Here is an 86,446-nt window from a genome sequence, read left to right as displayed (position 1 = left end):
AATTAGGCATGGAATTAGTGGAGGCAGAACCATAGGATAAACTGTTTCTTAAGAGACAAAAAGAAAGAGGAAAGAAGCGCCATTTTACAAGGTTAAGGGCAAATCTTTAGACCAGCAATAATCCAAAAATTTAACAAAATAATTTTTGAATTATTACCAAGAACAAGATTAGTTATTAATAAAAAAATGTGAATTATTATTGTCCAGGTCAGAAAGGAATTTTTGCTCCATTTAATAATAAATGACTGTAATTTTTTTAATTGCTAGACAATAGAAATCAAATATTGCAATAGTTTGGTTGAGCCAACCAAGGTATAAAGCATTCATGTCACGGAATTATTGTTTAAATTTAACCATCAAGATCAGCAAACCAGGCAAACGGTCGGATAAAAATAGCAATGGATTAAACTTCCAGTTCATCTGGGAAAAACTTTTATTCCAACGGATATTGCGTAATGCTGTGCTATGATCCGGTTTCTGATTACATCAACTGTACCCAAATAAAACCCAATTACCAATGAACAAAGCAAACAGAAGGGGATTTTTCAAGAAAACAGGGCTAAGTCTTCTATCCCTGATTGTCACTCCAAAAGTAATCTCCCAACCCATTCAAAAATTATTGGACCTGATTTCAAGGACCAATACAGGTGTTTATTTCACTAATGGGTTCAAAATTGCAGAAGTGGGTAAAGAATCCGCCATGTTGTGGACCCGGCTTTGCGGACAAGAATTTCCTCAGCCCCTGCGCCATCAGCGGCAGGAAAAAGTATTCCGTCACCCTATAGATTTTGATGAAGACCAGCCGGTCTCAGAAATGGATGGAGCGGTCTCAGGATCTGCCGGCCTGGTGAGGGCAAAGGTTTCCACCAAAAGTGGCCGGTCAGTTTTTAATTCTTCCTGGCAGGCTGCGGAGGAGGCTGATGATTTTACGGTGAAAATTCCCGTGAAGGGACTTCAGCCAAATACAGCCTATCAGGTGGACTGGGAGGCGAAGGCAGTAGACAATAATACGATCAGGAAAGAAATCGGTAGTTTCACAACACCTCCTTCCGATACAGAACCGGCTCCTGTATTTTTCACCACCTCCACTTGCCAGTATTTCTGGAGTTTTGATGATGAGCGTAGAGGATTTCAGACGTACGATAGCATGCGACGTCTGGAGCCAGATTTTTTTATCCATACAGGAGATTATATCTATTATGATAAGCCCGGACCCCTGGCCAAAAATCTGGAGAAAGCCAGGCACAAATGGCATGCCATGGATGGCTGGTTGTCCCTCAGGGATTTTTACAAGGAGGTTCCGGTATATATGGTCAAGGATGACCACGATTTGCTCAAAGATGACATGTACCGGGGAAAAGGGCCTTATGGTGATCTTACCTTTGATGATGGACTTAAACTTTGGTATGAAAATGTGCCCATTGAAGGAAAGCCTTACCGGACACTTCGCTGGGGCAAAGACTTGCAGGTATGGCTGGTAGAAGGAAGGGAATACCGCTCTGAAAATACCATGGAAGATGGTCCGGAGAAGACCATTTGGGGAGATGAGCAGAAAGAATGGTTTCAGGAAAGTGTGGAAGCCTCAGATGCCACCTTCAAAATCCTGTTTACCGCCACTCCGGTAGTGGGACCTGACAGGGAAAATAAAACAGACAACCATGCCAATGAAAGTTTTCGGCACGAGGGCGAGTGGTTGAGGAATTTTCTTTCAGGACAGCCCAACATGTATGTGGTCAATGGGGACAGGCATTGGCAATATGTTTCAAAGGATAAGGAAACCGGGCTGATGGAATTTGGGTCGGGTCCGGTAAGCGATTGCCATTCCCAGGGATGGAAGGAAGGAGATGTAAGGCCGGAGCACAGGTTTCTACGGCTGAAGGGGGGCTTTTTAAGCATTCGTGTTCACCGCAATGCCCAAACACCTGAAATTTTATTTGAGCACCGGGATGTATTGGGAAAGGTGGTGAATGAAGAGCGGTTTGAAGGGTAATTGCCGAAAACTCTAAAATCCCGGATGAAGTTTTGCCTTGTGCTGGAAAATATGATAAATTTTTGCTTAATTTAATTCTGTTAGTAAGGACTTGGATTAAATGACAAAGCATTCCCAACGAAAAGAATCCGAAATAGTGCTCCTGGTCAGGCAGGGAGATCAATCCGCCTTTGAAGAACTTTATCAGAGGTACGTGGATAAAATGTTGGGTTTTGCTGATGCTTTTATGGGCAATCCAGATGAAGCGGAGGAAGTCGTTCAAATCATTTTTGTTAATGTTTGGGAAAAAAGGCAACAATTGGATCCGGCAAAGAGTATTGCTGCCTACCTTTTCAAATCGGTAAAGAATCAGATTCTTAATCGCCTTCGTAGCATTAAAAGGCATTGTGATCTTTCCGAGATTCCTGCCGAATCTCAAATGGATCAGCAAGACACGCTTCAAAGGATATGCTTCCAGGAAAGCAAGCTACAGGCGATGAACAGGATTGGCGAAATGCCGGAAGTTCAGCAGCGGGTATTCATGCTCAGCAGGGTAGAGGGAATGTCCAATAAAGAAATTGCGAATAAATTAAAACTTTCTGTCAGGACCATAGAACACCATCTTTATTTGGGAAAAAAGTTTTTTAATAGTAAAAATTTAGATAGGTCTATATTTTTATTCATATTAACATACATAATTTGGTGATTTTGGGTTAGTTACCTCTTTTTTAATTGGTGTTTTGGTTCTTTTCTGAAATTCCTTTAAGTATAAATTTCGAAACGGGTGTATTCTTATAAAGGACGAATACATTGGATAAATCTATCATTAGAAGATATATAGCCGGGCGGGCAAATCCTTCCGAAATAAAGCAGGTACATGCCTGGCTGGATCAACCAGGGTCGGACCATCAAATGGAAGAAATGCTGGAGGAGGTCTGGTGCCAAAAGAACAATGTCCCGAGAGATTTGGAACGTAATGAGCGCCTCCTTGCTCAAATCAATTCCAGGATTCAAAAAAACAAGCAGCCTGCCTTTCAGGATGAGTCTATTTTTAACCTGGCATTGATTCGATCAGCGGCTGCCTGTCTTTTACTTATTGGGTTGGCATTTTTGGGCTTTCAGGTAATGAATGAGCATCAAGGCCATTCTGAAGAAATCAAAAGTACCGTCCATTGGGTAGAAAGAAGTGTTTTGCCAGGGCAGAAATTGGTATTGGAGCTGCCTGACGCCAGTAAAATTTGGGTAAATGCCAACTCGAAAATCAGGTTTCCCGAAAAATTTTCCCGGGATTCAAGAGAAGTGTTTCTGGAAGGGGAGGCTTTTTTTGAAGTAAGCCACGATGGGAATCGCCCTTTCAGGGTACATTCAGGTGAATTGACCACTGAAGTATTGGGAACAAAATTTAATATTAAATCCCAGGGAAAAAATACTGATGTGACCCTTTTGGAAGGTAAAGTAAGTGTTAAAATCAACAAAGAGAAAGAGGGGATACTAATATTGAACCCAGGTCAACTGGCAGCATACAGACAGGGAAATCCGGAAAAACTTCAACTGGCGACGTTTGAAAGCCAGGACCCTTTTTTATGGAAGGACGGATTGATACATTTTAAAAATGAAAATATAAAAAACATAATGGAGTCCCTTGAAAATTGGTATGGGGTATCCATTAAGACCCGGGGTCACCTGGACTTAAACAGGACCGTATCGGGCACTTTTACCAACGATAATCTTGATAATATGCTTACAGGTCTGGGTTTCACCCTGGACTTCACTCATGAATTAGAAAATAATGTTGTCACCATTTATCCCCAATAGCCTATGAAAAAATAATGCAGGATAAACCTTTCCATCGCCAAATGTCCTGGTTTACCCTGCCTGCTCTTATGTGTATAAACAATAAAAACGATTAAAATTATGAAAAGAAACATACTTTACCTAATAAAGATGGTATCACGTCAACTCCTGTATGGATTGGTGCTTCAGTCTTTGTTTTTGACCACTTTGCTGGCCAATGATACCGAAGCTCAAATCAAACCCATCGATAAAACATTTATGCGGATTAACAAGGCAGATTGGCCCCTTGGAGATATCATTAAGGAACTCGAGGAACAAACTGATTTCCATGTTATTTTTGCTGATGATTTATTTGATGCTGCTTCCACATTAAAATTGCAACCTGGCAATCAATCCGTATACGATGTACTCGCAGCGGTGGCAAAAGTTACCCGCCTTAAATTCAAGCAGGTAAACAAAACCATTTATGTCGGGTCGATGAAAGATGGAGAAAAAATAAGTGATCCGGCTCATGAATTGTATGACCCGGTGAAAGGAGTCGTAAAAGATGTAAATGGTGAACCTATTCCCGGTGCAACAGTGGTGATAGAGGGAATGTCCACAGGAACCGTTACTGACATAGATGGTTCCTTTCAATTGGATGTTCCTGATGGTGCTGTGATCCTGATTTCTTTTATTGGTTACCAATCCCAGCGCATTACACCGGGAAACCAAACCCAATTGGAAATTACGCTGGAAGAAGACCAAAAGTCATTGGATGAAGTTGTGGTGGTGGGATATGGTGTTCAGGAAAAATTATCCGTTACCAATTCCCTGGCAGCCGTTTCCGGAGAGGTATTGGAAAGAAGACCGGTTGCGGACTTTCAGCAATCCCTGCAGGGCTTTGCCCCCGGCGTGACCGTGGTTGATCAGGGCGGGAGACCGGGCAATAACAATGTAAACATCCGGATCAGGGGAATTACTACCCTGGGAAACAACAATCCTTTGATAATAGTCGATGGGATTGAACAAAGGATCAACGATATCAATCCCAACGATATTGAATCGGTGACGGTCCTGAAGGATGCTTCCTCAGCTGCTATCTACGGATCAAGGGCAGCTAATGGGGTTATTCTGGTAACTACCAAAAGGGGCAAGGCCGGTAAAATCAACGTATCCTACGACGGTTATTATGCACTGCAGGACGTGACCAACCGTCCCGAACACATGGATGTGGGTAGTTATCTTAGGTTGGAAAATGTGGCACATGCCAATGCCGGAAGGCCGATTCCCTATACTGATGCCTACATTCAGGAATACGTTGCCAATGCCCCAAGTCCTGAATATCCTTTGCCCTATCCCTATTTCAGAAGAGATCATTTGGGCATGTTAGATGTGGCTCCACAGCAAAACCATACCCTTGCCGTCAGTGGGGGAAGTGAAGAATTTAATGGTCGGTTTAGTCTCAGGCACCAGGAAATTGAAGGTATCGCCCCTAACTTTAGTGACGAACTGAATGAATTCCGGATGAACCTGGACTTTAAAGCATCGGAGAAAATCAGATTTTCTGGTGATTTGAACTACCGGACTAAAAACTCTATACAGCCGGCAGGTCTATCCGCCTCTGGTGATGGTGAATCACGGGTCTTCCAATATATTCTGCATGCCAGTAAATTCTCCTGGCCGCGCTATGAAACGGGAGAGTATGGCCTGGGTCCGCAGGTAAACAACCCCCTTATTTTTGCAGAACTAACCGGTGAAAGCAGGACAATAAACGATTACCTAACAGGAAGTATTAAATTTGATTATGAGATCTTACCAGGGCTTAACTTTTCCACACAATATGCCCTGAGAAATGACAACCGTCAAATCAAAACCTTTTCCGATCGGTATTACAATAGGGACCCCCTTAACGGCCGCGTTGCGCAGAGGCAAATAAACCGGTTGACTGAATTCAGAAGCTACCTAAATGAATACACCCTGAATACCTTGCTGAATTATACCAAAACGATAGAAAGCCATACGTTTACAGGGTTGCTGGGGTATTCTACTATTCAGAATCAATCCAATCAAATGAGTGGTTTCCGGCAGGAATTCTATAACAATGACGTTCAATCGCTCAGTCAAGGTTCGAACGAAAACCGGGATGCCAATGGATTTGATGCCGAATGGGGCTTGAGGTCTTACTTTGCCCGTTTTAACTATAACTTTAGCAACAAATATTTTCTGGAACTCAATGGCAGATACGACGGATCATCCAGATTTAGTGCAGATAATCGCTACAGTTTCTTTCCTTCTTTCTCGGCAGGATGGAGGCTATCCGAAGAAAATTTCTGGCTGGACCTGAAGGAGACCGTAAACGAATTTAAGTTAAGGGGATCCAGGGGAGCAACAGGAAACCAGGCAGTAGGTCTATATACCTATTTTGAGACATTGAGTGCCATTAATTACTCCTTCAATGAGTCGCCGGTTCAAGGCTTTGCCCAGTCCAACCTGGCCAATCAAAACCTTACCTGGGAAACCACCTACCAAACCAATATTGGTTTTGATATGGGGCTTTTTGATGACAGGCTGTCTGTAACTTTCGATTATTACAATAAACTTACAGATGGGATACTGTTGCAATTGCCCATACCTGCCCTAATAGGCCTTGGGGCGCCAGTTCAAAATGCGGGTAAGGTAAAAAATGAAGGTTATGAAATCGGACTAAACCTTAGAGGTGGGCAAAAGCTTACTTATGACCTGGGCCTTAATTTCAGCGACAATACCAATGAAGTGCTGGACCTGGTTAACTCCGGTCCCTATATTTCGGGAGGTACCACGGCTCCTCGTTTTATCATCGAAGAGGGATTACCCATCAATTCCCATTGGGGATACCTTACTGATGGGGTGTTCCAAACCCAGGAAGAAGCAGATAATTACCCTAATTTGCGTCCAAATACAGCTCCAGGAGATGTCAAATACCTGGATATGAACGAAGATGGCATCATCAACGAGGAAGACCACCAGTACCTCGGTTTGTCTTTCCCAAGGTTTGATTTTGGAATGAATGGAAATTTCACCTATGAAAACTTCGATTTATTTGTTCAGTTTCAAGGGGCCTCAGGACATAAAACCAGATTGGATGGAGCATTTCAGCAAATTGCTACTTATGAGACCTTTACGCACGCGATTTACACCGACAATTATTGGACTCCTGAGAATCCCAACGCAGAGTTTCCGCGTCCCATCAAGGGAGATCCCAGAAACTTTCAAACTTCTGATACACAACTGATAGATGCCTCCTACCTGCGTCTGAAGAATATTGTACTAGGATATAGTTTGCCTGCTTTTATTATAGATAAACTTGCGGTGGAAAGAATCCGGTTATATGTAGGGGCAACCAATCTGTTGACTTTTTCTGAACTAAATCGCTGGGATCTGGATCCGGAAATTCCTTCCGGAAGAGGACAATATTACCCTCAGGTAAGCATGTATTCACTAGGTGCCAATGTTCGATTTTAAAAAAAGACAACGATGAAAAAATTAAGTAATATAAAAATATGGATTTCCATTGTGACTATCACATGGATGGGTTGCCAACCCGATTTGCTGGAAACCATACCCAACGATAGAATTTCAAAAGAAATATTCTGGCAAACTTTAGGAGATGCCGAGTTTGCTGCCAATGCAGTTTATCCTACTCTGGACGGAACCGGTATATTCTCATATGATGGATTGACAGATCATTTACTGACCAATCACCCATTCAATGCCAATGTAGAACTTCAGCGAGGATTCGGTACCATAGCCTCAGGAAGGTATTTTAATGAGTGGCAGGATGCTTATCAAGCGATACGAAGAGCCAATGATTTTATGGATAACATAGATCAGGTAGAGGAAGATGATCAGGAAGCCATCAATAGACTCAAGGGCGAGGTAATGACTCTTCGTGCGTACCATTATATCAAATTGGCAATGCTTTTTGGGGATGTTCCTTTAATTACCACAGGCCTTGATATAGAGACAGGAAGATCAGTCACGCGGGATCCGGTAAATGAAATTTGGGATTTTGTCTCTGCAGAACTAAGTCAGGCAGCAGGCTGGCTTCCCTACCAGAATGGAAGCAGAATTGGAAAGGGGGCTGCTTTGGGTCTTCGGGCCAGGGCCATGCTCTATGCAGGCAGGTATGGCGAGGCTGCGGCTGCCGCCAAAACCATTATGGATAGCCAGGAGTATGCCTTGTATCCGGATTATTTCGAAATGTTTCAATACGCAGGAGAAAACAACCAGGAAGTGCTTTTGGCCAGAGAATTTGCTGCAGATGTCAATTCGCATAATATTTATGCCACTGCAGCACCCTGGAGTCAAATACCAGGTAGTTCAGGTAGCCTTTACGTCCCTACCCAGAGCATGATTGACCTATATCCCATGGCGAACGGCCTGCCCATCACTGATCCCCAAAGCGGCTATGACCCTCTGAATCCAATGGAAAACAGGGATCCCAGATTGTATCAATCAGTTTTCATTTCTGAACGCACTCCTCTTCCAGATGGCGGCATTTATGGTTCTACTCCCGGAACAGATGGATCCGATGCGGTACAAATAACTGTTTATTCTACAGCTACCGGATACAATATCCGGAAATATGTTGATGAAGAAGATTATACCAACCCTTCTAATTCCGGGTTAAACATTATCCTGATGCGCTATGCAGAGATATTGTTGACCTACGCAGAAGCAAAGATCGAGCTTGGAGAAATTGACCAGACTGTCTATGATGCCATAAATGAAGTGAGGCAACGTGAAAGCGTAGATCTACCCCCGGTTACCACCGAAATGGCACCCACTGTCAATGAGTTGAGAGAGTTGGTCCGGGCTGAAAGATCGGTGGAACTGGCCTTCGAAGGTTTCCGCTTGTTTGATATCCGCCGGTGGCAGCTGGCAGAACAAGTCATGCCGGGTGTGCCTATGGGACGCTATTATGAAGAAGGTGGTGAATGGAAACAAATCCGGCTTGATGGCTTTGACAGGTCCTTTGATCCAGGCAGGGATTACCTATGGCCCATTCCCCAGAGGGAACGAGAGTTGAATACCAATTTGACACAGAATGCAGGTTATTGATATAAAAATCCCTCCGGTTTTTTTCGGGGGGATTTTTTGTCTTTTTTGCACTTCATTATTCCTAAAAAACTAACCCATGAACAAAAAGCAATTACTTCTTGGATTGTTGTTGATTGGCTGGATCTCCAGCTTCGCCCAGTCTGGCGAAAAACCCAATATTTTGTTTATCATTTCAGATGACCTGACCACTACTGCTGTTTCTTCCTATGAAAATAGTGCCGGTTATACCCCCAATATTGACCGATTGGCAAGTGAAGGTACCCGGTTTACACAGGCCTATTGTCAGTATCCTGTCTGCGGTCCTTCCAGGGCTTCCATGATGTCGGGCTACTATCCGCATGCCACCGGGACTTTTGGTTACGTCAGTGGGAGAGAAAATATCGGGCCTGATAAAAAAATGTGGCCACAACTTTTTAAGGAAAAGGGATGGCACACCGCCCGTGTGAGTAAAATCTTCCATATGGGAGTGCCTGGTGATATCGAAAAGGGCTCGAACGGAACGGATGACGAAGCTTCCTGGAACGAAAGGTACAACAGTCAGGGACCGGAATGGACGGCCGAAGGGGAGGCCGAACTGGTACAAAATAATCCACTTGGCTTATTGCCCAGGAAGGGAGGCAATGTAATGACCATTGTCAAAGCAGATGGAGATGACCTGGTGCATTCCGATGGAAAAACAGCACAAAAGGCAGCTGAACTGATCCGAAAATTTAAGGATGAGCCTTTCTTTCTGGCTGTGGGTCTGGTGAGGCCTCATGTGCCTTTCGTTGCTCCTGAAAATTACTTTGACCGATACCCTTATGAGCAGGTAGTATTGCCACCTAAGGTACTGGGAGATTGGGATGATATTCCGGAAAAAGGTATCAACTATGTCACCACGCTGAATGCGAAAATGACGGAAGAGCAACAAAAAAAGGCGATTGGAGCCTATTATGCATCGGTTACTTATATGGATGCACAGGTAGGTAAAATATTGCAAACCCTGGAGGAAGAAGGGCTGGATGACAATACCATTGTGATCTTCACATCAGACCATGGCTTTCACCTGGGCGAACATGATTTCTGGATGAAAGTCAGTTTGAAGGAAGAATCCTCCAGGGTACCATTAATCGTCAAAGTTCCGGGAATGCAGGCACAGGTTTCTGATTCTTTTGTCGAATTGATTGATTTGTATCCTACCATAGCCGAACTAACGGGCATCGAACCGGAAGATGAGATCCAGGGAATCAGCTTTGCCCCGACATTGGAAGATCCAACCCATCAAACCAGAGATTTTGCTTTCTCGGTCAATGTCTGGAGGGGAACCCATACTTTTCTGATACGAAATGAGAAATGGGCCTTTATCCAGTACGGAGAGAATGGTGAGGAAGGGATGGAATTGTTTGATATGGAAATAGATCCCAAACAATACACCAACCTGGCTCATTTTCCTGCTTATCAACACAAGGTAGAAGAGATGCAGGAAATCCTCCGGCAAAAGCTTCAGGAACTTCGGGAAAACGATCTTCCAGAAAAGGATACCAACTCATGAATGAAGTGAAAGCCTTTAATGTGTTGATTTTAAGTAATATAAATAGGATGACTTCATGTATTTATCAGGGGGTCTGATAATGCCGGAAAATGACTATTTTAAAATTAATTCTAAAAAACCGACTGCCAAAAATAATATATTGACTTTCCGAAGCCAATAATCAGCATAGTGATATGAAGTGACAAAATCCGGCTAATTGTATAATAGCTATAAACCTGAGTCCGAATTAAGATCGTCACTGCGACCCCTTTGTCATGGTATGCAGCTGGGAAAGGGTGTGGCAGTCTCGTTTGGCCAGAGATTCCCACGGCTTTCACCGCTAAAAACCCTCTGAATGACTGTTTTTTAACGAAATTCAGTCGAACTAAGGTTATAAGGTTTTATCAGAATTGGTTGTATCTATTATCTCTAAAAAAATGAAAGAAAATGAAATTGCAGATAAATAGAATTCTATTGGTTTTCCTGCTGGCAGGCGGTTTCATTTGTGGAATGCCTGAAAATCTTCGTGGTGAAGTGGTAGATCCAGCCCCGAATATTCTCATCATAACTGTGGATAATTTGGGATACGGTGATTTGAAATCCTTTAACAATTCCTCTCCCATACTTACGCCAAACCTCGATAAGTTGGCCGAACAGGGTGCCAGTTTGAAGAATTTCTACACGGCTTCTCCCACTTGTACCGCCTCACGTGCAGCCTTGTTAACCGGAAGGATTCCACAGCGCAACAAACTGCATGAACAACTGGTAGGTCTGGAAGGCAATTATGGGATAGGCCTCCCACACTCGGAAATCATTTTACCACAGGTGGTGAAAAAAAGCCCTCATGGATATGCTACAGCAGCATTTGGAAAATGGAATATTGGTTTTGCACCTGGGTCCAGGCCTACTGAAAGGGGCTTTGATGAATTTCTGGGGATTGCTTCAGGAAATGCCGATCATTTCACGCATGTATATGCAGGCAGAAAGGATTTGTACCACAATACCACGGCCATCAACCGGCATGGGGAATACAGTACGGATTTATTTGCCGATGCGGCCATTGGCTATATCCGGGAGAAATCTTCCAAAGAGATTCCCTGGATGGTTTATCTTCCCTTTGATGCGCCCCATCATCCGGGAGACAGGAACATTGATCCAGGTGAGCCAAATATTTGGAAGGCTCCTGATTATGCCTTTGATGCCTATGGTCTGAGCCCGGATGAAAAAGACCCCAAAAAGAGATTCAATGCTGTAGTTACTGCCATTGATAGGGCCATCGGCAGGTTAATGGAGAGTTTGGATGAATTGGGCATTGCCAATAATACATTTGTTTTTTTCTATTCAGACAATGGCGCTTTTTATCCCTATCTGGATATTCAGTCCAACGCCCCCTTTAATGGGGCCGGCGTTACCCTATGGGAGGGAGGCATTCATGTGCCAGCCATAGCCAGGTGGCCCGGTAAAATCAAGGCCAATTCCACCATAAGCACCCGGCTTTGGTCACCGGATCTGTTTGTAGCTGTGGCAAATCTGGCAGGAGCGGAATTGCCACAGGATAGGTTTATTGATGGCAAAAACCCCCTTCCGGTCCTAACAGGAGAAACGGTTCATTCTCCCCATGCCTCCCTTTTTTTTAAATACCAATCTCATGCAGCTCTTATTTGGGGAGATTATAAAATTTTAAGGGAGAAGCCTGAAGATCCATGGATGTTGTTTAATCTCCGTGAAGATCCGGCAGAAAAGGTTGATCTGGCCGAATCACATCCCGCTTTGGTGCGGAAAATGGAAGAACCCCATCGGTTGATCGAAGCGGAGATCAATAGCTATTTGGAAAGAGAAGAAAAGAAACTTAATTTTCAACCCCAGATTAAATAACCATTTGATGCAATCGACAGGATAAAAATAATTATTAAACAGGCTGGGCAATGATTACTTTAACCCTCAAAGATTCTTCCATCCCGATGGCTATCGGGAAGCGACCGGCATCCCGGCCAACGGTGCGTGACAAGTCGTGACCATTTACAAACAATTAAAAACACATGAAAAAAATCACCCAAAACCTGCTCTATTTATTTTTTATTTTGCTCTTTCCAGTGGTGATTTCCTGCCAGCAGGAGAACCAGGATCAAACCAATCCTGCCTTGCCCAATGTGGTCCTGCTTTTGGGGGATGATCATGGCTGGGATGAGACGGGCTATAATGGTCACCCTTACCTGCAGACACCCGTTCTGGATGAGATGGCTGCTGTTGGCCTGAGAATGAACCGCTTTTATTCCGCTTCCCCGGTTTGCTCACCTACCCGTGGAAGTATCATTACCGGCAGACACCCCAACCGATATGGTACATTCACTCCGGGATATTCCATCCGGCCGGAGGAAATCAGCATTGCCAGTCTGATGAAGGATGCCGGTTATACCACGGCACACTATGGAAAATGGCACCTGGGACCTGTAAAAACCGGGTCACCTACCAATCCTGCAGCTCTTGGTTTTGAAGAATACATCTCCCATGACAATTTTTTTGAAATGGATCCGCCCCTTTCCAACAATGGAGCTGAGCCTGTGATTTTTGAGGGGGAAAGTTCTGAAATACTGGTTCGTGAAGCCAAAAAATTCATGGACAAGGCCATGGAGAAAAATGAACCGTTTTTTGTGGTGATCTGGTATGGATCTCCTCATGAACCCTACAGTGGAACGCCTGAGGACCTGGCTTTGTACGAGGACCTGCCGGAAAATTTTGGAGACCGTATGGTCAACCTCACCTCCAATGAAACCGGGTCCAGGGTAGAGCGCCTGCAACGGGACGTTTTACAGGAGCGGTTTGCGGAAATCACAGCCATGGACAGATCTATCGGGCAGTTAAGAGATTATCTGGAAGAAAAGGGGCAAAGAAGCAATACCCTACTTTGGTATTTTGGAGACAATGGTACTCCTCAGGAAGCCAATGCCACTGTGCCTTTCCGTGGACAAAAAGGAGATGTGTATGAGGGAGGTATTCGGGTTCCGGCAGTTTTGGAATGGCCTGCCAAAATCAAACAACCCATCGTAAGTGATGCCAATGCCGTTTCCTCTGATGTAATGCCAACATTGCTGGATATTATTGGAGCAGATTTGCCTGACCGGCCCATTGATGGTATCAGTTTGTTGCCCATGATGGAAAACAGGATGCCTCAAAGGACAGCACCTATTGCCTTCTGGAATGGACGGCCAAGAAATGGCGGTGAAGGACTGGAAGATTATATCGATCCGGACCTTCAAAAGGGAACCACCCCATTGGTTAAATTAATGGGAGGTATCGCAACCAGAAATTTTAAAAACTTCCACCAAACGGATATTCGGGAAGAAGATTTTTCTGGCCCAAGGGCTTTGCTGGACAACCAATACAAGTTGGTGATTCACGGGGGAACGGGAGAGGATGCCAAAAGGGAATTGTTTGATATCCGCTCCGATCCTGCCGAAGAAAAGAATTTGATTGACACCCAGTCTGAACTAGCGGGAAATATGGAGGACCAACTAAGAAGCTGGCAACAATCGGTATTGGAAAGCCTGACCGAAGCTGATTACAAGTGATACATCAGCGCAGGGGAAATTCCACCTTTGTTTCTCCCTGGGCTTTGCTGTGGGAAATTACTTTTGATTGCCCATCAACGGTTATCTGGTAGTCCCCGTAAAAAGCAGGGATAGCATATTGGCCAGCAGCATCGGCAGTACCCTCGGTTTCAGTCCACCAGGTGTTGAAAATTAATTCCTGATAGGCTTTGGCGGCCGGTTTGGCTTGCCAGTCCCTGGTGTACAGGGAGGAGGCCGGGATCCAGTTAGCACCTTCCCAGAAGCCCCACATCAGGATACCCTCGACTGCAGGATGGGCAAAGCAGATGCGGTAGTAATCCACCAATTCCCGGGCATTTTGAGCTTCCTCTTCGGGACTCATGTTCAGTTTGGAATCATTATAAAACTTGGACCGCTGTCCTGGCATGTTGAATTCCGTGATCCGGATAGGCAGGCCAAATTGGGCCAGTGAGTCCAGGCTGACTTTCAGGGCCAATCTGTCGAAGGTGCTACCATGCAGGTGGCCCTGCACCCCAATACCGGCAATGGGCACGCCTTGCGCCAGCAGCTTCCTGATTTGAGCCATATAATCTCTTAGGCGGTTGCCTGTCAGGATATCATAATCGTTGAGGTACAGTTTGGCATCAGGATCTCCTTCCAATACCCATTGCACCATTTTTGCAGTAATATCCGGCCCCAGCCGGTCTTCGTAATAATTGCCGTGAATCATTTCATTGTTCAGGTCGTATTCCACAAAGCGACCTTTGTAACGGCGGGCGATGGAAATGGCCCTGTCCCGGATGGTGGCTTCCAGTTCCGCATCACTTAGCTCCTTCACCCAGGGCTGTACAAACTTGTCTATCCCCCAGAATAAATTATGTCCCCGCAGGGGAATATCGTTTTCTTCCGTCCATTGCAGGATTCCTTCCACCGTTTGGTGGTTGACCTTTCCTTTTTCTGGTTCCATATTGGCCCATTTGAGGGCATTTTCAGTGACGGCGCTATTGAAGTTTTCCAGGAAACGGGATTTATATTGGCGTAGGTCTTCCGCATTCATGCTTCCCGATCCCAGCCCATTGGCGATGGCCGCTCCAAACCAGAATTCATGGGAAAGCTGCTTTACCGAAACTTCTGCCCCGGGTCCGGCTGTGATGATCAGTTGACCTTTTCGGTGCTGCTCAATATCCTGATCAATGGATTGGGCAGTAAGGTTCAGGCTGAACAAAAAGAAAAAGACAGTTATTCGGATCATGGTGGATTGGGTTTATAGGTTTGAGTTCTGGACGGAATTTACGAATTTTTTAAAACAGGTAAAAGTTCATAACCTGTCCGGTCTTATCAGGAAGGTATTAACTTTGCCAAAGTTTAGAACTTTGGCAAAGTTAGTAGAAAGACCTGCGCTTTGAGGATTCCGCTTTTCCGATAAAGGTTGAATTTCTTAAAAATGAGATTACTCATATTGAAGAAACAAAATAAAAGGATGCTGAAGTGACAATTGCCAAAAAAATGGTTTTTCAATTGGATTTGGTCAAAAATTCATTCTTAAATATTTAAATTTTAACAAAAAAAAGTAGTTTCAATAGTTGAAGCTTTCCCAAAGTTTTGAAACTTTGGGAAAGCTAATTTGCAAACAACAATGGAATCGGGCCAATCCTACCATATCTTTAACCACGCAAACGGAGCGGAAAACCTTTTCAGAGAGAAGGAGAATTACCGATTTTTCTTACAACAGTATAATAAATACCTCGAAAAAGTAGTAGATACCTATGCCTATTGCCTGATGCCGAACCATTTTCATTTTCTAGTTGGTGTCCGTGAAGACCTGTCAGGTTTCCAAAACCTGACAGGTCTGATCAAGCATCCGTCTAAAAATCCAGCGATAAAAGGGTTTGCAGATTTTTTCAATTCCTACACCAAGGCAATCAATAAGAGATTTGAAAGAAAAGGTAATCTATTTGTACGGGCGTTCAAAAGAACACCCATTCTCTCCGAACAACAATGGCAGGAAACTTTTCTTTACATTCATTTAAATCCTGTCATACATGGCTTCGTTAAAAATCATCCCGACTGGAAATGGACTAGTTGGCATGAATACCAGAATTCCGGACAGCCATCCAAGCTGAACAGGGAATATTTCCTAAACTTCTTCGATGACTTGGCGCAGGTAGAAAATCTGATGGAAATAAAAAAGGAATGGTTGATAAATAAGGATTTGGAATAAAACCATAATTTAACTTAGAGACCTGTCAGGTTTCCAAAACCTGACAGGTCTTGACCTTACGAATACCTTAAATCTTCCCTACATCCCATCTATTTGTTCTTTCACAAATTCAATATAGGCATTTTTCTTAAAATCAAACCAATCCTGACGGTATTCCGAATCGTCGATCAGCATCTTAAAGTGCTGAAAAGGTTTTCGTTTTGACAATTCATGTAAAATTTCTTCTCTGAATACAACATCATCCAAAGAGAAGGCGAAATTTTCCATTACCTGATAGGCCTCCCTGGAATCCATTTTTTCAAATCTGTCATAATTGGTCCAGTCTGCTTCGATTTTTTCCATAAGGTCTTCCCAGGGTTCGGGATCGAAAAAGGGATCATCCGGGTCAGGATGGGATTCGACGGTGCCTGTCGGCCGATGATAGAAGCACAGCATGCCACAGTCCAGTAAATCGGCTATTTCTTCAATCTGCTTTTCGTTAGGGTCCTTGTTTTCCATACCCTAAAAATAATAAATCTAAAAGTATGAACTATGCCAAAGTTCTAAAACTTTGGCATAGTTATAAAACCTGTCGGCGCACCAAAATAAAAGGATGATGAAGTGATAATTGCGAAAAAATGGCTTTTCAATAGGGTTTAGACAAAAATTCATGCTTAAATTTCTAAATATTACCAAAAAGAAGTAGTTTCATTAGTTCATGCTTTCCTAAAGTTTCAAAACTTCGGGAAAGCTAATACTTTGGAAGAGCTAATTTGCTATGGAACCGGGTCAAACCTACCATATTTTTAACCACGCAAACGGAGGGGAAAACCTTTTCAGAGATGAGGAGAATTACCGATTTTTCTTACAACAGTATAATAAATACCTTGAAAATGCAGTAGATACTTATGCTTATTCTTTAATGCCGAATCATTTCCATTTTTTGGTTGGTGTTCGGTCGGAGAACAGGTTACGTTCAACTTTTCCAAAGTTTGAAACTTTGGAAAAGTTAGTCACCCGGCAATTCGCTAATTTTTTTAGTTCCTATACCCAAGCCTTCAATAAAGTTTACCAAAGAAGGGGTAGTCTGTTCATTAAAAATTTTAAAAGAACACCGATTCTCTCCGAACAACAATGGCAGGAAACTTTTCTTTACATCCATTTTAATCCCGTAAAACATGGCTTTGTTAAAACCCATACCATCTGGAAATGGACGAGTTGGCGTGAATACCAAAATTCTTCCCGGCCATCAAGGCTGAACAGGGAATATTTCCTAAACTTTTTCGACGATTGGGAGCAAGTAGAAAATCTGATGGAAGCAAAAATAGAATGGCTGATAAATAAGGATCTGGAATCCATTTAACTTTTCCAAAGTTCTTAAACTTTGGAAAAGTTATTCAACAACCGCTTGCTTTGGGAAAAGTAAACAAGTATTTTCAACCTGCTATTTTCACATCTTTTCATAAACTATAAGATCCGGATAATGCTTCCCAAATTACATCTGATCCTGTTGATATTATTGATCGCTCCTGGCATTTCCGGTAAAGCCCAAAATCAGACTAAACCCAACATTGTCTATATTCTGGCAGATGATATGGGTATTGGTGATGCTTCCTGCTACAATCCCGAATCTCGTATCCATACAAAAAACCTGGACAAACTGGCTGAAAACGGTCTGAGGTTTACGGATGCCCACACCAGTGCAGCAGTGTGTACCCCAACGCGCTATGGTATCCTGACAGGGCGTTACAATTGGAGATCTACCTTAAAAAATGGGGTGTTGGGAGGATATTCTGCTCCACTGATCTCAACAGATCGCCTCACGGTAGGCAAATACCTCCAAAATTCCGGATACCATACGGCATTTGTTGGCAAATGGCATCTTGGATGGGACTGGTCTTTCAAACAGGAATATGAAAACATCGATAATCTGAACCGGATCCTGGAAGTGGATTACAGCCAGCCGATTCAAAATGGCCCCAATCAGGTTGGTTTTTCCTATGCTTATGGGTTTAGCAGCTCCCTGGACATTCCACCTTATGTGTACATTGAAAATGACCGGGTAACAGCCCTTCCGGACAGGAGGACTGTCAATGTGGATGAAAAAGGCTTTTGGAGAGACGGTCCAACAGGTGCGGATTTCGACCATGTGCAGGTCTTGCCACATCTGACCGATAAAGCAGTGGATTATATCCATCGGCAATCTGCTACATCAGATCCCTTTTTTCTTTATTTTGCGCTCCCTGCGCCGCACACGCCCATTTTACCCACGACGGAGTTTATGGGCAAAAGCAATACCAATATGTACGGGGACTTTATGCTGCAGGTAGATGATGTGGTGGGCCGCATTGCAGCAGCTTTGGAAGAGCAAGGGATACTGGACAATACCCTGTTTATTTTTACTTCTGATAATGGCTGCTCACCAAGAGCGGATTACCCGGAATTGGATCAGGTAGGCCATGATCCCAGTGGGGGATTTCGTGGGCACAAGGCCGATATTTACGAAGGGGGACACCGGGTACCCTTTATCGTTCACTGGCCGGAAAAGGTTTCCCCGGGCCAAACTTCCGGTCAGCTGATCTGTACCACTGATTTGATGGCCACGGTGGCTGAAATGCTGAATAGACAGCTGCCCGATAACGCCGGTGAGGATAGTTTTAGCTTTTTTCCCTTGCTGGCGCAGCCCAATGCAAAAGCAGAAAGACCTTCCATTGTCCACCACTCCATTGAAGGTCGCTTTGCACTCCGCAGGGACCAATGGAAACTGATCTTTTGGCCCGGCTCCGGGGGGTGGACCGAGCCTCTTAGCAGAGATGGATTGGAGGGCTTGCCGGACTGGCAGTTGTTTGATCTTTCCGCAGATCCATCCGAGCAAAATAACCTGGTAGAAGCCTATCCGGGACGTGTACAGGAGATGAAAGAAGAAATGATCCGACTGATCAAAAATGGGCGGAGCACTCCCGGTCCCGTTCAAAAAAATGATGGTCCGGAGATTTGGGCCCAGGTGGAGTGGGCTTATGAATGAGCCATAGGCTGGTAGAAAAAAGTAGAAAGAAAAAGTTCTGTTTACACAGGTATCTGGTTTATCATATGAAGCCCGGTTGTCAAAAATGGGCAGAAAATGGATTTATAGAAATTTTGATTAAATCCATTTTTTGCCAATTATACATGATGTTATACCAATAATAATTTACCCGGAAAAATATTCATTCAGGTTTGCGAACTTAAATACCAAATGGATGCTGTTGCCAAAGCGTTCTCCTGATGAACCCGTTACTATTTATTTTCAGGGTAGAAAATGAAAATTCCCGATCCAAAGCTCATATAGCTATTTAAAAAGATACATTATGCGATTCCAAAAAAATCTCCCCCTTTCTGAAATATGGTGTTACCGTAAACAGGCAATCTTTCTTTTTTTGGCATTCATTTATTCGTTTGCTTTGAATGGAAGAACGCCAATGCTAGACCATGATCCCGATCCTGTTCAAAATGAGATTCGGATTGTCCGGCAAGTCCCTGTCCCCATGCGAGATGGCACTGTACTGTATGCTGATATTTATCGTCCTGCAAAGACTGGAAAATACCCGGTGATCGTTACCCGTACACCTTATGGATTACAGCGGGATAACGTTCATCATGAGCGAATGATAAAATTTGCCCAGCGTGGGTACATTGGTATTGTTCAGGATGTGAGAGGACGGTATGAAAGCGAAGGTAAATGGGATCCTTTTCGGGATGAAGCAAATGACGGACACGATACCATTGAATGGATTGCTGAACAAGATTTTTCCAATGGCAAAATAGCCATGCAGGGAGGTTCTTACCTGGGGCATAACCAATGGGCTGCGGCCAGTCAGGGTCCCCCCAGCCTGGATGCTATTTTCCCTTCGGTTGCCTCTACCAACCTATATGCCAACTGGATCACCATGGGGGGCGCTTTTCGCCTTAGCTTTAACTATGGTTGGGGTGTGGTCCGCATGCCAAATCGCATCATGTTGCCTCAATACTGGCATACGGCAGGTTATACTCCGGAGGAATTAAGGTATGAAAACATTTTGATGCACCTCCCGCTTAAAAATGGAGACCTGGAGAGTGCGGGATATAAAGTGCAACATTACCGTGACTGGCTGGAGCATGAAAGTTACGATGAGTACTGGAAATCCATTAGCGATGAAGAACGCTTTGATAAGGTGATGGTTCCTGCTTATAATACCGGAGGTTGGTTTGATATTTTCCTGATGGGCACCCTGAATGGATATACGGGCATGAAAAACCATGGAGGAACGGTAGCAGCCCGTGAGGGCACAAAACTGTTGGTGGGGCCCTGGGGGCATGGACCCGGTACCAAATTCGGTGATTTGGAGTTCGGGGAGCATGCTTTCATAGATTTGTTTGAAGAGGAACTTAGGTATTATGATTTTCACCTAAAGGGAATAGCTAATGGGCTGGATGAAGAAAAGCCAGTGAAGATTTTTTATATGGGGGAAAATACCTGGCGGGAGGAGGAGGACTGGCCAATCCCCGGAACGCAATACAAAGCACTTTATCTGACAGGCAACGGTCCGGCAAACACCTTACGAGGGGAAGGCAAGCTCACTTTTGAAAAGCCTGAAACAAGCGGTTTGGATACCTACCTGTACGATCCCAACCATCCGGTAATGACTTATGGAGGTAACAATTGTTGTGGAACTCCTACCACTACAGGGCCCAAAGATCAGCGGGTAATTGAACGCAGAAACGATGTCCTGGTATACACTTCGGACTATCTTACAGAACCAGTTGCTGTTGCAGGTCCGGTTAAAATGAAGCTGCATGCGGCAACCGATGGGCCCGATACAGATTGGATGATCAAGCTGGTCGATGTGTACCCGGATGGAAGTGCCTATCCGGTGTCTGAAGGAATTCTCAGGGCCCGCTTCAAAGATGGTCTGGACAAAATAAATCTCCTGAAACCCAATCAGGTCTACGAATTCGACATTGAAATGATGGGTACGGCAAATGTCTTTCAACCGGGACACCGCATCCGTATTGATATCACTTCCAGTAATTTTCCCCAATTTGACCGGAACCCGAATACCGGGAAGCCTTTGGGCAGCGATGCTGAGGTACGCATTGCCAGCCAAACCATCCACCACGGTGGAACCCGACCAAGTCACGTTATTTTACCCATTGTTCCGGGATTTTAATCCGGTAATCCTGATTATGCAATTAAATGAATTGAAGGCTATTTCATTAATGGGGAGAGGTTTGCCGACAGCATGGCCTGCTTAGTTACCAGAAATGCGACAAGTGTAATGACAAAACGAAACCAAATACATATTCCTGGTTAAACCAGTACAGAAAAGAAGGGTTTTCTTTACCTTTGTACCTTAATCACGAAGATACCAATTCCCTTGAAAGATTTATTGCTGATCACGCCTCCGTTTACCCAGCTTAACACACCTTACCCGGGTACGGCTTACCTAAAGGGATTTTTGAATACCAGAAACATTTCCTCTTTTCAAATGGATCTGGGGATTGAAGTCATTCTTGCCATCTTTTCAAAGCATGGCCTGAAAGGAATATTTTCCCAGGCAACGAAAGAAAAAACAATTGATTCAGAAAATGCAGGGAGAATTTTTGCCTTGAGGGAGCATTATCTCCACACCATTGATGGGGTGATTCGTTTTCTTCAGGGCAGGGCACCAACCTTTGCCAGGCAACTTTGTTCGGAAAATTTTCTACCCAGAGCATCCCGTTTTGAGCAGCTGGATGATTTGGATGAAGCTTTTGGTCATATGGGCATGCAGGATCGGGCCAAACATCTGGCCACTTTGTATCTGGAAGATCTTTCTGATTTTATCATCGAATGCATTGATCCCCATTTTGGCTTTAGCCGGTATGCAGAGCGTCTGGGAAAAAGTGCCAACAGTTTTGATGAGCTTTACCTTAATTTACAGCAGAAGCCTACTTATATAGATCAGATTTCATTGGCCATACTGGATCAGAGAATCCGCCAATTCCAGCCAAAAATGATTTGCTTTTCTGTCCCTTTTCCAGGTAATCTCTACAGTGCCCTTCGTTGTGGGGCACATATAAAAGCCCATTTCAATGAAATTAAAATAGCCATGGGCGGTGGATTTCCCAATACCGAACTGCGGTCCCTGACAGATCCCAGGGTTTTTGAATATGTAGATTTTATATCTCTGGATGATGGAGAAAAACCCATCGAATTGTTGGTAGAACATGTCTTACATCCTGCCGGATCAACAAGAAATATCGGTTGCCTGAAAAGAACCTTTGTGCTGGATCAGGGGAAGGTATTTTACAATAACCTGTCTGATGAAAAAGATTACCGGCAGTCTGAGCTGGGTACCCCCGATTATTCGGACCTCTTTTTGGATCAATACATTTCGGTCATCGAAATAGCCAATCCCATGCACAGCTTATGGACTGATGGCAGGTGGAACAAGCTCACCATGGCACATGGCTGCTATTGGGGGAAATGCACCTTTTGCGATATTTCCCTGGATTACATCAAAATCTATGAACCCATCGCAGCCAATATCCTGGTGGACCGTATGGAGCAACTCATGCACCAAACCGGAGACAATGGTTTTCATTTTGTGGATGAGGCAGCCCCACCTGCACTGATGCGAGCGGTTGCGCTTGAAATCCTGAAGCGAAAATTGACAGTTACCTGGTGGACCAATATTCGTTTTGAGAAAAGTTTCAGCAGAGATCTTTGTTTGCTACTGAAAGCATCCGGTTGTATTGCTGTTTCGGGCGGTCTGGAAGTGGCTTCCGACAGGCTTTTAAAGCTGATTGACAAAGGAGTTACGGTAGCTCAGGTGGCGCAGGTGACACGTAATTTTACAGAAGCCGGAATCATGGTTCATGCCTATCTGATGTATGGGTATCCCACACAGACCGTGCAGGAAACCATTGACAGCCTTGAAATGGTAAGGCAGCTTTTTGAATCAGGAGTACTGCAATCCGGATTTTGGCATCAATTTGCGATGACAGCCCATAGTCCGGTGGGGTTACATCCCGAAGCATTCCAGGTAATACCGGATAAGAAGGCCATAAGCTTTGCCAATAACGATATTGCATTTGAAGACGAATCGGGTATCGATCATCAAATTTTCAGTCAGGGATTAAAAACTTCGCTTTACAATTACATGCATGGGGTGGGTTATGATTTCCCCCTGCAGGATTGGTTTGATTTTGAGATTCCCTTTCCTGGTATTGAAGAGCATTACATCGCCGACTGCCTGGAGGCAGAAGATAACTTCTCCCGGAAACAGGCAGCCAAAATGGTATGGTTGGGTAATCCCCCTGAAATCACAAAAACAAACAGGAAAGGGGAACGCCAAACCTTTCTGGAACTGACCTTCCACAGTCCTTCCGCCATCATAGATTTTACCCTGGAGGAAAGTCAGGGTCGCTGGCTGGTAGCTATCCTGGAAAAACTGGCCCGGGAAAGTAAATTGCTGACCTTTGCTCAGTTTAAGGAGAGTTTTGAAGAGACGGGAGGCATCTTTGAGCGATTCTGGACGGCAGAATTTCATGCCGAAATGAGGGAATGTGGCCTGCTGATGGTTTAGTGAATTTTAATTTGGGTAGCCAGGAATTAGATTTTTTACCGACGGTGTTTTACAGGAAGCAAAAATTGGTATATTCAACATTTAATTTAAACCCAAAACCAAACCAAAATTAATGGATAGGAGATCTTTTATCCGTAAAAATGGCCAATTCACACTTTTGGCCCCATTGATACCGTTCTCATTGGATGGCTTTTCCGGGTTTTCCAGGGAAGCGCAAAAACCAGAATGGCTGAAAGAAACGATCGCCAATAATGACAAGGCAGTAAAAAGGATAGCCGAGAGGTATGTAAACCAGCCTTCTTCCCCTTATTACGGAGCTGTACTTGATGCTCAGGAAATGCCCTCCCCCCATGCGGCCACAAGCTTCCTTAAAACTGGTATTTGTTCCCTGATAAGTCCTGAATCTCCATTTTATAATGATAGGGATCTGGTGGAGAAGTTGGGTCGTACAGCGAACTTTCTATTGAATTTGCAGCATGCAGACGGAACCATAGATTTACTTTCCACCAATTTTCATTCCACTCCCGATACCGGGTTTATTGTGAAATGGCTGTCGCCCGTTTGGCGGCTGCTGGATAAAAGTACCGTTTCTGAAAAAAATGAAATCCTGGAACCGCTGTATCAGTTTTTGATACAGGCCGGTGAGGCGTTGAAGGTAGGAGGGATTCACACCCCCAACCACCGCTGGGTGGTATGTGCAGCCCTTGCGGAGTTGTATAAAATCAAGAAGGATCCGGGATATTTGCAACGGGCCGAAAGATGGCTCATGGAAGGAATAGATATGGATTCTGACGGACAATATGAGGAGAAAAGCAGTTACATCTATTCCTCGCTCAGCAATAGGGTATTGATCAGCATTGCCAGGGGTTTTGATAAACCGGAACTTCTGGACCATGTGCGGAAGAATCTGGAAATGAATTTTTATTACCTGCACCCAAATGGGGAAATTGTAACGGAGGCCTCAGGCAGGCAGGACAACTCTATTATTGGTACTTTGGAAAATTATTATTATCCCTACAGGTACCTGGCGCTGAAAGACAATAATGGTCAGTTTGCTGCTGCATGCAGATTAATAGAGGATACGGCATTTGAGAAAACCACTGGTTTCCTGTATTATTTTCTGGAAGACCCGGAACTCTGGAAGGATTTGCCGGCTACAGATCCATTGCCGGTTGATTATGCCAGGACCTTTGAAAATTCCAAGCTTACCAGGATCAGGAGAGGGGCCTATGATGCCTCTATTCTGGCAGGAAGCACTGTTTTTTTTACTTTTCACAAAAAGCAGGTGGCCTTGCAGGGAATCAGGTTTGCCAGTGCTTTTTTTGGAAAGGGTCAATTTTCTGCTGATTCATTTACTGAAGAAAATGGCAAATATGTATTGACAAGTTATTTGGAAGGACCCTATTACCAACCTTTTCCAAAAGATAAAATACCCGGAGATGGAGTCTGGTCCAAAATGCCCCGATCTGAAAGACCGCAATCAGAAGTTCAGCAATTGAGCAGTAAAGTCACCATCAGTGAAGTCGATGGGGGATTTTTGCTTGATATAGCTATTCAGGGAACCGACCATGTACCAGTGGCCGTGGAATTGATTTTCAGACCCGGGGGTACCTTTGTGGGTACAGTCCCACATGAACAGTTGGAAGATGTGGTCTATTTAAAGGAAGGTAAAGGAAAATATTCTTCAGGTGAATCGACAATTCACTTTGGTCCCGGAATTCACGAACACCGTTGGGTGCAGATAAGGGGGGCTTTGCCGAAAATGGATGCCCCTACCGCCTTCCTCACCGGGTTTACTCCATTTCATCATCAAATTCGAATTTCTTAGTATGCTGTTATTAAATAAAACCTGCCAGGTTGTTGCTATTTTTTGTACCCTCATTGCGGATATTTCCAGTGGTTTAGTGGCTGGTGAAGTTGATGAAATCGCTTCAATAAAAAGGGAGGGACCCAATATCGTGTTTTTGATTTCTGAGGACAACTCGAAGCATTTTATGAAGGTTTTTGCATCCGGAGGAGTGAACAGTCCTCATATTCAGGAGATGGCAGCCAATGGCCTGGCCTATCAGCATGCCTTTTCCAATTCCCCTGTTTGTTCCGTGGCCAGGAGTACCTTGATTACAGGGACGCTGACTACCCGAACAGGCATGCACCTGCACCGTAAAATTAAAGTCGCACCCATGCCGGAAGAACTGGAAATGTTTCCAGCCTATCTTCGCAAGGCAGGCTATTATACCACCAACAATGCCAAGAAAGATTACAATGCTGAAGAAGGTGCTGGGGTATGGGATGCTTCTTCCAATACAGCCTCCTGGAAAGACCGGCCTGTACCCGAACAGCCATTTTTCCATCAAGAGACTTTTACGGAATCCCATGAAAGCCGCCTTCATTTTCCGGAAGAACTAATGAGGACTTACCAGCCAAAGGATCCTCCCGGTCAGGTGAAGTTGATGCCACAATTTCCTGATACCCCATTATTTCGGTTTACTACGGCTTATCACAGAGATAAAATCCGGGAAATAGATGATTGGGTGGGCCGGAAAATCAAAGAACTGGAGCAGGAAGGTTTGCTGGAAGATACCTTTGTTTTTTATTTTGGTGATCATGGAGGTGTGTTGCCGGGCAGTAAGGGGTATTTGTTTGAAACAGGCTTGAACGTGCCCTTAGTGGTCAGGGTTCCGGAAAACTGGAAGCACCTGGTGCCCTACAATAAAGGACAGCGGCCTGAAGCCTTTGTGAGTTTTATTGATTTTGCTCCTACTGTCCTCCACCTGGCAGGATTAGAAATTCCTGAGGCCATGGATGGTCAACCCTTTTTAGGAAATGGATTAAGGCGAAATCGATTGGAATCCAGGGATGAGGCCTATGGACATGCCGATCGCTTTGATGAGAAATACGAAATGGTTCGAACGGTTCGCAAAGGTAAATGGAAATATATCCGCAGTTACCAGCCTTTTTACCCGGATGGGTTGCAAAATAACTACCGCTATAAAATGCTGGCATTTGCTGAATGGAAGCAATTGTTTGAGACAGGAGAATTAGATGCTGTTCAAAGTGCTTTTTTTGAACCAAAGCCTGCGGAGCGATTATATGATCTGGAAAATGATCCTTTTGAAACCAACAATCTGGCTGCTGATCCGCAAAGGAAAAAGGTACTTGTAGAATTGAGGGAAAAGTTAAACAACTGGTTGTTGGATCACAATGATTTGGGATTTTTGCCTGAAAACGTCTTGGTAAATGAAGCCCTTCACAATCCAGTTTCTTACGGCAAAGGTTTCCATCAGGACTTGAATAGGATAATTGAGATCAATGATTGGGCTTTGCAAGCCTGGAATCAGGTAAGGGGGGATTTGCTTAAAACCCTTCGAGAGGGTTCCGCATTGGAAAAATACTGGGCCTACCAGGTAGCTGCAACTCATGGAAAAAATGCCAAACCAGACTATGCCGCATTTCCGGATTGGAGAGAAGAAGAAAATGCCATGGTCCAACTAAGGGCTATTGAATTGATGGGGATTCTGGAAGAGGAGAATCCCATTCCTTCACTAATAGACTGGATGCAAAAAGAGGAGGATCCGGTAGCCATTTTGATTGGGATGAATTCACTGGTATATTTCAATGATCATAGCAAATATAGAGGTTTAGCCGTAGCAGATAAATTAAAATTGAAAAACACCAATGCAGAGGTTAAGCGCAGGTTGGATTACCTGAATGGAACCTGGTGATACATTTATTTCATGGCGCATTGATCAAAAATTGAACTGATCTGTAGGCCATTTTGTCTAACTTGATTAAATTGAAAGTAAAATATAATTACTAATGAAGAAGCACCAAAGAATAAGCCTTTTGTCTATTGCGGCTTTCGCAGCAACTTTTCTGTTTTCCTGTTCCAATTCCTCCGATAAAGAAAAGACAGGGGATGAGGAGGTTGTAGCAGAAATGGCCTCCTGCCATGACAATGTACCTGACAGGTTTTCAACCGATAAAAGTGCTGCAACAAATGATATTCCCGAAAGGGAAGCACCGGTTACCCACGATGGAATGATCTGGATCGAGGGGGGAGAATTTACCAGAGGAGCTACAGACGAGAGAGGTAGAAAGGATGAGTTGCCTGCCCATAAGGTAAAGGTAGATGGTTTTTGGATGGACGAAACGGAAGTTACCAATGCGCAATTTGCCGCATTTGTGGATGCAACGGGATACGTCACCATAGCAGAGAAAAAGCCTGACTGGGAAGAAATTAAAAAGCAATTGCCTCCGGGTACGCCCAAACCACCTGATGAAGTTTTAGTGGCTGCATCTTTAACTTTTAATTCTCCAGACAGACCTGTTTCTATAAATAATGCTTCTCAATGGTGGGAGTGGACTCCTGGAGCCAGCTGGAAACAGCCGCAGGGGCCGGGCAGTAGCATTGAAGGAAAGGAGGATTATCCCGTGGTTCATATTGCCTGGGATGATGCCGTTGCCTACGCAAAATGGGCTGGAAAACGTTTGCCAACTGAAGCAGAATGGGAATTTGCTGCGCGTGGTGGCCTGGATGAAAAATCCTTTCCCTGGGGGAATGATCCGGTTGAAAAAAGCGGTTTTATGGCCAATATCTGGCAGGGAGAGTTTCCCGTTACCGATAGAGGAGAGGATGGTTTCCAGGGCCTGGCACCTGTGAAGTCTTTCGACCCCAACCCATATGGACTGTATGATATGGCAGGAAATGTTTGGGAGTGGACCAACGATTGGTACCGGGAAGATTATTATTCGAGATTGCAGGAAGAAGTATCTGTAAATCCACAGGGACCAAAAGATAGTTATGATCCCCAGGAACCTACTGTTCCCAAGAAAATCGTTAAAGGGGGCTCTTTTCTTTGCAATGTATCCTATTGTGAAGGGTACAGGGTAAGTGCAAAAATGAAGTCTTCTCCCGATACAGGCCTGGAGCACACTGGATTCCGTTGTGTTTCCTCCAATTAACCGAAATCCAACCAGGATGTTAAGTAAAAAAAACCTGAACAAGTTTCTATTATTTCTTTTTATCCTCCCCCTGGCCTGCCAGACCCGGGAGGAAGAACCCAAAAGACCCAATATACTTTTTGCCATTGCAGATGATTTGTCCTATCCGCATATGGGTGCATACGGTACAGATTGGATCAATACTCCTGGGTTTGACAGGGTTGCCAATGAAGGTTTGTTGTTTACCAGGGCCTATACGCCCAATGCCAAATGCTCTCCTTCCAGATCGATTATCCTAACAGGAAGGAATTCCTGGCAATTGGAAGAAGCAGCCAACCATGTGCCTTTTTTCCCCTCCAAATTTTTATCTCATGTAGAGGTATTGGGAGAGAACGGCTATTTTACCGGATTTACCGGTAAAGGATGGGCACCCGGGAATGCCGGAGAAAGAAATGGTGAGCCCAGAAGGCTTACCGGACCCAGGTTTAGTGATCTGGTATTGGATCCACCTACTGAGCAAATAAGCCGGGTGGATTATGCGGGCAATTTTAAAAAGTTTCTCGATGAGAAACCGGAGGAGGAACCCTTTTACTTTTGGTATGGATCTACTGAGCCCCACAGGGCTTATGAATTTGGTTCAGGTGTGGCTCTGGGAGGTAAGTCATTGGACATGATTGATCAGGTTCCCTCATTTTGGCCTGATAATGATTCGGTGAGGAATGATTTATTGGATTACGCCTTTGAAACGGAATATTTTGACAGGCACCTGATGGACATGTTGGAAGAATTGGAAAGAAGAGGTGAATTGGACAATACCCTGGTCATTGTAACGGCAGATAATGGCATGCCCTTTCCACGGGTAAAGGGTCAGGCCTATGAACTTTCCAACCATTTGCCCCTGGCCATTATGTGGGGCAAGGGCATTCAGAATCCCGGCAGGGTAATCGATGATTTTGTCAATTTTACGGATTTTTCACCAACATTCCTGGAATTGGCCGAAATTCACCCGGACAGTTCGGGCATGGCAATCATGAGTGGCAAAAGCCTGGTTCCAATATTTAATACCGATGCATCCGGTAAAACGGACCCTTCCAGAAGCAGGATATTGATAGGTAAGGAGCGTCATGATATCGGTAGGCCAGATGATCAGGGCTATCCCATCAGGGGGATAGTGACGGAGGAATACACCTATATTCAAAACTTTGAAACCAACCGCTGGCCGGCAGGAAATCCGGAAACGGGCTATCTCAATACGGACGGTAGTCCCACAAAGACCGTAATCCTTAACCAAAGAAGGGTGGAAGGCGACATGCATTTCTGGAACCTGTCTTTTGGAAAAAGAGCAGCTGAAGAATTGTACGACCGGCAGAAGGACCCCTTATGCCTGAATAACCTGGCCCTGCACCCTGAATACCAAAATATAAAAGACAACCTGGCTGATCAGATGGTGAATCAATTAAAGGAGCAGGATGACCCACGTATGTTTGGCAATGGCGACATATTTGATAATTATGAATATGCCCAGGAAAACCAAAGGGATTTTTACTCCAGATTTATGGAGGGCGAATCCTTCAATACCGGCTGGGTTAACGATTCGGACTACGAAAAAGATTTTAAGGAATGAAGCAGTTATATCTATTGGTATTTATTTTCCTGCTTGACCATGGCTTTTCTGCTGCATGGGCACAAGACCCAAGACCCAATATCATCATGATCATTGCAGATGATATCGGGTATGAAGACCTGGGGGCAACAGGAAACACTCAGGTCAAATCTCCCAATATTGACAGGATGGCAGAAGAAGGGTTGATGTTTTCTAATTTTTACCTGACCACCAGCTCCTGCAGTCCCAGCCGCTGCAGCATCATCTCAGGCAGGTACCCGCACAATACCGGTGCAGCTGAATTGCATACACCTTTACCGGAATCCATCCTTACTTTTCCTGAATTATTGCAAGAGGCCGGATACTTTACAGGCCAATCTGGAAAATGGCACATGGGCCCTGCACCAAGGAGAGGTTTTGATATCATTTATGATAAAGGGCCGCAAATAGGGGATGGTGGAGAAGCACAATGGGTTCCTTTGCTGCAGGAAAGACCTAAAGATAAGCCCTTCTTTCTTTGGTTGGCTTCACTGGACGCCCACCGGCCCTGGGGAACCAATGACTTTTCCGGCTCTCATGACAAAAGCAGTGTTGATGTACCCAAACATTTGGTTAATGCCGAAGCTACCAGAGCGGATTTGGCACAATATTACGATGAAATTGCCCGCTTTGACGATTATATTGGAAAGGTGGAAAAGGAACTGGATAAACAAGGGGTATTGGAAAATACCATTATAGTAGTATTATCAGACAATGGCAGGCCTTTTCCCCGAAGCAAGACCAGGCTAATAGATTCCGGGATCAAATCTCCCTTGATTGTAAGGTGGCCCAAAGGTATATCGAAAGGAGGACAGGTTTCGGAAAGTTTGGTCAGTAGCATCGATCTGGCACCCACCTTTCTGGATTTGGCAGGAGTAGCAATAGGAGATAATTTTCAGGGAAAAAGTTTCTTACCCCTTTTGCATAATCCCGGCTTACCTTTCAGAAACTATGTATTTGCCGAACATAACTGGCATGACCATGAAGCCCATGAAAGGATGGTCAGAAGCAAGGATTTCCTGTTTATACGAAACAACCGGCCTCAATCCAGTAATCCCGGTCCTGCAGATTCCAATGCCAGCGATGCTTTTGCAGACTTGAAGCGGCAAAGGGATGAAGGTAACCTCAATCCGGTTCAGGCAGATGTTTTTGCTTCTCCCAGACCGCATGAAGAACTTTACTTCCTCAGGGAAGATCCGGGACTATGGCTAAACAGGGCAGCCACAGCAGAGGCTGAATTTGCATTGGATCATTTAAGAAGGGTGCTGAATCAATGGGTTGAGGAAACAGATGATTCCCTGCCACAAAACCTTAGCCCGGACTGGTATGACAAAGAAACAGGAAAAGCACTCGATATTGAAAGAATTAGAGGAACCATGCCAGGCGGTGACAATGCCTTGAAAACAACTGAAAAGGGGCCTTTCTGATTCCAAAAAGTTTATTAGTGTTGATTTTCAAATAAATGATGTTTAGAAGCTGTCATCTTTTTATCGTAGCCTTACTTGGCCTGGCCCTGTCCGCTTGTCAGCCCACAAGCAGTGAAACTCCCGAGCGGCCCAGGGATCCCTGGGCCTTCCGTTCAGTTTTGGATAGAAAACCCCGAATGCTTAGCCTTGCACTGGATTCAGCCTGTTACGCTGCCTATGATTTGTCCACAGGTCAGCTTTATAAGGTTTGGAAAGGGGGGATTTTGATGGAAGGAACCGTATTTACAAACAAAAAAAACATACAGCCCAGCAGTTGGGGAACCGCCTATTATGAAGAAAACGAATTGCCTGGAAAATGGGTTATTTCGAAAAATGGACAGGAAATTCCATTTGACCTGCAATACAAGGGTTATTTGCTTCTGGACAATAAAATCACCCTCAATCTTGAATTTTTGCTCAACGATGGAACTCTTATTTCCCTGCAGGAAAGCCCCGAATTTAAGCGGGATGCTAGTGGCAAACCCGGTTTTGAAAGATCTTTCAGTTTGAATGGTCAGCCCCCTGCCGTCTCCATTGAGTTGGTTAGTGAAAACGGCCTGGAGCGACATGCTATCCAGGATGGAAGCAATATTACAGATTATTTCAAAGAATTACCAGTTCAGGAACCGCCGGCAGTTGGGGATAGTTATGATCATTTGGGCATTTTATGGATGGAGAATAGCGACTGCTATACCTGCCATGAGGAATACAATGCCATGGTCGGGCCTTCATTTGAGCAAATTGCTTCCCAATATTCCAAAGGCAAGGAGACCTACGCTTTGCTTGCCAAAAAAATACAAGAAGGTGGAGCAGGTGTCTGGGGGGATACCCCGATGAATCCACATCCCGACCTGGCCGAAAAGGAGATAAAAACCATTTTGGATTATATTTTTACTTTCAAACCAAAGGAACCCGTTGATAAACAGCAGCTTCAGGTAGGACAAGTCGTTTCTTCAAAAGCAGAGGAAGAGAAGCTTAACCCGGGTCATGGTGCGCCGTTGGAGGGGGTACATCCAAGCTATGAGTTAACTACACTGCATGACGAAAACTTTCAACCCAGAGTTGGGGGTTTGGCTTTTTTACCGGATGGCGGCTTATTGGTCAGCACCTGGGATTCGATAGGAGGACTTTACCTGCTTGATGGGGTTTTGGAGGATGATCCTGCAGCGGTATCCGTCAAACGCATAGCCGAGGGTCTGGCGGAGCCACTTGGTTTAGAAGTAGTTGATGGAGAGATATTTGTCTTGCAAAAGCATGAATTGACCCAATTGATTGATCATAACGGCGATGCCATCATTGATGAATACCGGGTGATTTGTGATTCCTGGGGGGTGACAGATGACTTCCATGAATTTGCCTTCGGATTGGTGCATAAGGATAATCATTTTTACATCACCTTGTCCATGGCCATGCGCCTGATGGCCAACGAAAGGCAGTTACCCGACAGGGGCAGGACATTGAAAATTAGCAGGGATGGTAGCTACGAACAGGTGGATTATGGCCTAAGAACGCCAAATGGGATAGGTCTGGGAATGGATGCGGAGCTTTTTGTAACGGACAACCAGGGTCAGTGGCTGCCCGCCAACAAACTGTTGCATGTGCAAAAAGGAGCCTATAACGGCATGGCCTGGGGACTTTCGGCAGCAGAGGAAAAAGACCCGCCTGCCATGGCACCTCCTGCGATTTGGCTGCCCGACAAGGAAATCGGTAATTCCCCTTCGGAGCCTGTATTGATGAAAGATGGCCCTTATAAAGGCCAGATGCTGCATGGGGATGTTACACACGGAGGAATCAAGCGGGATTTTCTGGAGAAAATAAACGGACAATACCAGGGTGCCGTATTCCGGTTTTCCCAGGGATTCACTGCAGGGGTGAATCGATTGGTATGGGGGCCAGACGGTGCATTATATGTAGGAGAAGTAGGTATGGTAGGAGGCTGGAGTTGGAAAGAAAACCAGTTCGGGCTGGAAAAAATCAAATATAATGGTAAAAATACTTTTGAAATGTTGGCAATAAGGGCAAAGCCCGATGGTTTTGAGATTGAATTCACAAGTCCCGTAGCCCTGAGCAACTTCAATAGAGAGATGATACATTTGGAACAGTGGAGGTATAAACCTACAGCCTCCTATGGCGGGCCAAAGCTTGATCAGGTAGAACTGATCCCCGAGAAAATGGAATGGTCTTCCGATAGAAAGAAACTTTATCTGAGTATTCCAGGTCTAAAGCCGCAACATGTCATTTATTTCAAGCTTGCAGAAGCATTGAAAAGCAGTGAAGGTGAGTCATTATGGTCCTCAGAATCCTGGTATACGCTTAACCAAATCCCCAAAAACCCATGAAATTGAACAACAATCAAGTATGGAGCAGACGTACATTTTTAAGCCGGTCCGGTTTAGCCCTGGCCGCCGGAAGTTTGGGCATTTCTCCTTCCATAAGTCTGGGAACACCTGATAAAAATTTTAAAATGATGAAAACGATTAAAGTTACCCATACTGATTCTAACTTTGAAAGGGAACCCTTATACCCTTACCGGTTTAAAGGTAGCGCCATCACAGAGGCATGGCAGACCCTGGCACTGATGCGGTCTGAGAGCGGGATGGAGAAAATTGGTATAGGTACGCAAGGGACTTTGTGGTCTGATAAGGCTGTATTTCAGTCGCATTCCACCACTGGAGGGAATGCCCTGATGTACGCCATGACAGAAAGAGCCTTGCAGATTATTAAAGGAAATAGTTTTGTGGACCCTGTGACCTTATTGGAAGATATATTTCCCGAGGTATATGCATATGGGAAAAAAATAACAAATAATCCCGACCTGAAAAAAACCTTTGCATTAAATGCATTGGTACCTGTGGACAATGCTGCCTGGCTCCTTTTTGGCGCTGAAAATGGAATGAAAACCTTTGATGAAATGATTCCTGATGCCTATAAGCCAGGATTATCCCACAAACATGACAAGGTGGCCAGCATTCCTTCTTTTAGTGTGGGTGCATCTATCGAAGACATACAGGCAGCAGCAGATAAGGGACATTTCATCATGAAACTGAAGACAGGGGCAGCGGGAACCCAAAAGGAAATGCTTGCCAAGGACATTGAATTTTTGACGGCTGTACATAAAACCCTGGGCCATCTTGAGACACCCTATACCAAAAACGGAAAAATTCCCTATTATTTTGATGTGAACGAGCGCTACGAAAAGAAAGAAACCCTGGAAAGGTTTCTGGACCATGCTAAAAAAATTGGTGCCTTCGAACAAATAGCGGTAATCGAGGAACCTTTTGGAGAGGATAATCCTACCTATGTGGGGGACCTCGGAGTACGCATTGCTGCCGATGAAAGTGCTCATACGGTGGAAGATGCCCTGCAAAGAATTGAACAGGGGTATTCGGCCATTGCGGTTAAGGCCATTGCCAAAACAATGAGCATGACGATGAAAATTGTGCAGGCAGCCTATGAGAAGCAGGTTCCTTGTTTCTGTGCCGACCTTACTGTTAATCCCATTTTGGTAGATTGGAACAAAAACGTGGCTGCCAGGCTGGCTCCTTTTCCAGACATGAACCTGGGTCTTCAGGAAACAAATGGGCACCAATACTATAAAAACTGGGATCAAATGCTTGGCTACCATCCGATGGCAAATGCACCCTGGGTACAAACCAAAGATGGTGTGTACCCTACAGGTCCCGAATTTTACCAAAAAAGTGGTGGGATTTTGGCGAATATTCCGCATTATCAAAAAATGTTTGAGATTTGATTATCGTTCTTTACCCACTTTTAAGGTTATGAAAGTATTTAGCAAAGCCATTAACTTCCGGTTAATGGCTTTTTTTATTAACATATAAATATTTTATATCATATAAAATGGATTTGGAGAAATTTCCGGAAAATATTAGCGCAATTAATTTTTAAATCCTTTTACTTGTTTTACATTTGAAAAAATGTATTTTAAATATATAAATATGTATGTCAAATAATTGTTTTGTTTCAATTGCCCTTTCAGCATGTTAAATTGTATTTATTGCTCTTTTTAAGTTAAAGATATTAAAGCTAAATGGTTAAAAGTGAAAATATTATTGGTAGATGATGATCCCATTGTTATCTTGTTGCAGAAGAAACTGATGGAAAAGGCCGGGATAACCCATGAGGTGACCTCTTTCAACAATGGAGAGGATCTTGTAGGTTTTCTTGCGGACAATGCATTACCTGATGAGGATTATCTCATGTTTCTAGACATCAATATGCCTGGTTTATCAGGATGGGATGTTTTGGACACTTTGGATGCCATGAACCTTTCTCAAAACATTGAGGTGATCATCATTACTTCTTCCATTGAAGCTGCAGACAAACGCAAAGCTAATAAATATAAACGAGTGGTTGATTTTTGGGTAAAACCATTCAGTATTCAGGATTTCAGTCAATTTAAAGAAAAATTCAAATTATAAGTCTGGTTGCCAATTTCTGGTTCAAATGAACTGATATTATTATCCAACAATTTATTTATTTTTGTGCTTCACTGAAAAAATAACTCATGAAGCGACATACCCAATTTATCCTTTCCAACTTATTTTTTATTTTGTTTTCTTTTGGGCAACCATTGGTTGCTCAGGAGAAATTCCCCACTGTTGATGGGTACAAAGGTATTTGGTTTACTCTGGGTCAATTTTCCACCTATGGAGACAAATACTCAGGTGGCCTGGGTACTTACACTGCAAAGCATATTCCCCTTGCCATCCATGCGCCGGAGGTCAACCGGACTTTTTTTGTATACGGGGGCACCAGGTCTGAAAGTGAGAAACACCTTTTGTGTATGGTAGGCATGTTTGATCATGAAACAGGAATGGTGAGCAAACCTGTGATCGTTCATGATAAAATGGGGGTGGATGATCCCCATGACAACCCCAGCCTGTCACTAGATAGTGAGGGTCATATATGGGTTTTTGTAAGTGGTAGAGGGAGAAGAAGGATGGGCTTTAAATACAAAAGCAGGGAACCCTACAAAATTGATGCTTTTGACCTGATTTCGGAGGAAGAAATGACCTATCCTCAGCCCAAATATATTCCGGAAATGGGGTTTCTCAATTTATTCACCAAATATACGGGCATTAGGGAGCTGTATTTTGAAACAAGTGCCGATGGAATGAATTGGTCTCCTGATCAAAAGTTGGTAGCCATAAAAAGAAATGGTGACGACAATAGCGGGCATTACCAGATTAGTGGTCAAAGCGGTAATAAAATTGGTTTCTTCTGCAATTGGCATCCCAATGGAAATGTAGACCTCAGAACCAATTTATACTATTTTCAAACCACTGATTTTGGAGAAACATGGACTGATGTGCAAGGAAACAAAGTAGCAATTCCGGTAGTGAATTTGACTTCCTCCGGGCTGGTAATGGAGTATTTCAGCCAAAAAAGGAATGTGTATTTAAAGGATGTGAATTTTGATTCCGAAGGTAATCCTATTGCTTTGTATGTGGAAGGAATAGGGCATCAACCCGGTCCTGAAAATGGGAGCAGGAAGTGGCATGTGGTTCATTGGAACGGTAATTCATGGGAAGACCATGTCATTACCGAATCGGATCAAAACTATGACATGGGAAGTCTTTGGGTGGCAGGGGATGACTGGATGGTAATTGGTCCAACGACTGACAGCCCACAGGAATGGGGAGCTGGTGGAGAGGTAGAAATGTGGAACAGCAATGATGGTGGAGGCAAGTGGGTTAAATCAAAAACTTTAACCAGGGGGAGCCAAAGAAACCATAACTACATCAGAAAAGTAGTTGATGGTCAGGATCCTTTTTATTATTTCTGGGCGGATGGAAATCCAAATGAATTCAGTAAAAGCCAACTTTATTTTGGCAACAGTGCAGGCCAGGTCTGGGTACTTCCTTACGAAATGGACGAGGAGCAGGTAAAACCCAGGAGATGGCGAAATGATTGGTTTAGCAGGTGGATTTTACGGTAATTAGGCTTTGGGACAATTGCTGGCATGAATTTTATTCTTTTTTAGTTGGTTTCTAAAATTGGAACCGATTTTTAGCTGGATTTGGTTAATTGAGAAAGAGGTGCTGGTATGAACAGGCAATTTATTTTGTGGAGGGTTTTCTTTGTGAAAATTTGTCTCCTCATGTTTTTTTTCCTATTTCCTGAATCCGGGATTAGTCAGCGCATTTCAGGGGAGGCAACATTAGCCATAGATGACAACTGGAATGAGAGAATATATGCCATAGATCAGCTTGAATTTTTTGAAGATACAACCGGCACCCTGGTATTTGAAGACATCATCAAAGAGGAGTTCCAGCAATATTTTAAAATCGATGCAAATTTCAGTAAAAATGATTTCAATACCAGTCATACTTATTGGGTTAAACTCTCTATAGCCAATTTTCCAGATAGCGAAAAAAAGTGGTTGCTGGAGTTTTATGATCAAAGTATAGATAAGATAGAAGCCTATTTTCCGGATGAAAACGGGATGTATCAACGGCGATTGATGGGGGACGACCTCCCCTTTAACAACCGACTTTTCTACCATAAAAATTTTCAACTTGAAATCCCTAACCAGTTAGATAGAATTGAAAATTTTTACTTTAAGATCAATTCCACGCAGAAGGCCGATGTCCGCATCGCGGTTCGTTCACTTCACCGGTTTATTCATTATGCCCTTAGTGAATATTTTCTATATGGATTGTTTTATGGCATGATTCTCATCATTGCCTTTTACAATTTCCTTATTTTTCTGGCCGTAAGGGAAATGAAATATATCTATTATATTTTATACTTGCTGAGCGTGGGATTTTACGCCATGAGTTTGGATGGGATAGGTTTCCAATATTTTTGGCCCCAGGTGCCGGAATTGAACTTTATTGTGAATGGTGTATTTAGTTTTTTTATTGTTTTTTGGGCAGTCCTGTTTACCATCCGCTTTTTAAACACCCGTAGAAGGGCTAAAACCTTTCATTATTTGCTTTGGTTTTCATTGTTTTTCAAATCCATGATTTTCATGACAGGCCTGTTGATTGATAAATCCTATTTTGAAATTTCCTTTTTTGATCTGATTCCTTTCCTACTGATATTTTCTACCGGCATTTTTTTGTTGTCAAGGAATTTTCAGGCAGCGCGATTTTTTGTGATGGCCTACGGTGTTTTGTTTTCTGGAGTATTGGTAAAAGTCCTGGCAAGTTACGCCATTATACCACACCATATCATCGTTTACTATAGCCTTCATTTTGCTTTTTTGGTTGAGATGGTCTTGTTGTCTTTTGCTCTGGGAGACAGGATCCGAATTATGAAAGAAATACGGGATAAAGCATTAAAGCGTTCCTTGAATCAATACAAAGAAAATATAGCCTTGAAGGAGAGGGTAAACCTGGAATTGGAAACAAAGGTAAAGGACAGAACTACCGAATTGGAGGAAAAAAACCGTTTACTCGAACATTATAACCGGCAATTGCAGGATAAGGATAGGGAGATCAAAAGAATAAATGCCCTACTGGACAAAGACAATTGGAAATTAAAAAGTTCCATCAGGGATTCTTACAAGGCACGAATTTCTCAGCAATCCCTTTCCCGGGAAGAATTCGCCAATATTTTCCCAGATCAATCGGCCTGTTACCGGTATTTGGAAGACCTCAAATGGGGAAAAGGTTTTTCGTGCAGACAATGCGGCAAAACCAAATTCGGAAAAGGCCCAAAATGGTTTTCACGGAGATGCACCCATTGCGGACACATTGATTCCGCAACAGCTGGTACGATTTTTCATGGTATTAAATTCCCTCTTGAAAAGGCATTTTATATCCTTTATGCTTCCCTGGCAGTAAAGGACAAGATGACCCTTGATGAATTGTCAGAAGTACTTGATTTAGGCCGGAATACAATTTGGGCTTTTCGGAAGAAGGTAAATCAAAAAATGCAAGCAGTTGAAGAGGGTAGTTTGAGTTGGGAGGAACTGATACTTTTGCAACCCTTATCTACCTGATATTTTTAATTAGAATATTTCGAATAAAATTTTTTGACACCCATTTGGGTAGGTATATAAAAGTTTGATAAGTACATTGGATATTTATTTTTAAAAATCCTGTTTAAATCAAATTAACAATGATTCTTATGTTATTAATCTGGAAAATAACGGTTAATTTTTCCCATTTTTGAGGACAGCATTTCCAATATTTTTTAGTGGGATTCAGATGTTTTTAAGTCTTTAGATTACCTTTTCGGAGGAAATACCAATAGTCAGATTTCCGATTAAATTATTAATTACTACCTAACTTAACTGATGTATGAAAATTCCTTTTACTTACAGCAAGGGATATTTTAAACCCAAAATTCCAACAAAATTGGGATGGAGCCTGGGCTTTTTTCTGTGGATGATAAGCCTGGCTGGCTCAAGTGCCTTCGCCCAACAAATTTCTGTATCTGGAAATATTACTGATCCTACAGGAGAATCGGTTCCGGGAGTGAATATTCTCGAAAAAAACACCAGCAACGGAACCGTATCCGACATGGACGGTAATTATGAATTAACGGTCAGCTCCTCCGAGGCGACACTGGTTTTTTCTTTTATAGGTTTTGAAACCCAGGAAGTGAATGTCAATGGCCGGAGCCAAATTAATGTGGTGTTTTCTGAAGACTCGCAAAATCTCGAGGAGGTTGTGGTAGTTGGGTACGGTACCCAAAGGGAAAAGGACCTTACTTCTGCCATTACCACTGTAAAATCTGATGATATCATCAAAACGCCTAATTCTCAAGCCATGCAAGCGCTTCAGGGCCGTGTGGCCGGGGTACAAATCGTCAGCAACGGGGCCCCCGGTGCTTCTCCTACCGTCCGTGTGAGAGGTGTTGGTTCTTTCGAAGGTGGAGCAGCTCCCCTTTATGTGGTAGATGGCATGTTTTTCGATAATATTGATTTTCTCAATCCAAACGATATTGAAACCATATCCGTCTTAAAAGATGCATCCGCATCTGCCATTTACGGGGTAAGGGCTGCAAACGGTGTAGTGGTCATAGAAACCAAGTCCGGCAGCTACAATCAGGAGCCGGAAATTGTCTATGATGGTTATTATGGGATTCAAAACCCGCAAAATATTTTAAAAATGGCCAATACCCAACAGTTTGTCGGGTACATCAACGAGACAGGATCTGCCCCGGATATTGCTTTTGTTCAAAATGCCATTCAGCGGTATGGAAGAAGCCGCATTGATCCCAGTTTGCCGGATGTGAATACAGATTGGTATGCTGAAATGATGCAGCCAGCTACCATTCAAAACCACACCCTTTCTATCAATGGAGGGAGTGAAAGGACCCGATACTCCGTGGGAGGTAGTTATTTCGACCAGCAGGGCCTGATGAAAGATACCCGTAACAGCTATAAGCGGATGAACTTCAGGGTAAAATTGGATGCTGATCTTAAGGATTGGATCAGTGTAGGTGGTAACCTGAATGTCAGTACAGGAGAGCAGTACAATGGGGACAATGGGGCTTGGTTCAGATCTTATTTTGCGGTACCCATCATTCCGGTGTATGATGAGCAAAACGAAAATGCCCAGCCCTATCAACTCTCTAATGCCCAGCAAATCGGATATAGGGGCAATCAAAATCCCTTTTACAGCCTTTTATATTCTGACAACAAAAACAAGATTGCGAAAATTCTGGGTAACTTTTATGCTGAGTTGGAAATTATTCCCAATAACCTGACCTTCAAGACTTCTTATAATTACAACCTGGAAACCGTAACCAGCAGAAACGTTGGCTTTGCCTATAACGATGGGGTAACTGAGCGGCAATCGTCCATCAACAGGAGAACCTTCAACCGTTATGATCAGATTTGGGATAATTTCCTTACTTACCAAAACAATTTTGACGGGCATAACCTGACGGTCGTTTTGGGACAATCCTACAGGAGCGAAACCAATGAAGCTTTGTTTGCCAGGGGGGAAAATATCAATCCCAATCCGGACAGGGACCAGGAACAGTTCTGGTACCTGAATAATGCGACTGATTTTGACCTCAATGGTATTGGTGATGGAGGATCACGTTTGTTTTTTCAGTCTTACTTTTCCCGTGTGGCCTATAATTACGATGACCGCTATCTCTTGTATGGTACTTTCCGGCGCGATGGAAACAATAAATTCCAAAACAAATGGGGTAATTTTGCCACTATTGGTGCAGGATGGGTGCTTACAGAAGAAGCCTTCTTTAATGTAGATGCGATTAATTTCTTAAAACTTCGCGGATCATGGGGTGAATTGGGTAATGATGGTATCAGCCCATCCGTAGGCGCCCCGGTTCTGGTGGAAAATAATGCTGCCATTGATGGAGTATTGGTCATTGGTCGGCGGTTGGATCCAACCTTTGATTTGATAGAGCAGTGGGAAACAACGGTAGAAAGAAATTTTGGTCTGAATGCCCGTATGTTCAGGGAAAGACTTTCTATAGAAGCGGACTATTTTATCAGAGATACACGAAACCTTGCGGTGAGCATTATCCCTCCGGTAATCCGTGCCAGCGAAAGGAGAAGTGTGGGTGAAATCCGGAATCAGGGCCTGGAAGTGGCGGCCAATTGGGAGGATAACCTGACTACCAATTTCTCCTATTATTTTGGTGGGAATTTTGGAACGCTTAAAAACATCGTTCTGGGATTGGGCGGGGCAGAAGGCCTGGATGCAGGCTCAGCAGAGTTCAGACAAAGGTCCATTATTGGTCAACCCTACCAGGCTTTCTTCGGATATGAGACGGATGGGGTCTTTCAATCTCAGGAACAAATAAATTCCTACGGTTACACGCAGGAATTTATCAACGACAATAACCTGCAGCCTGGCGATTTGATTTTCAGGGATCAAAACGAGGACGGTATAGTCAATGACCAGGACCGGGTGGTACTGGGATCTTTTTTGCCCAGTCTGACTTATGGTTTTAATGCCGGGTTCCGTTATAGAAACCTGGATTTTTCAGCCCTCTTTCAAGGGCAATCCGGCTATAAAATCCTAAACCGGAAACGGGGAGAAATCATTTTCACCAATGATACCAATTTGGATGCCGAACTTGCCAATAACCTCTGGAGAGGCGAGGGTACATCCAATCGCTACCCCTCAGCCGCAGGCTTGCGAAAGGGCTGGAACCAAAATCTGAGCAATTATTTTGTGGAAGACGGTTCCTATTTCAGGATTCAAAATGTACGGCTTTCCTATACCCTTGCGGATAAAGAGGTTTTCGGTACTACAATGCCTGAGACCAGATTCACCCTTACTGCAGAGCGGCCCTTAACGATGTTTAATTACAACGGTTTTAATCCCGAAGTGGCAAATGGTATTGACCGGCAGGTATACCCTATCCCGGCCATCTATACCGTTGGTCTGAATATTAAACTTTAAATGAAGATGAAGATGAATACCTATAAATATATTTTCGTGCTGTTTCTGGTCTTTTCAGCAATCCTCATGGGACCGGCTTGTACTGATGTGCTGGATGAGCCATTGGAAAATGAGTTCATTGCTGAAGATACAGATTATTCTCAATCTGAAAACATGGTTTTGCTTTTGTACGGCGCTTATGGCGAATTGTATAGTTTGCAATGGGAAACTTTTCCCTTAATAAGTGTTCGGGGCGATGACGTTAATGCGGCTGGGGATCAGTTTCCCCTAACAGAAACGGACGAGTTTCGGTATGACAGGAATTTTTGGATGTACAATTCCACCTGGCTCAATTTGTATTCTGATCTTCTGTACTGGCATGGTGCCATGGAAGAAATCGAAAAGTACAGGGAGGCCGGTGCCAATGAAGCCAATGCGAGGCAATACATTGCAGAAATCAGGGTCATGAGAGCTTTTGAATTGATGTATCTGGCCAAACTCTGGGGATCAGTGCTTATACCCAATGCGTCCGAGCCAAGCCATTTGTTTAATGTGGAGTTGTCCGATTTTCAAACCGTAATGCAACACATTTCCATGGAAATGGATGCGGCTATCCCGGATTTACCAAGTGTTCGTCCCAACCAAAGGTCTGAGGTAAGGGGAGGGGTGACCCGCTACACAGCATTGGCCGTTAAGGCCAGGGCCAATATGGAGCTGAACAACCACACTGCAGTGGTAGCTGCTACGGAGGAAATCATCGGGAGTGACTTATTTACCCTGGAACCGGATTTTTATCAGCTTTTTAAAATTTCCGGAAAGCTGAATGATGAAAATTTGCTGGAGTTGCAATATTCTGATTTTGGTCAGGCCAGCGGAACACGTACCCGCTACCTCTGGGATTTTTTCGGCCCCGCCAGCTGGACACCTGCCGTTTCTGGAGCAGGGGGAGGTTGGGGGTTTTTCGAACCCTCCAATAAATACGTTAAGTTTATGCTGGACAGAAATGAACAGGAGCGTCTTACCACTTCTGTATTATTTACCCCAGACGGAATAGCTGAAATTCAATCTGATGCCGCCTATGAAAATTTACCGGATTGGGTTTCCAATGTAAGTCCCGACGGAGATGTGTTTAACAATCACCCCCGGTATCAATTCCTGAGCGGTAAGCATTACCTTCCTTCCACTCAGTTGACCCCCGGAAGGTTTACTTATGGGGAAAACAAGAATTTCACCTGTATCCGGTATGCTGAAATACTGCTTTTGCATGCAGAAGCTCTGGTCAATGGAGCCAGTAGTCAGGTCTTGTCAGCAGAAGAAGCTGTAAATCTGGTAAGGGCCAGGGCTGGGTTGAATAACCTTTCCTCCGTGGATCTGGATGCCGTATTGGATGAAAAATATGCCGAATTTGCCATGGAATGGGGGATAAGGTATTTTGACCTGATCAGGTATGACCGCACTTCAGAACTGAATTATGGCGGCAGGACCTTTAGCGAAGGAGATAGGTTTCTGCCTTACCCGCTGGAGCAACAAGACATCCTACCTCAAATACGCGAGGCAGCAAACGAAGAATGATTTGAAACATAAAATATATTCCAAGATGTTAAATAAATGGATCAGCCTGCTGGTAATTGTGGCCTTTTGCCTCACTGCCTGTACAGATGGCTATATTGACGATATTGAATTTGTTGAACCGGGAGCAGACAGTGAATCTCCCGAAATTACTTTGAACTATCCAACGGATGGTACCCAGATTCGGGTTACAGAAGATGTTACTTCCATAGAGATCGACCTTGAGGTTGTAGACGATATTGAAATCGAATGGGTGGCGGTTGAACTGGATGGACAGGAGATTGCCAGGTTTGAGGACTTCAAAGATTACAGGCGATTTCTGGGTTCCTTTGAATACGATAACCTGACAAATGGAGAACACCAGTTGGATGTCATTGCCATGGACCTTTCCGGGAAGGAAACCAATACTTCGGTGGTATTTGAAAAAATCGAGCCTTACCAACCCATTTATGAAGACGAGGTATTTTATTTACCATTTGATGGTGATTATACTGAATTGGTTCAGATCCAGAATGCCAATGTATCCGGATCACCTGGATTTACAGATGGTATTTCTGGAAGGGCCTACTCCGGTAGTCCGGATGCATATCTGACTTATGAGGCGGAAAATCTTCATTCTGAAGAATTCAGTGCGGTTTTTTGGTACAAATTGAATGGTACGGCCGACCGTGCTGGCCTTTTGGTGATGGGGCCTCCAGACGAAGCCAACCCAACCGCCATGAATAACCGGACTTCCGGATTCAGGCTTTTCAGGGAAAATGCAGGAGGAATGCAGCGTTTTAAATTGAATGTAGGCAATGGGTCGGGTGAAAACTGGTTTGATGGAGGAGCAGCGGCAGATATTGATCCGTCTTCAGATGCCTGGAATCACATAGCCTTTACCATTTCCTCTGACCAATGTATCGTTTATATCAATGGGGAAGTGGTCAGCCAGGGGAGCTTTCCGGGAATAGACTGGTCTGGTTGTGATATCCTTTCGGTAGCCTCAGGCGCACCGCGGTTTGCCGGTTGGGGCCATTTGTCTACCTCAAGTCAATTGGATGAATTAAGGATTTTTAACCGGGTTATCAGTCAGTCTGAAATACAATCCATAATGATGGAAGAGGCAAATTGAAATAATTAATGCAAATGTTGAACAGCAGAAGGAATTCCTTCTGCTGTTTTTTTCTCCAAGATTTGAACCTGAAAGGAAGCTCACTCAATGGAATGATCATTAAGTATGCGAGATTCCATATGACCTCTAAGAAACAATTATAAAAAGATGAAATATTGGGTTCTCTTACTTTTATCTTCATTAATCTTTTGGTCTTGCCAACCGGAAGAGAAGGCCTTTCCGGTTTTGGAATTGACCAAGATAACCATTGGTGAAATGGAAATTCAAGGAATAGAACCCTTGACCGGTATCCCCGTTGATCAGGCCATTCATTTATATTTTAATTTCCCCCTGTCTTTAAATTCCGTTTCCAAAAACCTGCTATTAACGGATATGGATTCCGGAGAGGAAGTCCCTTTCAATACCAATTTTCTGGACGAATCGCAGACCATCAGGCTGCTTCCGGTAGGATTGCTTAAACCGGGAACTACCTACAAGCTGGAAATTCATTCGGGATTAACCGGTGAGAATGGACAAGTATATGCAGGCGGGGAGCTTGTATTTACCACTCTTTTTGGTGCAGTTTCGGTACAGTCATTTGTCCTACAGGGTGCAGATCATCTTGGTGGCAGGAATTGGGTTGGGGCAGCACTTGATTTTCAACTTGACCTGCATTTTTCCGGTAAAGTAGTTTTGAAGCAAGAAAACATTCAACTTGATGAAAAGGAAGAGGGACAGCTCCCTGTACAGGTAATCCATGTCAAAGATTCTCTTCATTACCAAATCCGGTCCCAGGAACCCTTGAAAGACTTGAGACAATTTACCTTTACCCTGTCTGAAGATCAGCATCCGGACACTGAGATTGATGTGGAAGGATTTGAACTCACTTTTTATACTGATACGGCAGCTGAACCAAAATTTCCCTTGTTGGATGAAAATACGCTGTTGGATAAAGTTCAATCTCAGACCTTTAGGTATTTCTGGGATTTTGCGCATCCGGTAAGTGGCATGGCAAGGGAAAGAAGTAGCTCCGGTGACCTGGTTACCACTGGTGGTTCCGGATTCGGCATCATGGCCCTTGTGGTAGGAATGGAAAGGGGCTTTATCAGTAGGGAACAAGGACTGAGCAGGTTGTCAAGAATACTTGATTTTCTTCAGGGAGCAGATCGTTTTCATGGTGTCTGGCCCCATTGGATGAATGGTAATACAGGAAAAACCATTCCTTTCAGCACACTGGACAATGGAGGGGATTTGGTAGAAACGGCTTTATTGATGCAAGGGCTTTTAACCATTAGCAGTTACCTTGATGGCAGCAGGAGTGAAGAAAAGTTGCTACAGGATCAAATTACCCAACTTTGGGAGGAGGTTGAATGGGATTGGTACACCAGAGGAGGTCAGAACCGGTTATTCTGGCATTGGTCACCTGATCAGGAATGGGCCATGAATCTGCCCGTTTCTGGTTACAACGAAGCTTTGATCGTATATATTTTAGCAGCGGCTTCTCCCACCCATCCCATTGAGGCTGAAGTTTATCATGAAGGTTGGGCCAGAAATGGAGCCATCCAAAATGGGCAGTCTTACAATGGTTTCATCCTTCCCCTTGGACAGGAAAGGGGAGGTCCACTGTTTTTTGCCCACTATTCTTTTTTGGGGCTGGATCCCAGGAATCTGGCTGACAGGTATGCAGATTATTGGGAGCAGAACCGGATGCATAGCCTGATCAATAGGGCGCATTGTATCCAAAATCCTCAATCCTTTGTGGGTTACGGAGCCGAATCCTGGGGATTGACTGCAAGTGATAATCCAGGAGGGTATGCAGCGCATTCACCTACCCGGGACCTGGGTGTGATCACTCCTACGGCAGCCTTATCTTCTATGCCTTATACACCCAGAGAATCCATGGAAGCCCTGGAATATTTCTATTATCAGCTAGGGGACAGACTTTGGGGAGAAATGGGTTTTTTGGATGCATTTGACCTAACCAAGCAATGGTTTGCAAGGGATTACCTGGCCATTGATCAGGGGCCTATTGTAATAATGATTGAAAATTACCGGACAGGTTTACTTTGGAATCATTTTATGCAAAATAAAGATATCCAATCCGGCCTGGAAAAATTAGATTTTACTTATGAATAGCACTAAACCCAAAATCATGAAATTATTTCCCTATTGCGCGATTATTATGCTGTTGCTAGCCGGATATTCCTGCAAGCAAAAAGCCCATTCCCCCAACGGGATAAAATCGAATGCCTATGACCGGCATGTAGAATTGAGTTGGAATCCCGTTGAGCAGGCGGATAAATATGAGATTTATGTCCGAAAAGAAGATGGTGATTACTCCAAAAGGGCGGAGCTATCAGATACGCTTTACCTGGATTTTGTGAATGATCTGGGAAAAAACCTGGGCTTGCAGTATAAAATCGAAGCGGTGCTGGGAGAAGAATCCCGGGTGATCGGGGAAGTGGCCGTAGAAACACGGACCATGACTGAAGAGGAATTGCTGGACATGGTTCAATACTATACATTCCGGTATTTTTGGGAGGGTGCTGAACCAAATTCGGGAATGGCCAGGGAAAGAATTCATATGGATGGGGTATACCCTCAAGACGACCAAAATGTAGTGACCACAGGAGGGACTGGTTTTGGACTCTTCGCCTTGCTTGCTGGTTTGGAAAGGGAATGGATCAGCCGGGAAAAAGGCCTTGCCCGTTTTGAAAAGATAGTAGACTTTTTGGGGAATGCAGATCGGTTTCATGGCATTTGGTCCCATTGGATCCATGGAAAGACTGGCAAAGTAAAACCCTTTGGTCAGGATGATGATGGGGCGGACCTGGTCGAGTCGGCTTTTTTGATGCAAGGCTTACTTGCAGTAAGGGAATATTACAAGCAAGGAAATGAAAGGGAAAAAGCCCTGGCTGACAAAATAGACGTTTTGTGGAAAGAAATGCAATGGGACTGGCATACACAGGGTGGGCAGGAGGTGCTTTATTGGCATTGGTCTCCGAATTTTGGATGGCAAAAAAACTTTGCTATCCGGGGGTATGATGAGTGTCTGATCACTTATGTTTTAGCAGCATCTTCTCCTACGCATGCCGTATCAGAGCAGGTATATCACCAGGGTTGGGCTCGTGGGGGAGCCATTCAAAACGAAAGTGAGGCATTTGGTTATTCCCTGCCTCTTTTACATAATGGATCCCCGGATTACGGAGGTCCCTTGTTTTGGGCGCACTATTCTTACCTGGGATTGAATCCAAAAGGACTAAAAGACAGGTATGCTGATTATTGGGAGCATAACCGTAACCATAGCCTGATCAACCGGCAGTGGTGTTTGGAGAATGAAGCAGGGTTTAAAGGCTATGGTTCAGATTTATGGGGGCTTACTGCCAGTTATTCTACCATAGGGTATTCAGCCCACCGGCCAGGTAACGATATCGGTGTTATTTCGCCAACAGCGGCACTTTCATCCATTCCTTATACGCCAAAAGAAAGCATGGAAGTCCTCAAAAACCTCTATTACAATTACGGGGAGAAGACTTTTGGCCGGTATGGGTTTTACGATGCCCTGAGCCCGGAAGAAGATTGGTACCCCAAACGTTACCTGGCCATTGATCAGGGACCCATCGTTGCCATGATAGAAAACTACCGGTCCGGTTTGGGCTGGGAATTGTTTATGCAGGCTCCGGAAATCCAGGAAGGTTTAAAAAAATTAGACTTTTCCGTTTCCGAATGAATCATGACAATGCCTCATAAGGTAAAAAAATTTGGAATGTATGGAGGGTAGGGAAGAAATTGTATAGTATATTTCATGTGTTAAAAGTTGTTTCTTAATGGTCACATGGAATCTCGCATGCTTAATAATCATATCAGTGTGTGACGTACTCGTAATGCCCGATTTCATGTGTTAATAGTTGTTTTTATTTGACACATAACCTGTCCTGATCCTTAACCGGGAGAATCTCGTCACTATAATCATCCTATTGTATGATGATCCCTTCATGCTCGATTTTATCAAATTTGACTTGTCTCATTGATGCCTACTAGCAAATCCACTTATCTGACATCCCTGCTGGCCTGCCTGGTTTTTTTATTTATGGCTTTCAGTTTTCCCGTGGGATTCAAAACATGGATTAAGGAGGCCGCAAATTTTACTTTATATTATTTCGGAACCTACTATCTCTACCTGGGCCTGCTTATAGTTTTGGTATTGTTGGGTATTGCGGTATCCCCATTGGGAAAATCAAAATTGGGAGAGGGGCCAGTGGCCTATGGCTGGTTTTCCTGGGTAGCCATGCTCTACAGTACCGGAATGGGTGCCGGTTTGATGTTGCGTGCGATTCAGGAACCTGTATTTTATTATACCCAAGCCCCCAGGGCGTCTGAACTTTCACCCGAAATATTTGCTCTTGAATACACCTTTTTCCATTGGGGTCTTACACCCTGGGCTTTTTATGGCATGTTTGGGCTGATCATAGGATACCTGGTGTATGGTAGGGGGAGATTAATGCTTAGTTCATCTGTTTTGCATGGCAAATACCAGAAACCCTGGTTGATTGTTCCTATAGATGTGATCACCATCATCAGTACCTTGTTTGGTGTGGTAGGTGCTGTGGGATTGGGTAGCAGGCAATTGCTGGCCGGATTCCGGCAGCTTTTCGGAATGCTGGAAGTCAATTACACCAATAATGCTTATGTGGTGGTCTTTCTAGGCTCTCTTGCTACGCTTTCTGCTTTTACAGGTTTAAGCAATGGTATCCGCAATTTATCCAGGTTTAATATTGCACTGGCTTTGTTTTTACTATTTTTCACCTGGTTGGCAGGAGATATTTTAAGTGTTTTTGGTAATTTTTTTGCAGCATCTTTAAGCTATATCAAAGATTTTTTACCCATGAGCATCAATTTCGGCTCCATGAAAGTAGGCCAGGACTTTTTGATGGACTGGACATTTTTTTATTGGGCGTTTTGGCTATCCTGGGCTCCCTTTACAGGTGTTTTTATTGCCAGGATTTCTAAAGGCCGCACTTTTCGCGAATTTATTTTTGGTGTGCTGCTTGTACCCAGCTTAGGTACCTTCTTGTGGTTTACGGTTTTCGGGTCTCAGGCTTTTGAATTGATAGGCCATCCGGAGCTTTATGAAGGTCAGTTTGATTCTTTGTATGGTTCCATTTTTGTTTTCTTTGACAGCCTTCCACTGGCAGGGCTGATCAAAATGCTGGGCCTGATCCTGGTGTTTACCTTTCTTATAACCTCCATAGATTCAGCCATTTTTGTACTGGGGATGTTTGCTGACAATGGAAATATGGAACCCAGGAGGAGAAATCTGCTGGCCTGGGGGTTGATTTTGGTTCTTTTTACCGTGGCCACGATTTTTGTGGGGAAAGAACAGCTTTTGGAATCCATAAGTCAATTGCTGGTATTGATGGCCTTGCCATTTAGTTGGGTTTACTTGCTGATGATCAGTAGTTTTCTTTTTATCTTGTACCAAAAGAAATAAACATGTTATTCGAGGGAAACAAATGTATGGGACTGTTGGTGGTTTTGGGGGTACTTTTGACTTGTATCAATTGTAACACTACCAAAAAACCCGAGAATTTTGCCAATTTTGAAGAAAGCAAACATCGAGGTGTTTGTTGGGTGGGCAGCAGGAATCCTTTGCAGGGAGGAGAGATGCTGAACTTAACCGCTACCGGGGTTAGCCACATTTCCCAAACCCCTTTTGGCTGGCAGAGCCATACATCGGAGCCTTCAATCAGGTGGGAAACCCATACAGAAAAGATCTGGTGGGGAGAAAGCAGCGATGGCCTGGTGGCTACCATTGATACGGCCCAAAACCAGGGCCTGATCAGTATTTTAAAACCACACATTTGGGTGCGCGGATCCTGGCCCGGTGAAATCGCCATGACAACGGAAACCGATTGGCAAATCTGGTTTGACAATTACAAATCATTCATTTTGTATTATGCCAACCTTGCTGAGCAGAGAAAGCTTCCTTTATTTTGTGTAGGTACAGAATTGGAAAAAACCAGTCACCGGGAAAACGATTGGCGGGAAATCATAGCTGCGGTAAAGGAGGTATACGCTGGAAAGTTAACCTATGCGGCAAATTTCACAGAGTATGAATCCGTAAAATTTTGGGATGCGCTGGACTACATTGGTGTTCAGGCCTATTTTCCCCTGGCAGCTGGTGAAAATCCAACTTTGGATCAACTTTCACAGGGATGGAAAAGAATTATACCTGATCTGGAAAAGGTGAATCTGCTTTACCAAAAACCCATTTTATTCACCGAGTTGGGTTATTGTAATACCAATGATGCGGCAGATGCTCCATGGGTTTGGCCAAATGAAAGGAAAAATGCCATCTTATCAGAAGAAATGCAAGCGCGCTGTTATACCGCTTTTTTTGAATCTGTATGGCACCAACCCTGGTTTCAGGGGGTGTATTTCTGGAAATGGTATCCGGAATCCAGAAACCGCAGCCCTGATTTTACCCCCCAACATAAAATGGCACAAAAGGTGATGCAAACGTATTTTACCTTTCAAACACCTGAAATTGGAGGTCTACAGGAGGTGGAATAAGAATGGATTAAGAATTATTTCCATTCTCCATTGAGCCATTTTATCAGGGGAGAAGTCTTTCTATTGCGGTAGCCATGTATACCTGCGATTACAAATAAAAGGCTTGCCAGTAAAACAGATAAAATACCCACATTTGGCAAGGCTTCCCATTGTTTTACCCCTATGGCAGCAAAACCCCAAACACCCACCAAAGCTGCTTCTCTCATGTTTCTCCGAAAAGTCAACCAGATATATATGAAACTGGCCACGATTAAAATCACAGCAGCCCAGACCTCTTCGGCCAGTATGCCCGGCAATAAACCACTGCTTTTTATTCCCACCGAAATATTCAATACCGTGGCCAATATAATCCATCCGGTATAAATACAGACCGGCCACCAAACCCAAAAAATAATTTGCAGCGGGGCATCATATAGCTCTAGCCGAAGGCGAATGACCAAACGGACCAATGCAATCAACAATAGGGAAATGATTAGTGTAGAAAGGAATATATACTCGGAAGTCCAGGCCCAAACCCACAGGGCATTGCATACATTGGCCAGGCCCAGCCAAAGGCCGGTGGGCAAAATGGAAACAGCATGACGTCCTTTAAAATAGGTGTACCACTGGTAAATTACAAAGGCAATCAAGCCAAGGTATATCAATGCCCAAATGGAAAAAGCATAGGAAGCCGGCGTGAGGATAGTAGGGTACAGGCCACTGATTTCTCCTACGCTGTTACCGAAAAATTCCCCGGTTCCACCCAGGTAATTGATCAACAATGTGAAGATCAGTGTTACACTGTTGATTATTAATAAACTAAATGGTTTCATTGTTAGATTATTTACGATATTTTTTCACTCTCAGCGCAACAGTTCTGATTTTTTTATGGCCCTGTAGGTTCTTTTCCTCAGTAAGGGAAGGCTCCTGGCATAATATCCTCCCATCAACAATACCCCGATACTTCCAATCAATAAGGTAAAGGGGGCTCCAATCCAATCGGTAAGCAGGCCTATTAAGAAGCTTCCCAAAGAAAGCGCACCCATAAATAACATGATATAAAAACTCAACACCCTTCCCCGTTTTTCCTCTGGTGCAATGGTTTGCAATAAAGTATTGGACCCGGTGAAAATGATCACCCTACCCAAGCCTGTGGTCACCAGGGCCAACAATGATACCCACAATATAGTGCTGAATGAAAAAACAGCCAAACCCAAACCAAAGATTACTGTCCCCAATAGAATAAGCTTGTCCAATCCTACCACATTGTTTCTGGCTCCAACAAAAAAAGCACCTAATAACGAACCAATACCCACAGCACTGGTCATGTAGCCAAAGATTACAGCATCTCCCAGAAAAACCTCTGCAGCAACCACGGGCAGGATTACCATATAAGAAACCCCGATTAGGGTTACCCCAGCAACAAATAGTATCAGGAAACGTATGTGTCTCGTTTTGATGGCAAAGGCAGCACCTTCCTGTAATTCCTTCCCGAATTTTTTTCGGGGATTTTTTTTACCTGAAGGCTGGTAGCGGATAAATGTAAAAATCACTACTACGGCCACACTGGCTCCAGCATATAACAAAAAGCAATATCCTTCCCCTATGATAGGAATGAGTATTCCTGCAAGTGCAGGCCCCACAATTCTTGCGGTATTGAATAGCGATGAATTCAGGGCAATGGCATTGGTCAGGTAGGTTTTATTTTCTACCAGATCATTGACAAACGCATGCCTTGATGGCATTTCCATACCACTCACCAGTCCAAATACTATTTCCAAAATTAATAAGGTTTGAAAATTTATGGTGTTACTGATGGTGAGTATGGCCAATATTATGGCGTTGATGGCTATGATGGATTGACAGACCATCAAAAGTCGGTGTTTGTTGTATCTATCCGCCAATACACCTGCCACAGTAGATAGCAAAAAGGCCGAAATTTCCCTGGAGAAAGAAACCAAACCCAAAAGCAAAGCAGAACCTGTCAGCCGATAAACCAACCAGCCAACCGCTACTTGTTTCATCATGTTGCCCAGATTGGAAAAGGCTTGTCCAGTGAAGAAAAAACGGTAATTGGCAGATGACAGGGATTTAAAAATTAGCATGGCTAGAAACCTGTTTATAATGAAGCCCCTCTGATCAACCAAATAAATCAATTGTTAATTCAGGCAGGCTGAAATAACAATTGATTTTTATGGCTTTTGGTTTCATTGTTCTGCCAAATGGGATGATTTTTTAACAAAATCTTCCCATTCACCAAAGACATCGTCTTTCATTACTCTTGGAAATTTTACCTGGCCACCTTTCTTTTTTTGTTTTTCATTGTAGGCGATAAAGGTTGCCGCGGGAATTAATTTGGCTTCGATGGATTTTAAAGCCTTGTTTCTGGCTACTTTATAATTTTTGTTTTTTTCCTGAAGGTTTTGATCCAGAAATGCTGTTATTTTTGCTTCATCGGCCTCACCGGAATCTTTTCCCAGATACCATCGATGCAGGTATTCGCCATTCTCCCGGACTGCACTTACGGTGTATTCAGGTATCGCGATGTTGAATTTTTCCTGGACTGCTTCTATGGCCTGGTCCATTTGATGTACACTGAGTTGGCTGCCTACCACATTCAGAAAGAATTTGGTTCTTCCCGTAATTTTTATCTCAGCTTTTTCTTTGTTGGTAAAGGAGACCGTATCTCCGATCATGTATCTCCATGCACCGGCTACCGTTGAAATGACCAATATATAATCCTTGTTTTCTTCTACTTCGGCTATGGTCAATGCTTTCGCATCAGGATGAATGCCCCCGGATTCAGTCATGTTTTCCGGTTCAAAAGGAACAAATTCAAAGAATACGCCATTATCCAGAACAAGTGCCATTGCATCCGTGTCTGGCCTTCCCTGGAAGGCCAGAAAACCTTCTGATGCCAGGTAGGTGTCTATATAAATCAAGGGGTGAGCAAGATTTTTCTCAAAACTCTTTCTGTGGGGCTCAAATGCCACACCTCCGGGGGTATAGACCGCCAAATTGGGCCATATATCATGGATGTTATCCACGCCATGATAAGCAATGACCCTTTTCATCATCAACTCTATCCAAGAAGGAATGCCAGAAATGCTACCAATGTCCCAGTCCCTGGCCTGTTCTGCTATTTTCTCTATTCTTTCATCCCAATCTTCAATGGCAGAAATTTCCGGTCCGGGTTTATAGAAATTATTGAACCAGAAAGGAATCTGACTAGCACTAATGCCACTGATCTCTCCTTCCAGAAATCCATTGTTTTCTTTCAGCTCCGTGGAGCTGCCAAGCATCATGATTTGCCTTTCAAAAAAGTCTGAGGGAAGGTCATACTTGGATAGGGTCATGATCTGCTGTATCCCTGTTTTTCTAATGGCATCCAACATGTCATCTGTAACAGGAATATACTTACTGTTGCTGGTCGTTCCGGAGCTTACAGCAAAGAAACGGTTGATCCCGGGCCAGGTAATATCCTCGTGCCCTTCCCTTATTTTTTTCCACCACAAATCATAAATGGCATCATAATCATGATAGGGGATTTTTTGCTGAAAGGAGGAAATTGTATCCTTTGACTTATGTATTTTTTTGAAACCATGGTATTTTCCAAAAGAAGTGTCTTTGGCATGATCCAGTAATTCCTGTAATACTTTTAATTGTTTCTCTGCGGGTTTGGACTCGGTGTTTAGTTTTTCACCTAAATCAATTGCTTTTTTTATGAGTTCACCAATTACGGGCATGTGTTGCGAAATAAAGTTTTGAATTAATTGTTTGCTCTTTAACCGTACAATTATCAGACCACTTTGTTTTGCCTGTAATTCCTTGAAAATATGGCTTTTGGTAAAAATTTAATTGCAGGACTGCTTATATTTTTTTATATTTTCAATGGAATTAAAGAACAAGCAAATGCAATATTTAAATCAGTATTATAAAAGCAGCCCCTTATTGACCTCACTGTTTACACTTATCGCGGCTGTATTGTTTCCTATTTTGGTTCATCTGGCTCCTCCGGTTCAGGGTACGCCCATAGGTGCGATCTTGTTACCCATGTTTTATGTACCACTAATCGCCTTGATACTCTTAGGTAAAACACCTGCATTGGCTGCTGCTGCCCTTTCCCCTGCTTTAAATTTTCTGATTTCCGGTAATGAGCAGTTGTCGTTAATGTTATTGTTGACCATTGAACTGATTGTATTTACCCTTTCACTGGCCTATCTAAAGCATAAACTGGGCAATGGCTGGGCTGTTCTTCCTTCCATTTTGCTGGCCAAAGTGATAGGAGCAGCAGGGATTTTTTGGCTTAATTTTTTACCATTGACGCCTATAGATTACTTTTTCAATTCCTTGTATACCGGACTGCCGGGAATTATTATTTTATTTATCCTGGGTTTAACGGTGCCAGGTATTGGTGAAAAATCCGGCAAAAACTAGCTAAAAGAAAATACATGCGGGATAAAATTGATATTACCTTTGACGCCATCAGTGAAGCTTTGTATGCTTTTGATTTTCCGGAAATTGATTTGGTTTTGGGAATAGGTAGGGGAGGTGTTTATCCTGCCTGCATGATTGCACATCAGCTGGGTGTGGCCATGAAAATCATCCGGGTAAGCCACAGGAATGATCTCAATGAACCCATGCAGGATCCCCCGCAAATTCTGGATGATATCAAATGGGATTTTTTCAGTTATCCAAGGATTCTTATTGTGGATGATGTGGCAGTAACAGGCAAGACCCTGGCACTGGTAAAAGAGAAATTGGTTGATAATGAGGTACATACTTTTGTCTTGAAAGGAACTGCAGATATGGTTTTGTTTCCAAAGGTGAAATCCTGTGTCAACTGGCCATGGAATAACACGGGGAAAGAATGATGAATCGACCTTTATATGGAATAATACTTTGGTTCTTTGCGCTTAGCGGACCTTTGCATGGCCAGGATACGGATACCTTGGGCCTGGAGCAGGTAGTGGTTACTGGTACCCGCATGGCTCGATCAGCTGCACAGGTTTCATCAAGTATTTCTATTGTTGAAAAGAATCAAATCAGGGAATCCGGGCAAATCAATGTGCTTCCGGCCCTGGTGCCACATGTTCCGGGTTTGTTGCTGAACGACCGTTCTTTACTGGGCTTCGGAGTAGGTCCCGGTTCTGGGGGCAACATTTCCATCAGGGGTATCAGTGGTACCCCAAACAACAGAATCCTTGTTTTGATAGATGGGCAACCGCAATTTATGGGTATATTTTCTCATCCGATTGCCGATGCTTACCACAGTTCCGACATTGAAAGGGTAGAGGTGATTCGAGGAGCAGCCTCAGTCTTATACGGGAGTAATGCCATGGGAGGAGCCATTAACCTGATTACAGATAAAGGTGAAAATCCGGGCTGGTCTGGCAATATTGGGGCTAACCTTGGCAGTTTTGGCACCCAAGCCTACACCGGGAAACTAAATTATGAGAAAGGGAAATGGCAGTCCCTGCTCTCATTGAACCGCAGTAAAACCAATGGGTACAGAGCCGATGCCAATGATGGTTTTGAAAATAATGCACTTTTTTACAAACTGAATTTTCAGGTGAAAGATGAAATTCGCCTTGCTGCTGATTTTCAGTTATCTGATGCCACTTATTTTCATCCGGGAACACTGGAGGGGCCATTAACTGACGACCGAAGAGATTATTTGCGCGGAAGAGTTTCACTGGGACTTGTAAATCAGGGGGAAAAAGTTTCAGGAGCAGCCCTTTTTTACCATAATTTTGGTGAACACCAATTTAAAAGCGGATTTGAGTCAACTGATACCAATCAGGGATTTAATATTTACCAAAATCTTCAATTGATTCCCGGTCAGACCATTACGATTGGAGTAGATCACAGTCGGTTTGGAGGAAGGGCGGTCAATGAAACCCTACCTCCGCCTGCAGCCGTTGGCCTGGATGTTTCCCACAGCATAAACCAAACCGACATATACTTACAAATGCAACAGACTTTATGGGAAAAGATGCATGTAAACCTGGGAGTCAGGGAAATCAACAATTCTCAATTTGGAAAGTCAACTATCCCCGGATTTGGTTTTACCTATGCGTTAAACGAGAAGAACCTGCTTAAAATGTCCTCTTCCAAGGCTTTTAGAAGTCCTTCTGTAGTAGACTTGTACTTGTTTCCTCCTGCCAATGAGGAACTGAATCCAGAAACAATGTGGAACCATGAAATGGGCCTGACCCATGTTATGCCTGGACGGCAATTGGAAATGGAGCTGGTGGTTTATTATACCAAGGGAGACAATCTGATTCAGTTAGATCCTTCAACTGCCCCTCCGAGTAACAGAAATACCGGAGCCTTCCGGAACCGTGGCCTGGAAAGTCAGCTTCGGTATAATCCCAGTGAAAAATTTCATTTGGTGTTCAATTATAATTTTCTCGATGTATCTGACAATGTTTTGTTCGCTCCAAAACATCACCTGAACATGCAGGCCACTAAAAAAATCGGGAATTTTTCAATTGCTCCTTTTGTACAGCAAATTTTTGGATTGAACAATAGCCCGGAATCGGAGGATAATACAATTGATTACACGCTTTTGAATATCAACCTGGGCTATCAGTTATTGGAAGAGGTAAAATGTTATGTGTTGGCCAAAAACCTTTTTGATACTGCCTATCAATTGGAAAATGGCTATCCCATGCCAGGGATAAATGTGACCGCAGGAATTAATGTTGAATTTTAACCCAAAGAAAAATGAATACCGGAAATGACAAAAACAGGCGCTCCTTCTTAAAATCACTTGCGGGTCTGACCGCAGGTATCATGTTGCCCATGCATTTTTCAGACCTGCATGGGGCTGCCATATCTGAGCAAACCAAAATGGGGAAATTTATTCTGAAGGATAAATGGGGAGATTTACTTCCCCAAAGAAAGTTTGGAAGTACAGGTGAGGCCGTGACCATGCTTGGATTAGGAGGGGCCCATATTGCAAGAATGTCAGAATTGGAAGCTGAAAAGACCATTGAGATGGCAATAGCAGGGGGGATAAGGTTTTTTGATAATGCGGAGTCTTATGGAAACGGTACCGGGGAACGTAGATATGGGCAGTTCCTGACACCCAAATACCGGGATGTCGCTTTTATTCAAAGCAAAACTACCGCCAGGAATGGCAATACAGCTGAAGCCCATCTGGAGGGCACCCTGAAACGCATGAAAACGGATTATTTGGACCTATGGTTGATTCATGCAGTGACCAGTCCCGGTGATGTGGATGGAAGGATTCAAAACGGAGTGTTGGATGTGGTTAGGAAGGCTCAGGAGAGTGGAAAAGTGAGGTATGTAGGCTTTTCAGGGCATTCTGATTTCAATGCCCACCTCAGGATGTTAGACAGTACGGATTTGCTTCAGGCATGTCAAATGCCAATTAACGCATTTGATCCAAATTACAAGAGTTTCATTACGAATGTGATGCCCAAACTGGTAGAAAAGAAAATGGCACCAATGGCCATGAAGACGCTTGCCAATGGAGGCTTTTTTGGGGGGACTTCCCATTTTAACCATGGTGACAAACCAAAAATCATCCCCAATGCCTTAACAGTAGCAGAAGCCGTTTATTTTTCCTGGTCATTGCCAATTAGTGTGTTGATCACCGGTGCCGATAATGCAGAAATGCTTGAGGAAAAAATTGGACTTGCCAGGAATTTCAAAGCCTTTGATACCGCTACCAGGAACAAATTGGTAGAAAAGGTTGCTGGTTTTGACGGCAATCTGGTCGAATACTATAAGGTTTAAAGTACCCCAAATCCCGATTTTGAAATAGTAAACCACAGATTAGTTTTTAAGGATTTATCGAGATGAAGTTACATTATGCTTATTGTGATTTCATAAAGTGGCCAGGCTTAGCCTTGAAACAATATGCCAGATGCCCCGCCAATCGGCGATGATTGCCATTCCGCCCGGGCCAAAAAAATAATTGAAAATCAAAACCAATAGTCAGGCAAGCAGGAGTAAAAGGAAAAATGGAGTAAGGACTCCCGGAAAAAAAGGTTTGGGATTCGGTCAAATTGACGTAAAATCAGCCAGTTTGATTTCCACTGCCACACCAAACATGATGACCCCGGAGGACACGTTCATCAGAAGCAAAGAATTGCCTTTATAATTAATCCGTAACTGATCGATTTCTTGCTTTGGTTGATTTAGTCCGAGCCAAAAATAGTACAAATTTTCTTTCCGGAATGCTTTTGTGTGCAGAGGCAAGTTTTTTCAACTAATCAAAAGCAAAATTTCAATGATAAATTAAATTTTTATAAATTTGACCATTGAAAATTTTGGATAAGTGATTCGAAATCCCTGTTTTACCAATTATAAATCGTTCAGTTTTGAAAGATTATCAGGGTTATTTCAATATTAATCAATCTTTTATAACGAAAGAATAGACAACTACATTATGAAAAAAATCAAAGTAGGTATCAATGGATTTGGTAGAATTGGAAGACTTGTTTTCAGGGCTGCTCAGGAAAGAGATGATATTCAGATTGTTGGTATCAATGACCTGATCGATGTTGATTACATCGCCTATATGCTGAAATATGACTCCACCCATGGACAATTCAAGGGTGATATAGCCGTAGAAAATGGCAAATTGGTGGTCAATGGGAATGCTATCCGCGTGACTTCTGAAAGAAACCCTTCTGATTTGAAATGGTCGGATGTGGGAGCTGAAATCGTAGTGGAATCCACCGGTTTGTTTCTTACCAAGGAAAGTGCCAAGGGGCATATCGATGCCGGTGCCAAAAAGGTAGTAATGTCTGCCCCATCCAAAGATGACACGCCTATGTTTGTCATGGGGGTTAACGAATCTTCCTACACTTCAGACATGACATTTGTTTCCAACGCATCTTGTACTACCAATTGCCTGGCTCCATTGGCAAAGGTTGTCAATGACAATTGGGGAATAGAAGAGGGCTTGATGACGACAGTACATGCGACAACTGCCACGCAGAAAACAGTAGACGGACCCTCAGCCAAGGACTGGAGAGGCGGAAGAGGCGCTGGTCAAAACATCATCCCTTCCTCAACAGGAGCTGCAAAGGCTGTTGGAAAGGTTATTCCGGAATTGAATGGAAAACTGACCGGAATGGCATTCAGAGTACCTACTCCCGATGTATCTGTGGTAGATTTGACCGTAAGGCTTTCAAAAGGAGCGACGTACGAAGAGATTTGCGCCAAAATGAAAGAGTCGGCTGAAGGAGATTTAAAAGGTATCCTTGGATACACAGAAGAAGCAGTTGTTTCCAATGATTTTATTGGTGATGCCCGTACTTCAATTTTTGATGCCGGGGCTGGTATTCAGCTTAGTGATAAGTTTGTAAAACTGGTGGCCTGGTATGACAACGAATGGGGCTATTCCAACAAAGTTGTGGACCTGGTGAGTTATATCGCTAATAAATAAAATTAGCTTTCAATAGTTGAAAATAGGGTTGGAATTTATTTCAACCCTATTTTTTTTGCCCCTTTTCATAACTCATGATCCATTCTTCCATAGATATTTTTTCCAACAACTGTCCAATGAGCTCATAGGGAATGGCATCAGCTTGCCTGAACCTGATACAACTTTTTCCCATATCCAGTTTTCTGCTACTGTGTTTGGGGTACTCCTCCCTGAACCAGCTCAGTAGGGCCTCATTGGTATACAACCCGAGGTGGTAAAGGGCTATATAATTTTTCTGATTGGCCAGATTTAGAAAGGGTAAGGGCAATTTCGGGTCGGCATGATACCCCTTGGGGTATTTGTCCAGTGGAACCACATAGCCAATCATCCCATAACTGATAGTTTCTTCAAAACCTTCAGGAAGATGATTTTTGATTGTATTTCTCAATTTTGTGAAGGCATTTTTCCTGCTCTCGGGTACGGATTCCAGGTATGCGGCAATGTTGTCAGGAGCTTTAGACATGGTCTCTGGATTAAATTAGGGGTTGGATTTTACTATCGATTTCATGGGTGTGTCATTTTAATGAACTCCCGAGCTCTTTCAGGATATTCAGGGTTTCGCGGTGCAAAATGGGAGCCGTTTCCGGACCCAGGGAATTGATTTCCCCATAAGGGGCTTTTTCTTTACCATAGGTAAATGGTGGATTTTCATCCCATTGACTTTTTGGGACAATATAGCCAATCATGTCATTCGACATACCACTGAAAAACCGGTACTTCCCTGGCATTTGGCTTCTGATAGCCGGAACTTCTACCGGATCTATCCCAAAATCACCGCCATCTGGCGATTCCACTCCTCCATTTAAAATTTCCGGATACAGCTCTCCCGGAACGTGGACAAATGAGGCAGGGCCTATTTTCCAGGCATTGACCTCAGACCTGACCTTTCCCCATTCGACAAAGCCACGATCGAAAACACCTACAAATGCGGCCAGCCGAAACAGCTTGTTTGTCATCGGTAATTTAACAGTTTTTGCCCTCAGGTCAATACTTCCTTCAGAAATACTGTCCATTCCAAGTTTCATCGTTTCAAAGGAAATTTTAGCCAATGATTTTCCCTGTGCATCAATCTTTTGAATGGAGGCTTTGCTGATTTGCTCTCCTGTAAAAGGTTCTGCTACCGGGTCATTTGGACGGGTAGTCATTAATCCACCCAAAGCGCCATTCAAAAAAATCGCCACGCCCCCCAATCCCTGATGAACCACGGAATCTTTTAAATGGATGCCTTCCTCCATATAATGCCGCCAGTAATGAGGGAAATCAGCACTGATCAGGGTATTATCGGCCCATAATGTTTCAGGGTGATTGCCCCAATTTAACAGCATTCCCAGGGTTTGGCCGGTTTCCAATTCCTCTACCTGCATGATTCGTATTGCAGCATCATAGATTATTGGTTCTCTGCTGTCCCCCACCAAATGTGCTGCGTCCCGTTCATTGACGGCAAATTTAAGTTTTGCCGGTTTAAGACTTTCATTGGCAGCAAGCACGGATTTCTCTATCCCATCAAAAACCAGTTGCTGGTAATTCTCATTTACTCCTCTGGTAAAGGGGCCAGGCCCCCACATACCCATCATATCAGGTGAAGAATGAACATGGGTGCTGCTGATAATGAGGTGATCTAAATCAGTCATTTCCAGTAGTTTTTTCCTTAGACTGATAACCTCATCATTTCCAAAGCCAATCATATCAATGACGCAAAGACCTAATTTAGATTTGCCATCATCCAAAACCATTGTCCTTGCCCACAATGGATCGTTGATACCGCTGGCAGGTTTATTTTGGTGAAATCCTGCTATCCAAATCGGGTCAAATTTCCCGTTTTCGTTGAGATCCTGGTATTTATCCCCATCGGCCTCATTGAAACGGGCATCTCCATTGGCATCTGTCCAGGTATCAAAGTTTACCGGACTGATTTCTGCTTTGGCGAATCCGGCCTGTAGCGCGGAAGGCTGTTCATTTTTAATGCTAAGATCCAGCCAATAACCTTTATGGCGATCCCTGAACTGGTAGGAGCCGTAAATAAAAATCAACAGTAGGCCAAATGCCAAAAAGAACAGGGTGTATTTTATCCAGGTTTTCATTTATAAAATTTATACATAATACGACCTCTTTTCCAAAAGGACCACCAAATGAATGTCAGTAAGTGAAATTGAAATTTTATTTATTCCGTTTTTTGACAAATCTTCAAATTTTTTTATTTTCTTTTCAATTCACTAATATGGGAAAATTATTGGTTAAAATACCAATTTAACCAGTCCTGGCGCAGGTATATAAAATTCTTTTCAGAAGTTTTGTTTCCAGCAAAGAAAGGCTAAAACAGTGGGTACTGACAGCCAATAGACTCGCAATATTTAGTGATGGTTTTAACTATTCAATAATCTATCAAGGTTTATGGCTGAAAAATAAATCATTCAGAATTGCCAACCTAGGCCAAAAATTCATCCTGCAAGGATTTGGGGAAACCCTTATATTTGGATTAAATCAAAAAATCAACGATGATAAATAGAAGAGATTTTGTCAAATCCGGTTTATTGCTAAGCTTTTCCATGGGTTTTGCCCCTAAATGGATTTCCTCTCCATTGTATAAAAAGCCTGTACCCATTACCGAAGGTCCTCACGGGCATTGGTTTGGTTATTATGACAAATGGCAAATCGATCCAACTGGTCGCTTTGCTTTGGGATGCCGGGTTGGATTTGAGGGAAGGTCCCCTAAAGAAACGGATAAACTGGAAATTGGGTTGATTGATTTGGAAAATGACAATCACTGGAAGAAGATTGGAGAATCAGGGGCCTGGAGCTGGCAGCAATCCTGCATGTTGCAATGGATTCCCGGTTCATCAGAAGAGGTAATCTGGAATGATATTGAAAATGGGCAATATGTAAGCCGGATTTATGATGTTCGCAATGAAACTTCCCGTATACTGCCCAAGCCGATATATACCCTGGCACCTAATGGGGCCTTTGCGGTAGGAACGGCCTTCAACAGGATCCAAAACCTGCGCCCGGGGTATGGCTATGCAGCTGTTACAGATCCCTTTCAATCTGTTAAAGCACCGGATGAAATAGGCCTGTACACCATGAATTTAAAAACAGGGCGCACAAAGGATTTATTGAGTTTGGCAGATTTGGCAGCAATACCACATTTGGGCAATGATGTTTCTGACAATTGGCATTGGTTTAATCACCTTTTGGTAAGTCCTGATTCCAATCGCATATTGTTCCTTCACCGATGGCGGCCGGAAATTCTGGAGAATCAAGTCATGGCAAGGACCGGGTTTATTACCCGAATGATTACCGTAAATACCCGGGGGAAAGACCTTTATGTGGCTGACCCTTCTGGAAATTCTTCCCATTTTGTGTGGAGAGACCCAAAGCACATTTTTGTATGGACTCGTCCTATAGGAAAGCAGGCAGGGTTTTGGTTAATTAAAGACAAAACCGAAGAAATGGAGTTGGTAGGTAAGGAGGCCATGGACAGAAACGGGCACAACACCTATGTGCCTCATACCAATGAAGAATGGGTATTGAATGATACCTATCCGGACAAAGACAGAAATATTACCTTATACCTGTACCATATTCCAAGCGATCAAAAGGTTGTTTTGGGCAAATTTCATTCTCCGGAGCAATTTGTAGGTGAGTGGCGTTGTGACCTGCATCCACGTTGTGATCAACAGGGGAGAAGGGTGTTTTTTGATTCCACCCATGAAGGCAGCCGGCAGATGTACTACCTGGATATTTCAGATATAGTTGGTACCTGATGGTTCAACCCGGACCATACAATTGGTTTCTTGGAAACCAGTTTCGAATATCTGAAAAGGGTGGAATTGCATGAAAATCTGGAAGCTTGGAGATGGAGGCAAATCCGCTATGGTGAATTTGAAAACTACTACAAAGTGTCTGATTTCAAGCAATTTTGGGTTTTCTCAATGACTGCTTTTTCCTACTCCTTCCATCAGGCCCCTGATATAGCCTATGGCATATAATGTTCCAATGGTACTGTAGCCAGGTTTTTCATTGCTGTCACCTGCCATTGTGGGCACATGATCAGGCCGAATGGGTCCCCTGAATTTGATGTCTTTCAGGGCCTGCATGGCAGCAAACATATCTGTTTTCCCCTCATCATGGAAGGTCTCTTCAAAGTTATTCTTATCCCCTTTCACATCCCTGAAATGAACAAAATGGATGGCTTCATTTTGACCAAAATACCGAATGGCTGAAGGTATGTCTACCTCATTATCTTTATCCCCCATTGAAGCAAAACTTCCCTGACAAAAAGTAATACCATTGAAGAAACTGGGGTACATGTCCAACAACCTTTTGAAGGCATCTACTGAAGTCATTATTCTGGGAATTCCCTGAATATGGGATATGGGAGGATCATCAGGGTGAAGTGCCAATTTTATTTTATATTTTTCTGCTTCCGGTATTACGGCATCTAAAAAGTATTGGAGATTGTCCCACATCCGTTCATGACTCAATTCGCCATAATCACTGATCAAGGGTTTATCTTTAATATCTTCTATATCAAAAGCACTTACCAGAGCACCGCCTCTTCCTTTTCTTTCCATATCGGTTCTGGCCCAACTGATTACAGGCATCCAATTGTAGCAGATGGTATCTATTCCTTCCAAAGACAGGTTTTTCATTAAAGTGATGAAATTGGAAATTTCTTCATCCCTTCCCTCTAGTCCTAATTTTGTCCTGGTCCCCAAAGAAGGGGGACCTTCGATAACGGTCAAGGTGAGCCCTTCCTTTTTCCATGCTTCCTTTACTCCCCGAATTACTTTCCTGGACCAAGGCTTTTGACTGTTTAGACCAGCCATATTCGGATTAATTCCTCCTACTGCACCCGTTACATCCATTTGTCTGGCCAGTGCTGTTTTCCATTCTTCAATCCCCCAGAAATACGCAAGACAGAGTTGCATGCCCAGGTCTCTTAGGTAAGCGGCTGACCTTACCGCACCGGGAAGGTGAAAATCCAGGGGACCGGTTAGTCCCATTCCTGCAAGTCCACCGGCCTTTTTCAAAAACGATCTTCTGTTTTTACTCATTGGCTAATCCATAAAGACGGCTCGCAAAATCCATGTATTGCTCCCAATCATAGGGAGTAAGGTTGTGTTTTCCTTCACGAATGTGATGTCCGGCATAAGGTAAATGAATAGGGGATTCCACTTCCGGTAGATCTGCTGGTAAATTGCCATTCATCTGGAAGATTTCCCGATGCACTCTTGTGCCAAGGACCAGGGAAAGATATTCCCCCTTGGGGTCTGCCCACTGGTCTTCGGAGGCACTGGCTACATATACTGCTCTGGGAGCAATAGAGGCAATAAGCAGGTGCTGATCCAGAGGCAGAAGGTCTTCCTGATCATTGTATTGGTCAAAATTGTCCGTAAACCAATAGGGGAAATTGGTATTGATACGCCTGATAGTTTCCCCAAACCTTCTTCTGGACAAAGCTGCCCCACCACAACCTGAATTATTGGAAATGGTAATGGCCCAGCGGGCATCCTGCGCTCCGGTCCAGAGAGATGCTTTTCCTCCCCTGGAATGACCTACCACAGCGCCTTTTTTGGCATCAATCTGTGGATCTGTCTCAAAGTAGTCCATGGCCCTCATGGCTCCCCAGGCCCAGGCACCAAGGCCCCTCATGCCATTTTCCCTTTCAAGTTGCTCGGGGTACAAAGTTTGAAGGATGTCTTCCTTGAAGGTGTCGTTGTTGTCATCCGAGACATCCTTAACATGAAAGGTAGCTGCTGCAAATCCCCTTTCTACAATAGCCTCTGCAGGCCAAAAGCCCATTTTCACTTTTCGGGTAGGATCAATATTCTCCGGATCACGGTGGTTGATCAATAGAAATACTGGTGCAGGTTTAATAGCATTTTTTGGAATAAAAAGAATCAGCCTCATTGAAATTGAGCCTCCATTGCGCGCTACCCGAATGTCAATTTCTTTCAAATGGGCATTACCGTCCATGGCCTCTTTGTCTTCAGAAACAAGGTTGAAACTGAGTTCGTCCATACTTCCGGGAATTTGACCGTAAACATTGTCCTCAAACAGCCGCAATATCTCAACTCTTCTTTGGTGTTCCCAATCCTGAATAGACGCAACCACTTCTCCTTGTTGTGAAACGAATGGATCGGGTAGAGAATAGTTCGGAACCAGCGATTCGTCGTAATTGAATTCGTCCTGGGCACGGGTATGTGAAAAAGAAAAAAACAGGAGGCTCAAAACAATAAGCGATTTATTAGGCATGGTTATTTGATTGTTGGATTTATATAAATGCAATATAAAAAAACCTGCCAAAATACAGAAAATCATTTTCTAGATTTTGGCAGGAGTAATCAGGTTGGCAGCTTCTTTTACTTTTTGGTGGTAATTAGAACCACACCATTTTTTGCTTTTTTTCCATATAACTTGAATTGGTTACTTTTCAATACTTCAACGGATGCAATGTTTTCGGGACTTGTATTGGAAAGGAAATGCGTATCAGTTTGAACGACTCCATCCAGCACGTATAATGGTTCTTTGGAGGAAGTAAGGGATTCGGAATAAGCTTCTCTGGCATAATGAATTTTATTAAAACCATTATCCCGCAATGCTTTTTGCACTTCCTGCACAGCTCCCATTTTTACTCCCTCTGAACCATAGAATACAACTTCTGACTTTTCCGGGTCCCACTGATGGTACCTGATCAGGCCAGACATGCCTTTCGAAAGCCCAATATTCAGCGGAAGGATAATGCCATTAAAATTGATATAGTCCTTATTGATGATTTTCAGGGGTAGTTTTTGGGTCAAAGCCGGTAGTTCAGGTCTAAATCCGTTATTCCCGCTACCAATGTAGGCATTGACCGTTATTTCTTCTCCATACTTATTTTTTTGGGAGGGAGGGAGGCCATATTCTTCACCCCGAAGCTGAAAGGTTACCGGCAATAGTATAAGGTATTCATTTTTAGCCTTGACAGGCTCCAATGCGGGGATATCTTTCAGCACCTCAAGCAATTCCTTCTCAGCGGCAGCGGATGGACTTTCCAGGATTTTGTAGTGAATTACCTTTCCCGTTTTATTTGTTTTCAATTGGACCAAAACGGTGCCAATATGATCGTTTTTATTATTGCTAAACGGAAATTTAAGGTTTCTCACCAGGTATTCCCTAGCTGCATCACCTAATGCGATGGCCCCTGATTTCAGATCGTTGGTATCTTTTTTAGCGAAGGAAAAATTAGCAAAAGCAAAATTGGCAGAAGTCGGATTAACTTTATTGCCCCGGGTTGCTGCTGCTTGCTGCCTCTTTACAGGTTCAGGTGTAGTTTGCTTGCGATCTGTAGCAGAACTGATATTGGGATTTGAGGATACATACAGCCTGGTATGGACCACTACAGCCACAGCCTGGCCATTATGTTGGCCTGAATTCCATTGGGGGGCATGCGGGCTTTTCATGGCATCCAGTAATTGTTGATCTACCAGCCCATTTAAACTTTTCTTAATGACGGGATAATTGATTTTACCTTCCCCGTCAATAATGAACTCCAGTTCTACGGGGTCAGATGCGGCAATGAATTCACCTTGTGGTAATTGGACCTGATTTTGCAGATAACTGTACCAGTTTCCCCAGCCCTTCGATGGTTCAGGTTTTTTTTCCACCTTGTCGAATGGAAGCACATTCGCATACTGTTTCACCAAGGTCGAGTTGTTGCGCAAGGATTCGATTAATTGTAGAATTCTTAAGTAATCGTTTTCATTTTGTATGCCTGAAAATTCATAAGAAAGTTCTCCCAATTGTGCCACTAGCCGTTGATTTTCCAGCATACCGATGCTTTCATAATGAATGGGGTTTTTGAGGTTTTTGACCTTTATGCCAACCTGAATGGAGTCCTGCGCAGCCAATATCTGATTCTTTAAAAAATATGTAGGTTGGGTCTTGAACTGATTGAGCATGGTGATTCCCTTTTCTGTTTTCATAGACACCAGACCAAAGAGCATAAGCATCAATGGGAACAGCATGAGTAACTTAAACCATTTTACTTTATGAGGCCTTTTCATCATTACGATCCTTTTTAATGTGGAAGATCGAATAAAATAATTACCAATGGGCAGGTCAATCCCCTTGAAAGCCATTTTTACCAGCAATCTGGGGTAAGATTCTCTATTGACCGTTTCTTTTAATACATATGCATCTGCTTGATATTCATGTAAATCTATCAGCGAAAACCGCATTAGATGTATCATGGGGTTAAACCAAAACAGGATGCTAAGAAACTGGTAATACAGTACATCGTAAGTATGCTTTTGTTTCACATGTTCCAGTTCGTGTTGGATGATCTGCGTTTTTTCATTCTCAGTCAGGTATTCATTTTCATCCCAAAAGATCTTATCAAAAAAGGAAAATACGGGAGCCATACCAAAGGTAGGCACCTTGAAATAATTCTCTTTTAAAATATACCTGGTCTGGTACCAGCCTCTTTCTAAAATTTGGCGTAACTGAAAATATTGCCACAATAGCTTGGTAAATAAAATCATCACTATTGCCATATAACCCAACAAAAGATAATCTGTTATTTCCCACAATAATGGTAGCTTGCTTCCGGTAACAGTTATTTCAGGAAGGCCAAAAGTACCGACAATTTCCTGGCTCTCATCGGTTTGTATTGCTTTAAGAAAAGCCGTGTTTTCAAGAGAAATATTTGGTTTTTCAAAAGGCACATGGATTTTTACCAAAGGAAAAGCCAAGGCCAAAACTGGAGTTACCAACAAGTATATTCTATTCAATAAAAATGTCTTTTCATTTTTCAGAAAGACCCAGTACAACCCATAAAAAAAAGCCAGGCAAAAAGTACTTTGCCAGATGTAATTGATCAGATGTGCCATATTTTTTAATTTAAACGGTTGATTTGGTGAATGAGCCTCTTTTTAAAATAAGTACGAATTAGGGTATTTTGATGGCTGTCCAGATACAGAAGATTGTATACCATCAATCCCTTTCGTTTTTGTTTTACAAGGCTCTAGCTTCAATTATTAAATGGGTTAAATCAGTTCTTTTGACTTGTCTTTTGAGTGAAATGCAATACAAAATAAACTTAACCATTTAGTTTTTAAATTCCAAACTAATCATCTTCTTCTTTTAAAAATTTTTTAACTGAAGAAAGGAAACCACCTTTTGCTGAGTAAGTAGTATTGGTCCACCGGAATTTATTAATCTGGTTTTATATTTATTTTCAATGAATATTTTTTACTACAGATAATGTAAAGCCTTCTGCTTTATATTGAAACTATATGTAAAACTATCTCCGTATTCCAATAACATAATTTATAAAAAGCAAAAGATGAAGTTAAGTAAAGCTAATTTTGGTATAGTATTTGTTAATTATATATAAATTGTTGTTATCTTACACGGGTATAAACTTTATTTATCAAATAAATCTTAATTTAATATTTTATGTCAATTCAGGAGTTTTTAAGCAAGCATGCAGACCTTCCAAAAACAGACAGTGTGGTCTATATGGAAGATGCTGATGGAACGGTATTTCATTCTATAGATGAAGCGCATAAAAAAGGAAAACACCCTTTTGTAACCAAAAATGTAAAAGATACCGCACTGGCAGATCTTGGTGAATTGGGTATTCACTCCAAGGCTGAGGCATCCAAATTCATAGCCCTTGTTCAGTTTATATATGGAGTGGATGTTAAGAGCGATAAACCCACTGGGAGAGGAAGAAGAACTTACTCTAATCAGGAAAAGTCAAATATTCTTGCGGCCTGGAAACAAGCTGAAGCAGAGGGTAAATCTAAAGCAGAATTCAGTAAGGAGACAGGAGTGACCTATCAGACCTTGTTTAAGTGGATCAAGGAATCTTAAAGTTATTTAATGATTCCGAAGGGTGGGTGACTTAATTTTTGTTGTAAACTCTTTAAATAGTAAAATAAAAAAGCCCCCTGCTGTAAAGTAGGGGGCTTTTTGTACACCCGGAAGGATTCGAACCCTCAACCCTCGGAGCCGAAATCCGATATTCTATCCAGTTGAACTACGGGTGCCTGCAGACAATTATGCCGCAATATTAGTAAAATTAATTCAGGCTTTCAGTACATTTTGTACTTTTTCTGCCGCTTCTTTCAGGGTAATTGCAGAAGTAACCTTTAAGCCAGACTCATCGATGATTTTGGCCCCCTCTTCCGCATTGGTTCCTTGTAATCTGACGATAATTGGAACTTGAATATACCCTATGGATTTATAAGCTTCTACCACACCGGTAGCAATTCTATCACACCTTACGATTCCGCCAAATACATTGATTAGAATGGCTTTTACTTTTGGATCTTTTAAAATGATCCTAAAACCTGCCTCAACGGTTTGTGCATTGGCTCCTCCACCTACATCAAGGAAATTCGCAGGTTCCCCACCTGATAGTTTGATCATGTCCATGGTAGCCATGGCCAAACCTGCACCATTTACCATACAACCCACGTTGCCATCTAATTTCACATAATTCAAGCCAGACTCTCCTGCTTCTACTTCCAGTGGATCTTCTTCATCAAGATCCCTCATTTCAGCAAGCTTTTTGTTTCTGAAAAGTGCGTTGTCGTCCAGATTAACTTTAGCATCTACAGCAAGAATCTGATCATCCGAGGTTTTTAAAACTGGATTTATCTCAAATTGTGAGGCATCTGTAGCATCATATGCTGCATATAAGGCCATGATAAATTTAACCATTTCCTTAAAAGCATTGCCTGTAAGTCCCAATTGAAAGGCAACTTTTCTTGCCTGGTAAGGTTGAATTCCCATGGAAGGATCTATCCACTCCTTGATGATTTTTTCGGGATTGTGTTCAGCTACTTCTTCAATATCTACACCACCTTCGGTGGAAGCCATAATGACATTGCTGCCTGTGGCCCTGTCCAATAAGATGGAGAGATAATATTCTTTTGGTTCAGATTCTCCCGGGTAATATACATCCTGTGCTACCAGTAATTTTTTAACGAATTTACCCTCCTCCCCGGTTTGTATGGTTACCAATGTACCATTCAAAATATTTTTGGCTTTTTCAGGAACTTCTTCAAGAGATTTTGCCAAAACCACTCCACGTGAGCCGGTCTCTTTTATTTCTCCTTTACCCCTGCCACCAGCATGGATTTGTGCTTTTAGAACATACCAGGAAGTTCCTGTTGCTTCATTCAGTTTTTTAGCAGCTTCAACAGCAGCTTCAGGGCTATCGGCAACAATACCTTCCTGAATTTTAACTCCGTAAGATTTTAAAACTTCCTTTGCTTGATATTCGTGTATATTCATCCTGGTCAAAATTTTTGCCCGAAGTTAATGTCAATTGTCCGATAATTCAAGATTTAGACATTGCTTTTTAGTGTTTCATGTAATCTTTACCTTTTTCAGGTTTGGTTTTTAAAGCTTATTGCTTTAAAAACCAGCGGAATAACTGATTAATAAAGGCTAAACCCTACAAATTATCTTATTTTTTAAAATTTTGATTAATTTTACAACAAACCTTTGTTTAGGTTTACACTTTAATTTTGACTGCTATATATGTTAACTGCTCAATCTCTTCAAAAATATTATGGGGAACTACATGTGCTCAAAGGAGTAGATGTTACTATTCAGAAGAGTGAGATTGTATCTATAGTCGGTGCCTCGGGGGCCGGAAAAAGCACACTGCTTCACATTTTAGGAACACTGGACAAAGCTGACTCAGGATCATTGGAAGTAGATGGATTGGATATTTTGAAGCTGAACGGGGACAAATTAGCTGCCTTTAGAAATGACCGTGTGGGTTTTATCTTTCAATTTCATAATTTATTACCAGAGTTTACGGCAGAAGAAAATATTTGGATTCCAGGTCTTATAGGCAAAAAACCTGAATCCTTCCTCAGGAAAAGAACGCATGAGCTGGCATCATTATTGGGTATTTCTTCCAGGCTTTCACATAAACCTGCCGAGCTTTCTGGTGGGGAACAGCAGCGGGTTGCTGTGGCCCGGGCCCTGGTAAATAATCCCGATATGATTTTCGCTGACGAACCCAGTGGAAACCTGGATACCCAGAATGCACAGGCATTACATGAGCTTTTTTTCAAATTAAGGGACGAGTTTGGTCAGTCTTTCATCATTGTAACCCATAATCAAAGTCTCGCAGGAATGTCAGATAGGATGCTGACAATGAAAGATGGAAGAATTATCACCTGAATGACAGGTTCCTTTGGTATCTTTGATGAAGGTGGAGCAGGGAATCAAAAATTAATAATTAACTTTGGGTCTTTAAAAATGCACTTTATGGTATTAGAATTTGAAAAACCTATAGCTGATCTGGAGCACAAGATTCAAGAAATGATTCAATTGGCTAAAGGAAAAAACATTGATTTATCCGCAGATATACAATCTCTGGAAGAAAAACTTCAGGTGTTAAAAAAGGAAACATTTTATAACCTTACCAGGTGGCAAAGGGTGCAACTCTCCCGACACGGTGACCGGCCATATGCCCTGGATTATATTTATGAAATGACCAATGATTTTATCGAGTTGTTCGGGGACCGCACGGTAAAAGATGACAAGGCAATGATTGGTGGCTTGGGTGACATCAACGGTAGGACAGTCATGTTTATCGGCCAGCAGAAAGGAAGGAATACCAAACAAAGGCAAGAAAGAAATTTTGGGATGGCCAATCCTGAAGGCTACCGCAAAGCCCTCCGATTAATGAAATTGGCTGAAAAATTCAATAAGCCTATCATTACCCTGATTGATACTCCTGGGGCATTTCCTGGAATTGAGGCTGAGGAGAGGGGACAAGGAGAAGCCATTGCCAAAAATCTTAGGGAGATGTTTAAGTTGAAGGTTCCTGTTATTTGTATCATCATTGGTGAAGGAGCCTCTGGAGGTGCATTGGGAATAGCTATAGGAGACAAGGTATACATGTTGGAAAACACCTGGTATTCTGTCATTTCTCCGGAATCTTGTTCTTCCATTTTATGGAGGAGCTGGGACTATAAAGAACAAGCAGCAGAAGCCTTGAAACTCACAGGGCCAGACATGCAGGAAAACGGACTCATTGATGCCATCATAGAAGAACCTTTGGGTGGGGCACACAGGAACATGCAGGATATGGCCGTTAGAATAAAAAATCAGATAATCGCTGCGCTGTCTGAGTTGGATAAAATGAAACCAGAAAAGCGAATCGAAAAGCGCATTGATAAATTTTGTGCCATGGGCATTGTTAATGAATAATTTTGGTGGAAGAATCCTCCCACTGTTGGATTATATAGAGGGATATATACCACGTGATTTTGGAGAACAAAAATAAAATAGGTGTCGTGCTCTCCGGTGGAGGAGTACGAGGCATTGCTCATTTAGGTGTATTGCAAGCCTTCAATGAAGTGGATATTTATCCCGATTATTTGTCAGGAAGTAGTGCAGGTGCCATTGCGGCTGTCATGTATGCTTATGGGCATAAGCCAGCGGATATTCTTGACATTATCATTCAAACCAATTATTTCAAATTTTTCAGACCCTCCATCAGTTTTAAGGCTTTGTTGAAAATGGATCTTTTGGAAGGCTTATTTGCAAAATACCTGCCCATTGATAATTTTTCAGCTTTAAAAACACCCGCTTTTATTGCTGCTACCAATATTCAAAACAGCCAAACAGTTTTTTTCTCTGAGGGGCCACTCATAAAAAGACTGATGGCATCCTCCTGTATTCCAGGTATGTTTGAGCCAATATTGATTGAAGAGGGCTTGTTTGTGGACGGGGGGGTGTTGAATAACCTACCTGTAGAACCTTTATTGGATAAATGCCACACCATAATAGGGATAAATTGTAACAATTTACCCCTACTTCAAAACATCAGTCATATTAAGGGGCTTATTGAGAGGACTGTCATCATGTCGATGAATTACAATGTATACAGTAGAAAAAGTATGTGTGATTATTTCATAGATCCACCTGGTCTGGCCAGATATGGAGTATTGGAAATCAAAAAGGCAAAAGAGATCTATGCAGCGGGGCTCAATGCTGGCAGACAGTTTCTTGAACAAAACCCTCAATTATCAGGTCTAAAAAATGAGGACTACCATCCTACAAAACAATGAAGTTACTTGCAAAATTAATATTTTGGATTTCAGGCTGGAAAATTTCAGGTAAATGGCCCGATGGCGTAAAGAAAGCTGTTTTAATCGCTATTCCTCATACCAGTAACTGGGATTTACTATATGCGAGGTCTGCTTTTTTTCTAATGGACGTACCCGTTAGGTTTACCATCAAAAAAGAGGTAATGGTGGGTCCTCTGGGTTGGTTGATCAAATCATTAGGAGGGATTTCAATTGACCGCAAAAGAATGCCTGGAAGAAGGAAACAGACCTACACCGAGGCCATGATCCAGATGTTAAAGGAAAGAGAGGAATTAGTGATCATGGTGACCCCCGAAGGAACCAGAAGTTATGCTCCCCGTTGGAAGACAGGCTTTTACCATATTGCTTCAGGTGCGGATGTGCCCATAGTAGTTGGTTTTTTAGATTACAAAAGGAAGCTGGCAGGCATTGGACCTGTGGTCAGGCCAAATGGTAAAATGGAAGAGCAGATGGAAGAAATGAAGGCTTTTGGAAGGACCATTACCGGCAAGCATCCCGATCAGGGAATTCGCTAAAGTTTTATTGTTCAAATTGATTTGCCATTTAAGGTATGATTTTTGGTGATTTTCACTGGATTCATTTTATGCAATTTGTTTGAATAATGATAAAGAGTAGAATTAAAAGGTTAAAAAGGTTTTCTTTTTTTGAAATTATCATCGATAGTGTCAAGGAATTTGGCAAAAGTGATTCGGTCACTTTTGCCGCTTCAACCGCTTTCTATACCATTTTTTCCTTGCCAGCCCTGTTGATCATCGTATTGAATATTGCCTCGGTACTTTACAGTGCAGATACCGTCAAGGATGAGTTACTGACCCAGGTTTCCGGTTTGATTGGGGAAGAAAGTGCCCAAACTTTGGATGATGTCATGAAAAATGTTTCTATTAGTGGGCAAAAAGTTTATACCCGGATATTGGGGATAGGGATCTTAATATTCTCTGCAACCACCGTTTTTGTTAGCCTTCAAAACAGCATTAATCATATTTGGCACATTAAATCAAAACCTGAGCGTGGCTTTTTAAAGTTTGTGATTAACCGGCTGCTAAGTTTTTCTATGGTAGCTTCTATAGGTTTCCTATTATTGGTGTCATTGCTGGCAGATGCCCTGATTGTAATATTTTTGAATTATTTTTCTGAGGTTTTTGATACGGGTACTTTAAAATTGGCGTCAGTAATTAATTTTTTGGTTACACAGTCCATTCTTGTATTGATTTTTGGTTTGATGTACAAAATTCTTCCGGATGCAATCGTAAAATGGAGAGATGTCTGGTTGGGTGCTTTTGTGACGATGGCCTTGTTTGGACTGGGCAAATACCTGATAGGACTCTATATGGGTAATGCAGATGTGGGGAGTTATTATGGTACTGCAGGTTCTCTGGTAGTGGTCTTGATTTGGGTTTATTATTCGGTACTTATTTTTCTTTTTGGGGCCCAATTGACCTATTTTATTGCTGAAAATGTAGGGGGGCAAATTGTACCTATCAAACAGGCGGTAAGAATTAAGATAATAGAAGAAAATGGAGAAGATGAAGAATGTGAAAACGATGCCAATCCAAAGTAATCAGGCATTAAATCCACCGTCTACAGTAAAAACAGCGCCTGTAGTATAGCCTGAGGCCTGAGAAGCCAGAAACAAAGCCATCGATCCGATTTCTTCTTCCTCACCTATGCGTTTCAGTGGAAGATCGGCTAAGAATTTTTCTCTGATAGTTTCATCGGACCACAATACTTCAGAAAATTTGGTTTTGATCAAGCCCGGACAGATAGCGTTCACCCTAATATCGTAGGTCCCCCATTCTTTGGCAAAAACCTTGGTCAGCGAAATCAGCGCCGACTTGCTGATACTATACAATCCAAGGCCTTTTTCAGGTGATAAACCGCTTATTGAACTGATATTGATGATCGATGCGGCCGAGGATTGCCTTAAAAACGGTAAACTCAATTTGGAAAGCTCGTAGGGTGCCTTTACGTTCACGTCAAGGACTTTATCAAACAAATTTAAATCTGTTTCCTCAATAGGCCCGAAAATCGGATTGGTCGCAGCATTATTAACCAGTATATCAATCTGGCCATATTTTTCAATGGTTTGATTAATCAGGTTTTGCCTGTCATCCGGATATCCAATGTTATTGGCGATACCAAAAACCTCATAGCCTTTTTCTCTTAATTTATGTGTGGCTTCATCCAACCTATCCTGATTTCTACTGTTGATCACCACTTTTGCACCCGCTGCCGCAAAAAAATGGGCTATAGAAAAACCTATACCCCGACTTGCGCCTGTAACAATAGCTACTTTATCCTGTAAAGAAAATAATGAACTTAAATCCATAATAAATGACTATCTAAAGAGAGAAAATTATAAAGCCAATTTAAGTGAATAATACCAATAAATATTCATTACGGAAACAAATAATTAATGAATCAAGAATATTTAAACGATATTAGCCAGGATGAATCAGAATCAAAATTATTCTTTATTTTCACGCTTTTTCTGGGATTCAGGATTGTCTTCCATGTTTGAAACTTCCTTCCCTAAAACTTCTTTGGAGGAAATTTCCTGACTGGCATCAACTTTACCTTTTTTCCTGTTAAATATTCGTTTGAATATTAAGAAAAGGGCCAATATTATGGCCAATACAAATAGTGCTCCTATCAATAAATCCATGAGATGCTTTTAAGTTTTTATTTGACTTATTATAGGTGCAAGAAAGGTGCCTAACCCTTCAATACTGTGGTTTTATTTCAAAAAACACCAATGCTATACTGTTGTAATTCTAAAACTAAAATAATTTACCCTGTACTGGCGGGCTTTTATAGGGGTTATCACTGCCTTTCAGAATTTCATAGAACAGTTTTAAAAATCCATTTTTCCAGCTTTCCGAATTGATCCTGATATCGGAGGGTTCAAGCCGGATAGAGCCACTTAGCTGACAATAGCCAATCATCATGCTCCATAGCGTGTAAAATGTGCTTTCTGCCTGAAGATCAGGTCTTATGCTTCCATCTTTGATCCCTTGAGAGATGGCTTTGATCCCTAATTTTGCCAGGTCATGATGGCTTTGTAGCAACTTATTAAAATACTGACTATCCAAAAGCAGGGGATTAACCTTTTCTCTGTCCTGATGGTATTGATTCAGCGTAGATAAAAAATACAGCAAGGCATCATGGTACACTTTTTTTTCCTGAGCAAAAGAAAAGTAGCCCTCCACCAAATCTGTCATCACGTCCAGGCCTGTTTTTTCCTTGGCCTTTCCGAAGGATTTAAAGATCATATCCTTTAATTCATCCATACCTTTCCTGGTGATGGCCATGTATAAGTCTTCCTTACTTTTAAAATAAAAATAGACCAGACCCTTGCTTATTTTGGCCCTTTTAGCCACATCCTCTACTTTGGTGCCGTGAAAACCTTTCTGTCCAAATAATTGGAAAGCTGCTTCAAGGATTTTTTTTTCTTTTTGTTGTCTTTCGTAAACCCCCATATTTATTTGGGTTTTGATGAACTTTAATTAATATACCCGGAGGTAAATGAATTTAAGCCTGAACCGTGATGAGGTAGTAATTTTTTTTCCCTTTCTGCACCAATAGGTATTTTCCCTGAAGCAAAGGTACTTGAACGGATTTCTGGGGATCAGCAACCTTTGTTTTATTGATTGAAAGGCCTCCTCCCTGAATAAGCTTCCTGGCTTCCCCTTTGGAACTGAAAATGGTTTTATCGAAACAAAGAAGTTCCAATACATTTTCTATGGAATCGAAAGCTTCCCTATCTATTTTCATTACCGGTACCCCGTCAAATACCTGCAAAAACGTTCTTTCATCCAATTTGGAAAGATCTTCCAGAGAAGAATTTCCAAATAGAATCCCGGATGCTTTTAATGCCATTTGGTATTCACCCTCGCCATGTACCATACAAGTGATTTCCTGAGCAATTGTCTTCTGTAAAAGTCGCTGATGGGGAGCTTCGGCATGTTCTTTTTCCAGTGTTTCAATGGCCAATTTATCCAAAGTAGTAAAAATCCGAATATAGCGGGTTGCATCTTCATCAGAGACATTCAACCAGAATTGATAAAAAGCATAAGGAGAGGTTTTCTCCGGATCCAGCCATACATTGCCTCCTTCGGATTTACCGAATTTGCTGCCATCCGCTTTTGTAATCAAGGGTACGGTTAGTGCAAAGGCTTCCCCACCTGCTTTCTTTCTGATCAGTTCTGTTCCTGTGACAATGTTTCCCCATTGATCTGATCCCCCGAGTTGAATGCTGCAGTCATTGTGCTTCCACAAATGGTAAAAATCATAACCCTGAATCAATTGATAGGTAAATTCAGTGAATGAAAGACCATTTCCTTCCTCCAGCCTTCTTTTTACTGAATCTTTCGCCATCATGTAATTGACGGTAATGTGTTTGCCTACATCCCGGATGAATTCCAGAAAAGAAAATTGAGCCATCCAATCATAATTGTTGACCAAAATGGCTTTGTTTTCACTTGATACATTGAAGTCTAAAAATTTTTCCAGTTGCTTCCTGATGCCGGCGATGTTTTTGTCAAGAGTAGCTTTATCCAGCAGGCTTCTTTCGGTAGATTTAAAGGAGGGATCTCCGATCATTCCCGTAGCCCCACCAATAAGGGCCATCGGCTGGTTTCCTGAGCGCTGAAAATGAACCAGGGTCATTACACCTACCATATGACCGATATGGAGAGAATCAGCTGTGGGGTCAAAACCCAGATAGGCTGCAGCCCTTCCTTTTCTCAAATGTTCCTCTATACCCGGGGTCATGTCCTGTAGCATTCCCCGCCACTTTAGCTCTGCTATAAAATCATTCATGTTGTAGGCTTTTTAAATGCGTCCGCAAATATAAGGCATCCGGGGAAATTGAAGGAATGAATAGGGTTTATTATGGCTGAATTTCGCATTCCTCCATTTTTAATAATTCCAATTGGCATTTCCGGGAGGACAAGGCAAAAGCGTATCCCTCAAAGATTTCTTTTTCAGATCTGTAAAATAGATGGAAATTTCATGGGAGACATGGGCCGGATTACTGAACCTATTCAACATGTAATCATAGCTATATGCCATGGTGATACCGCTTGGCAGGTTAAATCCCAGAACGGCATTGATCGAATTTTGGTCTGGCAAATCATTAAATCGGGTAATGTTTCTAAATCCCAATCCTCCGATGAAATTTTCTACCTGCAACTGTGGAATCAATTCTATTTGTTGAAAAGTTCCTTGTCTTTTGTAATTGAAGGAAACCGAAAATACTTTTCTAATGGGATAGGTTTTGAACATCCTGTTGTCCAGGTTTTTGACATATCCTCCATGTACACCCCATTTAATGGGGAGATTATTGCCAATTCCATCATCCAAAAAGCCAATATTTGGCCTGGTGACGTGGTGGCTGCTGATCCCCAACCAAAAGTCCGGAACCTGAAGCAATGCCCCGAATGAAAGATCCGGATACCAATTGCTGTCTTCTCCCGGAAGCCTGTCAATGGTAGTGGGATTGACGGTACGGTTTAACAAATCAATCTGGTCACCAAAAACCAATTCCTCAAGTGTGAGGCTGCGGTTTACCACACCAAATTGTCCACCAAACCGTAAGAAGCTTTCATCTCCCAATTTTAACCTGTAGGAAATGTATCCCGCAATATCTGCAGACCTTATGCTTAAAAAAGATTCGGTAAACTGTGAGGCAGACAGGCCTATACCCACATTGGATTTGTCCAGGTAGGTGTCGAAGTAAAATCCTGCTGCATTAAAATCATAACCCAAACCCGGCCATTGTTTGCGGTAATTTAGCCCTACTCTGCTGGTCTCCATGGCGCCGGCAAAGGCAGGACTCAGGTTTAGGGGGGCAGCATAAAACTGGGTGAAATGAAAATCCTGCCCTATGGCTTTATTCCAACCTGTAATCAGGCAGAGACATGCTATTCCTATGGTCCATAAGTTTTTCATTCCAAAAGCATCAATGCACCGGTGTCCGAAAATTCCCTTCCATCAGTGGTAGTAAAATTCAATTTGTAAACATAATTCCCGGGTGTGGATTGTTGTCCCCGATAGCTGCCATCCCATCCCCTGGAATCTATTTCTTCGGTATGGAAAAGTATTTCACCCCATTTGTTCATGATGGTAAAAGAAATCTCTTCAATATAAAGGAATTTGGGAAAGAAATAATCATTGATCCCATCACCGTTAGGACTGAATACATTCGGGACCTTCAGAAAGTAATCCAATATTTCAATTTCAAATGTTGTTGTAGAGCTACAATTCCAGAAATCATAGGCAGTCAAACTAACTTCATATATGCCCGCTTCCTGATACCGGTGTATGGGGCTATCTTCAAGACTGTTGTTCCCGTCACGAAAATCCCAGTAATAGCTGTCAATATTGCCACTGCTGTTGTTGATAAATTGTACATCAAAGTTGACAAGGTCTTCTCCATAGCTGTCAAAAGAGGCTGAAATATAGTCTCCATCAACCAATATCTGGCTATTTTCAACCTCAAAACTTCTGCTTTGGGTGCAGCCATAGCCATCTGTAACCGTCACAGCATAAGTTCCGGGTTCATCGGTAATCATGCGGTAACCCTCATCAAAAACTTCACCATTGCTCCATTCAATAGTATAGGGTGCTACTCCGCCGTCCACATTGATTTCGAATGTTTCACTGATCCCCCGGGGTTCGCATTCAATGGAGGTAGTGGATACCATATCTATTGTAATAGGAGTGGGTCTGTTTACCCTGAAAGTTTGACTGACAAAACAACCGGATTGATCTGTGATATCTACGGAATAGGTACCATTGGTCAAGCCTGAAATTCCCGCTGTGTTGGCTCCATTGCTCCATTCGTAGTTGTAGGGAGGGGTGCCCCCTGAAACCACCAGGTCGATAGCTCCACTTCGCCCATCTTCACAGGATAGGGCATCCCGGATTTGCTCCACTACCACCAAAATATCAGGCTCCGCAATGTTGAATGACCTTTGAATGGTACAACCTTTTGCATCTTCCAGTAGCACATTGTAGGTTCCTGGTCCAAGGTTATAGATAGCAGACTGCTCAGGGCCATGATCCCATATGGCCCTTACCGGAGCCTCGCCTCCTTCCAGGTTAAGCAAAATGCTCCCATCAGCAGCCCCATTACAAGATATTTGATTGACTTCCGGGGCTACATCAAAAACCGGTAAATCCTCAATGGTCGTTTCCCTTACCAGACTGCAGCCGTTTGCATCGGTTACCGTAACCTGATAAAAGCCAGGACCTATCCCTGAAAATTCTGTTTGTGTGGAGCCAATGTTCCAACTTACCTGGTAGGGGGCTTCACCCCCGGTTATGTCAACAGAAAGGTTGGCATCATTTGCGTTGAAACAGGATATTGGGGTTTGGTTGAGTGTGGCTTCAAGGGCTTCCTGCGGCTGGAGAATCTGAATTTCGGGTATAATGGCCACACAACCATTGGCATCTGTGACACTAAGGGAGTAGTTGCCAGCAGGAATATTTTCCAGGTTTTGAGAGGTCATATCAAATGATGTACCATCCCGGGTCCAATCAAAAACATAGGCATCAGTTACCCCTCCCCTTACTCCTACAGAAATGCTCCCGGTGGCTTCTCCAAAACAAAGCACATCTTCCGTTTCCAGCAAAGTTACTTCCAGCAAATCTGGCTCATTGACAGGAAAGCTTTCCCTTGCCTCACATCCATTCTCATCTACCAGCAGCACTTCATAAATACCCGGAGATAATCCGGATATTTCGGTGGCAGTTGAAGTGAAATTGTTGGGACCTGTCCATGAAATGGTGTAATTCTCGGTACCTCCGGTAGGAGCGAGAGAAATACTTCCATCATTCGCTCCAAAACAACTGATCTCAAAACCATTGAAGCTACTGATTGAAGCATTCAAATCAAGTGGCTCAGGGGAAAGTATTTCCAATTCCTCAGAATTGACTGCGCAGCCATTTTCATCGGCAACAGTAAGCTGGTAAGTGCCTGGGCTTAAATTAGAAATACTAAGTTGGTCTGAAGAAAACCCCTCAGGCCCGGTCCACTCAAATGTATAATTTCCAGACCCTCCGGCTACCGTAGCTTCAATGAAACCATCAGCAGCACCAAAACAACTGATATTAAAACCGTTATAGGAGGACAATTCAGTGGATTCAATCTGTACACCTTCATCTGGCTGAGTGATAAGCAGCCCTGCTAATTCCTGAAAACACCCATTGGCATCCGTCACCTGGACGGTGTAGTTGCCTGCTGGTAGGTTGTCAACAATCCAGTTGATGTCCGGGGTTGGCGGTGTGTCACGGCTGATACTTCCATCCTGATTTTCCAGACTAAACAGGTAGGGGCCTGCTGAAGGTCCGCTAAGGCTAACCCCTAATTTACCCGTTTCCTGTCCAAAACAGGCAACATTTTCTTTTTCATCAACCAATTCAACTATTTGCAGGCTTTCAGGCTCCGTAAGGTTATAGCTGCTGTTGATCTGGCAGCCGTTTTGATCGGAAATCAATACCTCATACACCCCGGTTACCAGGTTTTCCAGGGAGGTGTCATTGGAAGTAAACCCATCCGGGCCTGTCCAGGAAACGTTTATTGGTTCATTTCCACCTGAAATGAGCAGATTGATAAAGCCCTCATTTCCCCCATTACATTGTATGCCAAAACCATTGAAATCTGAGACTTCATCGGTTAAACTCAAGGCTTCAGGTTCGGTAATCTCAAAGGTCTCTGTCAAAGAACATCCTGATTCGTCAGTTACCGATAATTCATAATTGCCCGGTGCCAGATCAGTAAGGGCATTGCTATCAGAAGAAAAACCATCTGGCCCTGTCCAGGATAAAACCACAGCACCTTGGGCTCCTTCTACCTCAAACGATATAAAACCATCGTTAGCTCCGTTACAAGATATTTCAAAACCGTTGTAATCTGAAACCGAAACATTGGTCAATTCAAGACCATTTTCCGGTTGCACAATGGGAATGTCTTCGATGATTCTGCTACAGCCGTTAGAATCAGTGACCCGAACCCAATAATTTCCAGCAACCAGGTTGGTCAGGTCCAACCTGTCTGCCGCAAAATCATTAATGGTCCTTAGGGGCACAGTTTTACCCATTTCACCAAGCTGTATTTCGTAAGGAGGAACTGAAAGACTGGTTAAAGCGATTGCAATGGCTCCGGTATCATCCCCAAAGCAAGTGATATTTACCCTTTCGTCTGGAATCTCTTCGATGATCAATTCCATCGGTTCTTCCAGTAAATAACTGGATTCAAGTATACAACCATTCGAATCTGTTATGGTTAGTTCATAAGACCCTGGGCTTAAATTTTCTATGATTGGATCCGTGGAGCTGAATCCGTCAGGCCCTGCCCAACTAAAGGTAAACTCACCTGTGCCGCCAGCTGGGTCAGGATTGATACTGCCATCTGCACTGCCAGAACAACTGATCTCGAAACCATTGTAATTCGGGATGACTTCGTTTAGGGTGATGGGGGTAGGGGCGATAAGTTCTACTGATCCGATAGTTGCGGTACAATTGTTCTCATCGGTAACGATGAATTGATACTGTCCCGGAGCCAAATCAAAAATATCCTTTTCGGTGGATTCAAAGCCATCCGGGCCGGTCCAGAGGTAGTCCAGTGCACCTTCTCCGCCGTTAATTTCCAATTCAATGCTCCCGTCATTCTGACCGGGACAGGAGATCTGAAATCCATTATAGTCAGAAATGACCGGCTCTTCAATTATTAATCCCGTATCGGGTTGATCTATAAGGATGTCGTCGATTTCAAAAGTACAGCCATTGGCATCCGTGACCACCAAACGGTAATTACCTGCGGGCAGGTCTGAAATGAATACTTCGCCGAATCCAAGAGAGACTATCGGATCCTCTTTAATTCCTTCTGAAGCACCGTCCCTAAATGCCTCAAAAAAGTAAGGTCCAGTAGTGGGTCCATCTACTTCCAACACAATCAAGCCCGTTTCTTCCCCGAAACACTGCACGTCTACCCTCAGGTCTGCCCGCTCGATCATGGATAAAGGGTCTGGTTCTTCTATGGTGAAATTTTCTGCGATGATACAGCCATTGGCATCGGTCAGTAAAACTGCATAATCCCCCGCTGTCAGACCTTGCCGCTGCATGGCATCATCACCTGCCTGGGCAGTCAATTCATTCAATGGGGAGGGATCAGGTGCATCCACATCTGCAAAATTACCCAGATACCAGTCAATATTGAAAGGTTCAGTGCCTCCTGTTGGAGCTATGGTAACCCAACCATCACCGGCTCCATTGCAGGAAATAGCATTAAAATTGGCATTTAACTCCAGGGGATCAGGCCCTTCTACTACGATCAGTGGGGTTTCAAAACTACAGACCAGGGGTTCTACATTAGGAATTTCGGATTTCCTTACACTTTCGGTGATTTCCGCATAATAACTTCCGGCTGGAAGGTTGGAAAGGGTACTTCTCACGCCGGAAATTTCCCCTGATATCGATACGAAATTATTATCCCCACTGCCCAATTCATCACCACCACTTGTATACCATTGTATATCTGTCTCTAATAACCATCTCCGAGCC

The 86,446-nt window shown here is 43.0% G+C and carries 60 protein-coding genes and 1 tRNA gene; 43 read left to right on the top strand and 18 right to left on the bottom strand.

The window, feature by feature from the left end; all coding sequences use genetic code 11:
* Positions 1–517 precede the first annotated feature (517 nt).
* From HUJ21_RS19595 to HUJ21_RS19560, 8 genes are all read left to right on the top strand, one after another.
* The gene (locus tag HUJ21_RS19595) at positions 518–1,990 is read left to right on the top strand and encodes an alkaline phosphatase D family protein (RefSeq protein ID WP_291372218.1); all 1,473 of its coding nucleotides are present in this window, start codon (positions 518–520) and stop codon (positions 1,988–1,990) included.
* A 100-nt stretch (positions 1,991–2,090) separates the two neighbouring features.
* A complete protein-coding gene (locus tag HUJ21_RS19590; RefSeq protein WP_291372217.1) occupies positions 2,091–2,675 on the top strand; it encodes an RNA polymerase sigma-70 factor in 585 nt (194 codons plus the stop codon).
* Positions 2,676–2,779: 104 nt separating this feature from the next.
* On the top strand, positions 2,780–3,784 hold the full coding sequence (locus HUJ21_RS19585; RefSeq protein ID WP_291372216.1) for a FecR domain-containing protein: 1,005 nt from the start codon (positions 2,780–2,782) through the stop codon (positions 3,782–3,784).
* Positions 3,785–3,883: 99 nt separating this feature from the next.
* Complete coding sequence (locus tag HUJ21_RS19580; protein WP_291372215.1) at positions 3,884–7,246, top strand: TonB-dependent receptor; 3,363 nt, start codon at positions 3,884–3,886, stop codon at positions 7,244–7,246.
* A gap of 12 nt (positions 7,247–7,258) precedes the next feature.
* Positions 7,259–8,845 carry a RagB/SusD family nutrient uptake outer membrane protein gene (locus HUJ21_RS19575; RefSeq protein ID WP_291372214.1) on the top strand — a complete coding sequence of 529 codons (1,587 nt, stop codon included), beginning with the start codon at positions 7,259–7,261 and terminating at the stop codon, positions 8,843–8,845.
* A 76-nt stretch (positions 8,846–8,921) separates the two neighbouring features.
* Complete coding sequence (locus HUJ21_RS19570; RefSeq protein WP_291372213.1) at positions 8,922–10,376, top strand: sulfatase; 1,455 nt, start codon at positions 8,922–8,924, stop codon at positions 10,374–10,376.
* Between the two features lie 426 nt (positions 10,377–10,802).
* The gene (locus HUJ21_RS19565; RefSeq protein WP_291372212.1) at positions 10,803–12,230 is read left to right on the top strand and encodes a sulfatase-like hydrolase/transferase; all 1,428 of its coding nucleotides are present in this window, start codon (positions 10,803–10,805) and stop codon (positions 12,228–12,230) included.
* Positions 12,231–12,394: 164 nt separating this feature from the next.
* Entirely contained in the window at positions 12,395–13,924 is a 1,530-nt protein-coding gene (locus HUJ21_RS19560) for a sulfatase-like hydrolase/transferase (RefSeq protein ID WP_291372211.1), read from the top strand.
* Between the two features lie 4 nt (positions 13,925–13,928).
* Here the strand turns inward: HUJ21_RS19560 and HUJ21_RS19555 are convergent, their stop codons facing one another.
* Complete coding sequence (locus tag HUJ21_RS19555; RefSeq protein ID WP_291372210.1) at positions 13,929–15,155, bottom strand: endo-1,4-beta-xylanase; 1,227 nt, start codon at positions 15,153–15,155, stop codon at positions 13,929–13,931.
* Between the two features lie 384 nt (positions 15,156–15,539).
* Between HUJ21_RS19555 and HUJ21_RS19550 the strand changes: the two genes are divergently transcribed.
* Positions 15,540–16,124: a transposase gene (locus tag HUJ21_RS19550; RefSeq protein ID WP_291372209.1), complete on the top strand. Its 585-nt coding sequence runs from the start codon at positions 15,540–15,542 to the stop codon at positions 16,122–16,124.
* 78 nt (positions 16,125–16,202) lie between these two features.
* Here the strand turns inward: HUJ21_RS19550 and HUJ21_RS19545 are convergent, their stop codons facing one another.
* Entirely contained in the window at positions 16,203–16,622 is a 420-nt protein-coding gene (locus HUJ21_RS19545) for a hypothetical protein (RefSeq protein WP_291372208.1), read from the bottom strand.
* A gap of 259 nt (positions 16,623–16,881) precedes the next feature.
* Here HUJ21_RS19545 and HUJ21_RS19540 point away from each other — a divergent pair, with 259 nt between their 5' ends.
* The 21 genes from HUJ21_RS19540 to HUJ21_RS19440 all read left to right on the top strand — a co-directional run bounded on the left by HUJ21_RS19540 (position 16,882) and on the right by HUJ21_RS19440 (position 52,312).
* Positions 16,882–17,466 carry a transposase gene (locus tag HUJ21_RS19540; protein ID WP_291372207.1) on the top strand — a complete coding sequence of 195 codons (585 nt, stop codon included), beginning with the start codon at positions 16,882–16,884 and terminating at the stop codon, positions 17,464–17,466.
* Positions 17,467–17,586: 120 nt separating this feature from the next.
* The gene (locus tag HUJ21_RS19535) at positions 17,587–19,128 is read left to right on the top strand and encodes an arylsulfatase (RefSeq protein ID WP_291372206.1); all 1,542 of its coding nucleotides are present in this window, start codon (positions 17,587–17,589) and stop codon (positions 19,126–19,128) included.
* A gap of 322 nt (positions 19,129–19,450) precedes the next feature.
* Entirely contained in the window at positions 19,451–21,289 is a 1,839-nt protein-coding gene (locus HUJ21_RS19530) for a CocE/NonD family hydrolase (RefSeq protein ID WP_291372205.1), read from the top strand.
* A 207-nt stretch (positions 21,290–21,496) separates the two neighbouring features.
* Positions 21,497–23,689 (top strand): B12-binding domain-containing radical SAM protein, encoded by a 2,193-nt coding sequence (locus HUJ21_RS19525; RefSeq protein WP_291372204.1) that lies wholly within the window; start codon positions 21,497–21,499, stop codon positions 23,687–23,689.
* Between the two features lie 112 nt (positions 23,690–23,801).
* Positions 23,802–25,517, top strand: a complete 1,716-nt coding sequence (locus HUJ21_RS19520) for a hypothetical protein (protein WP_291372203.1) — start codon at positions 23,802–23,804, stop codon at positions 25,515–25,517.
* Between the two features lies 1 nt (position 25,518).
* Positions 25,519–27,411, top strand: coding sequence for a sulfatase (locus HUJ21_RS19515; RefSeq protein ID WP_291372202.1), 1,893 nt, complete (start codon positions 25,519–25,521; stop codon positions 27,409–27,411).
* A gap of 94 nt (positions 27,412–27,505) precedes the next feature.
* The gene (locus HUJ21_RS19510; protein WP_291372201.1) at positions 27,506–28,651 is read left to right on the top strand and encodes a formylglycine-generating enzyme family protein; all 1,146 of its coding nucleotides are present in this window, start codon (positions 27,506–27,508) and stop codon (positions 28,649–28,651) included.
* Positions 28,652–28,667: 16 nt separating this feature from the next.
* A complete protein-coding gene (locus tag HUJ21_RS19505; RefSeq protein WP_291372200.1) occupies positions 28,668–30,254 on the top strand; it encodes a sulfatase in 1,587 nt (528 codons plus the stop codon).
* Entirely contained in the window at positions 30,251–31,699 is a 1,449-nt protein-coding gene (locus HUJ21_RS19500) for a sulfatase (protein ID WP_291372199.1), read from the top strand. The genes HUJ21_RS19505 and HUJ21_RS19500 overlap by 4 nt, the downstream gene beginning before the upstream one ends.
* 35 nt (positions 31,700–31,734) lie before the next feature.
* Positions 31,735–34,077 carry a cytochrome C gene (locus HUJ21_RS19495; protein WP_291372198.1) on the top strand — a complete coding sequence of 781 codons (2,343 nt, stop codon included), beginning with the start codon at positions 31,735–31,737 and terminating at the stop codon, positions 34,075–34,077.
* Positions 34,074–35,489: an enolase C-terminal domain-like protein gene (locus tag HUJ21_RS19490; RefSeq protein WP_291372197.1), complete on the top strand. Its 1,416-nt coding sequence runs from the start codon at positions 34,074–34,076 to the stop codon at positions 35,487–35,489. Before HUJ21_RS19495 ends, HUJ21_RS19490 begins: the two co-directional genes overlap by 4 nt.
* Before the next feature lie 307 nt (positions 35,490–35,796).
* Positions 35,797–36,177 (top strand): response regulator, encoded by a 381-nt coding sequence (locus HUJ21_RS19485; RefSeq protein ID WP_291372196.1) that lies wholly within the window; start codon positions 35,797–35,799, stop codon positions 36,175–36,177.
* 86 nt (positions 36,178–36,263) lie between these two features.
* Positions 36,264–37,697: a BNR-4 repeat-containing protein gene (locus HUJ21_RS19480; RefSeq protein WP_291372195.1), complete on the top strand. Its 1,434-nt coding sequence runs from the start codon at positions 36,264–36,266 to the stop codon at positions 37,695–37,697.
* Positions 37,698–37,859: 162 nt separating this feature from the next.
* Positions 37,860–39,707: a 7TM diverse intracellular signaling domain-containing protein gene (locus HUJ21_RS19475; protein ID WP_291372194.1), complete on the top strand. Its 1,848-nt coding sequence runs from the start codon at positions 37,860–37,862 to the stop codon at positions 39,705–39,707.
* A gap of 301 nt (positions 39,708–40,008) precedes the next feature.
* Positions 40,009–43,098, top strand: coding sequence for a TonB-dependent receptor (locus HUJ21_RS19470; protein ID WP_291372193.1), 3,090 nt, complete (start codon positions 40,009–40,011; stop codon positions 43,096–43,098).
* A gap of 12 nt (positions 43,099–43,110) precedes the next feature.
* The gene (locus tag HUJ21_RS19465; RefSeq protein WP_366483748.1) at positions 43,111–44,649 is read left to right on the top strand and encodes a RagB/SusD family nutrient uptake outer membrane protein; all 1,539 of its coding nucleotides are present in this window, start codon (positions 43,111–43,113) and stop codon (positions 44,647–44,649) included.
* Between the two features lie 25 nt (positions 44,650–44,674).
* Complete coding sequence (locus HUJ21_RS19460; protein WP_291372191.1) at positions 44,675–45,760, top strand: LamG domain-containing protein; 1,086 nt, start codon at positions 44,675–44,677, stop codon at positions 45,758–45,760.
* A 147-nt stretch (positions 45,761–45,907) separates the two neighbouring features.
* Positions 45,908–47,875, top strand: coding sequence for a glucoamylase family protein (locus HUJ21_RS19455; RefSeq protein ID WP_291372190.1), 1,968 nt, complete (start codon positions 45,908–45,910; stop codon positions 47,873–47,875).
* 16 nt (positions 47,876–47,891) lie between these two features.
* Positions 47,892–49,469, top strand: a complete 1,578-nt coding sequence (locus tag HUJ21_RS19450) for a glucoamylase family protein (protein ID WP_291372189.1) — start codon at positions 47,892–47,894, stop codon at positions 49,467–49,469.
* Positions 49,470–49,769: 300 nt separating this feature from the next.
* Entirely contained in the window at positions 49,770–51,230 is a 1,461-nt protein-coding gene (locus HUJ21_RS19445) for a BCCT family transporter (protein WP_291372188.1), read from the top strand.
* Positions 51,231–51,232: 2 nt separating this feature from the next.
* Positions 51,233–52,312, top strand: coding sequence for a hypothetical protein (locus tag HUJ21_RS19440; protein ID WP_291372187.1), 1,080 nt, complete (start codon positions 51,233–51,235; stop codon positions 52,310–52,312).
* Positions 52,313–52,326: 14 nt separating this feature from the next.
* Here HUJ21_RS19440 and HUJ21_RS19435 read toward each other — a convergent pair whose 3' ends face one another.
* The 3 genes from HUJ21_RS19435 to HUJ21_RS19425 all read right to left on the bottom strand — a co-directional run bounded on the left by HUJ21_RS19435 (position 52,327) and on the right by HUJ21_RS19425 (position 56,037).
* Positions 52,327–53,124: a hypothetical protein gene (locus HUJ21_RS19435; protein WP_291372186.1), complete on the bottom strand. Its 798-nt coding sequence runs from the start codon at positions 53,122–53,124 to the stop codon at positions 52,327–52,329.
* A 30-nt stretch (positions 53,125–53,154) separates the two neighbouring features.
* The gene (locus HUJ21_RS19430; protein WP_291372185.1) at positions 53,155–54,396 is read right to left on the bottom strand and encodes an MFS transporter; all 1,242 of its coding nucleotides are present in this window, start codon (positions 54,394–54,396) and stop codon (positions 53,155–53,157) included.
* Between the two features lie 102 nt (positions 54,397–54,498).
* Entirely contained in the window at positions 54,499–56,037 is a 1,539-nt protein-coding gene (locus HUJ21_RS19425; protein WP_291372184.1) for a GH3 auxin-responsive promoter family protein, read from the bottom strand.
* 166 nt (positions 56,038–56,203) lie between these two features.
* Between HUJ21_RS19425 and HUJ21_RS19420 the strand changes: the two genes are divergently transcribed.
* The 6 genes from HUJ21_RS19420 (at position 56,204) to gap (ending at position 61,718) form a co-directional block, all read left to right on the top strand.
* The gene (locus HUJ21_RS19420; RefSeq protein ID WP_291372183.1) at positions 56,204–56,728 is read left to right on the top strand and encodes a hypothetical protein; all 525 of its coding nucleotides are present in this window, start codon (positions 56,204–56,206) and stop codon (positions 56,726–56,728) included.
* Positions 56,729–56,742: 14 nt separating this feature from the next.
* On the top strand, positions 56,743–57,165 hold the full coding sequence (locus HUJ21_RS19415; RefSeq protein ID WP_291372182.1) for a phosphoribosyltransferase: 423 nt from the start codon (positions 56,743–56,745) through the stop codon (positions 57,163–57,165).
* The gene (locus HUJ21_RS19410; protein WP_291372181.1) at positions 57,162–59,009 is read left to right on the top strand and encodes a TonB-dependent receptor; all 1,848 of its coding nucleotides are present in this window, start codon (positions 57,162–57,164) and stop codon (positions 59,007–59,009) included. Before HUJ21_RS19415 ends, HUJ21_RS19410 begins: the two co-directional genes overlap by 4 nt.
* Positions 59,010–59,020: 11 nt before the next feature.
* Positions 59,021–60,058 carry an aldo/keto reductase gene (locus tag HUJ21_RS19405; protein ID WP_291372180.1) on the top strand — a complete coding sequence of 346 codons (1,038 nt, stop codon included), beginning with the start codon at positions 59,021–59,023 and terminating at the stop codon, positions 60,056–60,058.
* A gap of 181 nt (positions 60,059–60,239) precedes the next feature.
* Complete coding sequence (locus HUJ21_RS19400; protein ID WP_291372179.1) at positions 60,240–60,425, top strand: hypothetical protein; 186 nt, start codon at positions 60,240–60,242, stop codon at positions 60,423–60,425.
* 288 nt (positions 60,426–60,713) lie between these two features.
* Positions 60,714–61,718, top strand: coding sequence for a type I glyceraldehyde-3-phosphate dehydrogenase (gene gap, locus HUJ21_RS19395; RefSeq protein WP_166146790.1), 1,005 nt, complete (start codon positions 60,714–60,716; stop codon positions 61,716–61,718).
* 46 nt (positions 61,719–61,764) lie between these two features.
* Here the strand turns inward: gap and HUJ21_RS19390 are convergent, their stop codons facing one another.
* Together HUJ21_RS19390 and HUJ21_RS19385 are read right to left on the bottom strand one after the other, a co-directional pair.
* The gene (locus HUJ21_RS19390) at positions 61,765–62,220 is read right to left on the bottom strand and encodes a DUF1801 domain-containing protein (protein ID WP_291372178.1); all 456 of its coding nucleotides are present in this window, start codon (positions 62,218–62,220) and stop codon (positions 61,765–61,767) included.
* Between the two features lie 52 nt (positions 62,221–62,272).
* Positions 62,273–63,838: a neutral/alkaline non-lysosomal ceramidase N-terminal domain-containing protein gene (locus tag HUJ21_RS19385; RefSeq protein ID WP_291372177.1), complete on the bottom strand. Its 1,566-nt coding sequence runs from the start codon at positions 63,836–63,838 to the stop codon at positions 62,273–62,275.
* A 414-nt stretch (positions 63,839–64,252) separates the two neighbouring features.
* On the opposite strand from HUJ21_RS19385, the gene HUJ21_RS19380 reads away from it, so the two are divergent.
* Positions 64,253–65,518, top strand: a complete 1,266-nt coding sequence (locus HUJ21_RS19380; protein WP_291372176.1) for a hypothetical protein — start codon at positions 64,253–64,255, stop codon at positions 65,516–65,518.
* A 165-nt stretch (positions 65,519–65,683) separates the two neighbouring features.
* Here the strand turns inward: HUJ21_RS19380 and HUJ21_RS19375 are convergent, their stop codons facing one another.
* From HUJ21_RS19375 to HUJ21_RS19365, 3 genes are all read right to left on the bottom strand, one after another.
* Positions 65,684–66,811: a mannonate dehydratase gene (locus tag HUJ21_RS19375; RefSeq protein WP_291372175.1), complete on the bottom strand. Its 1,128-nt coding sequence runs from the start codon at positions 66,809–66,811 to the stop codon at positions 65,684–65,686.
* The gene (locus tag HUJ21_RS19370; protein ID WP_291372174.1) at positions 66,804–68,012 is read right to left on the bottom strand and encodes an acetylxylan esterase; all 1,209 of its coding nucleotides are present in this window, start codon (positions 68,010–68,012) and stop codon (positions 66,804–66,806) included. Before HUJ21_RS19370 ends, HUJ21_RS19375 begins: the two co-directional genes overlap by 8 nt.
* Before the next feature lie 107 nt (positions 68,013–68,119).
* Positions 68,120–70,627, bottom strand: coding sequence for a M56 family metallopeptidase (locus HUJ21_RS19365; protein WP_291372173.1), 2,508 nt, complete (start codon positions 70,625–70,627; stop codon positions 68,120–68,122).
* Positions 70,628–71,195: 568 nt separating this feature from the next.
* Between HUJ21_RS19365 and HUJ21_RS19360 the strand changes: the two genes are divergently transcribed.
* Complete coding sequence (locus HUJ21_RS19360) at positions 71,196–71,615, top strand: hypothetical protein (protein WP_291372172.1); 420 nt, start codon at positions 71,196–71,198, stop codon at positions 71,613–71,615.
* Positions 71,616–71,717: 102 nt separating this feature from the next.
* On the opposite strand, the gene HUJ21_RS19355 is transcribed toward HUJ21_RS19360, so the two are convergent.
* Positions 71,718–71,791 (bottom strand) — tRNA-Arg (locus HUJ21_RS19355).
* Between the two features lie 37 nt (positions 71,792–71,828).
* Entirely contained in the window at positions 71,829–73,043 is a 1,215-nt protein-coding gene (gene sucC / locus HUJ21_RS19350; protein WP_291372171.1) for an ADP-forming succinate--CoA ligase subunit beta, read from the bottom strand.
* 249 nt (positions 73,044–73,292) lie between these two features.
* Between sucC and HUJ21_RS19345 the strand changes: the two genes are divergently transcribed.
* The 5 genes from HUJ21_RS19345 to HUJ21_RS19325 all read left to right on the top strand — a co-directional run bounded on the left by HUJ21_RS19345 (position 73,293) and on the right by HUJ21_RS19325 (position 77,441).
* The gene (locus HUJ21_RS19345) at positions 73,293–73,946 is read left to right on the top strand and encodes an ABC transporter ATP-binding protein (RefSeq protein ID WP_291372170.1); all 654 of its coding nucleotides are present in this window, start codon (positions 73,293–73,295) and stop codon (positions 73,944–73,946) included.
* A gap of 87 nt (positions 73,947–74,033) precedes the next feature.
* Positions 74,034–74,981, top strand: a complete 948-nt coding sequence (locus HUJ21_RS19340; RefSeq protein WP_291372169.1) for an acetyl-CoA carboxylase carboxyltransferase subunit alpha — start codon at positions 74,034–74,036, stop codon at positions 74,979–74,981.
* A gap of 59 nt (positions 74,982–75,040) precedes the next feature.
* Positions 75,041–75,844 (top strand): patatin-like phospholipase family protein, encoded by an 804-nt coding sequence (locus HUJ21_RS19335; protein ID WP_291372168.1) that lies wholly within the window; start codon positions 75,041–75,043, stop codon positions 75,842–75,844.
* Positions 75,841–76,398 carry a 1-acyl-sn-glycerol-3-phosphate acyltransferase gene (locus HUJ21_RS19330; RefSeq protein WP_291372167.1) on the top strand — a complete coding sequence of 186 codons (558 nt, stop codon included), beginning with the start codon at positions 75,841–75,843 and terminating at the stop codon, positions 76,396–76,398. Before HUJ21_RS19335 ends, HUJ21_RS19330 begins: the two co-directional genes overlap by 4 nt.
* A gap of 86 nt (positions 76,399–76,484) precedes the next feature.
* Positions 76,485–77,441, top strand: a complete 957-nt coding sequence (locus HUJ21_RS19325) for a YihY/virulence factor BrkB family protein (protein ID WP_291372166.1) — start codon at positions 76,485–76,487, stop codon at positions 77,439–77,441.
* Here the strand turns inward: HUJ21_RS19325 and HUJ21_RS19320 are convergent, their stop codons facing one another.
* From HUJ21_RS19320 to HUJ21_RS19295, 6 genes are all read right to left on the bottom strand, one after another.
* Positions 77,442–78,209: a glucose 1-dehydrogenase gene (locus HUJ21_RS19320; protein ID WP_291372165.1), complete on the bottom strand. Its 768-nt coding sequence runs from the start codon at positions 78,207–78,209 to the stop codon at positions 77,442–77,444.
* Between the two features lie 138 nt (positions 78,210–78,347).
* Positions 78,348–78,545, bottom strand: a complete 198-nt coding sequence (locus tag HUJ21_RS19315; RefSeq protein WP_166146818.1) for a hypothetical protein — start codon at positions 78,543–78,545, stop codon at positions 78,348–78,350.
* A gap of 115 nt (positions 78,546–78,660) precedes the next feature.
* Positions 78,661–79,359, bottom strand: coding sequence for a TetR/AcrR family transcriptional regulator (locus tag HUJ21_RS19310; RefSeq protein ID WP_291372164.1), 699 nt, complete (start codon positions 79,357–79,359; stop codon positions 78,661–78,663).
* A 52-nt stretch (positions 79,360–79,411) separates the two neighbouring features.
* Complete coding sequence (gene tyrS / locus HUJ21_RS19305) at positions 79,412–80,701, bottom strand: tyrosine--tRNA ligase (RefSeq protein WP_291372163.1); 1,290 nt, start codon at positions 80,699–80,701, stop codon at positions 79,412–79,414.
* A gap of 99 nt (positions 80,702–80,800) precedes the next feature.
* Complete coding sequence (locus tag HUJ21_RS19300; protein ID WP_291372162.1) at positions 80,801–81,832, bottom strand: PorP/SprF family type IX secretion system membrane protein; 1,032 nt, start codon at positions 81,830–81,832, stop codon at positions 80,801–80,803.
* Positions 81,829–86,446 (bottom strand): gliding motility-associated C-terminal domain-containing protein (locus tag HUJ21_RS19295; protein ID WP_291372161.1); only part of this gene is annotated, 4,618 nt, incomplete at its 5' end. The genes HUJ21_RS19300 and HUJ21_RS19295, both read right to left, overlap by 4 nt.

The organism is Cyclobacterium sp., from assembly GCF_014762705.1.
Lineage (GTDB): Bacteria > Bacteroidota > Bacteroidia > Cytophagales > Cyclobacteriaceae > Cyclobacterium.
The sequence above is the reverse complement of the archived record's forward strand: the minus strand, read 5'-3'. Positions and strand labels throughout refer to the sequence as shown.

Coding starts and splice junctions, on each gene's coding strand:
- HUJ21_RS19595 (WP_291372218.1), top strand. CDS start 518: ATGAACAAAGCAAACAGAAGGGGATTTTTCAAGAAAACAGGGCTAAGT.
- HUJ21_RS19590 (WP_291372217.1), top strand. CDS start 2,091: ATGACAAAGCATTCCCAACGAAAAGAATCCGAAATAGTGCTCCTGGTC.
- HUJ21_RS19580 (WP_291372215.1), top strand. CDS start 3,884: ATGAAAAGAAACATACTTTACCTAATAAAGATGGTATCACGTCAACTC.
- HUJ21_RS19575 (WP_291372214.1), top strand. CDS start 7,259: ATGAAAAAATTAAGTAATATAAAAATATGGATTTCCATTGTGACTATC.
- HUJ21_RS19570 (WP_291372213.1), top strand. CDS start 8,922: ATGAACAAAAAGCAATTACTTCTTGGATTGTTGTTGATTGGCTGGATC.
- HUJ21_RS19565 (WP_291372212.1), top strand. CDS start 10,803: ATGAAATTGCAGATAAATAGAATTCTATTGGTTTTCCTGCTGGCAGGC.
- HUJ21_RS19560 (WP_291372211.1), top strand. CDS start 12,395: ATGAAAAAAATCACCCAAAACCTGCTCTATTTATTTTTTATTTTGCTC.
- HUJ21_RS19555 (WP_291372210.1), bottom strand. CDS start 15,155: ATGATCCGAATAACTGTCTTTTTCTTTTTGTTCAGCCTGAACCTTACT.
- HUJ21_RS19550 (WP_291372209.1), top strand. CDS start 15,540: ATGGAATCGGGCCAATCCTACCATATCTTTAACCACGCAAACGGAGCG.
- HUJ21_RS19545 (WP_291372208.1), bottom strand. CDS start 16,622: ATGGAAAACAAGGACCCTAACGAAAAGCAGATTGAAGAAATAGCCGAT.
- HUJ21_RS19540 (WP_291372207.1), top strand. CDS start 16,882: ATGGAACCGGGTCAAACCTACCATATTTTTAACCACGCAAACGGAGGG.
- HUJ21_RS19535 (WP_291372206.1), top strand. CDS start 17,587: ATGCTTCCCAAATTACATCTGATCCTGTTGATATTATTGATCGCTCCT.
- HUJ21_RS19530 (WP_291372205.1), top strand. CDS start 19,451: ATGCGATTCCAAAAAAATCTCCCCCTTTCTGAAATATGGTGTTACCGT.
- HUJ21_RS19520 (WP_291372203.1), top strand. CDS start 23,802: ATGGATAGGAGATCTTTTATCCGTAAAAATGGCCAATTCACACTTTTG.
- HUJ21_RS19515 (WP_291372202.1), top strand. CDS start 25,519: ATGCTGTTATTAAATAAAACCTGCCAGGTTGTTGCTATTTTTTGTACC.
- HUJ21_RS19510 (WP_291372201.1), top strand. CDS start 27,506: ATGAAGAAGCACCAAAGAATAAGCCTTTTGTCTATTGCGGCTTTCGCA.
- HUJ21_RS19505 (WP_291372200.1), top strand. CDS start 28,668: ATGTTAAGTAAAAAAAACCTGAACAAGTTTCTATTATTTCTTTTTATC.
- HUJ21_RS19500 (WP_291372199.1), top strand. CDS start 30,251: ATGAAGCAGTTATATCTATTGGTATTTATTTTCCTGCTTGACCATGGC.
- HUJ21_RS19495 (WP_291372198.1), top strand. CDS start 31,735: ATGATGTTTAGAAGCTGTCATCTTTTTATCGTAGCCTTACTTGGCCTG.
- HUJ21_RS19490 (WP_291372197.1), top strand. CDS start 34,074: ATGAAATTGAACAACAATCAAGTATGGAGCAGACGTACATTTTTAAGC.
- HUJ21_RS19480 (WP_291372195.1), top strand. CDS start 36,264: ATGAAGCGACATACCCAATTTATCCTTTCCAACTTATTTTTTATTTTG.
- HUJ21_RS19475 (WP_291372194.1), top strand. CDS start 37,860: ATGTTTTTTTTCCTATTTCCTGAATCCGGGATTAGTCAGCGCATTTCA.
- HUJ21_RS19470 (WP_291372193.1), top strand. CDS start 40,009: ATGAAAATTCCTTTTACTTACAGCAAGGGATATTTTAAACCCAAAATT.
- HUJ21_RS19465 (WP_366483748.1), top strand. CDS start 43,111: ATGAATACCTATAAATATATTTTCGTGCTGTTTCTGGTCTTTTCAGCA.
- HUJ21_RS19460 (WP_291372191.1), top strand. CDS start 44,675: ATGTTAAATAAATGGATCAGCCTGCTGGTAATTGTGGCCTTTTGCCTC.
- HUJ21_RS19455 (WP_291372190.1), top strand. CDS start 45,908: ATGAAATATTGGGTTCTCTTACTTTTATCTTCATTAATCTTTTGGTCT.
- HUJ21_RS19450 (WP_291372189.1), top strand. CDS start 47,892: ATGAAATTATTTCCCTATTGCGCGATTATTATGCTGTTGCTAGCCGGA.
- HUJ21_RS19445 (WP_291372188.1), top strand. CDS start 49,770: ATGCCTACTAGCAAATCCACTTATCTGACATCCCTGCTGGCCTGCCTG.
- HUJ21_RS19440 (WP_291372187.1), top strand. CDS start 51,233: ATGTTATTCGAGGGAAACAAATGTATGGGACTGTTGGTGGTTTTGGGG.
- HUJ21_RS19435 (WP_291372186.1), bottom strand. CDS start 53,124: ATGAAACCATTTAGTTTATTAATAATCAACAGTGTAACACTGATCTTC.
- HUJ21_RS19430 (WP_291372185.1), bottom strand. CDS start 54,396: ATGCTAATTTTTAAATCCCTGTCATCTGCCAATTACCGTTTTTTCTTC.
- HUJ21_RS19425 (WP_291372184.1), bottom strand. CDS start 56,037: ATGCCCGTAATTGGTGAACTCATAAAAAAAGCAATTGATTTAGGTGAA.
- HUJ21_RS19420 (WP_291372183.1), top strand. CDS start 56,204: ATGCAATATTTAAATCAGTATTATAAAAGCAGCCCCTTATTGACCTCA.
- HUJ21_RS19415 (WP_291372182.1), top strand. CDS start 56,743: ATGCGGGATAAAATTGATATTACCTTTGACGCCATCAGTGAAGCTTTG.
- HUJ21_RS19410 (WP_291372181.1), top strand. CDS start 57,162: ATGATGAATCGACCTTTATATGGAATAATACTTTGGTTCTTTGCGCTT.
- HUJ21_RS19405 (WP_291372180.1), top strand. CDS start 59,021: ATGAATACCGGAAATGACAAAAACAGGCGCTCCTTCTTAAAATCACTT.
- gap (WP_166146790.1), top strand. CDS start 60,714: ATGAAAAAAATCAAAGTAGGTATCAATGGATTTGGTAGAATTGGAAGA.
- HUJ21_RS19390 (WP_291372178.1), bottom strand. CDS start 62,220: ATGTCTAAAGCTCCTGACAACATTGCCGCATACCTGGAATCCGTACCC.
- HUJ21_RS19385 (WP_291372177.1), bottom strand. CDS start 63,838: ATGAAAACCTGGATAAAATACACCCTGTTCTTTTTGGCATTTGGCCTA.
- HUJ21_RS19380 (WP_291372176.1), top strand. CDS start 64,253: ATGATAAATAGAAGAGATTTTGTCAAATCCGGTTTATTGCTAAGCTTT.
- HUJ21_RS19375 (WP_291372175.1), bottom strand. CDS start 66,811: ATGAGTAAAAACAGAAGATCGTTTTTGAAAAAGGCCGGTGGACTTGCA.
- HUJ21_RS19370 (WP_291372174.1), bottom strand. CDS start 68,012: ATGCCTAATAAATCGCTTATTGTTTTGAGCCTCCTGTTTTTTTCTTTT.
- HUJ21_RS19365 (WP_291372173.1), bottom strand. CDS start 70,627: ATGGCACATCTGATCAATTACATCTGGCAAAGTACTTTTTGCCTGGCT.
- HUJ21_RS19360 (WP_291372172.1), top strand. CDS start 71,196: ATGTCAATTCAGGAGTTTTTAAGCAAGCATGCAGACCTTCCAAAAACA.
- sucC (WP_291372171.1), bottom strand. CDS start 73,043: ATGAATATACACGAATATCAAGCAAAGGAAGTTTTAAAATCTTACGGA.
- HUJ21_RS19345 (WP_291372170.1), top strand. CDS start 73,293: ATGTTAACTGCTCAATCTCTTCAAAAATATTATGGGGAACTACATGTG.
- HUJ21_RS19340 (WP_291372169.1), top strand. CDS start 74,034: ATGGTATTAGAATTTGAAAAACCTATAGCTGATCTGGAGCACAAGATT.
- HUJ21_RS19330 (WP_291372167.1), top strand. CDS start 75,841: ATGAAGTTACTTGCAAAATTAATATTTTGGATTTCAGGCTGGAAAATT.
- HUJ21_RS19325 (WP_291372166.1), top strand. CDS start 76,485: ATGATAAAGAGTAGAATTAAAAGGTTAAAAAGGTTTTCTTTTTTTGAA.
- HUJ21_RS19320 (WP_291372165.1), bottom strand. CDS start 78,209: ATGGATTTAAGTTCATTATTTTCTTTACAGGATAAAGTAGCTATTGTT.
- HUJ21_RS19315 (WP_166146818.1), bottom strand. CDS start 78,545: ATGGATTTATTGATAGGAGCACTATTTGTATTGGCCATAATATTGGCC.
- HUJ21_RS19310 (WP_291372164.1), bottom strand. CDS start 79,359: ATGGGGGTTTACGAAAGACAACAAAAAGAAAAAAAAATCCTTGAAGCA.
- tyrS (WP_291372163.1), bottom strand. CDS start 80,701: ATGAATGATTTTATAGCAGAGCTAAAGTGGCGGGGAATGCTACAGGAC.
- HUJ21_RS19300 (WP_291372162.1), bottom strand. CDS start 81,832: ATGAAAAACTTATGGACCATAGGAATAGCATGTCTCTGCCTGATTACA.